This window comes from Streptomyces hypolithicus (assembly GCF_052934925.1).
This window is the reverse complement of sequence record NZ_CM128811.1, coordinates 847717-962080: the sequence shown is the minus strand read 5'-3', so window position 1 is coordinate 962080 and position 114364 is coordinate 847717. Positions and strand designations below refer to the sequence as shown.

General features: G+C 69.1%; 93 protein-coding genes and 13 pseudogenes. 56 read left to right on the top strand and 50 right to left on the bottom strand.

Going from position 1 to position 114364, the window contains the following annotated elements:
• The first annotated feature begins 21 nt into the window (after window positions 1-21).
• Entirely contained in the window at window positions 22-915 is an 894-nt protein-coding gene (locus tag ACU6WZ_RS04600) for a hypothetical protein (RefSeq protein ID WP_447033853.1), read from the top strand.
• A 243-nt stretch (window positions 916-1158) separates the two neighbouring features.
• Here ACU6WZ_RS04600 and ACU6WZ_RS04595 read toward each other — a convergent pair whose 3' ends face one another.
• Together ACU6WZ_RS04595 and ACU6WZ_RS04590 are read right to left on the bottom strand one after the other, a co-directional pair.
• Window positions 1159-2475, bottom strand: coding sequence for a D-arabinono-1,4-lactone oxidase (locus tag ACU6WZ_RS04595; RefSeq protein WP_447031825.1), 1317 nt, complete (start codon window positions 2473-2475; stop codon window positions 1159-1161).
• A complete protein-coding gene (locus ACU6WZ_RS04590) occupies window positions 2435-3682 on the bottom strand; it encodes an MFS transporter (protein WP_447031824.1) in 1248 nt (415 codons plus the stop codon). The genes ACU6WZ_RS04595 and ACU6WZ_RS04590 overlap by 41 nt, the downstream gene beginning before the upstream one ends.
• 114 nt (window positions 3683-3796) lie before the next feature.
• Here ACU6WZ_RS04590 and ACU6WZ_RS04585 point away from each other — a divergent pair, with 114 nt between their 5' ends.
• From ACU6WZ_RS04585 to ACU6WZ_RS04575, 3 genes are all read left to right on the top strand, one after another.
• Complete coding sequence (locus ACU6WZ_RS04585) at window positions 3797-4930, top strand: ferrochelatase (RefSeq protein ID WP_447031823.1); 1134 nt, start codon at window positions 3797-3799, stop codon at window positions 4928-4930.
• A 55-nt stretch (window positions 4931-4985) separates the two neighbouring features.
• Window positions 4986-5789 carry an inositol monophosphatase family protein gene (locus tag ACU6WZ_RS04580; RefSeq protein WP_447031822.1) on the top strand — a complete coding sequence of 268 codons (804 nt, stop codon included), beginning with the start codon at window positions 4986-4988 and terminating at the stop codon, window positions 5787-5789.
• A 359-nt stretch (window positions 5790-6148) separates the two neighbouring features.
• A complete protein-coding gene (locus tag ACU6WZ_RS04575; RefSeq protein ID WP_447033827.1) occupies window positions 6149-7576 on the top strand; it encodes an IS1182 family transposase in 1428 nt (475 codons plus the stop codon).
• Window positions 7577-7787: 211 nt separating this feature from the next.
• On the opposite strand, the gene ACU6WZ_RS04570 is transcribed toward ACU6WZ_RS04575, so the two are convergent.
• The gene (locus ACU6WZ_RS04570; protein ID WP_447031820.1) at window positions 7788-7961 is read right to left on the bottom strand and encodes a hypothetical protein; all 174 of its coding nucleotides are present in this window, start codon (window positions 7959-7961) and stop codon (window positions 7788-7790) included.
• 309 nt (window positions 7962-8270) lie between these two features.
• Between ACU6WZ_RS04570 and ACU6WZ_RS04565 the strand changes: the two genes are divergently transcribed.
• The 4 genes from ACU6WZ_RS04565 (at window position 8271) to ACU6WZ_RS04550 (ending at window position 11746) form a co-directional block, all read left to right on the top strand.
• Window positions 8271-8924: a response regulator transcription factor gene (locus tag ACU6WZ_RS04565; protein WP_447033852.1), complete on the top strand. Its 654-nt coding sequence runs from the start codon at window positions 8271-8273 to the stop codon at window positions 8922-8924.
• Between the two features lie 6 nt (window positions 8925-8930).
• Entirely contained in the window at window positions 8931-10184 is a 1254-nt protein-coding gene (locus tag ACU6WZ_RS04560) for a sensor histidine kinase (RefSeq protein ID WP_447031819.1), read from the top strand.
• Window positions 10185-10573: 389 nt separating this feature from the next.
• A complete protein-coding gene (locus ACU6WZ_RS04555; protein ID WP_447031818.1) occupies window positions 10574-10870 on the top strand; it encodes a DUF4193 domain-containing protein in 297 nt (98 codons plus the stop codon).
• A 12-nt stretch (window positions 10871-10882) separates the two neighbouring features.
• Window positions 10883-11746: a hypothetical protein gene (locus ACU6WZ_RS04550; protein ID WP_447031817.1), complete on the top strand. Its 864-nt coding sequence runs from the start codon at window positions 10883-10885 to the stop codon at window positions 11744-11746.
• A gap of 25 nt (window positions 11747-11771) precedes the next feature.
• Here the strand turns inward: ACU6WZ_RS04550 and ACU6WZ_RS04545 are convergent, their stop codons facing one another.
• A complete protein-coding gene (locus ACU6WZ_RS04545) occupies window positions 11772-12248 on the bottom strand; it encodes a DUF3093 domain-containing protein (RefSeq protein ID WP_447031816.1) in 477 nt (158 codons plus the stop codon).
• A gap of 58 nt (window positions 12249-12306) precedes the next feature.
• Here ACU6WZ_RS04545 and ACU6WZ_RS04540 point away from each other — a divergent pair, with 58 nt between their 5' ends.
• From ACU6WZ_RS04540 to ACU6WZ_RS04510, 7 genes are all read left to right on the top strand, one after another.
• On the top strand, window positions 12307-12927 hold the full coding sequence (locus ACU6WZ_RS04540; RefSeq protein WP_447031815.1) for a PaaI family thioesterase: 621 nt from the start codon (window positions 12307-12309) through the stop codon (window positions 12925-12927).
• Window positions 12924-13439: a dUTP diphosphatase gene (gene dut, locus ACU6WZ_RS04535; RefSeq protein WP_447031814.1), complete on the top strand. Its 516-nt coding sequence runs from the start codon at window positions 12924-12926 to the stop codon at window positions 13437-13439. Before ACU6WZ_RS04540 ends, dut begins: the two co-directional genes overlap by 4 nt.
• 1 nt (window position 13440) lies before the next feature.
• Entirely contained in the window at window positions 13441-14214 is a 774-nt protein-coding gene (locus ACU6WZ_RS04530; RefSeq protein ID WP_447031813.1) for a DUF3710 domain-containing protein, read from the top strand.
• A 277-nt stretch (window positions 14215-14491) separates the two neighbouring features.
• Window positions 14492-17032, top strand: coding sequence for an ATP-binding protein (locus ACU6WZ_RS04525; protein WP_447031812.1), 2541 nt, complete (start codon window positions 14492-14494; stop codon window positions 17030-17032).
• A gap of 59 nt (window positions 17033-17091) precedes the next feature.
• Window positions 17092-17775, top strand: a complete 684-nt coding sequence (locus ACU6WZ_RS04520; protein WP_447031811.1) for a response regulator — start codon at window positions 17092-17094, stop codon at window positions 17773-17775.
• 107 nt (window positions 17776-17882) lie between these two features.
• Complete coding sequence (locus ACU6WZ_RS04515) at window positions 17883-18281, top strand: OB-fold nucleic acid binding domain-containing protein (RefSeq protein WP_447031810.1); 399 nt, start codon at window positions 17883-17885, stop codon at window positions 18279-18281.
• A gap of 3 nt (window positions 18282-18284) precedes the next feature.
• Window positions 18285-19085, top strand: coding sequence for a DUF3159 domain-containing protein (locus ACU6WZ_RS04510; protein WP_447031809.1), 801 nt, complete (start codon window positions 18285-18287; stop codon window positions 19083-19085).
• An 85-nt stretch (window positions 19086-19170) separates the two neighbouring features.
• Here the strand turns inward: ACU6WZ_RS04510 and ACU6WZ_RS04505 are convergent, their stop codons facing one another.
• The gene (locus ACU6WZ_RS04505) at window positions 19171-19848 is read right to left on the bottom strand and encodes a potassium channel family protein (RefSeq protein WP_447031808.1); all 678 of its coding nucleotides are present in this window, start codon (window positions 19846-19848) and stop codon (window positions 19171-19173) included.
• Window positions 19845-20516: a potassium channel family protein gene (locus ACU6WZ_RS04500; protein WP_447031807.1), complete on the bottom strand. Its 672-nt coding sequence runs from the start codon at window positions 20514-20516 to the stop codon at window positions 19845-19847. Before ACU6WZ_RS04500 ends, ACU6WZ_RS04505 begins: the two co-directional genes overlap by 4 nt.
• A 240-nt stretch (window positions 20517-20756) precedes the next feature.
• Here ACU6WZ_RS04500 and ACU6WZ_RS04495 point away from each other — a divergent pair, with 240 nt between their 5' ends.
• From ACU6WZ_RS04495 to ACU6WZ_RS04485, 3 genes are all read left to right on the top strand, one after another.
• Entirely contained in the window at window positions 20757-22805 is a 2049-nt protein-coding gene (locus ACU6WZ_RS04495; RefSeq protein ID WP_447031806.1) for an APC family permease, read from the top strand.
• A 119-nt stretch (window positions 22806-22924) separates the two neighbouring features.
• Window positions 22925-24292 carry a class I SAM-dependent RNA methyltransferase gene (locus ACU6WZ_RS04490; RefSeq protein WP_447031805.1) on the top strand — a complete coding sequence of 456 codons (1368 nt, stop codon included), beginning with the start codon at window positions 22925-22927 and terminating at the stop codon, window positions 24290-24292.
• Window positions 24293-24814: 522 nt separating this feature from the next.
• A complete protein-coding gene (locus ACU6WZ_RS04485) occupies window positions 24815-25978 on the top strand; it encodes an IS701 family transposase (RefSeq protein ID WP_185302568.1) in 1164 nt (387 codons plus the stop codon).
• A 655-nt stretch (window positions 25979-26633) separates the two neighbouring features.
• Here ACU6WZ_RS04485 and ACU6WZ_RS04480 read toward each other — a convergent pair.
• From ACU6WZ_RS04480 to ACU6WZ_RS04460, 5 genes are all read right to left on the bottom strand, one after another.
• Window positions 26634-27461, bottom strand: coding sequence for a glycoside hydrolase domain-containing protein (locus ACU6WZ_RS04480; protein ID WP_447031804.1), 828 nt, complete (start codon window positions 27459-27461; stop codon window positions 26634-26636).
• A gap of 72 nt (window positions 27462-27533) precedes the next feature.
• On the bottom strand, window positions 27534-27866 hold the full coding sequence (locus ACU6WZ_RS04475; RefSeq protein WP_447029502.1) for an integrase core domain-containing protein: 333 nt from the start codon (window positions 27864-27866) through the stop codon (window positions 27534-27536).
• A complete protein-coding gene (locus ACU6WZ_RS04470; protein ID WP_447029501.1) occupies window positions 27847-29241 on the bottom strand; it encodes an IS30 family transposase in 1395 nt (464 codons plus the stop codon). Before ACU6WZ_RS04470 ends, ACU6WZ_RS04475 begins: the two co-directional genes overlap by 20 nt.
• A complete protein-coding gene (locus ACU6WZ_RS04465; RefSeq protein ID WP_447033851.1) occupies window positions 29208-29900 on the bottom strand; it encodes an IS3 family transposase in 693 nt (230 codons plus the stop codon). The genes ACU6WZ_RS04470 and ACU6WZ_RS04465 overlap by 34 nt, the downstream gene beginning before the upstream one ends.
• Before the next feature lie 5 nt (window positions 29901-29905).
• Window positions 29906-30223, bottom strand: a complete 318-nt coding sequence (locus tag ACU6WZ_RS04460; protein WP_447029756.1) for a transposase — start codon at window positions 30221-30223, stop codon at window positions 29906-29908.
• A 158-nt stretch (window positions 30224-30381) separates the two neighbouring features.
• Between ACU6WZ_RS04460 and istA the strand changes: the two genes are divergently transcribed.
• Complete coding sequence (gene istA / locus ACU6WZ_RS04455) at window positions 30382-32019, top strand: IS21 family transposase (protein ID WP_447033849.1); 1638 nt, start codon at window positions 30382-30384, stop codon at window positions 32017-32019.
• A 20-nt stretch (window positions 32020-32039) separates the two neighbouring features.
• Complete coding sequence (istB, locus tag ACU6WZ_RS04450) at window positions 32040-32813, top strand: IS21-like element helper ATPase IstB (protein ID WP_447031803.1); 774 nt, start codon at window positions 32040-32042, stop codon at window positions 32811-32813.
• 83 nt (window positions 32814-32896) lie between these two features.
• Here istB and ACU6WZ_RS04445 read toward each other — a convergent pair whose 3' ends face one another.
• On the bottom strand, window positions 32897-33541 hold the full coding sequence (locus ACU6WZ_RS04445) for a dihydrofolate reductase family protein (protein WP_447031802.1): 645 nt from the start codon (window positions 33539-33541) through the stop codon (window positions 32897-32899).
• A 318-nt stretch (window positions 33542-33859) separates the two neighbouring features.
• On the opposite strand from ACU6WZ_RS04445, the gene ACU6WZ_RS04440 reads away from it, so the two are divergent.
• Together ACU6WZ_RS04440 and ACU6WZ_RS04435 are read left to right on the top strand one after the other, a co-directional pair.
• Window positions 33860-34168 (top strand): hypothetical protein, encoded by a 309-nt coding sequence (locus tag ACU6WZ_RS04440; protein WP_447031801.1) that lies wholly within the window; start codon window positions 33860-33862, stop codon window positions 34166-34168.
• Window positions 34165-34563: a hypothetical protein gene (locus ACU6WZ_RS04435; RefSeq protein ID WP_447031800.1), complete on the top strand. Its 399-nt coding sequence runs from the start codon at window positions 34165-34167 to the stop codon at window positions 34561-34563. The genes ACU6WZ_RS04440 and ACU6WZ_RS04435 overlap by 4 nt, the downstream gene beginning before the upstream one ends.
• Before the next feature lie 267 nt (window positions 34564-34830).
• Here ACU6WZ_RS04435 and ACU6WZ_RS04430 read toward each other — a convergent pair whose 3' ends face one another.
• Window positions 34831-35148, bottom strand: a complete 318-nt coding sequence (locus tag ACU6WZ_RS04430) for a DUF427 domain-containing protein (protein ID WP_447031799.1) — start codon at window positions 35146-35148, stop codon at window positions 34831-34833.
• Window positions 35149-35310: 162 nt separating this feature from the next.
• Here ACU6WZ_RS04430 and ACU6WZ_RS04425 point away from each other — a divergent pair, with 162 nt between their 5' ends.
• The gene (locus tag ACU6WZ_RS04425) at window positions 35311-35859 is read left to right on the top strand and encodes a carboxymuconolactone decarboxylase family protein (protein WP_447031798.1); all 549 of its coding nucleotides are present in this window, start codon (window positions 35311-35313) and stop codon (window positions 35857-35859) included.
• Here the strand turns inward: ACU6WZ_RS04425 and merT are convergent.
• Both merT and ACU6WZ_RS04415 read right to left on the bottom strand, forming a co-directional pair.
• Window positions 35801-36100, bottom strand: a complete 300-nt coding sequence (merT, locus tag ACU6WZ_RS04420) for a mercuric ion transporter MerT (protein WP_447031797.1) — start codon at window positions 36098-36100, stop codon at window positions 35801-35803. The two genes, ACU6WZ_RS04425 and merT, sit on opposite strands and share 59 nt — an antisense overlap.
• Window positions 36097-36486 (bottom strand): ArsR/SmtB family transcription factor, encoded by a 390-nt coding sequence (locus ACU6WZ_RS04415; RefSeq protein ID WP_447031796.1) that lies wholly within the window; start codon window positions 36484-36486, stop codon window positions 36097-36099. Before ACU6WZ_RS04415 ends, merT begins: the two co-directional genes overlap by 4 nt.
• A 121-nt stretch (window positions 36487-36607) precedes the next feature.
• Here ACU6WZ_RS04415 and merA point away from each other — a divergent pair, with 121 nt between their 5' ends.
• Window positions 36608-38032: a mercury(II) reductase gene (gene merA, locus ACU6WZ_RS04410; protein WP_447031794.1), complete on the top strand. Its 1425-nt coding sequence runs from the start codon at window positions 36608-36610 to the stop codon at window positions 38030-38032.
• A gap of 396 nt (window positions 38033-38428) precedes the next feature.
• Here the strand turns inward: merA and ACU6WZ_RS04405 are convergent.
• The 4 genes and pseudogenes from ACU6WZ_RS04405 to ACU6WZ_RS04390 all read right to left on the bottom strand — a co-directional run.
• Window positions 38429-38620, bottom strand: a pseudogene (locus ACU6WZ_RS04405) (hypothetical protein); the annotation flags it as partial.
• A 111-nt stretch (window positions 38621-38731) separates the two neighbouring features.
• Window positions 38732-39148: a VOC family protein gene (locus ACU6WZ_RS04400; RefSeq protein ID WP_447033848.1), complete on the bottom strand. Its 417-nt coding sequence runs from the start codon at window positions 39146-39148 to the stop codon at window positions 38732-38734.
• 51 nt (window positions 39149-39199) lie between these two features.
• Window positions 39200-40123: pseudogene (locus ACU6WZ_RS04395) on the bottom strand (nitroreductase/quinone reductase family protein); the annotation flags it as partial.
• Between the two features lie 534 nt (window positions 40124-40657).
• Window positions 40658-41283: pseudogene (locus ACU6WZ_RS04390) on the bottom strand (IS5 family transposase); the annotation flags it as partial.
• A gap of 138 nt (window positions 41284-41421) precedes the next feature.
• Between ACU6WZ_RS04390 and ACU6WZ_RS04385 the strand changes: the two are divergent.
• Window positions 41422-42831: an IS4 family transposase gene (locus ACU6WZ_RS04385; RefSeq protein WP_447029603.1), complete on the top strand. Its 1410-nt coding sequence runs from the start codon at window positions 41422-41424 to the stop codon at window positions 42829-42831.
• A 420-nt stretch (window positions 42832-43251) separates the two neighbouring features.
• Here ACU6WZ_RS04385 and ACU6WZ_RS04380 read toward each other — a convergent pair whose 3' ends face one another.
• Window positions 43252-44754, bottom strand: a complete 1503-nt coding sequence (locus ACU6WZ_RS04380) for a SulP family inorganic anion transporter (protein WP_447031793.1) — start codon at window positions 44752-44754, stop codon at window positions 43252-43254.
• A 399-nt stretch (window positions 44755-45153) separates the two neighbouring features.
• On the opposite strand from ACU6WZ_RS04380, the gene ACU6WZ_RS04375 reads away from it, so the two are divergent.
• On the top strand, window positions 45154-45567 hold the full coding sequence (locus ACU6WZ_RS04375; RefSeq protein WP_447031792.1) for a MerR family transcriptional regulator: 414 nt from the start codon (window positions 45154-45156) through the stop codon (window positions 45565-45567).
• A 711-nt stretch (window positions 45568-46278) separates the two neighbouring features.
• A protein-coding gene (locus tag ACU6WZ_RS04370; protein WP_447031790.1) for an IS3 family transposase occupies window positions 46279-47495 on the top strand; the annotation gives its coding sequence in 2 pieces (ribosomal slippage) (window positions 46279-46531 and window positions 46531-47495; 1218 coding nt in all).
• A 319-nt stretch (window positions 47496-47814) separates the two neighbouring features.
• Here ACU6WZ_RS04370 and ACU6WZ_RS04365 read toward each other — a convergent pair.
• Together ACU6WZ_RS04365 and ACU6WZ_RS04360 are read right to left on the bottom strand one after the other, a co-directional pair.
• Window positions 47815-48414: a hypothetical protein gene (locus tag ACU6WZ_RS04365; RefSeq protein ID WP_447033846.1), complete on the bottom strand. Its 600-nt coding sequence runs from the start codon at window positions 48412-48414 to the stop codon at window positions 47815-47817.
• A 139-nt stretch (window positions 48415-48553) separates the two neighbouring features.
• Window positions 48554-49353: pseudogene (locus tag ACU6WZ_RS04360) on the bottom strand (serine/threonine-protein kinase).
• Window positions 49354-49599: 246 nt separating this feature from the next.
• On the opposite strand from ACU6WZ_RS04360, the gene ACU6WZ_RS04355 reads away from it, so the two are divergent.
• Window positions 49600-51693, top strand: a complete 2094-nt coding sequence (locus tag ACU6WZ_RS04355) for an N-6 DNA methylase (protein WP_447031789.1) — start codon at window positions 49600-49602, stop codon at window positions 51691-51693.
• 16 nt (window positions 51694-51709) lie between these two features.
• Here ACU6WZ_RS04355 and ACU6WZ_RS04350 read toward each other — a convergent pair whose 3' ends face one another.
• Window positions 51710-53185: a serine/threonine protein kinase gene (locus ACU6WZ_RS04350; RefSeq protein WP_447031787.1), complete on the bottom strand. Its 1476-nt coding sequence runs from the start codon at window positions 53183-53185 to the stop codon at window positions 51710-51712.
• Between the two features lie 241 nt (window positions 53186-53426).
• Between ACU6WZ_RS04350 and ACU6WZ_RS04345 the strand changes: the two genes are divergently transcribed.
• The 5 genes from ACU6WZ_RS04345 (at window position 53427) to ACU6WZ_RS04325 (ending at window position 63736) form a co-directional block, all read left to right on the top strand.
• Window positions 53427-55148 carry a PD-(D/E)XK nuclease family protein gene (locus tag ACU6WZ_RS04345; protein WP_447031786.1) on the top strand — a complete coding sequence of 574 codons (1722 nt, stop codon included), beginning with the start codon at window positions 53427-53429 and terminating at the stop codon, window positions 55146-55148.
• On the top strand, window positions 55145-56335 hold the full coding sequence (locus tag ACU6WZ_RS04340; protein ID WP_447031785.1) for a pPIWI_RE_Y domain-containing protein: 1191 nt from the start codon (window positions 55145-55147) through the stop codon (window positions 56333-56335). The genes ACU6WZ_RS04345 and ACU6WZ_RS04340 overlap by 4 nt, the downstream gene beginning before the upstream one ends.
• Window positions 56328-59996: a pPIWI_RE_Z domain-containing protein gene (locus tag ACU6WZ_RS04335; RefSeq protein WP_447031784.1), complete on the top strand. Its 3669-nt coding sequence runs from the start codon at window positions 56328-56330 to the stop codon at window positions 59994-59996. Before ACU6WZ_RS04340 ends, ACU6WZ_RS04335 begins: the two co-directional genes overlap by 8 nt.
• Before the next feature lie 34 nt (window positions 59997-60030).
• Window positions 60031-63135, top strand: coding sequence for a pPIWI_RE module domain-containing protein (locus ACU6WZ_RS04330; protein WP_447031783.1), 3105 nt, complete (start codon window positions 60031-60033; stop codon window positions 63133-63135).
• Between the two features lie 415 nt (window positions 63136-63550).
• The gene (locus ACU6WZ_RS04325) at window positions 63551-63736 is read left to right on the top strand and encodes a hypothetical protein (RefSeq protein ID WP_447031782.1); all 186 of its coding nucleotides are present in this window, start codon (window positions 63551-63553) and stop codon (window positions 63734-63736) included.
• Here ACU6WZ_RS04325 and ACU6WZ_RS04320 read toward each other — a convergent pair whose 3' ends face one another.
• Window positions 63737-65107 carry an IS4 family transposase gene (locus tag ACU6WZ_RS04320; protein WP_447030240.1) on the bottom strand — a complete coding sequence of 457 codons (1371 nt, stop codon included), beginning with the start codon at window positions 65105-65107 and terminating at the stop codon, window positions 63737-63739. It lies immediately after the preceding gene.
• Window positions 65108-65301: 194 nt separating this feature from the next.
• Here ACU6WZ_RS04320 and ACU6WZ_RS04315 point away from each other — a divergent pair, with 194 nt between their 5' ends.
• Together ACU6WZ_RS04315 and ACU6WZ_RS04310 are read left to right on the top strand one after the other, a co-directional pair.
• Entirely contained in the window at window positions 65302-65448 is a 147-nt protein-coding gene (locus ACU6WZ_RS04315) for a hypothetical protein (RefSeq protein ID WP_447031781.1), read from the top strand.
• Window positions 65449-65468: 20 nt separating this feature from the next.
• The gene (locus tag ACU6WZ_RS04310) at window positions 65469-66593 is read left to right on the top strand and encodes an alpha-hydroxy acid oxidase (protein ID WP_447031779.1); all 1125 of its coding nucleotides are present in this window, start codon (window positions 65469-65471) and stop codon (window positions 66591-66593) included.
• 104 nt (window positions 66594-66697) lie between these two features.
• Here ACU6WZ_RS04310 and ACU6WZ_RS04305 read toward each other — a convergent pair whose 3' ends face one another.
• Window positions 66698-67396, bottom strand: coding sequence for an SDR family oxidoreductase (locus tag ACU6WZ_RS04305; RefSeq protein ID WP_447031778.1), 699 nt, complete (start codon window positions 67394-67396; stop codon window positions 66698-66700).
• 672 nt (window positions 67397-68068) lie between these two features.
• On the opposite strand from ACU6WZ_RS04305, the pseudogene ACU6WZ_RS04300 reads away from it, so the two are divergent.
• A pseudogene (locus ACU6WZ_RS04300) lies at window positions 68069-68279 on the top strand (transposase); the annotation flags it as partial.
• A 6-nt stretch (window positions 68280-68285) separates the two neighbouring features.
• Here the strand turns inward: ACU6WZ_RS04300 and ACU6WZ_RS04295 are convergent.
• Window positions 68286-68585 (bottom strand): annotated as a pseudogene (locus ACU6WZ_RS04295) (ATP-binding protein); the annotation flags it as partial.
• A gap of 960 nt (window positions 68586-69545) precedes the next feature.
• Here ACU6WZ_RS04295 and ACU6WZ_RS04290 point away from each other — a divergent pair.
• A complete protein-coding gene (locus ACU6WZ_RS04290) occupies window positions 69546-69881 on the top strand; it encodes a helix-turn-helix domain-containing protein (RefSeq protein ID WP_447031777.1) in 336 nt (111 codons plus the stop codon).
• A 146-nt stretch (window positions 69882-70027) separates the two neighbouring features.
• Here the strand turns inward: ACU6WZ_RS04290 and ACU6WZ_RS04285 are convergent.
• The 3 genes and pseudogenes from ACU6WZ_RS04285 to ACU6WZ_RS04275 form a co-directional block, all read right to left on the bottom strand.
• Window positions 70028-70468, bottom strand: a pseudogene (locus ACU6WZ_RS04285) (helix-turn-helix domain-containing protein); the annotation flags it as partial.
• Window positions 70469-70679: 211 nt separating this feature from the next.
• Window positions 70680-71228, bottom strand: a complete 549-nt coding sequence (locus ACU6WZ_RS04280) for a GNAT family N-acetyltransferase (protein WP_447031776.1) — start codon at window positions 71226-71228, stop codon at window positions 70680-70682.
• Window positions 71229-71503: 275 nt separating this feature from the next.
• Window positions 71504-72064 (bottom strand): hypothetical protein, encoded by a 561-nt coding sequence (locus tag ACU6WZ_RS04275; protein WP_447031775.1) that lies wholly within the window; start codon window positions 72062-72064, stop codon window positions 71504-71506.
• Window positions 72065-72458: 394 nt separating this feature from the next.
• Between ACU6WZ_RS04275 and ACU6WZ_RS04270 the strand changes: the two genes are divergently transcribed.
• From ACU6WZ_RS04270 to ACU6WZ_RS04235, 8 genes and pseudogenes are all read left to right on the top strand, one after another.
• The gene (locus ACU6WZ_RS04270; protein WP_447033845.1) at window positions 72459-73316 is read left to right on the top strand and encodes an IS3 family transposase; all 858 of its coding nucleotides are present in this window, start codon (window positions 72459-72461) and stop codon (window positions 73314-73316) included.
• A 323-nt stretch (window positions 73317-73639) separates the two neighbouring features.
• Entirely contained in the window at window positions 73640-74626 is a 987-nt protein-coding gene (locus ACU6WZ_RS04265) for an ABC transporter substrate-binding protein (RefSeq protein WP_447031774.1), read from the top strand.
• A gap of 41 nt (window positions 74627-74667) precedes the next feature.
• Window positions 74668-75768 carry a FecCD family ABC transporter permease gene (locus ACU6WZ_RS04260; RefSeq protein WP_447031773.1) on the top strand — a complete coding sequence of 367 codons (1101 nt, stop codon included), beginning with the start codon at window positions 74668-74670 and terminating at the stop codon, window positions 75766-75768.
• Window positions 75765-76614, top strand: a pseudogene (locus ACU6WZ_RS04255) (ABC transporter ATP-binding protein). The gene ACU6WZ_RS04260 and the pseudogene ACU6WZ_RS04255 overlap by 4 nt, the downstream one beginning before the upstream one ends.
• Before the next feature lie 318 nt (window positions 76615-76932).
• Window positions 76933-77058, top strand: coding sequence for a hypothetical protein (locus ACU6WZ_RS04250; RefSeq protein ID WP_447031772.1), 126 nt, complete (start codon window positions 76933-76935; stop codon window positions 77056-77058).
• Between the two features lie 110 nt (window positions 77059-77168).
• Entirely contained in the window at window positions 77169-78692 is a 1524-nt protein-coding gene (locus tag ACU6WZ_RS04245; protein ID WP_447031771.1) for a SagD/YcaO family ATP-dependent cyclodehydratase, read from the top strand.
• Between the two features lie 48 nt (window positions 78693-78740).
• Entirely contained in the window at window positions 78741-79763 is a 1023-nt protein-coding gene (locus ACU6WZ_RS04240; protein ID WP_447031770.1) for an LLM class F420-dependent oxidoreductase, read from the top strand.
• A 20-nt stretch (window positions 79764-79783) separates the two neighbouring features.
• On the top strand, window positions 79784-81124 hold the full coding sequence (locus tag ACU6WZ_RS04235; protein ID WP_447031769.1) for an MATE family efflux transporter: 1341 nt from the start codon (window positions 79784-79786) through the stop codon (window positions 81122-81124).
• Between the two features lie 85 nt (window positions 81125-81209).
• Here the strand turns inward: ACU6WZ_RS04235 and ACU6WZ_RS04230 are convergent, their stop codons facing one another.
• Together ACU6WZ_RS04230 and ACU6WZ_RS04225 are read right to left on the bottom strand one after the other, a co-directional pair.
• Entirely contained in the window at window positions 81210-81455 is a 246-nt protein-coding gene (locus ACU6WZ_RS04230) for a DUF397 domain-containing protein (RefSeq protein ID WP_447031768.1), read from the bottom strand.
• Window positions 81452-82315 carry a helix-turn-helix domain-containing protein gene (locus ACU6WZ_RS04225; RefSeq protein ID WP_447031767.1) on the bottom strand — a complete coding sequence of 288 codons (864 nt, stop codon included), beginning with the start codon at window positions 82313-82315 and terminating at the stop codon, window positions 81452-81454. Before ACU6WZ_RS04225 ends, ACU6WZ_RS04230 begins: the two co-directional genes overlap by 4 nt.
• 140 nt (window positions 82316-82455) lie before the next feature.
• Between ACU6WZ_RS04225 and ACU6WZ_RS04220 the strand changes: the two genes are divergently transcribed.
• Window positions 82456-82929 carry an ATP-binding protein gene (locus ACU6WZ_RS04220; RefSeq protein WP_447031766.1) on the top strand — a complete coding sequence of 158 codons (474 nt, stop codon included), beginning with the start codon at window positions 82456-82458 and terminating at the stop codon, window positions 82927-82929.
• Between the two features lie 51 nt (window positions 82930-82980).
• Here the strand turns inward: ACU6WZ_RS04220 and ACU6WZ_RS04215 are convergent, their stop codons facing one another.
• From ACU6WZ_RS04215 to ACU6WZ_RS04205, 3 genes are all read right to left on the bottom strand, one after another.
• Window positions 82981-84954 carry an ABC transporter permease gene (locus ACU6WZ_RS04215; protein WP_447031765.1) on the bottom strand — a complete coding sequence of 658 codons (1974 nt, stop codon included), beginning with the start codon at window positions 84952-84954 and terminating at the stop codon, window positions 82981-82983.
• 96 nt (window positions 84955-85050) lie between these two features.
• Window positions 85051-85857, bottom strand: coding sequence for a molybdate ABC transporter substrate-binding protein (modA, locus tag ACU6WZ_RS04210; RefSeq protein ID WP_447031764.1), 807 nt, complete (start codon window positions 85855-85857; stop codon window positions 85051-85053).
• Window positions 85858-85964: 107 nt separating this feature from the next.
• Window positions 85965-86360 (bottom strand): TOBE domain-containing protein, encoded by a 396-nt coding sequence (locus ACU6WZ_RS04205; RefSeq protein ID WP_447031763.1) that lies wholly within the window; start codon window positions 86358-86360, stop codon window positions 85965-85967.
• A gap of 225 nt (window positions 86361-86585) precedes the next feature.
• Here ACU6WZ_RS04205 and ACU6WZ_RS04200 point away from each other — a divergent pair.
• The 3 genes and pseudogenes from ACU6WZ_RS04200 to ACU6WZ_RS04190 all read left to right on the top strand — a co-directional run.
• Window positions 86586-86918, top strand: a pseudogene (locus ACU6WZ_RS04200) (TOBE domain-containing protein); the annotation flags it as partial.
• Complete coding sequence (locus ACU6WZ_RS04195; protein WP_447033844.1) at window positions 86910-87113, top strand: cytochrome P450; 204 nt, start codon at window positions 86910-86912, stop codon at window positions 87111-87113. The pseudogene ACU6WZ_RS04200 and the gene ACU6WZ_RS04195, both read left to right, overlap by 9 nt.
• Window positions 87110-87928, top strand: a complete 819-nt coding sequence (locus tag ACU6WZ_RS04190; RefSeq protein ID WP_447031762.1) for an enoyl-CoA hydratase/isomerase family protein — start codon at window positions 87110-87112, stop codon at window positions 87926-87928. The genes ACU6WZ_RS04195 and ACU6WZ_RS04190 overlap by 4 nt, the downstream gene beginning before the upstream one ends.
• Window positions 87929-88014: 86 nt before the next feature.
• Here ACU6WZ_RS04190 and ACU6WZ_RS04185 read toward each other — a convergent pair whose 3' ends face one another.
• The 11 genes from ACU6WZ_RS04185 to ACU6WZ_RS04135 all read right to left on the bottom strand — a co-directional run bounded on the left by ACU6WZ_RS04185 (window position 88015) and on the right by ACU6WZ_RS04135 (window position 104487).
• Window positions 88015-90192 carry a DEAD/DEAH box helicase gene (locus tag ACU6WZ_RS04185; RefSeq protein WP_447031761.1) on the bottom strand — a complete coding sequence of 726 codons (2178 nt, stop codon included), beginning with the start codon at window positions 90190-90192 and terminating at the stop codon, window positions 88015-88017.
• Window positions 90192-91526, bottom strand: coding sequence for a BREX system ATP-binding protein BrxD (brxD, locus tag ACU6WZ_RS04180; protein ID WP_447031760.1), 1335 nt, complete (start codon window positions 91524-91526; stop codon window positions 90192-90194). Before brxD ends, ACU6WZ_RS04185 begins: the two co-directional genes overlap by 1 nt.
• A 63-nt stretch (window positions 91527-91589) precedes the next feature.
• Window positions 91590-94511: a BREX-2 system phosphatase PglZ gene (gene pglZ, locus ACU6WZ_RS04175; protein ID WP_447031759.1), complete on the bottom strand. Its 2922-nt coding sequence runs from the start codon at window positions 94509-94511 to the stop codon at window positions 91590-91592.
• Window positions 94508-98398 carry a BREX-2 system ATPase PglY gene (gene pglY, locus ACU6WZ_RS04170; protein ID WP_447031758.1) on the bottom strand — a complete coding sequence of 1297 codons (3891 nt, stop codon included), beginning with the start codon at window positions 98396-98398 and terminating at the stop codon, window positions 94508-94510. The genes pglZ and pglY overlap by 4 nt, the downstream gene beginning before the upstream one ends.
• 92 nt (window positions 98399-98490) lie before the next feature.
• Window positions 98491-100383: a DNA/RNA helicase domain-containing protein gene (locus ACU6WZ_RS04165; RefSeq protein ID WP_447031757.1), complete on the bottom strand. Its 1893-nt coding sequence runs from the start codon at window positions 100381-100383 to the stop codon at window positions 98491-98493.
• Between the two features lie 240 nt (window positions 100384-100623).
• Window positions 100624-100848 (bottom strand): hypothetical protein, encoded by a 225-nt coding sequence (locus ACU6WZ_RS04160; protein WP_447031756.1) that lies wholly within the window; start codon window positions 100846-100848, stop codon window positions 100624-100626.
• Window positions 100845-101210: a hypothetical protein gene (locus ACU6WZ_RS04155; protein WP_447031755.1), complete on the bottom strand. Its 366-nt coding sequence runs from the start codon at window positions 101208-101210 to the stop codon at window positions 100845-100847. The genes ACU6WZ_RS04160 and ACU6WZ_RS04155 overlap by 4 nt, the downstream gene beginning before the upstream one ends.
• Window positions 101211-101556: 346 nt before the next feature.
• A complete protein-coding gene (locus ACU6WZ_RS04150) occupies window positions 101557-102243 on the bottom strand; it encodes a hypothetical protein (protein WP_447031754.1) in 687 nt (228 codons plus the stop codon).
• Window positions 102243-102767, bottom strand: a complete 525-nt coding sequence (locus ACU6WZ_RS04145) for a hypothetical protein (RefSeq protein ID WP_447031753.1) — start codon at window positions 102765-102767, stop codon at window positions 102243-102245. The genes ACU6WZ_RS04150 and ACU6WZ_RS04145 overlap by 1 nt, the downstream gene beginning before the upstream one ends.
• Window positions 102768-102769: 2 nt before the next feature.
• A complete protein-coding gene (locus ACU6WZ_RS04140) occupies window positions 102770-104182 on the bottom strand; it encodes a putative T7SS-secreted protein (protein ID WP_447031752.1) in 1413 nt (470 codons plus the stop codon).
• Entirely contained in the window at window positions 104179-104487 is a 309-nt protein-coding gene (locus ACU6WZ_RS04135; protein ID WP_447031751.1) for a WXG100 family type VII secretion target, read from the bottom strand. The genes ACU6WZ_RS04140 and ACU6WZ_RS04135 overlap by 4 nt, the downstream gene beginning before the upstream one ends.
• 160 nt (window positions 104488-104647) lie before the next feature.
• Here ACU6WZ_RS04135 and ACU6WZ_RS04130 point away from each other — a divergent pair.
• Window positions 104648-105418, top strand: a pseudogene (locus ACU6WZ_RS04130) (IS701 family transposase); the annotation flags it as partial.
• On the opposite strand, the pseudogene ACU6WZ_RS04125 reads toward ACU6WZ_RS04130, so the two are convergent.
• Both ACU6WZ_RS04125 and ACU6WZ_RS04120 read right to left on the bottom strand, forming a co-directional pair.
• Window positions 105374-105604, bottom strand: a pseudogene (locus ACU6WZ_RS04125) (GNAT family N-acetyltransferase); the annotation flags it as partial. The pseudogenes ACU6WZ_RS04130 and ACU6WZ_RS04125 overlap by 45 nt on opposite strands.
• Window positions 105605-105947: 343 nt before the next feature.
• Window positions 105948-106514, bottom strand: coding sequence for a VanZ family protein (locus ACU6WZ_RS04120; RefSeq protein WP_447031750.1), 567 nt, complete (start codon window positions 106512-106514; stop codon window positions 105948-105950).
• 429 nt (window positions 106515-106943) lie between these two features.
• On the opposite strand from ACU6WZ_RS04120, the gene ACU6WZ_RS04115 reads away from it, so the two are divergent.
• Window positions 106944-107774, top strand: coding sequence for an IS5 family transposase (locus ACU6WZ_RS04115; protein WP_447031749.1), 831 nt, complete (start codon window positions 106944-106946; stop codon window positions 107772-107774).
• Window positions 107771-108217, top strand: a complete 447-nt coding sequence (locus ACU6WZ_RS04110) for a hypothetical protein (protein WP_447029761.1) — start codon at window positions 107771-107773, stop codon at window positions 108215-108217. Before ACU6WZ_RS04115 ends, ACU6WZ_RS04110 begins: the two co-directional genes overlap by 4 nt.
• 92 nt (window positions 108218-108309) lie before the next feature.
• Here the strand turns inward: ACU6WZ_RS04110 and ACU6WZ_RS04105 are convergent, their stop codons facing one another.
• On the bottom strand, window positions 108310-109173 hold the full coding sequence (locus ACU6WZ_RS04105) for a YihY/virulence factor BrkB family protein (RefSeq protein WP_447031748.1): 864 nt from the start codon (window positions 109171-109173) through the stop codon (window positions 108310-108312).
• Window positions 109174-110098: 925 nt separating this feature from the next.
• Between ACU6WZ_RS04105 and ACU6WZ_RS04100 the strand changes: the two genes are divergently transcribed.
• Entirely contained in the window at window positions 110099-110725 is a 627-nt protein-coding gene (locus ACU6WZ_RS04100; protein ID WP_447031747.1) for a hypothetical protein, read from the top strand.
• Window positions 110726-110953: 228 nt separating this feature from the next.
• Here the strand turns inward: ACU6WZ_RS04100 and ACU6WZ_RS04095 are convergent, their stop codons facing one another.
• Entirely contained in the window at window positions 110954-111565 is a 612-nt protein-coding gene (locus tag ACU6WZ_RS04095; RefSeq protein WP_447031746.1) for a hypothetical protein, read from the bottom strand.
• Window positions 111566-112128: 563 nt separating this feature from the next.
• A pseudogene (locus tag ACU6WZ_RS04090) lies at window positions 112129-112563 on the bottom strand (IS701 family transposase); the annotation flags it as partial.
• Window positions 112564-112821: 258 nt separating this feature from the next.
• Here ACU6WZ_RS04090 and ACU6WZ_RS04085 point away from each other — a divergent pair.
• From ACU6WZ_RS04085 to ACU6WZ_RS04075, 3 genes and pseudogenes are all read left to right on the top strand, one after another.
• Window positions 112822-113034, top strand: a pseudogene (locus tag ACU6WZ_RS04085) (IS5/IS1182 family transposase); the annotation flags it as partial.
• A gap of 263 nt (window positions 113035-113297) precedes the next feature.
• The gene (locus ACU6WZ_RS04080) at window positions 113298-114140 is read left to right on the top strand and encodes a helix-turn-helix domain-containing protein (protein ID WP_447031745.1); all 843 of its coding nucleotides are present in this window, start codon (window positions 113298-113300) and stop codon (window positions 114138-114140) included.
• Window positions 114122-114331, top strand: a complete 210-nt coding sequence (locus ACU6WZ_RS04075) for a DUF397 domain-containing protein (RefSeq protein ID WP_447031744.1) — start codon at window positions 114122-114124, stop codon at window positions 114329-114331. The genes ACU6WZ_RS04080 and ACU6WZ_RS04075 overlap by 19 nt, the downstream gene beginning before the upstream one ends.
• Window positions 114332-114364 lie beyond the last annotated feature (33 nt).

The window sequence follows — 114364 nt, the reverse complement described above, 5'->3', positions numbered from 1 at the left end:
ATGGGTGATCAGAGGCTGCATATGGACGAGAAGCCGGAGCAAGAGGCAGAGGAGCCGAAGAGGCCGCGCATCGACCTGAGTGTGGCTCAGGTCTCGGGCAGCGCGGTCGCCGCGATCGTCGCGGCGGTGCTGGCGTCGAAGCTGGGCGTGTACGGGACGGTCATCGGCGCGGGCGTGGTCAGCGTCGTGGCGACCAGCGGCGGCACGCTCTTCCAGCACGTCTTCCGGCGCACCGGGGAGCAGATCCGCGAGGTGACGGTCCACGCGAAGCCGCGGGGGCGGCAGGTGCCGGCGCGGCCGGTGCAGGAGACCGAGGGTGCGACCAGGACGCGGGTGCTGCGTACCGTCGCCGTGCCGACGGACCTCTCCAACGAGGAGTTCGGCGAGGCCACCACGCACCGCACGCGGGCGCGGGCATGGAAGCGCGGGTGGAAGCGGTCCGCGATCGCCGCGGGTGTCGTCTTCGCCGTGGCGATGGGTGGGATCACGACGTACGAGCTGGCCTCGGGGGCCGACCTCAGTGGGAGCAGCGGCAGCACGGTGGGCAATGTGCTCCGGGGCGGCGGCGGCGGTGGTGGCGGCGAGCAGAAGCCGTCATCGCCGTCTCAGGCGCCGGGGGAGTCGCCGGGCGGTGACTCGGTGACGCCACCGGGTTCCGGGACGAACGGCGAGCAAAGCCCGGGAGAGGGCTCCGAGGACAGCCCCCGCACGGGTGCGGGTTCCGGTGGCGCCGTGTCGCCCGAACCTGGCGACACGCCGCCCCCGACTGACGGCGGCGGCTCCACCCCCGAAGCGACGCCGACGCCGCCCCCGACCCCGACCCCGAAGCCGTCCGGGAGTGCGGGCGGCGACAGCCCGGCTTCGGGTGGCGACGCCGACGGGGAGGGGGCGGAGGGCGAGAGCCCGGCCCCCTGAGAAGTGCGGCGGCGGAGCCCTGCGGGGCTGTTCGCCGGCCAAGACCCTCAGCGCCCTCCTGCGCCCCTAGCTAAGCTGAGCTTGAGATTTAACCTCGCCGCTCGAACACGACCGCAAGTCGGCTTCACGGAACCAGCATGCGCACCGTTTGTCCCGACTTGCTTAGATTTCCGACTGTGCTGCGGAGCCTGCTCGTGCGGCAGGAAGGGCTGGTCGGAGCTGTTCGAATCCGGAGGTTAAAGATCAAGCTAGGACGCGCCGCAGGTAGTCGTTGGCGAAGACGCGCCCCGGGTCCAGCCGGTCCCGCAGCGCCGTGAACTCCGCGAAGCGCGGGTACACCCCCGCCAGGTACTCCGCGTCGCGGGTGTGCACCTTGCCCCAGTGCGGCCGGCCGCCGTGCGCGGTCATGACGCGCTCCACGGCGGTGAAGTACGCCTGGTAGGGCGTGCCCCGGTACAGGTGCACCGCGATGTACGCCGTGTCCCTGCCCGACGCCGTGGACAGCGTGATGTCGTCCGCCGGCGCCGTCCGTACCTCCACCGGGAAGCCGATCCGCAACGGCGAGCGCTCCACCAGCGCCTTCACCTCGCGAAGTGCCGCCACCGCCGCCTCGCGCGGCACCGCGTACTCCATCTCCATGAAGCGCACGCGGCGCGGGCTGGTGAAGACCTTGTACGGGATGTCGGTGTACGTACGGGCCGACAGCGCCCGGCTGGAGAGCCTCGCGAGGGCGGGGACGGCCAGGGGCAGGGCCCTGCCCACCGAGCACACGACCTGGAACAGGCCGTTGGACAGGAGTTCGTCCTCGATCCAGCCGCTGACCCTTCCGGGCGGAGCAGCGGGGCCCGCGCTGCGGTTGTTGCGCTTGGTGTTGCAGTTGCCCGTGTGGGGGAACCAGTAGAACTCGAAGTGCTCGTTCTCGGCATGCAGCGCCTCGAAGTCCGCCGTGACCCGGTCGAAGGTCATCGGCTCCTCACGGGCCGTCAGCAGGAAGACCGGCTCCACCGCGAAGGTGATGGCGGTGACCACTCCCAGCGCGCCGAGCCCGAGGCGGGCTGCCGCGAAGATCTCGGGATTCTCCTTCTCCGAGCAGGTCAGCAGCGAGCCGTCCGCCAGAACCAGTTCGAGGGCGCGGATCTGGGCGGCCGTCGAGGCCGAGTCGCGGCCCGTGCCGTGGGTGCCCGTGCTGGTCGCGCCGGCCACCGTCTGTTCCATGATGTCGCCCATGTTCGTGAGCGACAGGCCCTCCCTGGCCAGGGCCACGTTCAGACGCCTGAGCCCCGTGCCCGCTTCCACCGTGACGGTCCCGGCGGCACGGTCGATCGCCCGGATGCCGGTCAGCAGGTCGGGGCGTATCAGCAGGCCGTCGGTCGCCGCCGCGGCGGTGAACGAGTGGCCCGCGCCGACCGGCTTCACCCGCAGGCCGTCCTCGGCCGCCCGGCGTACCGCCTCGGCGAGTTCCTCCGCCGAGGCCGGTGTCACCTCCCGCACCGGTCGGGCGGTGACATTCCCCGCCCAGTTACGCCACGTGCTGCTCGCCGTCCTGGATGTGGTGGCCATCTGTCCCGCGCCCTCCCCGAGTCGGTGCCGGCCCGCTGAGCCGGCGGTAGCCCAGGAACGCCACCACGGCCGCGAGAACTCCCGCCGCTGTCGGCACCACGTACGCCGTCTGCGCCCCCGCCGCGTCGACCACCCAGCCTGCGGCCGATGAACCGAGCGCGATGCCGATGGCGAGCCCGGTGCTGGTCCAGGTCATGCCTTCGGTCAGTTTGGTGCGCGGTACGTGCTGCTCGACGAGGGCCATGGTGGTGACCATCGTCGGCGCGATGGACAGGCCCGCGACAAAGAGCGCCACGGCCAGGAAGGGAAGGTTCCCGGCCAGTTGGAGGGGGATCATACTCACGGACATCGCGCAGACGCCCACCAGCCACCTGGTGGACGCGCGGCCCTTGAGGTGGAGCAGGCCGAAGACCGCTCCGGCGATGCAGGAGCCCAGCGCGTACACGGCGAGGACGAGACTGGCCGCCGCCTTGTGGCCCTGCTCCTCTGCGAAGGCCACCGTCACCACGTCGACCGCGCCGAAGATCGCGCCGGTCGCGACGAACGTGGCGAAGAGCACCTGGAGCCCCGGCGAGCGCAGTGCGGAGCCGCCGGTGTGCTGGTCACGGGGGTGCGCGGCGGGCTCGGTGGCCCGCTGCGCGGTGAGCCAGTACACGCCGACGACCAGGAAGACCGCGGCGAGCAGCGGCCCCGCCTCGGGGAACCACGCGGTCGAGAGCCCGATGGAGATGATCGGGCCGAAGATGAAGCAGAGTTCGTCGGCGATGGACTCCCAGGAATACGCGGTGTGCAGTTCGCGCGGCGAGCCCCGGTAGATCTCGGCCCAGCGGGCCCGGACCATCGAGCCGACGCTCGGCACACAGCCCGCCCCCGCCGCGAAGACGAACAACGTCCAGTCGGGGGCGCCCTGTTGGGCGCAGACCAGCAGCCCCGCGACCGCCGAGACCGCGACCACGGTGGCCGGGCGCAGGACGCGGCGCTGACCGTACTGGTCGACGAGGCGCGAGATCCGCGGTCCGACGACGGCGGCGGCCATCGCGAGGGTGGCCGACAGCGCGCCCGCGAGCCCGTAACGGCCCGTGAGCTGCGAAATCATGGTGACGATGCCGATGCCCATCATGGACAGCGGCATCCGGCCGAACAGGCCCGCGGCCGAGAACCCCTTGGTGCCTGGGGCAGCGAAGATCGCGCGGTAAGGACTGGGCAAGGGGGACTCCGGTAAGACCTGTAGATGGTCGTTACAGATTACGGCCGCGCGGCGCCGCGCCGCACCGCGGACCTCGCTTTCCGGCCGCCGGGTGCGGGTGGCAGGATCGGACGTATGCCTGATCAGCGTGGTCCAGCCCCTTACGACGCCCTGCTGCTGCTCTCGTTCGGCGGCCCCGAAGGCCCGGACGACGTGGTGCCGTTCCTGGAGAACGTCACCCGCGGCCGGGGCATCCCCAAGGAGCGGCTCAAGGAGGTGGGGCAGCACTACTTCCTGTTCGGCGGGGTCAGCCCCATCAACGAGCAGAACCGTTCGTTTCTCGACGCGCTGCGCAAGGACTTCGCCGAGCACGCTCTGAGCAGCCTCCCGGTGTACTGGGGCAACCGCAACTGGGCGCCGTACCTGGTCGACACCCTCCGCGACATGGCTGCGGACGGCCACCGCCGCATCGCGGTCCTCGCCACCAGCGCGTATGCCTCGTACTCCGGCTGCCGTCAGTACCGGGAGAATCTCGCCGAGGCGCTCGCGACGCTGGCGGCCGAAGGGATCGAGCCGCCGCGTGTCGACAAGCTGCGGCACTACTTCAACCACCCGGGTTTCGTACGCCCGATGATCGACGGCGTACTGAAGTCCCTCGCGGAACTCGACCCCGGCGTACGGGCGGGGGCGCACCTCGCCTTCACCACGCACTCCATCCCGACCGCGTCGGCCGACACCTCCGGCCCGGCGCGGGGCCACGGCGACGGGGGCGCGTACGTCGCCCAGCACCTGGACGTCGCCCGGCTGATCGCCGAGGCCGTCCGCGAGGAGACCGGTGCCGAGCATCCCTGGCAGCTCGTCTACCAGTCGCGCAGCGGCGCCCCGCACATTCCGTGGCTGGAACCCGACATCTGCGACCACCTGGAGGAAGTGCACACCGCCGGCGTCCCCGCCGTCGTGATGGTGCCGATCGGTTTCGTCTCGGACCACATGGAGGTCCTGTACGACCTCGACACCGAGGCCACCGCCAAGGCCGCCGAACTCGGCCTGCCCGTACGCCGGTCCGCGACGGTCGGCGCTGACCCGCGCTTCGCCGCCGCCGTGCGGGAGCTGCTGCTGGAGCGGGCGGCGGCCGAGCGGGGGCAGGCGGGTGAGCGGTGCGCGCTGGGGGCGCTCGGCCCGAGCCACGACGTCTGCCCGGTCGGCTGCTGCCCCGCCAGGTCGGCGAAGCCCGCGGCGGCGGGCGCCGACAGCCCGTACGCGCCCTGACCGTCCGACCCCTGCGTCCAACCCTTGCGTCCAACCCTTGCGTCCAAGGAGAGCCGTGACCGATCCCCTCATGTCCGAGCTGCTCGACATCGCCCTGGAGGCCGCCCGGCGGGCAGGCGCGCTGCTGCGCGACGGCCGGCCGGCCGACCTGGGAGTGGCGGCCACCAAGTCGAGTCCGATCGATGTCGTCACCGAGATGGACATCGCCGCGGAGAAACTGATCACCGGCTATCTCGCCGACTTCCGCCCCGAGGACGGGGTCCTGGGCGAGGAAGGCGCGAGCACCGAAGGGACCAGCGGGATCCGCTGGGTGATCGACCCGCTCGACGGCACCGTGAACTACCTGTACGGCCTGCCCACCTGGGCGGTGTCCATCGCGGCCGAGCGCGACGGCGAGACGCTGGTGGGCGTCGTGGCGGCGCCGATGCGGGGCGAGACGTATCACGCGGTGCGCGGCGGCGGCGCGTACGCCGGCCAGACCCCGCTGCGGGCGCGGCCGGTGGCCCCGCCGCTGGACCAGGCACTGGTGTCCACCGGGTTCAACTACGTCGCCACGGTCCGCACCCACCAGGCGGACGTCGCCCAGCGGCTGATCCCGCGTCTGCGGGACATCCGGCGCAGCGGGTCGGCGGCGATCGACCTGAGCGATGTGGCCGCCGGCCGGCTGGACGGCTACTACGAGCGGGGGCTCAGCCCGTGGGACCTGGCGGCGGGGGACCTCATCGCCAGGGAGGCGGGAGCGCTGACAGGCGGGCGGCCGGGCGACCGGCCGTCGGGCGAGCTGACGGTGGCTGCGGCGCCGGGTGTCTTCGAGCCGCTCCAGAACCTCCTGGAGGAACTCGGCGCCTGGCACGACTAGGGAGTGTTTTAGAAGTAGCGTCGTCCGCCCGGAGGGCGGGTCTCGCGTGGTCTGGGGCGTGCGATCGCAAGGCGCCGGGATGGTCTCGTAGCGGAGCTACTAGGGCATTTCGGCAACGCGGCGAGGATGGGGTCTCCCCTGGTCGAGCGGGGCCGGGACCTTGGGGAAGTGCCAGACCACGCGAGACAGACGGGACTTCTAAAACACGACCTAGCCACCTAGGAGCGTGGGTCAGTAACCGGCAACCCGCCTTCGGTTCGTGATCATTCGTAAGGAATGATGTCCGTATGCGTGGTGGGGATGGACTGTTTGAGGTCGAGCCGGTCGAGAAGAAGCAGCCGCAGGGTCATCCAGCGGCGGTGGACAAGCGGTTCCGGGCGTTCGACCCGCACCAGGTCCTGCTGCTGCCACCGTCGCTGGACCACTGGCTGCCCGAGGGGCACCTGGCCCGGTTCGTCGCCGACCTGGTCGACGACGTGCTGGATCTGGGGCCGGTCCTGGCCGGCTACACCGAGAAGCGCGGCTTCCCGCCCTACGATCCGCGCCTGATGGTGCGCCTGCTCATCTACGGCTACACCACCGGCATCCGGTCCTCGCGGGCGATCGAGCGCAAGTGCGTGGATGACATCGCGTTCCGGTTCCTGGCCGCCGACCAGGCGCCGGACTTCCGGTCGATCTCACGGTTCCGCCGCCGCCACCTGGACGCGCTCGCGGACCTGTTCACGCAGTCACTGCACCTGGCGCAGAAGCTGGGCATGGTCAGGATGGGCCGGGTCGCGCTGGACGGCACGAAGCTGGAGGCCAGCGCCTCCAGACACAAGGCGATGAGCTACTCCCGACTGATCGACAAGGAGGAGCGGATCGAAGCCGAGATCGCCGAACTGGAGTCCAAGGCCGCCGCGTTGCTGGCCGACGCCGAGTCCACCGACACCGCCGAGGACCGGATCTTCGGCGCCGACGGCAAGGACGTGGACCTGCCCGCCGAGCTGGACCGCCGCGAGAAGCGACTCGCCCGGCTCCAGGCCGCCCGCGCCCAGATCGAAGCCGAGGCTGCTGAGAAGGCCCGCCGCCACGCCGAGGACAAGGAACGCCGCAGGCAGGATCGCGCCGGCACCGACGACGAACAGGCCGTCACCGACGCCGGGCAGCAGGCCGCCGCGAAAGCCCGTCCCAAGCCGAAGGCGCAGGCCAACTTCACCGACCCCGACTCACGGATCATGAAGAACAGCGACGGCGCCTACATCCAGGCCTACAACGCCCAGGCCGTCGTCGACGCCGAACACCAGGTCATCACCGCCGCCGACGTGACGACCAACGCCGCGGACACGCTGAACTACACCACGATGCTCAACCAGTCCGCCCAGAACACCGGCATCCACCCCAAGCAGGCACTGGTCGACGCGGGATACTGCTCCGAGACCAACCTCCAGGCCGCGAAAGACCGCCAACTCACCTGCGGCACCGACACGTTCATGGCCACCGGCCGCCTCGCCCACGACGAACAGGTCCCGCCCGCACCACGCGGACGCATCCCGGCGAACGCCACGCTGAAGGAACGCATGGCCCGCAAACTGCGGACCAAACCCGGCAAAGCCGCCTACCGCCGCCGAAAAGCCATCGTCGAACCCGTCTTCGGCCAGATCATGACCTGCCAGAACGGCCGCCAGCTCATGCTCCGCGGCGAAGACGGCGCCCGCGGAGAGTGGCGACTGCTCGCAGCCTGCCACAACCTCCGCAAGATCTTCCGGCACACCACGGCCACCGGACTCGCCGCGGCGACCGGGTGACCGGCCCGGCCCAGGCCCTCCTCTGGACCATCCCGAGGCCCAGGAGACCCCAGCCTCGGGCCAGCCGACACCGACCGGGCGACTGTGACCGATCCCGCCGACCCGACCACCCGGCCGCCTGCTCGTTACTGACCCACGCTCCTAGCCCGGCGAGCGAGGACCGGGGCCGGAGCCCCGGCAGGGTCACGCGTGTGCGGAGCCCCGGCAGGGTTCAGGCGTGTGCGGGGTCCACCCGCACGCCGTGCTCCGCGGCGAGACGGTGCAGGTCGTCCAGCTCCGCCTGCTCCACGTCCGCCAGGAAGTCGTCGCCCGTCTCACGAGCCATCGTGAGGCCGGATTCCGTGGCCTTTATGCGCTGCAGCAGGCCTGCGGTGAATGCGTCCATGGGTGCGCCCCCTCGTCATGGGTCGGTGGCACGGTGTGCCGAGGGTGATTGATCACGTGACATGCCGAAGACAGGGCGTGATCGCGAGTGTGCAGTCGTCATCCCCGCACGCCGCCTCGGGAAAACCTCAACCGGTCCGGAAATCATGGAATTCCCCGTCCGCCCCGTCCGCCCCGGCCCTGCGACCACCGCGCACTCGTCCGCGTACCCCTCGCCTTACCGCCGGTTTATGGCCGAAAGGGGCAGGATGGCAGCACACATTCACGGGACACACCTGCCCGCATGGGCAATCAGCGGAAGGACTACGACGTGCGCGTACTCGTCGTCGAGGACGAGCAGCTGCTCGCCGATGCGGTGGCCACCGGACTGCGCCGGGAGGCCATGGCCGTCGACGTCGTGTACGACGGCGCGGCCGCCCTGGAGCGCATCGGGGTCAACGACTACGACGTCGTCGTCCTCGACCGCGACCTCCCGCTGGTCCACGGCGACGACGTCTGCCGCAAGATCGTCGAACTTGGCATGCCCACCCGCGTCCTGATGCTCACCGCTTCCGGTGACGTCAGCGACCGGGTGGAAGGCCTGGAGATCGGCGCCGACGACTACCTCCCCAAGCCCTTCGCCTTCAGCGAGCTGACCGCGCGGGTACGCGCCCTCGGGCGCCGTACGACCGTCGCACTGCCGCCCGTCCTGGAGCGTTCCGGCATCAAACTGGACCCCAACCGCCGCGAGGTCTTCCGCGACGGCCTGGAGGTCCAGCTGGCGCCGAAGGAGTTCGCGGTGCTGGAGGTGCTGATGCGCAGCGAGGGCGCCGTCGTCTCGGCCGAGCAGCTGCTCGAAAAGGCGTGGGACGAGAACACCGACCCGTTCACGAACGTCGTGCGCGTCACGGTGATGACGCTGCGCCGCAAGCTGGGCGAGCCGGCGGTCATCGTGACCGTGCCCGGCTCCGGCTACCGGATCTGACGGCCCATGCCCCACACCCCGGCGCCACCGACGGCGCCCCCCAAACCGACCTGGGACCCGCGCGAACACGAACCGGCCTTCCCGTGGCTGCGCCCGACGATCCGGATACGTCTGACGCTGCTGTACGGCGGGATGTTCCTGATCGCCGGCATCCTGCTCCTCTCGATCATCTACCTGCTGGCCGCCCAGGCCCTGGCGGTCGGGAGCGACCTGCCGTTCAAGATCGTGAGCGGCGAGGTCGAGAGCACGGTGTGCGACCTGCGCGACCTGCCCAGGAACGCCTCGCCCGACCAGTTCAACGCGGCCATGAACGCCTGTTTCGACGACCAGCGCCGGCACGCGCTCGACCAGCTGCTCAGCCGTTCGCTGCTCGCCCTGCTCGGGCTCAGCATCATCGCCTTCGCCTTCGGGTACGCGATGGCCGGACGCGTCCTGTCGCCGCTCGGCAGGATCACCCGTACGGCCCGCCGGGTGGCCGGCACGGACCTGTCCCGGCGAATCGAGCTGGACGGCCCGGACGACGAGCTCAAGGAGCTCGCGGACACCTTCGACGACATGCTCGACCGGCTGGAGCGGGCGTTCACCGCGCAGCAGCGCTTCGTCGGCAACGCGTCTCACGAGCTGCGCACCCCGCTCGCCATCAACCGGACGCTGCTGGAGGTCCACCTCTCGGACCCGGGCGCGCCCCCCGAGCTCCAGCAGCTCGGCAAGACGCTGCTGGCCACCAACGAGCGCAGTGAGCAGCTCGTGGAGGGCCTGCTGCTGCTCGCCCGCAGCGACAACCAGATCGTCGAGCGCAAGCCGGTGGACCTGGCCGAGGTCGCATCCCGCGCCATCGACCAGGCGCACGGCGAGGCCGCGGCCAAGGGCGTGGAGATCCGCGGTGAGCGGGCGCCCGCCGTCGTGCAGGGCAACGGCGTACTGCTGGAGCGGATCGCGTTGAACCTGGTGCAGAACGCCGTGCGCCACAACGTTCCCGACGACGGGCCCCGGGACGGATGGGTCGAGGTCACCACCGAGAGCAGGCAAGGGCAGGCATTCCTTGTGGTCTCGAACACGGGTCCAGTGGTTCCCGCGTACGAGATCGACAACCTCTTCGAGCCGTTCAGGCGCCTGCGCACGGAGCGAACGGGCAGCGACAAGGGTGTGGGTCTCGGCCTGTCCATCGCGCGCAGCGTCGCGAGGGCCCACGGAGGCCGTATCATCGCGGAGCCCCGCGAGGGCGGCGGCCTCGTGATGCGTGTCACTCTTCCGATCTGAGACGTTTCGTGAAGTCGTCCGGCTGTTCGCTTTAAGCGCAATTTTCGGGACCTGCTCCCGAGAGTGTCGTGTGTGATCGATCACATGGGCGGACTTCCGGCCCTCCACTCTCCGTGATCATCCAGCCCCAGGAAAGCCGGGAAAGTCCGGGTTTCCTGGGGGTGGGATAACGGGAAGTACACGAGGTGGCGCTCGTGAAGTGCGACATTCGGACCGTGTACGGTCCGATCGCCATCCCAACCGATCACCCGACGGGAGATCGGTTGGGTGTCGATTGAGTAACAGACCTTGATGTGAGGCAAAATCTCCGCCTCAGGTCGGGCACAAGTCCGGCCTCTCACGCGTTACGGCGCTGAGACACCGCAACTACCCAGAGGGGGAGAGCGACAGTGGCAACGGATTACGACACCCCACGCAAGACCGATGACGACGTCGACCAGGACAGCCTTGAAGAGCTCAAGGCACGCCGGAGCGACAAGACGGCATCGGCCGTTGACGTGGACGAATTCGAGGCGGCGGAGGGGCTTGAACTGCCCGGCGCCGACCTTTCCAACGAAGAGCTCGCCGTCCGGGTCCTGCCGAAGCAGGCCGACGAGTTCACCTGCATGAGCTGCTTCCTCGTGCACCACCGCAGCCAGCTGGCCAAGGAGAAGAACGGTCAGCCGATCTGCCGCGACTGCGACTAGGCGGGGCCGGCCGTGGCAGGCGCGACACCGTCCAGGAAGAAGCGCTTCCGGAGGAAGGACTCCCCGGAGGCGCCGCACGGCGTGAGCGCGGCCGTGGGCGCACGTGACGACGAGCGGGGCCTGCCGGCCTCGCTCGAACCGGCGGACGGGCCCACGGCACGGGCCCGGCGCCTCGCGGCGGTCAGGCAGGGCGTACGCAGGGGCCGCGACGGAGCGAAGGCCGGGATCGGTTACGTAGCCGACCGCGTCATCGAGATCGCCCCGCGCGTTCCCGTACGCGACCTGGCGGCCCTGCGCAGGCACTTCCCGGGCCTCGGCCCGGAGCAGATCGCCGACAAGCTGGTCGCGGGTGCGGCCAACGGCACCTCCGCCGTGGGCGCGGGCGTCGGCGCGGCCGCCATGATGCCCGTCCCTCCGGCGATGCCGGCCGAACTGGCAGCCGAGATCACCGGCGTCGCCGCGATCGAGCTGAAGCTCATCGCGGAGCTGTACGAGGTCTACGGCCTGCGGCCGCCCGGCGGGCTGCCCCAGCGCAGCACCGCCTACCTCAACTCCTGGTCCCAGGAGCGCGGTATCGACGTGACGAAACCGGGCACCTACAACACCGCCCTCGGCACCCAGATGAAGCGCCAGCTCCGGCAGCAGATCATGAAACGCATGGTCCGCAACCTGCCGAACCTGATGCCGTTCATGGTCGGAGCCGCCGTCGGCGCCGTGATGAACCGGCGCGACACCAGACGTCTCGCCGACCGCATCCGCAAGGACCTGCGCGCCGCCCAGATCCCCTGGGACGCGCTCCCCGAGCTGCCGCCCCTGGAGCAGCCGCATCAGCCCCTGGAAGGGCCGGGCCCCGTGCACAAGGAGCTGGGAAGCTAGACCGGTCGCCCTGGACCGCTCGGTCTCAGGGGGTGCCCGACTGGTCCGCCCGTACGGCGGCCGTCAGGGCGGCCGCCAGGCCCTCGGGGTCGCGGGTGGAGAGGTAGAGGTACGGCGTCGGGTCGTCCGGGTCGGTGACCTTCACCCGCAGCGCCCGGGGGATGTAGCTGCGCAGCAGCATGTGGGCGCGCGGATCGGCCTTGTAGGACCGCCAGGCGCGCGCCTCCTCGGCGTCCAGCACCTCGGCGTCGCCGAGTGCGGAGACCGGGACGCGGGCGTCACCGGCGATCAGCGCTCCCCCGAGAACCCGGACCTGGGGGGAGCCGTACGCGCTCACCCCGGCGGCGGCCGCCGCAGCGGCGCCGATCAGTCCGCCGAGCATCGCCAGCAGGCCCAGCGGCAGCAGGATGAGCCCGCCCGCGATGCCGACGAGCCCGGCGATGATCCACCAGGAACGGGGAGCGGTCAGGCGTTCTGCGTACTGCGGGGCTGAAGGCTGCATGCGGCCAAGCTTGGCACGGTGCGACCTGCGCGTACCCGCGCGGGTAAGGTCTGCGCCTGTGAGTACAGCGAACCCCCAGCGGCCTGCCCCCGGACGCGCGGCCGGGTCTTCGGCCCTCAGGCCCCCGGCCGGCGCCACCGCCCCGGTCCGCCACCCCGACGCACCGCCGCCCGGAGAGCTCCTCGGCGCGCACTACGAGCACTGCTTCGGTTGCGGCGGAGGCCAGCCCCACGGGCTGCACCTCCAGGCACGGGCAGGCGACGGGGTCCGGGTCAGTGCCGAGTTCACCGTCCGACCCGCACACCAGGGTGCCCCCGGGCTCGCCCACGGCGGCGTACTGGCGACGGCGCTCGACGAGACGCTGGGCTCCCTGGGCTGGCTGCTGCGGGTGATCGCGGTGACGGGCCGGCTGGAGACCGACTTCGTACGCCCCGTCCCGGTGGACACCGTCCTGCACCTCGACGCCGAGGTCACCGCGGTGCACGGCCGCAAGATCTACTCCTCGGCGACGGGCCGGATCGGTGGCCCCGACGGGCCGGTCGCGGTACGTGCCGACGCCCTCTTCATCGAAGTCAAGGTCGACCACTTCATCGACAACGGACGCCCGGAGGAGATCCGGGCGGCGATGGCCGACACCGACCAGGTCAGGCGTGCCCGCGCCTTCGAGGTGAACCCGTGACCCGTAGCCCCGTCGATGTGCTGATCCGCCGGATCGATCCCGAGGTCCGGCTCCCTTCGTACGCACATCCGGGCGACGCGGGCGTCGACCTGGTCACCACCGAGGCCGCCGAACTGGCCCCGGGCGAGCGGGCGGTGCTCCCCACCGGGGTGTCCGTGGCGCTCCCGGACGGGTACGCGGCCTTCGTGCACCCGCGATCCGGCCTGGCCGCCCGGTGCGGAGTCGCCCTTGTGAATGCCCCAGGGACGGTGGATGCCGGGTACCGTGGGGAAATCAAGGTGATCGTGGTCAATCTCGACCCGCGCGAGAGCGTGCGGTTCGAGCGCTTCGACCGGATTGCCCAACTGGTTGTCCAGCAGGTCGAGAAGGTGCGCTTCCACGAGGTGGCGGAGCTTCCCGGCTCGGCGCGGGCCGAGGGGGGCTTCGGGTCCACCGGCGGTCATGCCGCCGTGGACGGCCGGGCGGGTGGGAATCGATACGCATCGGTCGTATCCGACCGGGAAGGACAGTGACGTGTTCGGACGTCGCAAGAAGAGCGGTGCCGCCGACGACGCGGACGTGGCGGGCGAGGCCGAGCAGGTCGTCGACAACGTCGAGCCCGACGGAGCGGACGGCGAGGGATCGGCTCGCAGGTCGAACCTGCCGCCCGCGCCCCGGCCGGACGGTCCGTGGGACGTGTCCGAGGTCAGGGAGCCCGGCGAAGGCCGGGTGGACCTCGGCGGCGTGTTCGTGCCGGGAGTCGAGGGCATGGAGCTGCGGGTCGAGGTGGCGGGTGACGCGATCGTCGCTGCGACGGTCGTGCTGCGCGACAGCGCGGTCCAGCTTCAGGCTTTCGCGGCCCCCAAGAAGGAAGGCATCTGGGGCGAGGTCCGAGAGGAGATCGCTTCGGGCATCACCCAGCAGGGCGGTGTCATCGACGAGGTCGAGGGTCCGCTGGGCTGGGAGCTGCGGGCCCAGGTACCCGTACAGCTGCCGGACGGCACCGGCGGCGTGCAGATGGTGCGTTTCGTCGGTGTCGACGGGCCGCGCTGGTTCCTGCGGGGAGTGATCTCCGGGCAGGGCGCGGTGCAGCCCGAGACCGCGGGGGTGCTGGAGCAGATCTTCCAGGACACCGTGGTCGTGCGCGGCGAGGGCCCGATGGCGCCGCGCGATCCGATCGTCCTCAAGCTGCCGGACGACGCGCAGATGGTGCCCGACGGCGTACAGCAGGAGCCGCAGGAGGGCTCGCGCTTCTCCGGCGGGATGGGGCAGCTCCAGCGCGGCCCCGAGATCACCGAGGTGCGCTGACCTCCCAGAGACGCGGACCGCTGCGGCCCGGGTCGATCCGTCGCGTACGGATCGTCCCGGGCCGCCGGTCATTGTGGGCCGGGCGGCCCGCGACCATACGTGCGCCCGGCCTGAGCACCACGCGCCTGACCACGCCTGACACCCCCGAGCGGGGCATCAGAGTTCCGTCAATACACGCTTGCCGCCGCCGCCCGTCCCCTTTGTCGGAATTTGGCACTGTAGCTTCACCAGAGTGGCCCCACCGGGCCGCGACGGCTGTCGGGAAGACAACGAGGCCATGGGACGCGGCAAACTTCGGATCTACCTCGGTGCGGCGCCGGGCGTCGGCAAGACGTACGCCATGCTCTCCGAGGCCCACCGCCGGGTCGAGCGCGGCACCGACTGCGTCGTCGCCTTCGTCGAGCACTACGACCGGCCACGCACCGAAGTGATGCTGCACGGCCTGGAGCAGATCCAGCGCCGCGAGATCGACTACCGCGGCACGGTCTTCACCGAGATGGACGTCGACGCGGTACTCGAACGCCGTCCCGCCGTCGCCTTCGTCGACGAACTGCCCCACACCAACGTCCCCGGCACCCGCAACGCCAAGCGCTGGCAGGACGTCGAAGAACTGCTCCAGGCCGGCATCGACGTCATATCCACGGTCAACATCCAGCACCTGGAGTCGCTCGGCGACGTTGTCGAGTCGATCACCGGCGTACGGCAGCGCGAGACGGTCCCCGACGAGGTCGTACGCCGCGCCGACCAGATCGAGCTCGTCGACATGTCGCCCCAGGCGCTGCACCGCCGCATGGCCCACGGCAACATCTACAAGCCCGACAAGGTCGACGCGGCGCTGTCCAACTACTTCCGCCCCGGCAACCTCACCGCGCTGCGCGAGTTGGCGCTGCTGTGGGTCGCCGACCGCGTCGATGAATACCTCCAGCAGTACCGCGGCGAGCACAACATCCGCTCCACCTGGCAAGCCCGCGAGCGCATCGTCGTCGGTCTCACCGGCGGACCGGAGGGCCGTACCCTCATCCGCCGCGCCTCACGCATGGCTGCCAAGGGCTCCGGCAGCGAGATCCTCGCCGTCTACATCGCCCGCAGCGACGGCCTGACCTCGGCCTCGCCCAAGGAACTCGCCGTACAGCGCACCCTCGTCGAAGACCTCGGCGGCACCTTCCACCACGTCATCGGCGACGACGTACCCACCGCCCTGCTGGAGTTCGCGCGCGGCGTCAACGCCACCCAGATCGTGCTCGGCTCCAGCCGCCGCAAGGCCTGGCAATACGTCTTCGGCCCCGGTGTCGGCGCCACCGTAGCCCGCGACTCCGGCCCCGACCTCGATGTCCACATCGTCACCCACGAACACGTCGCCAAGGGCCGGGGCCTGCCCGTCGCCCGCGCCACCCGCCTGGGCCGCGCCCGGCTCGTGGCCGGGTGGCTGGTCGGCGTGGCCGCGCCCGTCCTGCTGTCACTGCTGCTCACCGCGATGGAGAACGGCCCGGGGCTCGCCAACGACGTCCTGCTCTTCCTCTTCCTGACCGTCGCCTCCGCCCTGCTCGGCGGCCTGAAACCCGCCCTCGCCTCGGCCGCCGTCGGCTCGCTCCTGCTGAACTACTACTTCACCCCGCCCACCCACACCCTGACGATCTACGACCCCGAGAACCTCGTCGCCATCGTGATCTTCTTCGCGGTGGCCGTCTCGGTCGCCTCCGTGGTGGACCTCGCCGCACGCCGCACCCACCAGGCCGCCCGGCTGCGCGCCGAATCCGAGATCCTGTCCTTCCTGGCCGGCAGCGTCCTGCGCGGCGAGACCGCCCTGGACGCCCTCCTGGAGCGGGTCCGCGAGACCTTCGCCATGGAGTCCGTGGCCCTCCTGGAACGCGCGAGCGACGTAGACCCCTGGACCTGCGCCGGCAGCGTCGGACCCGGTGCGCCCGTGCGACCCGAGGACGCCGACGTGGACATGCCGGTCGGAGACCACATGGCGCTCGCCCTCTCCGGCCGGGTCCTGCCCGCCGAGGACCGCCGCGTGCTCGGCGCCTTCGCCGCTCAGGCCGCCGTCGTACTCGACCGGCAGCGCCTCGTCGGCGAGGCCGAGGGCGCCCGCAAACTCGCCGAGGGCAACCGCATCCGCACCGCCCTGCTCGCCGCCGTCAGCCACGACCTGCGCACCCCACTGGCCGCCATCAAGGCCGCCGTCACCTCGCTGCGCGCCGACGACGTGGCCTGGTCGGAGGCAGACCAGGCCGAGCTGCTCGAAGGCATCGAGGACGCCGCCGACCGACTCGACCACCTCGTCGGCAACCTTCTCGACATGTCCAGGCTGCAGACCGGCACCGTCACACCGCTCTTCCGCGAGACCGACCTCGACGAGGTCGTGCCGATGGCGCTCGTCGGCGTACCCGCCGAAAGCGTCGGCCTCGACATCCCCGAGACATTGCCGATGGTCGACGTCGACCGCGGTCTGCTGGAGCGCGCCGTCGCCAACATCGTGGAGAACGCCGTCAAGTACAGCCCCGGCGCCACCCCCGTCTCCGTCGCCGCGAGCGCGCTCGGCGACCGGGTCGAGCTGCGCGTGACGGACCGCGGCCCCGGTGTGCCCGACGACGCGAAGGAACGGATCTTCGAGCCGTTCCAGCGCTACGGAGACGCCCCCCGCGGAGCCGGAGTGGGCCTCGGACTCGCCGTCGCCCGCGGCTTCGTCGAGTCCATGGGGGGCACGCTGACCGCCGAAGACACCCCGGGCGGCGGCATGACCATGGTCCTCACGCTCAGGGCGGTCCCCGGCCACGCCCCGGTACGCCCCGACCTCGACAAGGTCACCTCGTGACGCCGGCCCCCGCAAACCCCGCTCTTGTTCCGCAGGTCCCGCAGAAAGGCAGGCATCCCATGACACGGGTGCTCGTGGTCGACGACGAGCCGCAGATCGTACGCGCCCTCGTGATCAATCTGAAGGCACGCAAGTACGAAGTGGACGCCGCCCACGACGGCGCCACCGCGCTCCAGCTCGCCGCCGCCCGCCACCCCGACGTGGTCGTCCTCGACCTCGGCCTGCCCGACATGGACGGCGTGGACGTCATCAGGGGGCTGCGCGGCTGGACCCGCGTACCCATCCTGGTGCTCTCCGCACGCCACAGCTCCGACGAGAAGGTCGAGGCACTCGACGCCGGGGCCGACGACTACGTCACCAAGCCCTTCGGCATGGACGAGCTGCTGGCCAGACTCCGCGCCTCGGTGCGCAGGGCCGAGCCGGCCGGCGCCGCCGAGGACGACGTGCTGGTGGAAGCGGGCGGCTTCACCGTCGACCTGGCCGCGAAGAAGGTGCACCGCGACGGCAGGGACGTACGGCTTACGCCCACCGAATGGCACCTCCTGGAGGTGCTCGTACGCAACACCGGCCGCCTCGTCAGCCAGAAGCAGCTCCTCCAGGAGGTCTGGGGGCCCTCGTACGGCACCGAGACGAACTACCTGCGGGTCTACATGGCCCAGCTGCGCCGCAAGCTGGAGGCCGACCCCTCGCATCCCCAGCACTTCGTCACCGAGGCCGGCATGGGATACCGCTTCGAGCGGTGACGCGGGAACGGTGCTGCGAGCGGTGATCGCCGAGCGCTGCTGCGAGCGCTGCTGCGAGCGGTGATCGGAGTGATCCGGCCGCGCCCACTGCCCGGTACGCTTCCTGTATGAGTGCCGTACCTCGTTCGGAGAAGCCCGCGGGCCGGTTCCGTCGCATACTCGACCGGCTGTCCACCTCGCAGGAGGAACTGCACTCCGCGGAGCTGCAGGAGGCCGCCCAGGCCGCCGGATGTTCCCGCATCTGCGACTGCGGCGACCGCCAGGTCGTCAAAGTGACTGGTACCTTGCGCACAGTCACCCTGCGTCCCAGGGCCGGTGTGCCCGCCCTGGAGGCGGAACTGTTCGACGGCACCGCGCCGCTGGACGTGGTGTGGCTCGGCCGCCGTTCCATCGTGGGCATAGAGCCGGGCCGCAGACTCATCGCCTCGGGCCGGATCTCCATGAGTCACGGCCGCCGGGTGCTGTTCAACCCCAAATACGAACTCCGACCGCTCGGACAGGAGTAGCCGGTGACGTCACTCGACAAGCCGACCGCGACGGATCACGACAGCGAAGCAGAACCTCAGCAGCCTCACGACACGAAAGCCGTCACGGAGGCCGCCCTGTTCGAGGCCTTCGGCGGCCTCAGGGGCATGGTGGAGACCGTGCTCCCCGGCCTGCTGTTCGTGACCATCTTCACGATCAACAAGGATCTGCACGTATCGGCCATCGCCGCCCTCGCGGTGTCCTTGCTGCTCGTCGCCGTACGGCTGATCCGCCGGGACACCGTCAAGCACGCCTTCAGCGGAGTCTTCGGAGTCGCCTTCGGCGTCGTCTTCGCGATGATGACCGGCAACGCCAAGGACTTCTACCTGCCCGGCATGATCTACACGCTGGGCCTCGCGCTCGCGTACATCGTGACGACGCTGGCGGGTGTCCCGCTGATCGGCCTGATCCTCGGCCCGATCTTCAAGGAGAACCTCTCCTGGCGTACGCGCAATCCCGGCCGCAAGAAGGCGTACGCGAAGGCCAGCTGGGCCTGGGGCCTGATCCTGCTGGCCAAGTGCGCGATCCTCTTCCCGCTCTACTGGTGGGCCGACACCGCCCAGCTCGGCTGGGTGCTGATCGCGCTGAAGATCCCGCCGTTCCTGCTCGCGGTCTACCTGACCTGGCTCTTCCTGGCGAAGGCGCCGCCGCCCATCGACGTGTTCGCGGAGATGGAATCCGAAGAGAAGGCGGCGAAGGCCGAGAAGGCCGAGAAGGCCGAGAAGGCCGAGAAGGAGCGCAAGGCGGCCGCCGCTGCCGCCGCCGCGTCGCAGCGCGAGGTCTGATCTCCCGTACGTACCCGTACACGTGAGTGGGGCCCGGAACCGGGACGCAGGCCGGTTCCGGGCCCCACTCACGCGCGTACCGCCGTCAGCCCGAAGCCCCTTCCTTACGCACCGACAGCAGGTCCTCCAGCTGCTCCTCGCGCGCCTGAGCGGCCACGAACAGCAGCTCGTCGCCCGCCTCCAGGGTCTCTTCCTGGCTCGGAGTGAGCACGCGCGTACCGCGGATGATGGTGACCAGCGAGGTGTCCTCCGGCCAGGCCACGTCCCCGACCTGCGTGCCGGCCAGCGCCGACTCGGGCGGCAGGGTCAGCTCGACGAGGTTCGCGTCGCCGTGGCTGAAGCGGAGCAGCCGTACGAGATCGCCGACGCTCACCGCCTCCTCGACCAGGGCCGACATCAGACGCGGCGTGGACACCGCCACGTCGACGCCCCAGGCCTCGGTGAACAGCCACTCGTTCTTCGGGTTGTTGACGCGGGCGACGACCCGCGGGACGGCGTACTCCGTCTTGGCGAGCAGCGACACGACCAGGTTGACCTTGTCGTCGCCGGTCGCCGCGATCACGACGTTGCAGCGCTGCAAAGCAGCCTCGTCGAGCGAGGTGATCTCGCAGGCGTCGGCCAGCAGCCACTCCGCGAGCGGCACCCGCTCCACCGAGATGGCGGTCGGCGCCTTGTCGATGAGGAGGATCTCGTGCCCGTTCTCCAGGAGCTCGCCCGCGATGGAACGCCCCACCGCACCGGCCCCGGCAATAGCGACCCTCATCCGTGACCGCCTTCCTCGGGGCCCTGCGAGCAGGCCGCCTCGACCTTCGCGATCTCGTCCGTACGCATCATCACGTGGACGAGGTCGCCCTCCTGGAGCACCGTCTGGGACGTCGGCAGCACGGCCTCGCCCAGCCGGGTGAGGAACGCGACGCGCACGCCGGTCTCCTCCTGCAGTTTGCTGATCTTGTGCCCGATCCAGGCGGCCGAGGTGTGCACCTCGGCGAGCTGCACACCGCCGCTCGGGTCGCGCCACAGCGGCTCGGCGCCCGACGGCAGCAGCCTGCGCAGCATCTGGTCGGCGGTCCAGCGGACCGTGGCGACCGTGGGGATGCCCAGGCGCTGGTAGACCTCGGCGCGGCGCGGGTCGTAGATCCGGGCCGCGACGTTCTCGATCGCGAACATCTCGCGGGCCACCCGGGCCGCGATGATGTTCGAGTTGTCGCCGCTGCTCACCGCGGCGAACGCACCGGCTTCCTCGATGCCCGCCTCACGGAGGGTGTCCTGGTCGAATCCGACGCCGGTGACCCTGCGGCCACCGAAACCCGATCCCAGACGGCGGAAGGCCGTGGGGTCCTGGTCGATCACGGCGACCGTGTGCCCCTGTTGCTCCAGGGTCTGCGCGAGAGCGGCTCCCACTCGCCCGCAGCCCATGATGACGACGTGCATCGTCCCGTTACCCCGCACTCCTGGTCGCCCGGCTGACCTGCGTAAACACCCTGCTCACATCTTCCTTCTCGGCTCACCGGGGGTGGCACGGGGCACCACTGCCCGGTACTGCCTCGCCCCTGTCTTCGTCCACCGTAGCGGCAACTCCGAACGCGTCATCGATCACATCGCGCATCTCGTGGTCGGCCGAGGGGGGTGGTGGGTGGGCGGCGCCCATATCGAGCGCTTACGATCCTCTGCGTGTCCAAACTGACCGACGTGCCCAAACGGATCCTGATCGGCCGGGCGCTGCGAAGCGACAGGCTGGGAGAAACACTCCTCCCCAAGCGCATCGCACTTCCCGTCTTCGCCTCCGACCCGCTCTCGTCCGTGGCGTACGCCCCCGGAGAAGTCCTCCTGGTGCTCTCGATCGCGGGTGTGTCGGCGTACCACTTCAGCCCGTGGATCGCGGTCGCCGTCGTGGTCCTGATGTTCACGGTGGTGGCCTCCTACCGCCAGAACGTGCACGCCTACCCGAGCGGCGGCGGTGACTACGAGGTCGCCAACACCAACCTCGGCCCCAAGGCCGGCCTGACCGTGGCCAGCGCCCTGCTCGTCGACTACGTCCTGACCGTCGCCGTGTCGATCTCCTCGGGGGTGGAGAACCTCGGTTCCGCGATCCCCTTCGTCATCGAGCACAAGGTGCTGTGCGCCATCGGCATCATCGTGGTGCTGACGCTCATGAACCTGCGCGGAGTCCGCGAGTCAGGCAAGCTCTTCGCAATCCCGACGTACGTCTTCGTGGCCGGCGTCTTCATCATGATCGCCTGGGGCGCGTACCGGGGAATCGTCGCCGGCGACGACATGAACGCCCCCACCGCCGGCTTCGAGATCAAGGCCGAGGAGCAGGGCCTGGCGGGCTTCGCGCTCGTCTTCCTGCTGCTGCGCGCCTTCTCCTCCGGCTGCGCCGCCCTGACCGGTGTCGAGGCGATCAGCAACGGCGTGCCGGCCTTCCGTAAGCCCAAGAGCAAGAACGCCGCCACGACGCTGGCGCTGATGGGCGGCCTGGCCGTCACCATGTTCTGCGGCATCATCGGCCTCGCCATGGCCACCGACGTCAAGATGGCCGAGCACCCGGCGAAGGACCTCCTCGTCGACGGCAAGGCGGTCGGCGAGGACTACGTCCAGAACCCGGTGATCTCACAGGTCGCGGCAGCGGTCTTCGGTGACGGAACGTTCTTCTTCGTGCTGCTCGCCGCGGCCACCGCGCTCGTCCTGTTCCTGGCCGCCAACACGGCGTACAACGGCTTCCCGCTGCTCGGCTCGATCCTCGCGCAGGACCGCTACCTGCCGCGCCAGCTGCACACCCGCGGCGACCGCCTCGCCTTCTCCAACGGCATCGTGCTGCTGGCGGGCGCCGCGATCCTGCTCGTGTGGCTGTACGGCGCCGACTCGACCAAGCTCATCCAGCTCTACATCGTCGGCGTCTTCGTCTCCTTCACGCTCAGCCAGACCGGCATGGTGCGGCACTGGAACCGCCACCTGCGCACCGAGAAGGACCCGGCGGTGCGCCGCCGCATGATCCGCTCCCGCGCGATCAACACCTTCGGCGCGTTCTTCACCGGCCTGGTGCTCGTCGTCGTACTGGCCACGAAGTTCACCCACGGGGCATGGGTCGCGCTGCTCGGCATGGTGATCTTCTACGGGACGATGAGCGCGATCCGTAAGCACTACGACCGGGTCTCCGAGGAGATCGCGGCCGACGAGGGCCCCTCCGACGACAGTGTCCGGCCGTCGCGGGTCCACTCCATCGTCCTGGTCTCCAAGGTCCACAAGCCCACGCTGCGGGCCCTGGCCTTCGCCAAGCTGACGCGCTCGGACCACCTGGAGGCGCTGAGCATCAGCGTGGACCCGGTCGAGACGAAGGCGCTGAAGGACGAGTGGGAGCGGCGCGGCATCAACGTACCGCTGAAGATCCTGGACTCGCCGTACCGCGAGATCACCCGGCCGATCATCGACTACGTGAAGGGGCTGCGCCGCGAGAGCCCGCGGGACGCGATCAGCGTCTACATCCCGGAGTACGTGGTCGGGCACTGGTACGAGCACCTGCTGCACAACCAGAGCGCGCTGCGGCTCAAGGGCCGGCTGCTGTTCACGCCGGGGGTGATGGTGACCTCGGTGCCGTACCAGCTGGAGTCCTCGGAGCTCGCGAAGAAGCGGGCGAAGAAGCGCCAGGACTGGAACGCGCCGGGTGCGGTGCGGCGAGGCCCGGTGGACCGCCGCCCGAAGGAACCGACGGGCAAGCGCTGACCGTACGTACTCCGCTTCTGTGGACTCCGCTTCGCTGTGGTGAACGGCCGGACGACTCCCACGTAGACTGGTGGGCTGTTGTCCGGCCGTACCCCTTTGATCTCTGGAGTCACCCCGTCATGCAGTCAGAATCCAAGGAAACGGCACGGTCCGCGGAGTCGGGGGAGTCGGTGGAGAAGTCCCTCGTCGGCACCGAGTACGAGGTCGAGGTCGGCCCGGTCGCCCACGGCGGCCACTGCATCGCCCGCACCGAAGAGGGCCGCGTGCTGTTCGTACGTCACACGCTGCCCGGCGAGAAGGTCCGCGCCCGCGTGACGGACGGCGGCGAGACCTCCCGATACCTGCGCGCCGACGCGGTCGAGATCATCGAGGCGTCCAAGGACCGCATCGAGGCCCCCTGCCCGTACGCCGGCCCTGGCAAGTGCGGCGGCTGCGACTGGCAGCACGCCAAGCCGGGTGCGCAGCGCCGTCTCAAGGGCGAGGTCGTCGCCGAACAGCTCATGCGTCTCGCGGGCCTCACGCCGGAGGAGGCGGGCTGGGACGGCACGGTCATGCCGGCCCCCGGCGACAAGCTGCCGCAGGGCGAGGTGCCGGCGTGGCGCACGCGCCTGCAGTACGCCGTGGACGCGGACGGCCGCGCGGGCCTGCGCAAGCACCGCTCGCACGACGTACAGCCCGTCGACCACTGCCTGATCGCGGCGCCGGGCGTGAGCGAGCTGGGCATCGAGAAGTGCGACTGGCCGCAGATGGCGTCGGTCGAGGCCGTCTCCGCGACCGGATCCAGCGACCGCCAGGTCATTCTGACCCCGGCGCCGGGCGGCCGCCTTCCCCTCGTCGAACTCGACAAGCCGGTCTCGGTGCTCCGCGTCGAGGAGAAGGACGGCGGCGTACACCGCGTCCACGGCCGTGCCTTCGTGCGCGAGCGGGCGGACGGGCGGACGTACCGCGTCGGCATGGGCGGCTTCTGGCAGGTCCACCCGCAGGGCCCCGACCTCCTCATCAAGGCGGTCATGCAGGGCCTGATGCCGAGGAAGGGCGAGTCGGCGCTCGACCTGTACTGCGGCGTCGGCCTGTTCGCGGGCGCGATCGCGGAGCGCATCGGCGACCAGGGCGCCGTGCTGGGCATCGAGTCCGGCAAGCGCGCGGTGGAGGACGCCCGGCACAACCTCCAGGACATGGAGCACGTACGCATCGAGCACGGCAAGGTCGAGCAGGTGCTGCCGCGCACGGGCATCACCGAGACCAACCTCATCGTCCTCGACCCGCCGCGCGCCGGCGCCGGCAAGCAGACGGTCAAGCACCTGGCCTCACTGGGCGCCCGCCGTATCGCCTACGTCGCCTGCGACCCGGCAGCCCTGGCCCGCGACCTGGCGTACTTCCGCGAGGCGGGCTACAAGCCGAGGACACTGCGGGCGTTCGACCTGTTCCCGATGACCCACCACGTGGAGTGCGTCGCGATCCTTGAACCCATCACAAAGGGCGCCTGACCTGCGGGTTCGGGTGGTGTGCGTTATGTGCGGTGTGGGCGTTACGGGCGATATCTTGACGCTGAAATGACGCTCTCCAAGGCATCTTGACGCTCCTTTGACGCTCGTTCTGATGGACCGTCAGGTGTCGTGCTCCGCTGGTCAGACCGGCTGCGGGCTGCACGGCTGCGAAGGATTGCCGGGAGATTTGAGGTGCGAAACGGCCTTTTCGATCACTGTGCGTAGCACTCAGCAGGTTCTTCGTCTGCTGGTGGTGCAGGCAAGGAACCACCCCTGACCAGCAGGAATGACGGTCCTTCGCGTCTATCGGGCGGTGTTGGCCCGCGTATGGTCCGGATCTTGGCGGAACTGGCGGTGCGGCAGAAGACGTCGAACCTCGACGGCGCAGATGGCGGCCGGAGGGCTATCGAGCGTGGTCCTGCTCCAGACGGTTCCACTTAGTACTGCAACCGCATGTGGCGTGACAGGGCGCCGTCTTGGTCGTTGGACTGACTGTGTGATGAATCGCTGACGGTCGCGCAGATCGAGAACTGGTCCGAGGGGATAGCCGATCTTCATGCTCGCTTTGCGGGCCGTTTCGGCAGGTCGGAGCCGCGTGAGCGGGCGCTGGACTACCTGAGTACGTTGCTCGCACCGCTGGAGAAGAAAAACGGGTGGACGCTGGCCGAGCAGGCTGGCCAGCGTCGCCCCGACGGTTTCCAGCGGCTGCTGAACTTCGCCGACTGGGACGAGAATGCCGTCCGTGACGACGTGCGTGACTTCGTCGTCGAGACGATCGGCGCCAAGGACGCGGTGCTGATCGGGGACGACACCGGCTTCCTGAAGAAGGGCGTCAAGTCGGCCGGTGTCCAGCGGCAGTACTCCGGAACGGCCGGCCGCACGGAAAATTGTCAGATCGGCACGTTCCTGGCCTACGCCTCCGTGAAAGGCCGGGCGCTGATCGACCGGGAACTGTATGTCCCCGCCTCCTGGACCGATGACCGCGAGCGGTGCAGGCAGGCCGGGATCGGTGACGAGGTGCCCTTCGCCACGAAGATCGAGCATTTCAAGTGGATGCTGCAACGCGTGATCGACGCCCGTGTCCCCTTCGCCTGGGTCACTGCGGATGAGGCATACGGCCAGGTCAAACACATGCGGGCCTGGCTGGAGGAACGGCACGTCGCCTATGTACTGGCCACCAAGGTCAACGACATCGTGACCACCACCGATGGTGCGGTCGCCGAGGTGCGCGACCTGATCACCGCAGTGCCCCGGCAGAGATGGAAGCGGATCTCCGCCGGAGCGGGCGCGCACGGTCAGCGGTTCTACGACTGGGCCCGGATCGCTGTCCGCCCGCAGTGGCAGGACGGCTTCGGGCACTGGGTCCTGGCCCGCCGCAGCATCAGCGACCCCGCCGAGATCGCCTACTACGTCTGCTACGGCCCCGCCACCTCCCGGCTGAAAGACCTGGTCAGAACCGCTGGCGCACGGTGGCAGGTGGAGGAATGCTTCCAGATCGCCAAGGGCGAATGCGGCCTGGACCACTACCAAGTTCGTCTCTACCGGGCCTGGTACCGGCACATCACCCTCGCGATGGCCGCCCTCGCCTACCTGACCGCCACCCGTGCCGCAGAAGCCACAAAAGGGGCAGCCGAGACGACGAGCAAGACCTCATACCCCTCAGCGTCCCGGAGATCCGCCGGATGATCGGGCACGTCGTCATCACGCCCCGCTGCCACGACAACGAGCACCGTCTCCGCTGGTCACACTTCCGACGCCGCAGCCAGGCCCGAGCCCGCCGCTGTCACTACCAACGCCGAGGCCAAAACCCACACATGCGGTTGCAGTATTAGTCCCACATGGCACAGGTCGTAGAGAGCGTGTCTTGCCGTCCAGACAGTCCAGGTCGGGGGTGTGCGCGTAGGTCAGGGCTTTGTGGTCGAGGTGCGTCAATCCTGTTGGTGAGACCTGTGTGAGAGCGCGTGAGAGTGGAGGGATCCCCGTCGGTTGGTTCCGGCGGGGATCCCGCGGGTGGCGGCAGATCGTGCCAGGGCGTGGTGTTGGGCGCTGGATCAGCACGCCGTTGAGCACGGGGGTGCCGATGTCTTCCTTCGGCGCGGAGAGGGGTAGGGGATGTGCTCATAGAAGCAGCACGTCCCCTACCCATTTGCCGCTCGGTCGGCCGCGGGCGTACGCGGTCCTCACGGGATCGGCGGAGCGAGCCCGACCGCTGCCTCTTACTGACCTTTCCGATGGGTGGTCGGCGGGGCGCTTCCGCCCGGTCCGGTCGCCTCTGGTGTGTCCGAAAGGGGACTTTCTTTGATGCTTGTCAGTGGTCGTTCAAGAGTCGTGTCTGAGGATTTCAGCTGATGATCGCGACGGGAGCGTCCCATGCGTTGCGGTCGACCGTGATGGTGTAGCCACCGCGAGTTTCCTTGCTGTTGACCATGTACTGGTGGCCGCGGCTGTGGTTGGTGAACTGTGCGGGGTTCCACGGCCAGTCCGTGGTGGTCGTGTTCTTCTTGTCCCACAACGCGTACCAGAGGTTTCCCGGCAGGTCTGTCTTGTTTGGGGCAGTGGCGATGGCCTTGGCGCTGGAGCTGCTGAAGCCGTAGAAGCCACCACGGTAAGTGGCACCGCGCAGCGTTTTGGTGAAGGAGCGCACGTAGGTCAGGGTGGCGTCATTGCATGCCTTGTCGGTGATGTCGTACGACTCCATGTTCAGGTAGATCGGGCTGCCGGCTTTCATCCCGAGCGCTGACGCCTTGGCCACCGCGTCCTTGGCGTTACTCGCGCCGAGGGAGGCGGCCGTTGAAGAGGTGAACCTTTCCGGGTTCGCACTCTTCTGGCAGGGCGGCTGGGCCCCCACGTAAAGCGGTATGAGCTTCCAGCCGGAGGCGTTGACCGACTTCACCCAGGACGCGGTCAGGTTGGGCTGTGCGCAGCCGCGGTTCTTTCCGCCGATGTAGACGGCGGCGGCGCCGTAGGGCCCCGGTTTCCACGCTCTCATCGCGTTGAGCGAGGGCGCGGTGCATGTGTCGAACGCTCCGCCGGTGTACGTCTTCTGCGCAGGCCAGACGGGGGCTGCGGTGGCTGCCTGTGCCGCGATTCCGGCACCTGCGACCACGACAACACCCGAAGTCGCCCATGCAATGTAACGGCTCCTTTTGGACAGCCGGTGTTTGGACATTCCCCACCCATTCATAGTGCGGCTCACGGCCGCATCCCGGGCGCCTGAACCGTTCCGGGTTCGGTAGAGGCTCTAGATTGTGGCTTTGACCTGCGGTTCTTGCGAGTTTTGGTAGTGGATGGCTTCGTATTCGGAGGGTGGGACGTGGCCTATCTCACCGTGGAGTCGACGATGGTTGTACCAGTCGACGTACTCGGCGGTGGCCAGCTCGATGTCGCTCAGGGCTTTCCAGGGCCGCTGCGGCTTGATGAGTTCGGTTTTGTAGAGCCCGATGGTCGATTCCATCAGGGCGTTGTCGAGGGCGTCTCCGACGGTGCCGATGGACGCGGCGATCTGTTCGGCGGCCAGGTGGGTGGCGAGACGGAAGCTGGTGTATTGCTTGGGTTCAAGGAGTCGTCGCAACACTTCCGCTTTGTGTCGATAGTAGGTGACTGTCGAGAGTCTCGGCTGGGGTCCTCCAGCCAAGGGTCTTGCGAGGTCTGCTGTTAAGGGCGGCGGCGACGGCGGCGAGGTCTTCGCGGGTGTGCCTGCTGAGGTCGGTGCCCTTCGGGAAGTACTGCCGTAGCAGGCCGTTGGTATTCTCATTGGTTCCGCGCTGCCAGGGGCTGTGCGGGTCGGCGAAGTAGATCTCCAGACCTGTGTCGATGCGGAGCAGGGCGTGCTGCGCCAGTTCCGAACCCTGGTCCCAGGTAAGGGACTTGCGGAGCTGGGAGGGAAGGTCGACGATCACTTCCGCGAGGGCTGCACGTACGGCCTCGGCTCCGTGACCGGCAAGCGCGGGGCCGTTCTTGGTCCGTGGGCCGCCGTGGCCGGGCATCGGCGGCAGGTGCAACAGCATCGTGAACCTGCTGCTGCGTTCCACCAGGGTGCCGATCGCGGAGCTGTTCAGGCCGATGATGAGGTCGCCCTCCCAGTGGCCGGGGACCGCCCGGTCCTCCACCTCAGCCGGCCGCTGACTGATCAGCACCTCCTCGGTGACGAATTTCTTCCCCCGGCCAGCGGTGCGGGCCCGGGGCACTCGTAGGGCTCGGCCGGTACGCAGGCAGGCGACGAGTTCACGCTTCAGCCCGCCGCGGCCCTGGACGTAGAGCGCCTGGTAGACCGCCTCGTGCGAGATACGCATGGACTCATCATCGGGGAAGTCGACCCTCAGCCGGTTGGATATCTGCTGTGGGCTCCACGATGTGGCCCAACGGCGGTCCTGACGCCTCGGCTTGTTCCGTCCCTTCCACCGCGATACCGCGGGCCCCGGCGCAGGTGCACCGTCCTGGTAGCGGATCTCTCCGGCCAGGCGGTCCTGGACGTACTCGTGCAGCCGCTCGTTGCCGGCCAGCTTGGACAGTTTCGGCCGCTGCGCGGCCAGTTCGGCCTTCCACTGCGCGATCGACGCCCGGTAGGCGAGCTGTCCATTGCGGGTGGCGGCGTTGCGCCGCAGTTCCCGCGAAATCGTCGAAGGGGTCCTGCCCAGCCTGCGGGCGATCTCCCGGACCCCGGCGTCCTGAGCCTTCAGCAGAGCGATCTCTTCACGCTCTTCGAAGGAGAGATACCTGCCCGACACCGGGCCAATCTGGATCGACGGCATCCCGCCACGTTCCCGGAACCACCGAGTTCCCACGGGCCCCGACACGCCGCACGCGATCGCCGCATCCTCACTGGTCAGCCCCTCAGCAATCTTCTTCCAGAAGACACGCTCCACATCCCGACGAATCGGCGGTCTGCCCGGCGATCGCATCGCCGGGCGCCCTGTTACCGCCGTCGTCCACCCAGTCGGCCGTCCCATCGGACACCTCCACGATCAAGGTGTTGCGACGACCGGTTGAATCCGCCTTGAGATCCGGCATCGGAATGATGTATCAACTCCCTTGCGGTAACGGGGTTTCCGGACCGGTCGCGTTGCCACAGACCCATTTCCAGTGCGGACAGCACCAGCGGGGTCTGCTTGTTCGTCGCTGCGGACCAGCCGACGATCCGGCGGGAGTAGGTGTCGACGAGGAACGCGACGTAGACGGTGCCGGACCAGGTGGCCACGTAGGTGAAGTCCGCGACCCACACCCGGTTGGGAGCACTGGCCACGAACTGCCGGCTGAGCCGGTCCGGGGCACGCTCGGCTTCTTTGTCCGCCACCGTGGTGACGACTTTCTTCCCTCGCACCGCCCCCACCAGACCTTCGGCCTTCATCAGCCGCTCGACGGTGCACCGGGCCACCTGATGGCCCCGGCGTTTGAGCTCGGCCCAGATTTTGCGGGCTCCGTAGACGCTGTAGTTGTCCCGGTAGATACTGACGATCAGCGGCGCGAGTTCCGCGTCCCGCAGGGCGCGGGCCGACACGGGACGTTTCTTGTACGCGTAGTAGGTGGACGGGTGGATGCTGCAGTCGTGCTCGGTGAGCGTCCTGCAGATCGGCTCGACTCCGCCGAAGCGGTCCCGGTACTCGTCGATGAACGCTACGAGCGTGTGTGTGGCCGGTCGAGCTCGGCCGCGAAGAAACTCGCTGCGGCCTTCAGGATGTCGTTCGCCCGCTTCAGCTCGGCGACCTCCTTCTTGAGGGCCTTGAGCTGGGCGGATTCCTCCGTCGTGGTCCCGTTCCGGGCGCCGGCGTCGACCTCGGCCTGCCGCACCCAGTTCCGCAGGGACTCAGGCCCGATGTCGAGCTTCGCGCCGATCGAGCGGATCGCCGCGGACTCCGTCTTGTACTGATCACGAGTCTCCAGGACCAGACGCACGGCCCGCTCCTTGAGCTCCTTCGGGTATTGCTTCGCCATAACGGACTCGATCCTTCCAAAAGATCGAGCCTCGATCAAACCCGGAACGGTTCACCCAGATCCACGGTCGGGTGATGTTCACGAGTTTTGACAGCGCTGGGGTACTTGCCAGGGCAGCATCGGGGTGCTCCTGGTGAAAGGTCCTGGTCATGCCGCAGATGTCGAAGGTCGAGCTGTACGCGGCGATCCGGCGTGATCACCGTGCTGGCATGAAGATGCGCGAGCTTGAGCGCAAGTACAACGTGTCGTGGAGGACGGTCAAGAAGGCCGTGGACTCCGTCTGGCCGGAGCCGCGGAAGAAGCTGCCACCGCGGCCAACCGCGCTGGAGCCGTACAAGCCGGTGATCGACGAGATGCTGCGGACGGACCTCGACGCGCCGCGCAAGCAGCGCCATACGATCACGCGGATCTTCCACCGGCTCATCGAGGAACACAGCGCCGATGTGTCCTACCAGATGGTCCGGCGCTACGTCTCCGACCGGAAGCCGGAGATCCTCGCGGCCTCGGGCAAGGCCCCGGTGGAAGCGTTCGTGCCGCAGACCCACCTGCCCGGCCACGAGGCGGAGGTCGACTTCGGCGACGTGACCGTGCGCCTGGGCGGCGAGCTGGTGACCTGCTACCTGTTCTCGCTCCGCCTGTCCTACTCGGGCAAAGCAGTCCACCGGGTCTTCGCCTCCTGCGGCCAGGAAGCCTTCTTCGAAGGACATGTGCACGCGCTTCGCACGCTGGGCGGTGTCCCTCGGAGCAAGATCCGCTACGACAACCTGAAGTCGGCCGTCGCCCAGGTGCTGGGGCTGAACCGGGCCCGGGTGGAGACCGACCGGTGGATTGCCTTCCGCTCGCACTTCAACATCGAGAGCTTCTACTGCCGTCCCGGCATCGAAGGCGCCCATGAGAAGGGCGGAGTCGAAGGAATGATCGGCTACTTCCGCCGCAACCACTTCACCCCGGTCCCGGAAGTCGACTCCCTCGCCGAGCTGAACGAGATGGTCGACCAGTGGGACCTGCACGACGGGCACCGGAGGATTGGGTCAAGGCCGCGGACGGTCGATGAGTACTTCGCCGTCGAGCAGCCGATGTTGATGCCGCTGCCCCAGGAGCCGTTCGAGACGGGCCGGCTGTTCACGCCACGGGTCGACCGCTACAGCCAGATCGCCGTCCGCACCAACCGCTACTCGGTCCCGACTCGTCTGATCGGCAAGCGGGTGTGCGTCGTCCTGCACGCCTCTCACCTGGTGGTTTACGACAGGAACGTTGAGGTGGCCCGCCACGAGAGGCTGATCGCGAAGGGCAACTGTCGCCTGGACCTGGACCACTATCTCGAAGCCCTCATTCGCAAGCCGGGCGCCTTCCCTGGTGCCACGGCCCTGGAACAGGCCCGGTCGGCAGGGAAGTTCACCCCGATCCACGACGCCTGGTGGGCCCAGGCCCGCAAGGTTCACGGCGAGCGGGACGGCACCCGGGCGTTGATCGAGGTCCTGCTGCTGAACCGGCACCTCGCCCACGAGCACGTGGTCGCTGGCCTGGCCACCGCGCTGCGGGCCGGCGCTCTTACCGCCGACGCCGTCGCGCTGGAGGCCCGCAAAGCCGCACAGTCGGAGGACGAGCCAACCGTCGGTGCACTCGTCCCGGCGCTTCCCGGTGAGACGCCAGCGACCGTCACGTCCCTGCACGAGTGGCGCCTCGCGCACCTCCCGCCGGACACCAGACCGCTGCCGTCGGTGACCCCTTATGACCAGTTGCTCCGACGCCGCCACACCAGCGGCAGCGACCACCGTGAGGGAGAAGCACAGTGACCCTGCCCCGCCAGTGAGGCTTGACCGAGCAGGCCGCCGACGCCGCGATCGACACCGCCTGCCGCCTGCTGCGGCTGCCATCGATCCGCAACGAGTTCAACGAGATCGCCGACCGGGCGATCAAGGACCAGATGACCTACCGCGGCTTCCTCGCCGAACTGTTGATGACCGAGTGCGACGACCGGGCCCGCCGCCGCTCGGAACGACGGATCAAGGCAGCCGGTTTTCCGCGGGAGAAGTCCCTGCGGGCGTTCGACTTCGACGCCAACCCGAACATCGACGCGGCCACCGCCCACACCCTCGCCAGCTGCGAATGGATCAAGAAGAGCCAGCCGCTCTGCCTGATCGGGGACTCCGGCACCGGCAAGTCCCACATGCTCATCGCGCTGGGCACCGAGGCGGCGATGAAGGGCTACCGCGTCCGCTACACGCTGGCCACGAAGCTGGTGAACGAGCTAGTCGAGGCCGCCGACGAGAAGCAGCTGAACAAGACCATCGCCCGCTACGGCCGCGTCGATCTTTTGTGCATCGACGAGCTCGGCTACATGGAACTGGATCGTCGCGGCGCTGAGCTGCTGTTCCAGGTTCTGACCGAGCGAGAGGAGAAGAACAGCGTCGCCATCGCTTCCAACGAGTCGTTCGGTGGGTGGACAAAGACGTTCACCGATCCCCGACTCTGCGCAGCCATCGTCGACCGCCTGACGTTCAACGGCACGATCATCGAGACCGGCACCGACTCGTACCGGCTCGCCTCCACCCGGGCCCGAGCTGAGGAAACCGCCAAGGCCGGCTAACTGCCCAAGGCGCGACTCGACGGCCCGCCTCAGGGCAGCCCCGGAAGGCAAAACAGCCCGTCGGGGCCAGCCCTGAGGACCGGTCACTTTCGCCAGAACAGGTGGTGCGTCACCCCGCTCGGGCTGGGCACGACCTCCAGGTGGAACCGGTCGAGCAGCTCATCGGGTGACTCCCAGAGTCGTACTCCGGACCCGAGCTTCACCGGCGAGACCGCCACATGCATGGTGTCGACGAGGTCGGCGTCGAGGAACTGCCGGATGGTGGTGACTCCGCCGCCGAGTCGGACGTCCATGCCCTGCGCCGCCTCCCGCACCCGCTCGAGGACCGTGGCCGGGTCGCCGTCAACGAAGTGGAAGGTGGTGTCGGAGAGCGTGAACGAAGGACGCTTGTGGTGGGTCATGACGAATACCGGAGTGCGGAACGGCGGCTCGTCACCCCACCAGCCCTGCCACTCGTGATCCTGCCAGGGCCCGCGCTGGGGCCCGAACTTGTTGCGGCCCATGATCTCGGCGCCGATGTTGCGGGCGTAGTCCCGCGTGAGGTAATCGTCCAGGCCCCGGCTCCCCCCGGGGTCGGTGCGCATGGGCCAGCTCGCCGTGGCGCCGGCCCAGGCGAACAGCCTCTCGGGCTCGACATGACCGAACGGCCTCTCGAGGGTCTGGTCCTCACCGGCGCCGATTCCGTCACTTGAGACGTTGAAGTTCTGCACTCTCAGTAGCTGAGCCACGTGTTCCTCCCATGTTGTCGACAACGGTGGTGAGACTCCCCGGGCCGGACAAACTCATCGCTGCGTCCGTGACGGTCAAAGATTGGACTACCTAGTGTCCTGACCTATGAGGTTTGCGCGGTTTGGGGAGGCTCCTGTGGTGAGGGTGCGTCCACCCCTGCGGAGCCTTTCACTATCTGCTCGATCATCGAGGAGGCTTGAAAGAAGCTGTCACAGACGGCGGGCGGCCCATGCAGTGACGCCAATTCTCGTGAACATTCAGGCCACCGTCGACCGCCAACTGACGCCCGAACCGATGGACAAACGCTGCCGCTTGAAGTGAACGAAGCCAACCCCGGCGAGTTCATCACCTGCGTGCACGACCACCCCAAGGCCCTGTGCGAGAAGGCACGGCGAGGGCGTTCCGAGCAGCTTCCCGACCACGGTGGCTGCAAGCCGCTCGCCTGCCGCAACGTCACGCTCTCCCGCGCCAACATCGACGCCTGGCTCCGCGCGGTCGACCGCATCGACCGTCGGCTTGCCGCGCAGCCGGCGCTGCCGCCGCTGAGGGAACGGATGCTGCGCTCCCGCCGCCAGGAGATCGTCGACTTCCTCCGCGCCAACACCCCCGAAGGGACGATCCCGTGACCACGCCGAGCGACTTCGTCAGCGAACGCCGGGTCCGTCAGGCTCTGGCAGAGCTGCTGCGCAGGGCGGAGGAGACAGGGCAGCGTCCCAGCGTGCTCGCCCTGGCCCGGCAGTTCTCCATGAGCAACACCACCTTCCGCCGTCACTTCCCCGACATCACCCGCGAGATCGGTCAGGTCCGCTCCGCCGCGCCAGCCGACCAGGGCGAGCGGACCACGGCGTACGACAAGCTCGTGGCGCGCAACGCCCGCCTCAAGCGCGTCAACAGCGAGCAGCAGGCCCACCTGCGTCTGGCCGCTGCGGAGATCCAGCGACTTGCTCTGCTCAACGCTGCACTGCTGGAGGATCTGGAGGAGGCCCGCAACGTCACGCCGATCCGCCCCAGGGCCAGGTGATCCCCTCGACCGGAGTAGCGGCAGGCGCCCTGAACGTCGACGAAGAACGCGGCATCGCGGCAGGTCTGCGCCGCGCCACGGGCCCTGGGCCGTGAGCTCGAACGGCGCCAGGGTCCGCTCCTCGTCTCGTGTGACGAACCGCACGCCATACTTGCTTCCGGGTTCCCGCGCTTGACGTCATGCAAAGCGCTGTCCGGCATCTGCTGCAGGGGGCTGTGGCCCGACAGCCTTGTCGTGTTACGGCACAGTTGACGAACGCGAAGGGGTTCAGCTGCTCCGCGTCGCCGGCTTCTTCTCTCGGGTTCCTTCGATGGTGACGCCGTTCCAGAAAGCGACGTGGTTCTTGATGCGGCGGGCGAGTGGGCTGGGGTGTGGGTAGTACCAGGCGGCGTCCGGGTTGGTGACGCCGTCGACGGTTACGGAGTAGTAGCGGGCGACGCCCTTCCACGGGCACAGCGACTTGGTCGGGCTCTCGGTGAAGAACTCGCGTTTGAGGGCCTCGGGCGGGAAGTAGTCGTTGCCTTCCACGCGCTTGGTGCGGGGGGTTTCGGCGATGACGACACCGTTGAAGATCGCTCGCATCATGGCTGCTTACACTCCTTGCTTTCGAGGGGCGTTACGGGAACCCGGCGGGCTCGGTCCGGGCTTCCGTTCGCAGCACGGGTTATGGAAGGCAGCCGTGCCCTCGCCGGGTTTCCCTTCTGTGCGGGCCGTTCGGGCAGTTGTGAGTCGATGGAGGCAACGTAGATGTCCAGGATTCCGGCCCGTACGGTCGACAGCGCTCCGGAGCAGAGCCGTGAAGCGCTGCGGGTGCTGGAGAAGCGGTTCGGGAAGCTGCTCAACATCCACGCGGAGATGGCGCATTCGCCGGTGGTGCTGGCGGCGTACGCCGCGATGAGTGACGCGATCGCGGAGCACGGCACCTTCGACGCCCGTACACGAGAGGCAATCGCGCTGGCGGTCGGCGCGGTCGACCACTGCGACTACTGCCAGTCCGCCCACACGATGGCGGGCAAGACGGCCGGGTTGAGCGAGGAGCAGACCGTGGCCATCCGCCGCGGAGAGGTCGACTTCGATCTCAAGCTGGCCGCGCTGGTCGCCGTCGTACGCGAGATCGCTTCCGAGGTCGGGGAGGTGGACGATACGACGTGGCAGCGCGGCCTGGATGCGGGCTGGAGTGATGTCGAGCTGACCGAGGCGTTCGCGCATGTGGTGGCGAACCTGTTCACGAACTACTTCAACCACTACGCCCGTACCGACCTGGACGTTCCACCTGCTCCTGGTCTTGAGGGCTGAGCGCGGGCGGGCAGCAGGCGCTGCGGCCCGCGCGACGGCGGCGGACGAGCACGGCGATCGCGGCGGCCACCACGGCGGTGGCCGCCGCGATGATCCAGGGGTTGCGCAGTACGCCGCCCAGGGCACCGAGCGCGCCGCCGGCCAGCAGCACCGGTCCGGCGCAGCAGGCGACCATCACCAGCCCGACTCCGAGGGCGGCCAGTGCACCGGTCGGCCGGGACGGCCGGTCGTTGCCGGTCAACGAGGGTCCCCTTCTTCGGTGCGTGCGGGGTCGATGCGGGGGCAGCAGGTCAGGGCCGTGGCGTTGTCGGCGGCCAGGGCGCGGGCGAGTACGACCAGGTCCGCGACGCGCGGGTCTCCGACGGAGTAGAGCAGTCTGCGGCCGTCGCGGCGGGCGCTCACGTAGCCGCAGTCGGTCAGGCAGGACAGGTGGACCGACACCCTGGGCTGGGAGATCTGGGCGTGGGCGACGCATTCGGCGGTGGTGCGCTCGCCGCCGAGTATGAATTCCAGCAGCTTCAGCCGGGTGGGGTCGGCCAGGGCACGGAAGAACGTCGCCACCGTTTCGGTGTGGGGGCATGTGCCCGCCGGGACGGCCGGTGCGGACGGGGTGGGGCGCTGGAGCATGCGAGGGCCTCCATACCTTGAACTATTCGCCTAGCCGAATAGTATGCCAGTATTGGCCTATTCGGAAGAGCGAATAGCTGGCAGGCCCTGCGCGGCCCGGCACTGGGAAAGAGGCAGCGTCATGACAGGTACGGACGCCGGTTTCGACTTGGCGGTCATCGGTTCCGGGTCGGCCGCCTTCGCCGCCGCCATCGCCGCGACCGGTAAGGGCAAGCGCGTGGTGATGATCGAGCGTGGCACCACCGGGGGCACCTGCGTCAACGTCGGCTGTGTGCCGTCCAAGGCGCTGCTGGCCGCCGCCGAGGCACGTCACACCGCCCAGGTCGCGGGGCGCTTCCCCGGCCTGGCCGCGAAGGATGTCCCGGTCGGCCTTTCCGCTTTGATCGGAGGGAAGGACGCACTGGTCGTGGACTTGCGGGCCCACAAGTACACCGGCCTCGCGGCCGGGTACGGCTGGGAGATCATCCGTGGCAGCGCCGCCTTCGGCGGGGATGCCGACGGCCCGGTCCTGCGGGTCACGTCCGAGGAGGGCGGTGAGAGGCGGATCGAGGCCGGGCACTATCTGATCGCCACGGGGGCTGCCCCGTGGGTGCCGGCCGTGGAAGGGCTGGAGCAGGCCGGGTACCTGACCTCCACCAGTGCGATGGAGCTGGGCCGGCTGCCCGGGTCGATGGTCGTGGTGGGCGGTAACGCGGTCGGGCTGGAGCAGGCCCAGCTCTTCTCCCGGCTCGGTACGCGGGTCACCGTCGTCGAGGTGCTGGAGCGGCTCGCCCCGTTCGAGGAGCCGGAGGTCTCCGCCGCGATCGAGGAGGTCTTCGCGGACGAGGGCATCGCGGTCCGCACCGGCACCGCGGTTACCGCCGTCCGGCGGGACGCGGACGGCTATGTCCTGGCCACCACGGCCGGGGACCTGCGGGCCGAGCAGCTGCTGATGGCGACGGGCCGTCGTCCCGTCACCGCCGGACTGAACCTGGAGCGGGTCGGAGTGAAAACCGGTGCGCTGGGCGAGGTGGTCGTGGACGAGCAGTCCCGCACCACGCATCCGAGGATCTGGGCTGCCGGGGATGTCACCGGCCAGGCGCAGCTCGTCTATGTCGCCGCGGCTCAGGGTGCGTTGGTGGCTGACGCCGCCTTCGACGGTTCGAGGCGGTCGCTGGACTATACGAGCCTGCCCCGGGTCACTTTCACCAGCCCCGCCCTGGCCTCGGTCGGTATGACCGACGCCCAGGCGGTGGAGGCCGGCATCGACTGCGACTGCCGTACGCTGCCGCTGGCGCACGTGCCCCGGGCGCTGGTCAACCGGGACACCCGCGGTCTGGTGAAGATCGTCGCCGAGGCGGCCACCGGCCGCGTGCTCGGCGTGCATGCCGTCGCCGAAGGCGCCGGAGACGTCATCACTGCCGCTACGTACGCGATCAGCGCGGGGATGGCCGTCGACCAGCTGGCGCACACCTGGGTGCCGTATCTGACCATGGCCGAGGCCCTCAAGCTCGCCGCCCAGACCTTCACCCGGGATGTGGACAGGCTGTCCTGCTGCGCCGAGTGAACCAGCGGAGCCATGCCGACTCTCAGTGCCCCGCATGGGCGGTGGGGCCCCGTCCCGCAGCACCGTCCCTGCATTACCTCGGTGATGCAGGGACGGTGCTGGAAAGCGGTGATGTGCTCACGGCCGGGTTGCTGCGCCGGGCCAGCGGGCCGGCTCACCGGCCGGGCACTCGCTGCTCACCGCTCGCCTCAGCTCTCGGACTTGACCATGACCTTCCCGCAGCAGCAGGTCGGGGCCGTCCCGGGGCAGTCGGCCGGGGCGGACACCAGGACCTGGATGGTGCAGTCGCAGGTGTCGCAGGGGCAGGTGTAGGTCTCGCCTTGTTTCATCGGCATGGCGCGTACCTTCTTCCTCGTGAGTGGAATGTGCCGGGTCGTCCCGGTGCTTTCCAGGGTGGAGCCGTGCCCCTGGGGCATGAATGGCGGCGGGGCTGTCACCGCTGCCGAACTTGCCGCGCTGCTTGTCGATCTCGCCGCGCAGCGCGGAGACGAGCCGCATCCGTTCGCCCGAGGACAACTGCCGTTGCTGGGCGACGTCTCCGACCCGGCTCAGATAGTCGTAGACGAGCTGGTCGCTCTCGATCCCCACACTGCCCTCCGCGCATCCATGCCGTACCTGCGCCTTTGGTGTCGCGCTCGTCCACGTACGTCCAGTACGGCACCGGTCAAGGGCGGCGGGGCGCGGCGGGGCGCGGCGCGGTCAGCCCGTCACGACGTCCTGCGCCACCACGTCCGTCACCACGTCCTGCGGATACCAGCGCAGTTCGACCGTGTTGCCGTCCGGGTCCTGCACGTAGACCGACCGCGCGTCCCCGCGCGCGCCGAAGCGGTCGACGGGCCCCTCCAGCACGGTGAAGGTGCCCGCGTCGATGACCTGCTGCCAGTCCAACGGCTCGACGACCAGGCAGATGTGGTCCACGTTCGACTCACCGCGCGGGCGGGCGGACAGGTCGATGACCGTGGTCGGGCTGACCCGTACGGACGGGAACGGGACCTTGCCGGCCCGCCACTCGTCCACCCGGACCGCCTCCAGACCCAGTGGCCCGCAGTAGAAGTCCAAGGCGCGTTCGACGTCGCGCACGTTGAGCACCAGATGGTCGAACTCCGTTACGCGCAGTACCCGTTCGGGCGCAGGACCCTGCTCCTGCTCCTGCTCCTGCTCCTGCTCGGCGGGAGGCGCCGGTGGCCACGGCACGTCGGCGACGAGGGGAAGGATTGCCTCCTCCTCGTAGTCGAGATGCGCGTTCAGCTCCGTCGTCATGGCCGACAACTCTGCACGGAAGCGCGGCGGTTCGGCGACCGCGATGTCGGCGAGCAGCGCCACCAGCCCGTCCTGGATACGCGCCACCGTGCGGTGCTCGGCGCGGAGCCGGTCGAAGACGTCGGTCAAGTGCGGGTGGTAGTGGGCGATCCCGGGGAACAGGTGCCCGTCCTCGCTGGTGTGGTGGAACTCCAGCGCCTGGCAGAACGCCAGGCAGCGCTGCCTGATCTGGAGCCCGAGACTCGGCGCCGGCGGCTCACCGGGCCCCTCGTGGGCCGCGAGTGCGGCGAAGTGGGCGTCGACGTCCGCCGTCACCAGCCGCAGCTGGACGCGCAGATGGTCGTGGACCTCCAGAATCTTGTCGGCGAGGGTCCTGACGTCGCGGGGGCCCTCCCCGTCGTCGGGCGCGGACGGCTCGACGGCTGTCAGCACCACGACCGGCAGGATCCGGGCGGTCGCGGCCTGGTAGTCGCCGTACCCGGGAGCCTCGCGTACGACGTCCGCGAACAGCTCGTCGCGCCGGGCCCCTTCGGCGGGGACCGCGAGCGCCTGGAAGGTGTCGGTGCCGGTCTCCACCTCCACCACGGGGTGGGCGAGCAGGTTGTGGTACCAGTCGGGGTGGCTCGGGGCGCCGAGGTTGGACGCGACGATCAGGAGCGCGTCGCCGTGGCGGACGTACCCGAGCGGGTTGGTCCGGGCGGTCCCCGACTTCGCGCCGGTGGTGGTAAGCAGGAGCAGGTCACTGCCTTCGAAGGGGCCGCCGACCTTTCCCTCGTTGGCGCGGAACTCGTCGATGACAGATTCATTGAAGGACGGGAACGACGTGGGCATACGTTTCTGGGTCTCCGGAAGATGGGGGCAGTACCCGGCCACGGCACCGCGCGGCACGGCGCGAGGCGCAGGTCGTAGTCAGGCATGGCGGTGCCGGGGACTGCGAAGGGAAAAAAGGGGTGAAAGGTACGAACGATGAGTCGCTGCGACGCGCGTGACGCACGCTGACGTGCGCTCGCGCCGACTACGTCACGTACGGGACGCGGAGTATGAACTCATGGCGGGTCCTCGGAAGAAGGGCGCTCGCCCGGTCGCCGGCCTGCCCACTGCTCTTTGGCCGGCACCACGCGGCGCCGCCTCAATTACACGCAGCAGGCCGTGGCCTGTCAACACACACCGTCCGGACCCGCCGCCGGCCTCCGGGGCCGCCCCGCCGCGCCGGTCCGCGCCGTGCCACACGGCGCCCTGCGGGCCGCCACGGCGGCCATGCGGCCCGCAGGGGCTAACGTGGGACGGATGGGAATCAGCTAGGACGTGTTTGAGATGTGGTCACAGCGACTTTCGTATCAAGGCGAGTTGGATGGTGGCTTCGTAGCGGACGGCGAGTGAGGAGTAGGCCCGGTCGGCAAGCACGTGGACGGGCCGGGTCCGTGGGCGCCCGCCACCAGTCCGGGGGACTCGGATCCAGGCCATCACCTGCTCGAAGGCCGGTGCGTCACCCTTCTGTCCGGCGGTGATGACAGCGGCCAGGACGTGGAAGGAGGCGTCGACGGCGAGGTGGATTTTGGTTGTCAGACCACCGCGCGAACGTCCGAGGCCGTGGTCGTCCGGCTCGGCCGCCAGGCCGGCCGGACGCGTGCTGCCCTGATCGTCAGCCCCTTTTTGCGGGCCCCGGCGGCATGCTGATGTGCACGGCACACGGTGGAGTCGACCGCGACCTCCCACTCGATGATCCCGTCGGCATCCGCCTTGACCTGCAACTTCGTCAAGATCCGGGTCCAGGTCGCGTCGACCTGCCAGCGCCGGAACACCGCATACGCCGTCTCCCAGGGCCCGTACCGATCGGGCAGGTCCCGCCAGGGCGAACCGGTCCGGGCCCGCCACCAGATCCCGTCGAACACCTGCCGCCGATCCCTCGGAGGCCGGCCCATCTTCGGTATCGGAGGCAACAGCGGCTCCAGCCGCTCCCACTGCGCGTCCGTCAGGTCACCAGGAGACATCCCAAGATCATTTCATGACCTTGATCACAACACCGTTGCGTTTGCGTCTAGAGTCGCAGGTCAAGCCCTGGGGAATGGCGCAACGGGACGTCCTGATAGATCAGCTTGTGTCGAGCAAGAAGATCATCGGGAGTCCCGTTGCAGGAGAAGTCTGTCATCACGCGTACGGTCGAGGCGGCCGGGGGTGTGTACGCGCCGGGTCACTTGGGCGAGTTGACCCAGATCGTGGACTTCGTGCTGGTGGACGCGGTGATTGAGGAGACCGGGTCACGGGAGAGGCGACTGCGGCTGCTGCCGTCCCGGGTCGTGGTCTACTTCGTCCTCGCGCTGGCTCTGTTCGAGGACTGTTCCTATCGGGGTGTGTGGGGCAAGCTGACGGCGGGGCTGGAGGGACTGCCGTTGGTGCGTCCGGCGGTCTCCTCGCTGTCCAGGGCCCGGCGGCGGATAGGGGCGGCGCCGCTGCGGCGGCTGTTCGAGGTTCTCGCCGGACCCGTCGCCCATCTCGGGCAGGCCGGTTCGTTCTATCGAGGGCTTCGGACCGTGGCCGTGGACGGCACCTTGCTGCACGTACCGGATGAGGAGGCGCTCACCTGGCGCTATCCCAAACGAGCGGGCGAGAGTGTGGAGTTCGGCTACCCGCTGCTGCGACTCGTGGTCCTGGTCGAGTGCGGCACCCGTGCCGTGCTGGCCGCTGCGTTCGGCCCCGAGAGTGACGGCGAACTCACCTATGCAGGACGCCTGCTGAGCATGCTGGACCGCACGATGCTCCTGCTGGCCGATGCCGGCTTCGATGCGAACGAGTTCGTCCGGGACGTCCAGGCCACCGACGCCCAGTTCCTGGTGCGCTCCTCCGCCCGCCGGATACCCACCCCCTTCCGGCACCTGGGTGACGGCTCCTACCTGGCCCGGATCGGCTACGGTGTCCTGCCCGTCCTGCTGACCGTCCGCGTCATCGAGGCGTCCGTCACCGTGACCCTGGCCGATGGCACCGTCCGCACCGAGCAATGGCGCCTGCTCACCAGCCTCCTCGACCCGGCCGCCCACCCAGCCGCCGGGCTCGTGGATCTCTACCACGAGCGGTGGCAGTCGGAGACGACGTATTTCTCGATCAAGGCCACCATGCTGGACGGCCGTGTCCTGCGCTCCCGCAGCCTGACCGGCCTCGACCAGGAGGTATACGCCCTGCTCACCACCTACCAGGCACTGATCCGCGCCGCCGCCGACACCGCCTGCACCCGGCCCGGCCTGGACATGGACCGCATCAGCTTCACCGTCCTGCAGACCACCGCCGCCGACACCGTCACCACCGCGACCGCAATCCTGCCCCCGGCGGGTCCCGCCGAGCTCATCGGCCCCATCGGCCGGGCCGTCCTCGACGCTCTTCACCCCGCCCGCCACCGACACCGCGTCAAGGCCCGCACCCGCAAGAACCCCACCAGCAAGTACGGACCGAACGCCGGACAACACCCCACGACCAGCCAGCACTACACCGTCCACACCACCGTCACGTTCTTCGAACACGGGCTTGCGAACCGCTCACGGAGGTAAACGCAACGGTGTTGACCTTGATCAACATCTCAAACACGTCCTAGAGCCAGAGGAAGCCCGCGGACCACTGCCGCAGCGCCCTGCGCCACAAGGCGGCAGGCGGGCAGACAGGCCCGCATGCCCGACCGGTCTCGGCCGTCGAAGCGCCGACCTTGGCACGTCCTGGTAGAAGGGCTCGGCAAGGACATGCCCCGACCGCTCGGAGGCACTGCCCTGGACTCAACAGCCCCGACGCCAGGAGCAAAGGCCACAGCCTGCATGCCCGGGCGGCGGCAGCCGACGGCCCTGGGGCCCCGTCTTCGCCGGCGGGAGGCCCGCGAGCTACGAGACGGCCCCATTTTCGGGGGAAGCGACCGGGTGCCCGCTCTACCGCCGTCCGGACTTACGAACACCGGGGCCTCGTGTTGCGTGGGGCTGGGGTCAGTGGCTGGTGAGTTCGCCGGTGAGCTTTCCGTGAAGGTCGGCGCTGGGGTCGTTCAGGCCGATGATCTCCACCGTTTTGCCGCGCTGTTTGTACTTGGTCTCGATGGCGTCGAGGGCGGCCACCGAGGAGGCGTCCCAGATGTGGGCCGCGGAGAGGTCGATGACGACCTTCTTCGGATCGCCGGCGTAGTCGAACTGGCCGACGAGGTCGTTGGAGGAGGCGAAGAACAGCTCGCCAGTCACGGAGTAGACGACCGTGGTGCCGTCGGGGTCGGTGACCGCGGTGACCTCGGCGAGGTGGGCGACGCGCTTGGCGAAGATGACCATGGCGGCGATCGATCCGGCGACGACGCCGATGGCGAGGTTGTCGGTGGCGACCACGCAGATCACGGTGATGCCCATGACGGCGATCTCACCGGCGGGCATCCGCTTCAGCGTCTTGGGGGCGATGGAGTGCCAGTCGAAGGTCGCGAAGGCGACCATGACCATGACGGCGACCAGGGCGGCCATGGGGATGTCGGAGACGATGGGGCCGAAGACGATGCACAGCACCATCAGGAACACGCCCGCCAGGAACGTGGAGAGGCGGGTGCGGGCGCCGGAGACCTTAACGTTGATCATCGTCTGGCCGATCATGGCGCAGCCGCCCATGCCGCCGAAGAAGCCGGTCACGATGTTGGCGATGCCCTGGCCGATCGACTCGCGGGTCTTGGAGGAGTGGGTGTCGGTGATGTCGTCGACCAGTTTCGCGGTCATCAGGGACTCCATCAGGCCGACCAGCGCCATCGCGAACGCGTACGGAGCGATGGTCGTCAGGGTGTCCATGGTAAACGGCACGTCGGGCAGGCCGGGTACCGGCAGGGAGGAGGGCAGGTCGCCCTTGTCTCCGACGGTCGGGACCGCGATTCCTGCGGCGAGGGTGATCACGGTCAGGATGACGATGGAGACGAGCGGCGCCGGGATCACGGTGGTGATCTTCGGGAAGAACACCATCAGGGCCAGGCCGCCCGCGATCAGCGGATAGACCGCCCAAGGGACGTCGTGCATCTCGGGGACCTGGGCCATGAAGATCAGGATGGCGAGGGCGTTGACGAAACCGACCATCACCGAGCGCGGCACGAATCGCATCAGCTTCGCCACCCCCAGCGCACCCAGGACGACCTGGATGACCCCGGCCAGGATGACGGCGGCGATCAGGTAGCCCAGGCCGTGCTCGCGGTTCAGCGGCGCGATCACGAGGGCGATGGCGCCGGTCGCGGCGGAGATCATCGCGCGGCGGCCGCCGACGATGGAGATGACCACGGCCATGGTGAACGAGGCGAACAGGCCGACCGCGGGGTCGACACCGGCGATGATCGAGAACGAGATCGCCTCGGGAATCAGCGCGAGCGCGACCACCAGGCCCGCCAGCACCTCGGTACGCCAGACCTTCGGGTTGTTGATCCAGTCGGGGCGCAGGCCGCGCAGCCGCGCGGCGGGAGAGACCAGGGAAGAAGACAAGAGAAAAGGGAACCTGTCGTGCTCGGGCACACTCCGCTTGGCAGGCCGGGGCGTGCGGGAGGACGCAGAGGGGCCGGGCCGGCACCCTGCGGACGGCCCGCCAAAGGGCGGGCCGGAAGTCGAGAAGGGACGGAGCAGGGCATGCGCGAGGGCGCGGCCGGATCACGTCCGGGGGAAAGACGTCACGGCGGGCAGGCGGCGGCGATGGGCGTCATGGGCTCGCACACGCTCTCTCCTGCAAGAATCGGATCTTCGCCGGGGGCGCCATCGACCCCGCGGCAGCAGCGGGGCAGTGCGGGCCGCTCTCGCCACCAGCAACTCTACCCTAACGTTAGAGTAGGGATCGGTGGGGTTGCACGGGACGCGGCCCGCCACAACGAGAAGGGCCAGGACACGGGCGTGGACGACAAGCACATGCAGATCGGCGAAGTCGCCGCGCGGACGGAACTGTCCCTGCGCACCATCCGGCACTACGAGGAGACCGGCCTGGGCGCCCCCTCGGCCCGCTCCCAGGGCGGCTTCCGCCTCTACACCGAGACCGACGTGCAGCGACTCATGGTCATCCGCCGCATGAAGCCGCTCGGTTTCACCCTCGACCAGATGCGTGACCTGCTGGATGCCACCGACCGCCTGGACGCCGACGCCAGCCTCGGCGCAGGTGAGCGCGAGGCCCTGCTGGGCCGCGTGCGCGAGTTTGAGCAGGCCGCCAACGAGCAGGTCGACAAACTCCGGATCCAGCTGGCCCGCGCCGAGGATTTCGCCGCCACCCTGGGCGCCCGCCTGGAGCAGAAACTCCCCGCCGCCCGCCCCTGACCCCCCGGCGTCACACTCGAGCCGGCGCCGCTTCCCCCTGCGGACTGCGCGGCCGGACACCGTCACCGCGGTCGCGGCCAGGTCCAGTTCCAGGCGGCTGTTCACGTCCGCAGGTGACTGACCGTGCCGCGTCGGCCGGGTTCATGGGATCCTCATGGGCCGTCCCGAACTGAAGAGATGGGCCCACGGCCAACACCTGTACGAGGTCCTTGGGATCCCGAGCACGACGCAGTGATCCCAGGGCCGGACCACCCGATGCGGACATCAATTCGATCCCTCGCTCGTGTCGGAGCAGAACGCGCGGGCTCCCAGCCTCATTTCCCCGCGCATCTCCTGTTCGTACTTGCGCCCTCCGGAGGTGCTATGCAGCAATCCGGCATTCACAAGGCAGAGGTCGATGTAGTCGAACCTCGTCGTCCACTTCGTGCGCTTCAAGCGGTGGCGCCGCATCGTCGCGGTGGCGGCCTGCGAGTCCCCCACCGGCAGTCCGAACGCGACCGGAGTCGCTGTGGAACTGAGGCGCATCAGCCCCTCTGCCTGAGCGGTCCTACAGACCATCTGAGGTCGTCCCTCGAACACCTCGGTGCGGCAAGTGGTCAACGGTCAGCAGCAAACCCTGTCCACAAGGAGGCGTACCGCAGCTGGTGAGGCGACCCCGGCGGTGTGGACACTCTGACAATGGATCTTGCAGATTCAAGGAAGGGTGTCCTGGTGGGACGGAAGTCTCCGTATCCGGCGGAGTTCAGGAACGATGCCGTCGCGCTGTACCGCGCGGCGGGTGGGAAGCGCGCGTATGCGGCGGTGGCGGCGGATGTTGGGGTGACCGGCGAGACGCTGCGCAGTTGGGTGCGCCAGGCCGATGAGCAGGCGGGCCGCGGCAACCGTGACGAGCCGGTCGCCGAGGGCAGGGATGAGGAACTGGCCCGGCTGCGGGCGGAGAACGGCCGGCTGCGCAGGGCGGAGAAGGAATGGGAACTCGAGCGGGAGCTCCTGCGCCGGGCGGCCCAGTATTTCGCGATGGAGATGAGGGCATGACCCTCCGCTGGGGCTTCATCTCCGACAACCGGGCCGACTTCGGCGTGCAGCGGATATGCCGGGTGCTTCAGGTCTCGCGCTCGGGCTTCTACCGGTGGATCGCCGACGCGAAGGCCCGCGAGGTGCGGCAGGCCGCCGACGATGCCCTGGCCGCGGAAATCCGCGAGATCCACACCGACCACAAGGGAACTTACGGAGTGCGGCGTGTCCATGCTGAGCTGCTGGGCTTCGGACACACGGTGAACCGCAAGCGCGTCGAGCGGCTCATGCGCAAGCACGGCCTGGAGGGCCTCCATCTGCGGCGCCGTAAACGCACCACGGTCCCGGACCGCCTCGCACCGCCTGCCGCGGACCTCGTCCAACGTGACTTCTCCGCCGGGCAGCTGGACGAGAAGTGGTGCGGTGACATCACATATGTGCAGGTCGGCGGGTCGTGGCTGTATCTCGCCTGCGTCCTGGACATCTGCTCACGCCGGGTGCTCGGCTACTCGATGGCCACCCATATGCGGGCCGAGCTGGTCATCGACGCCCTCAAGATGGCGGTGGCGGCCCGCGGCGGTCACGTGGACGGCGTGATCTTTCATGCGGACAGGGGCTCGCAGTACACCGCTGCCGCGTTCGCGCAGGTCTGCGACGGTTTCGGGATCCGCAGGAGCATGGGCCGGGTCGGCTCGAGTTACGACAACGCCCTCGCCGAGTCGTTCTGGCAGGGCCTCAAGAGGGAGACGATGCACCAGAGGCTGTTCTCGACGATGCGTCAGGCGAGGCTGGAGATCTTCCAGTGGCTGACCTACTACAACGCCCGCAGACGTCACAGTGCCCTCAACTACCTCTCACCGGTGGAGTTCGAACAGCAGCATCTGCGAGCAGCTAAACTCTCAATCGCGGCATGAGCCCCTGTGTCCACACTCCGGGGGACGCCTCAGCCCGCTGGGCCGGGTCCTGCGCGGACAGTTCGGCTTCTTCCCGGCCGGCGCGCAGGTCGAGGTGGCCCTGCAGGAGCAGGCGGGCCACCTCCGGTGCCCCTGCTTCGGCTTCCTCCTCCACCCGATCGTGCGACAGACCCAGAGCCTCGGGGCTGGAGAAAGTACTGATGAGGGAAGTGAGGCAAGAAACTGCACGGTCAAAGGGGTCAGCCATCACGGCGGCCGGATACGTTTCGAGCATCGGGCTCTCGCTTTCCGGGCATTCGACTGGTTGGCACCTTCGACGCTAGGGACGAGAGCCCGAGTCCACACCGGCGCGGCCGGGCACCGCGGTGGGCCGATCCCGCTCCGGCGCACCCGAAGCAGTGGGCACCGCATCCGGCGCGGCGAACAGCCCCGGCTCCGCCTCGGTCAGCCAGCCCCGCTCGACCAGCCGTTTCAGCTTCGACCTGAACCCCTCGACCTTGCTTTTATCCCTCGACAGGCCCAGCGCGGCACACAGATGATGCGCGCGCATCGGATGCACCGCATCCGCGAGCACCTCGACGATGTCCCGGTACACCTGCGGCAGTTCAGCCGCGGCAAGACCGGGCCGAAAGTCCGGCACCAGACGCACCCCCACCGGCGAGGCGGCCCCCGCCCGGACCTCCTCGACCGGCCCCGAATCCACCGGCTCAGCCTCCAGCCGATCCTGACCGGGCCCGGTGACCGTGCCGTCACCGGACAGGATATCCGTCATCGTCTCCCTCGTGATCTCCAGCCGCGAGAGCATCGCCTGGTGCTCTGCCAACCGATCGGACAACTCCTCGATCCGGGCCCGCAGTTCACTGACCCGCTCCCGCTCGGCAGCCTCCCGCCGTTCGATCTCCTCTTGCCACGAGACCATCGCCACCACCCCGGAATCCCGACCAGCCGACACCACGACGATCGGGCAACTCCCCCCAGTCAGCAACCACGCAGGTCAACGGCAGTCCACAACTCACTCAAGAAGAGCCGCACCCTAAGGTCTTCAGTGCCGTGCTCGGCTAGCGGTTGAGCGCTGCTGCACCAGGACTTGGGGAGATACGGACCGAGCGCGGCGTAGACCTCGCGGGCCCCTGCAGGCGGTCCGTGCGATCAGGGGCGAGCAGCACGGCGAGCAGGTCCTGGAGGCCGGAAGGAATCTGGGTGCCGAGGGCGGCGACGGCGGGCGGAGGGCTGGCCAGACGGCTCCGCAGCTGGACGACGGGCGGCTCCGTACCCAAGGGTGTTGATGCCACCAGCATTTGGTGGAGCAGGCAGCCGACGCTGTACAGGTCGCTGCGGGCGTCGATTTCGCCGGAGACGGTGAGCAGTTCCGGGGAGGCGTAGCGGGAATTGCGCGGCTCACCGCTCGCGGTGAGCCGGGTGCCCCGTTGCGTCATGTGTTCGACGAGACCGAAGTCGAGGATCTTGAGTACGCCGTCGCGTCGGACCATGACGTTCGCCGGTTGCAGATCGCGGTGCACCAGGCCGGCCGCGTGGGCGGCCGAGAGACCGGACAGATCTGGGCGGCGACGGCGGCGGCCGACTCGGTGTCGAGGCGCTCCCGCTCGTCGAGGACGATGCTCAAGGTCGCGCCGTCGACCAATTGCATGGCCAGCCAGCACAGTTCGCTGGTGATGTCGGCGTCGTACACCGTGGCGACATTGACATGGTCGAGCGCTGCTGCGGCCTTTGCCTCCCGCTCGAAACGGAGCCTGAGGCGTGCACGGTCGGCGGGATCGTCGAGGATGCTGGAAGCCAAGGTCTTCACTGCCACCTGGCGCAGCAGGCGCTCGTCGAGGCCGCGCCGGACCTGGGCCATGGAGCCATGGCCCAGAGACTCCTCAAGGCGGCAGCGCTCGCCGAGCACGGTGCCGCGCCCGATGCTTTCCATGCTCGCCCGTGCTGGACCGCCAGTGTAGGCGGGGCGGGAGAGGCGAAACACACGATCGACGAAATGGCTGTGAACTCTGTCAATGATTGACTGGTTGTAAGGTGGCTAGGCTACCGTGATGGCGTCCCGCGTCCGGTCCGTCCGAAACTCGCCCCCCCCGCTCGGAGAAACTAGATGTCAGACCCCATCGACGCGCCCGTCACTCTGGCCGGAATCGCGCGTATCGCGGGAGTCGGTCGAGCCGCGGTGAGCAACTGGCGGCGCCGCCACGACTCGTTCCCGACCCCGGTCGGCGGGACGGACGCCAGCCCGCAGTTCTCCCTGGCCGATGTCGAACGCTGGCTCCATGCCCAAGGGAAGGTCGAGCGGATCGGGCTGCGCGAGCGACTGTGGCCGCACTACGAGGCGCTGGGCGACCGCGCGGTCATGGGTGCGGCGCTCGCGGAAGCCGGCGCCCGTCTCCTTGCCGCGGAAGGCGGGGATCGGGTCGTCCCCGAGCAGACGGCCCTTCCGGAAGAGGCCGCCCGTGTGGTGGACGAGACAGTCGAGGCCGCGCGGCACGAAGGAGGCAGAGAGACCTTCGACTTTCTGCTGTCGCGCTGGCTCGACGCCCATGTGCGCCAGGTCAGCATCACCCCGGCTCCGCTGGCCCGGCTGATGGCGGACATCGCTCTGGCTGTCGGGGGTGGAGAACCCGGAGGCAGGGAGAGGAGGGCGACCGTCCTCGACCCCGCATGCGGTATCGGCGGGCTCCTTATGGCCGCCAGTGAGTGCTTGGGGGGGCGGAGGGCGGAGAACGACTCCATGGCTCCGGTGCTCCTCGGGACCGACCAGGACCCGGAACTCGCCGCGCTGGCGGCGGCCCGGTTGGGTTTTGCGCACGTCGACGGGGGAGGGGCGAGTGCGGAGATCAGCGCAGGGGACTCGCTCCGTGCCGACCCGTACGCTGCTGTGCGGGCCGATGTCATTCTGTGCAACCCCCCGTTCAACGCACGCGATTGGGGGCACGAGGAGCTGGCCACCGACCCCCGTTGGGTCTATGGCCTGCCGCCAAGGACGGAGCCCGAGCTCGCCTGGGTCGAGCACGCACTGGCGCGCCTGGTGCCGGGTGGCGTGGCCGTACTTCTGCTACCGCCGGCGGTAGCCTCCCGGCGTGCGGGCAGGCGCATCCGCGGGGCGCTCCTGCGCACGGGCGCGCTGCGGGGGATCATCGCGCTGCCGGCTGGGTCCGCTCAACCGCACAGTGTGTCACTTCAGTTGTGGATCCTCCGGGCGCCCATGACCGATCGCGGGGCGGCTCCCGGTGAGCACCTGTTCCTGTTTGACGCGGCAACCCCGCAGGGGACGGTGCGGAGAGCCCAGGGCATCGACTGGTCACGGTTGAGCGGCCGCGTTCTCGGTGCCGTGCACGCTCATTCCTGGTCCGGGGACCGGACGGAGGGAGCGGGGGAATCGCTGCCCGAGAGGTGCGTCACCGTCCCTGTGATGGACCTGCTCGACGAACAGACGGATCTCACGCCCGCCCGTTACGTACCGGAGGCGGCCGTGGATGCCCAGGCCGAGCTCTATGATTCCTGGGGGCGCTTGGACGGCCTGCTCGACGCGGTACGCGGCCGTTCCCGGACCCTCGCAGCGATCGACCTGTCAGTTGGGGGCGATGCGGCGTCCACGATCACGGTCTCGGACCTGGACCGTGCCCACGCGCTCAAGCTGCGGCAGGGGCAGACGCCCCCCGGTGAACTGCTGCACGGCGACGCTCTCCCGCACGGTGCGGTACCGGTTATGACCGTTCCCGACCTGATCATGGGCGGGCGGCCGGGTGGTTGGCTCTCCGAGGACGAGGTCGAGGAGGGCGCCGGAACCGGCTCGCTCACCGTGGCCGAACCCGGGGACATCGTCGTGGCAGGCGTCGAACGGGCCTTTCGCGTATGGGTCCAAGTGGACACACTCCTGGTGCTCGGTCCTCAGCTCTACGCACTGCGCCCGGACCCCGAACTCCTCGACCCCTGGTTCCTCGCGGGCTGCCTGCGCGCTCCGGCGAACGCGCGGCAAGCCGGCTCGCACACCTCCAGCTCGGCCCGTATCGACGTACGCAAACTTCAGGTGCTCCAGCTCTCCCTCGCCGAACAGCAGCCTTACGCGCTGGCCTTCAGGGAACTTCTGGCACTGGAGGAGTCGCTCCGCTCCGTCGCGGCGGTGGGCGAGGATCTGGTGAGGAGCCTCGGAGACGGGCTCGCGGCGGGAAAGCTGGACCGATCGGGCCGATGAGCCTGCCGGCCCCGCATCACCGAGGCGCCCGCGTCGGGTCGTCCGTCTGCGCTTCGAAGCCCAGCTCCTCAAGCTCGATGCCGACCTCGTGGCACCGCTCTGCCAGTGCCTGAGCTCGAAGGCCAGTGACTTGGGGGAGCGCTTCGAGCACCGTGGCCCGCGCCACCGCCGCAGGGAGCAGGTCACCGAAGGGGATACGGCACTCTGCCGCGCCGAGAGTGCCTTCCAGGTGGTCGGCCAGATCGTCCGGACCTACATTGCCCTCCGCCCGCAGGACAAGCGTCTCGTAGAGCGCGATCGCCTCCTTACAACGCCCGGCGATGCGCATGCCGTTCGCGGCCACGCGCAGGGCCGTACGGACCCGTGGGTCGAAGGCTCCCCAGTCCCGGCGGGCGGCCGGGAGCAGCTCCGCCAGCTTGTCGACCGCGCTGGCGAGCTCACCGGAATCGGTCTCGGTCTCCGCCTCGGCGGTGACCTCCTGGAACGTCCTACGACTGAGAAACCCGGAAGCGTGGCGCCTCCTGATCGGCCTGGCTGTGGCCGCCGGTGTCGTGGGAGCGACGGGCAGGTCGTACTCGTCCGGCAGGCGCAACGGACGCGTAGGGTCCGGCTCCAGGCGAGGGGAGGGGGCGCCATCGCCCGGGCGGGGCGCGTACCGTCGCAACACCTCCGCGACCGCGCGGGCGTTCTCCGGCCGGTCCTCCGGCTCCTTGGCGAGCAACTTCAGGACCAGCGACTCCAGTTCCGCCGGGATGTGTCCAACGTGACAGGTCGGCGGGATCGGAGCGTCATGCACATGCTGGTCCTTCAGGCGGTCGCCGGAGAACGGTGGGTGTCCGGTCAGCAGGTGGTATAGGACGCAGCCCAGCGCGTACAGGTCGGTCCTCGGGGTGATCTGGCGTTCCAGGATCTGCTCCGGGGCCTCGTACCCCCTGCTGCCCACGGTGGAACCGTGCTGGGTGTAGTCCGTAACGCCGGGCCAGAGCGGCTTGGCGATACCGAAGTCGATGAGGACGACCACACCGCTCTCATCGATGATCAAGTTGTACGGCTTGAGGTCGCGGTGCACTACCGGCAGGTCGTGGGCGCAGGCCAGCGCCTCGGCGATCTGGACCCCGATGGCCGCGCCGACCTCAATGGTGGGGGTGTACCGGTCCAGGAAGCGGTGCAGGGGTTTGCCATCGACGAAGCGCATCACCAGGTAGGGCTCGGAGCCGTGAATCCCCTGGCCGTACAGCTCGGGAATGCTCCTGTTCCGCAGTCGTCCGAGAAGGGCGCCCTCGCGCCGGAATCGGCCACGCATGCGCGTGAGCTCGGCGTGCGCCTCGTCGCCGTTCAGCGAGTCCAGGAGATCGCTCTCCATACGCAGGCACTTGACGGCCACCAGTCTCTCGTCCTGCAGGTCTCTCGCCTGCCAGACCACGGCCATGCCGCCGCTGCCCAGGTGCTTGAGCAGTTTGTACCGGCCGCCCAGCACATCGCTCTTCTCCATGCCCGCCCCTTGCCTGTGAAGCGTCCCGCTGCCGTCGTCAGAGAAGCGGCGATAGTGGCGGGGTTTCCGGATCCGCCCGCTCGTTGCGTGGCCGATGCGCCAGTGTAAAGCGATCTGTCTCGTATTCGTGAATGGACTAAGTTCACAGACCTCGTGTGTCATGCTGGTGTCGCCCGGACCTCGACGCGCCGTCCTCTGCGGTGTCGGTCGGGTCGTGCTGCCGTATCGCTTGGAGGAGACTATGAGCAGTTGGCCGCGCCCAGCCGGAACCAGTGGTGACATCCGACTGGTGCGTACGAACCTCGGTGCGGCGCGGCTCGACCCCCGCGATTGTCCGACGAAGCGCAGCAGTGACGCCCGCCCGATGCTGACCGCGCATCCCGAACCACCCGAACTCGTCGAAAAATTGCAGGACTTCACCCTCAAAATCTTTATGGATGCGCTCGACCTGATTGAACACGAGCACAACGACCCGGAGGAGGTGATCGGGGAACTCCGGCGCACGAAGGGAACCTTCGGGCTATATCGCCGCCGTGAAGCACATCCCTTGCTGCTGTCCTGGTCGGCTGAGGCGGTCCAGCGTTATTTGGCGGCCCGGGCGGCGGACCAGTGCTCCCGCCAAGCCGCAGGGCTCCCACTCACGGTCCCGGTCCGTGATGTCTGGGTGCTCGGCAAGGACCCCGGGCCGGTCGACAAGCGGGGCGCGGACACCTATGAGATGACCGCCTGGGGGCGCCGATACGTGGCTCCCGGCGGTTCCACCAGGGAGTTGTGGCTGCTGACCTTCGGGGCGGCGAAGGACGATCGCCCCGAAGCGGAAAAGGCTGCAGCCGCGTACGTCGCGGCCCGGGGGCGGCCGGCGGGCGGCGGCTGGAGGAAGCGGAACACCCCGGTTCCGGTGGACCAGCTCCCTGAGCACCGCACCGACCTGCCCGAACAGGTCCGAGTCATCGAGTTCGGCTGCGGAGACGGCAAGCACAAGCAACTGCTCGACTGGAACCGACAGGAGGCGCGGCAACACTTCACGGCGGACGGATGGCCCGTGCTGCTCCAGGCCATCGACGGTACGGGGACCCGCCCCGGAACCGGCTGCGTTGACTGCAAGGCGCTGGCCGGTTGTGACGCCCTCCCGCGCAGCCCGGAACTGCTGAGGATCGAGCCGCCGGAGCCCCGGCGCTCCCGGCGCAGCGTCTCGGTCACCGATCTGCGCGCCTACCGGGACTGCCCGGCGAAGTATCACGTGACCCGGCAGCTCAAGCTGCGCTCCTCGAAGCCCGAGAGCCCGGAAGTGCGACGCGGTCGCGTGGTTGACGACGTCCTGAACCAGCGTCACGGCATCCCGCCCTACCGGAGCTGTGAGGAACTTCCCGGGCCGGCGGACCCGGCGTCCTGGGGCGCGGGCAACCTGCACCTCAGTGGCAAGGAAGCGCTCGACGGCGCTGCCATGCTCGAACAGCACGGCTTCTACTGCCCGTTGGACGGCCTCGCCGCAGAGGAAGAGGTGCGTGTCCAGTACCAGGTGACCTGCTACGACCCCGATCTCGATCTCGTCCTGATAGCCACCCCTGATCTGCTCCACACCCGCCAAGGGGGCTGGATCTGGCGGGAGACCAAGACCGCGAGCAGGTATTTGTACGAAGGGGAGCCACTGTTGAGGCGTTACCCCCAGCTGGCTCTCGGCGTGCTGATGCTGGCCGCCGACGTCCTGGGCGGAGACGTGGCGCGCTCCCGGGTGGAGCTCGAACTGCTGCACACCGACGACGTGACCTTCGAGGAGCTGGACCCTTCGCGCCCGGGGATCGTCGACGAAGCGCGAGAAGTGATCGCAGGACTTGCCCGCCCCTGGGTTCGAGACCAGGACTACCCGATCGATCCAGGTCGGCACTGCGGCAGTTGCGAAGCCCTCGAATGGTGCCGTCCGGGCATCGAACATCTCGCCATGGCGGAGAAGGAGCCCCGATGACCACCGCTTCCGACTCCCACGCCGCTCAGCTCGGCGACTGGCTCGGCTTCCCTGATGTACGCCTCGTCCGTACCCTGGCCGGCGCGGTGATCCAGCTCGCCGACCTAGGTTCCCTCTCGTCCTTCAGGCTGCCCTATCCGGCCGAAGCACAGCGCGCACTGGACCGGACCGTCCTCGCCTGCCTTCTCCGAGGCGTCGAGGAGATCCCCCGCAGCCTCCCGGAACTGCTCTTCTGGTGCCACAGTCGCCCCTTGGAGGACTGGCCCCTCGACCTGCCGCCGGACGCCTTCGGACCGGACGACTTCCTGGTGGACCCCGAGGCGCTGGTCCCCACCCAGCTGTGCCACGAGTGGTGGATCAGAGGCAAGGACGCCGGTGCCGCGCAGTTCGACCGGGAGGTCATCCACACGGCGATGCGCCTGTGCCGCAATGCATCGTCGCCAGAGTCCTATGTGGCCTTCCGCAGGCTCCTGGTCGAACGCCCAGTGCTCACCGGAGTGGAACGGTTCGAGATCGAGACCGATTTGTTCCTCGCCCCCGTGCAAGAACTCCTGGACCAGTGCTACGCGGCGGTCCCGGCTTCCTACGAACACGAGGGCGGCTACGCCACCTGCGGTCGCTGCCTGACGCTGCTCACGCCGGTCGCGGGCGGGGCATGGTGGTGCGAGCGTGACCGGTGCCGCCGTCGGGGTGCGCCTCCGCACGGGCGGACCCTGGAGGGAGCGGACGCGGCCGGACTGCTGCAACTGATGCGACCCCTAAGGCAGTTCGTCACCGGCCCCGGACGCGCTGAGGTCGAACTGGCGGGTCGCCTGACGGCGCTCGGACTCGAGATTCAGCTCTGGCCCGGATTCGACGCCTACGACCTGCGTGTGACCTTCCCCGACGGGTACGTCTGGGCCATCGACGTCAAGGACTGGAAGCACCCAGGATTGCTCGGCCGTGCCGCCAAGCCCGTCCGCCCGGAACCGCCCTACGACGAGTCGTGCTGGGTGGTCCCCCGTGAACAGGCCGAAGCCCATCGCGACTACCTCGGCACGTACCGACGCAACCGTCCCGCCACGGCCGAGGGGCTCCCCCTGTTCATCGACGACCGGCTCGTTGCACTCGCCACCGCCCGACTCCGCGGGACGGCCGGCCCCCAGCTGACGGACCTCGCACCGACGAACGGATCTCCCCGTGCGTAACAGCAGCGAGTGGTACCAGCCACTAGCCAAAGCCCTGGAACCGGTCTGGCCCCAGGAACACCAGGACGTGAAACCCTCCCTGCTCTGCCAGGTGGAACTCGGTCTCTACCTGATGGAGAGCCTCGACCCGTCCCGCGACGCCCATGGCGTCTACACCCTCCTGGGCGGCTACCCCTTCTCCGTGGCCGCGGGCCTCGCTACCACCCCGGCACAGCGTGCCCGGCTGGACGTGGCACGCCACCTGCTGTGGAAGCTCCGCCGCCGCCGGATGTGGCACCAGTGCATGGAGACGTACGTCCAACTGCCCGAACGGCTCCGCGGATACCGGCTGCCCGAGGGAGGAGGGCCGGTGCGGCGGGTCGAGCCGACAGTCGCAGGCGACCGCTTCGACAGGTTCGATCATGCGCTGTCCCGGCTTCCGGACTTCGATCAGCGCCTGCTGAAGCTTGCCCCGGCAGGCCAGTCCCGATTCACTGAGCGACAGCGCCAGGCGTCTGTAACTGTCCCCGAGCAGTTGTGTTTTCCACCGGCCACCGGACACGATCTGAGCCGGGTGCCGGATACCGCTGGCCGCCCTCTGGAGATCCCGCTAACCGAACTCGCCGAAACTGCGCGCTGGATGGAGGAGGGCGAGGCGGCCCTTGGACTTCCCACCGGGAAATGGGTTCAGCGTCTGGAGGACCTGCAACTCGATGTCCTGTCCGTCGACGGGCTGCGCTTCGAGAAGACGGTGGTGCTGCGCCTGGATCAGCTGCTCCACCTGGTCGGCATGGTGGGCGCAGGGAAGAGCACCCTGATGATCCTCATCGCTGTATGGGGTGCCCGTAGGGAGCTGCGCACCACACTGGTCGTCGGTGATGTCGCCGAACAGCTCACCCTGGTCGGCCAGTTCCGGGATCTGGGACTCCGGGCTGCGCCCGTCATCGGCGGTACCACTCGTGAGCAGCACGCATCCCGGCTGCACCGCCGACTCGCCGCACGTGGCCAAGCTTCCCTGCTTCAGCACGACGATCCGGCCTTCGACATCCTGAGCACGGTATGTGTCCTCGACGCTCAGCGCGGACTGGAAGCGGCCGAACCTCTGCGCTATATCGACGCCCCCTGCACGGAATTGCGCCCGGTCAAGAAGCCTGGTCCGACGGCCGTCGGGGACATCCCGATGCCCGTGTATCGGCACGACATGGCCGAGAGGCACGCTGACGGGGGAGCGGAGGGAGCGGCGCCGGAGGCCGCCCGGTCCGACCACGGCTGCCCGGTGTGGAGCGTCTGCCCCCGGCACGCCACCGACCGTGAGCTGGTCGACGCCCTGATCTGGGTGGCCAACCCGGCCAGCCTGCTGCAGAGCGCCGTCCCGAACCACCTCAACGCCGAACGGCTGAGGCACCTCGAACTGGCCTGCTTGCGAAGCGACATCGTCATCGTTGACGAGGCCGACCGCGTGCAGATGCAGTTCGACACCGCTTTCGCCCCGTCCGCCACGCTGATCGTGCGCGGTCCGGAATCCTGGCTGGACCGGCTCGGCATCCACAAGATCGACGAGTTGGCCCGGCAGGGCCGTCTTCCCCTCTCGGTGCGTGACGTCGAACGCTGGTCGGCCTCACTGGAGCTCGTTCACACCGCCACCAACCGCCTCTACCGCAGGCTGATCACCGAGGACGACCTCGTCAAGTGGGCGGACATCGAGTACTTCAGTGCCTGGACCCTCCAGGAGAAACTCATCAATGAGTGGTACCCCCGTCTGCGCGCCGATGGATCTCTCCCGGACGGGATCGCCTTCGACACCGAGGTGTACGACTCCGACGGCGAGCCCGACGGTCTCGTATCCATGCCGCGCACTCCCGGTACGGAACCGTGGGAGGCACGCCGCAGCGAAGTGACCGATGCCCTCGATGCCTTCCGCGACGACCCGCTCGGAGATCAAGGCCCGCACAGCGACCTCACCGACACTCTGATTCGCAGGGCCGGAGATCTCCTGCACAATCTCGACCAGACAGTCGCCAGTCGGCGTGTCCGATCCGTACTCGACACTCTGCTCGTCGGATCACCCCTGTTGGACGGTTCCCTGCGCCAAGAGGCACCCGGGCCGGGAAAGCCCGCCCGGGATCCCTCGGACATGTGGGGGGCGGATCTATGGCTGGAACGGGAGGCCCGACGCCTCGAGTTCACCTTGGTACTGGCCGCACTGCACCAGCGCCTCGAACGTGTCACCTTCCTGTGGCCGCAAGCCGAGGCGGCCCTCCATCTGGACACCGCCGACAACGAACTGTCCCGCAGGCCGCCCTTGGACTACGCGCCGGTAGTGCCGGAAGCACCCATGGGTAACGTCCTCGGATTCCAGTACCTGCCCGAAGACCCGGAGCGAGGCCCGGACGGCGATGAACACCGCAGTGGCACCCTCCGCTTCTTCCGGTGCGCCGGTGTCGGCCGGGAACTCCTGCTCAACCTTCCCGCGCTGGGAGCCGACCCCGATGCGGGCCGACCCGGACCACACGTGCTGCTCATGTCCGGCACCAGCTGGGCCGGGACATCGACCCGCGCACACGTGATGGCCCCGGTCAAAGCCATCCTCAAACCCCACCAGACCGCGGTCGACTCCATCCGGCGTACTCACTTCAGCACGCTGTTCCTCTACGACGGAGAAGGGGCCCCGCTCACCCTCTCCGGAGCGAAACTCGACACCCGTGAACGCGTCCTTGCACAGATGGTCACCCAGCTCGGGAAGTCGTCCCCGGGCAGCACATCGCTCCTGGACCGGGAGCTGCGGCGGATCGAGGACGGGGAACGCCGCCGGGCACTGATCCTGGTCGGCAGCTACCACGACGCCAGGATCGCCGCCGACCTTCTCGAACGCGTGCCGCGCTGGCGCGGAAAGGTCCGGGTCCTGGCTTCTGACAAGGCGGAGCTGGACCACGCAGGCCCCGGCGACACGACCACGGACGACTTCACCGGCGCCTCCGCCGTACGCCGCGGGGACCTGGCAGCCTTCGCGAAGGACGAGGACGCTGAAGTCCTGGTCGCCCCCCTGATGGCGATCGAGCGCGGCCACAACATCCTCAACCAGAGCCACAAGGCCGCCTTCGGGACTGTGCTCTTCCTCGCCCGGCCCCACCCGCGCCCCGACGACCTCTCGCTGGCCGTCTTCGCCGTCAACGACTGGGTCACCAGGTTCGTCCGCGATCAGCCGAACGCCGAAGCGGGAACCTTCGCCAAGCTGGTGGCCGACGCGACGGACCTGGACGCCGCAGGGCTGGCCTTCCGCCTCGCGGCCCGGAAGGAATGGCGCCGACTGCTGTCCAGGCGCTACATCTACTCGCAGCTCAGCGACGCGGAGAAGACCTCCTTCGCATGGGACCAACTCGTCACCATCTGGCAGGTCATCGGCCGACTGGTACGAGGTGGGGTACCTGCGCGAGTCGTGTTCGTCGATGCGGCCTTCGCCCCCGCACTCGCCGAGACCGGTGCTCCGCCCGAGGCCGCGACCCGGAGCGGACGTCGGCGCAACGAAGACGGTCTGCTCATCAAGCTCCGAGACGTCCTAGCGCCCTACTTCGACGACGCGTCCGAACCCGAATCGTTTCCCAGCCCTGCTGACCCCGCCCTGGTGCGCACGCTCTACCACCCGCTCTACGAGGCCCTGTGCGGCCTGAGCGCCGGAAACTGACCCCCAAGGAAGCAGAAGGAGAGAGTGAACTCCCATGGCCGTCAAATACCGTGACGCCAGCCGCGCCGCCTACCTCCTCAAGTCCGACGCCACCCCCTGGACCGCCGAATATCGAGCGCTGCCCTTTCCCGAGCAGTGGCACGCGAGCATCCTGGAACTCTGCAACCTCGGCCGCGCTCCGGAGGCCGAGGCGTACCGCACCGCGCCCGTCGCGCGCTTCAATGGAGTCCTGCAGAGCCTCGCCCCCGGCCTGATCGTCCGAGGACGGCCCCGCGACCCGAGCCAGCAGGCCGAGGACTTCTGGCTCTATGCCCCGTACGACGTCTCCCACCCTCTGCCCGGTGACACCCTGGACCGGCTCACTGGCTCCTGGCTCAAGGATCTTCGTCCTGAACCCGAGCATCACCGCACCGTCCTTGACACTCACCTAGCGCTTCGCGCCTGCCCGCCGCAGTGGCAGGACGTCACCGTCGATCTCCTCGGCTGTCCCACGACCGGCGGTGGAACCGCTGCACCGCGCGACCGGCAGTACCAACTCGCGACCGATGCCCTGGCCCGGCGCATCATCGCTCTCGACCCCTACGAACACAGCGCCGGCAGCCTGTACTTCCGCGCTGTGCCGCGTGGCCCGCGCCAGCAAGGGGCGGAGCTCCTCTCGCAGCCACTCTCGCAGGTGGTCAAGGGACGCGCGTGGTGGTTCTCCATCGTGATCAACATCTCGCTGCACACCGTCCCCCTCGACCCCCGGCCGCGTCTCCACTTGCACACCGGAGTGCGCCGCTGGGCGACCCGCCTCGACGCGAAGAAGCAGCGGCTGCGGCTGCCGTATGGCCGCGACACCTCCGTTTATCTGCTGCCGGGCATCCCCTGGCTGCCCGGAGCGCCCACTAGCGACCGGTACGCGGTGGCGCGTCTGACTTGGGAACGGGGCACTCAGGGGTACGCCTGGAAGAACAACGGACCCGCTCAGATCCTCGGCAGGATGGCGCTTAGTAGTCCCTTTCCCGACCCGGACAGTCTGCTCACTGAACCTGAGGAGTGGATCGGCGACGGGATCGGTACCCGTGCCGCGGTCGTCCACAGCACACACATGGGTGCTCACGGCATTGGCACCGGCCTTATGTCGCACCAACGGTCACAGATCGTCAAGTGGGCCGAGGAGGCACTGCCCGAGGCGATGCGCCGGGTTCCGTCCCTCAGCCGGGCGAGCGCCGGCAGCAGCGCCCCGGCCAACGCCCGGCCCAAGCCCAAGGCATCGGAAAAGGCCACCGAGGCGGAACGAGAAGCCCTTGCACGACGGACCGCACTCGCGGTGGCAGCCAGGATCAACGAAGGACAGGCCCCCGCGGAGTCGGTCGGGGGCGCCGGGGACGTAGCGCTCGTCGAAGCACGGCTGCTGTGGCAGACCCCGTTGTTCCGGGATGCAGCCGTCGAAGCGCTTGCCGATGTGCTCGGGCTGGAGGGAGACGGAGGTCGGCCGGAGCCCGCCACCGCCGAGGAGGTGTACGAGCGGTCCGCGCCCGGTAGCCCGGTCATCCTCGAATGGAAGTCGCCGGAACTCACGCTTCGCCTTCGCTGCCTGCGCACTACTGGCGGAATCACTGACACCTTGGGCATCGACCCCAAGGCTCGTCCGAAGGGCAAGGCCCTTGAGGCGGGGATCACCAGCCGGAGGAAGGCGGCCGAGGCGTTCCTCGCCGCCGACGGAGCCGACCCGCTTCGCCCGGACTTCGCACTTGTGGAGATCGACCGCAGGCAGGACTTCGCCCACCGTCTGGACGACCCCAAGTACGCGCTCCGGCTGGGCTGTGCGGACGCAGGCGTGCTCACGCAGTTCGCGCTCGTCCCCAAGAAGGCCAAGGGGCACAACTCCGAAAAGAACCTATCCCACCGGGTCCATTCGGGATGGGAGGACGCCCTACGCCAGTACGGCGTCCGTGTTATGCCCGAGCACACACTCGGTAAGGCGCTTCCCGAGAACCTGCGCTACGTCGCCACGTACATGGTCAAGCGACGGAAGGACGGTCCCACCGGGCTGCCCCGCCACACGCCGGTGGCCGTCATGGTCACGCCGCTCGCTGCGGGCAGCGGCCTGGCGGCAGTCACAGGCTGGGATGAGCGGACGAGGCAGTGGATCCCCTATCCCCACTTCCTGCTCGGCCTGGTCAAAACAGCCGAAATTCCGGAAGTGAGTGAATCCACCGAGACCAGGGATGCCATGGACGCTGATGCCGCCGTCACCGTGCCCCGGCAGCGCTCGAAGTACCGTGTCTGGCACCAGAACATGGACGAGCAGCGCAGGGCCACCGCCCGCTATCTCCAGAAGATGGTCCACTCCCTCCGCGGCCGGCCGACTGTCCTGCTGACTCACTCTCAGAACAGCCGACTCCACTGGCCCTGGCTCCAGGACGGCCGAACCGAGCGGGACCTGATCAAGACCGGGCACGCGCAACCTGCGGGACTCGACCCCGACCTCCGGCTGATCCGCGTACGCACCGCGGCAGGGCGGGAGACTCCCCAGTGGTGGGGTAACGCCGCCCCCGGTGAGGTCAACGGCCTGCCCCAGGGGCTGTGGGTGGAAGTCGAAGACGCGGGCTGGTCCTCAGGGCGGGTCTTCTACAGCACCACTCCCAAGGCAGGCACCTTCCGGGACTCAGCCGTCGAGGCTGACAAGATCGCTCCCCGCCCCCTGCGACAGGGCCCCAACAAGGGCAAACCCACAATCGACACACACATCCCCGCCTGGAACCCAGGTCTGGTGGAGATCGCCGTCCTCGGCTGCCACCCGGACGACGGTGACTCGCCCGAAGCCCTCGCCCTCGCGGTGCACCAGCTTCGCCAGGCCCCCGATTACCTGGACGCACTTTCGCTGCCGCTGCCCCTGCACCTGGCGAGCCTCGCCCAACACTACGTTCTGCCGACGGTTGCCGAGGGGGACAACGAGGCCGAGGAATTCTCTCCGGAGGAGTCGGCCGCCGCCGAGGCGAAGAGTAGTGTCAATGGGCAGCGTGTAGTGGCGGCGCTGGGTGTGATCGCGGAGGCAGCGGACACCGAACCGGCGGACGTAGACCCGGAATGTGCGGAGGAGCCCGGTCTCGCGCAAGCGCCGGAGGACGAGCAGCTCTCCCTCTTCTCCTGAAGAGGCGGGCGGAGCCGGCAAGGGAGGATCGCGCTCCGCCCCGTGACACCCATTCAGAATTCGTCCCGCATGAATTGGGTGCTGCCTCTTGGCTCAGACCGTGGCATCGTAGAGTTCCCGGGACCTGTCGCGCATGAACAAACAGTGCTGACGAGTGCAGGAGACGGCGACGCCTAACCAGCACCTGGTTGAGGGCTGGCGTTCCTCATCTGCAGCGCGGTATTCGGACTCACGAAAGTCGCCCCGGTGGATCTTCGGCTGTCCGCTCCGCTCCGCGCCTCGCTGCAGTAGTAATCACGCTGCCATCAGCTTCACCTCGGCCGTCAGCCAGGCCGTCATCGGCGGACTGCTCATCGAGAGCGACTGCCGGCTGCGCGAGGCGAACGCCGGGGCCATCGCGTATTACCGCACGAACATGGACACACTCCTCGACGAGCTGGAGCGGCATTTCCCCGCGGAGCGCCGGGCCGAGCTCGGCATCTCCTGGAACCGTCCGGACGGCGGCTTCTTCGCCGTCGTCACCGTGCCCTTCGCCGCCGACCACAAGGCCCTGGAGCTGTCCGCGCGCACCTACGGCGCAATGCCGGGAAGCTTGGCTTGATCATCTCGTGTGGCTGTCGGGCTCCGCGGTGGTCGGCGGGGTTGTGTCGAGTGGGATGATTTCGATCCCGTATCCGGTGATTTTTGTGCTGCGGCTGGCCGGCCCGGCGGGTTTCGAGGGGAAGATGGAGCTGGGGCGTTTCACGGTCCGGGGGCAGACCCGCAGGCGTCGCTCGGCCGATCGCAGGTTCGCCAGCAGCGACGTGGTCATCTCGGCGAGGTGGGTGCCGATCCGCGCCGTGGTGCGGATCACGGTGTCCCGGGCGACGGTCAGGGCGACAGTGAAGGAGAGCCGGTCGGCATCGAGCCCGTGGCCGGCGGCGGTGGAACTGATCGTGCGGCGGATCGCCTGGTGGGTGACGAGATACGCCCAGATCTCCTGGTTGACCAGCGCGGGTGTCTTCGATCTCAGGACGGCGCGTGCCCCGCGCTGAGTGATCTTCAAGTCCCGGAATTCGAGCTCGGATTCCCACCGCTGGGAATACAGTGCGGCCAGTTCACCGGCGGGGAAGGCCGCAGGGTCGAGCAAGGTGGTGATGAGCCGGTAGGGCTCATGGCGTCGTGACCCGTCGGCGGCCTCGATGACGACCACCATCTCGATCACCCGGATCCGTACCGACCGGGGCCGCCCCGCCAGGGCTTTCGTGATGTTCTTGTGCGCGTGCCGGGTCGCGAGCCAGGAGCCGTCGGGCAGGACCTCGTCGGGGACCAGCCGCACCGCCGCCGAGATCCGCCACAACAGATCCGCCCCGCCGGCGGCGGCATCGACCCACAGCAGCCAGCCCGGGAATCCCCGGTCGGCCAGGACCAGCATCCCGGGGCGCATCCGGTCCAGCAGGCGCCGTGTCAGGTCCTGCTCACAGACCCGGCGGATGTCGAACGCCACCCCGAGCAGCGCCCGGGTCCCGCACTCGATCAGCGCGACCAGGCGGACCTGGGGGAACGCGGCGATCCGCCGCTGATTGCGGGTCCGGCCGAACACCGCGTTCACCGCGGTGTCGGCGACCTCGAGAAACGTGCCGTCCACCGAGGCCAGCCGAAGCCCCCGCCAGAACACCCCCGGCATCGCGACCGTGCCGACCGGCCCGGCGATCCGCTCGAACAGTAACCGGAACGGCTCCGGGCCCAGCGTGACGCGGCGCTGCCGCAGCGCCGAGGAGGAGACCAGCTGGCCCCGCGCGGCCAGCCGCGCCGTCCCACCGGCCAGCTTCGACAGCACCGACCGGTAGCCGTCTCTCGGGAACAGCGTCAACGCGAGCACGAAGAACACACACGTCACCGCGCAGAGTTTGCCGTCACTACGCCGGTCCCCGCGGCCGGAAGCCGCCAGCACATCCGTGACCATCCGCCGTGTCACAACCTGGCGCAACACACCCAGCTGCCCCGTCTGTCCCGCGCTCGCACGCGACGACCCCTCTATGCCAGACTCCCCAGACAACGAAGCTCCTGTTCCGAACAAGTCGATCGTGGTAGATCGCTCGTTCTACAGGAGCTTCGCTGCATCCAGCGCCCGCACACGAGATGATCAAGCCAAGCTTCCCGGCATTGACCTACGGGGTGCCGCGGATGACGATGAGCGACTTCCACCTGGACGGCGGCGGCACCCACCAACTGCGCCTGTCGTGCAGCGCGCAGAGCCCGGAGGCCGTCACTGAGAGCGTGGCCAGGCTGGCCGCCTTCGTCACCGCGCAGACCACCGGCACCGCCGCCTAATGGCCGGTGCCCCGAACCCCTTGAACAGTACGGCGAACGGAGAAGATGTGGTGCTGGCGCTGCGCGCGTACGAGGCAGCGGCCAAGGAGCGGCTGCCGGGACCGGTGTGGGACTTCTTCGCGGGCGGCAGCGGCACCGAGTCGATGCTGACGGCGGGGCGGGAGGCCCTGGACCGGATCCGGCTGCGGCCGCGCTGTCTCGTCGACGTATCCCACTGCGACCCCCGCACCGAGCTGCTCGGGGCGGACCTCGCCGACCCCCTGGTCATCGCCCCCATGGCGTACCACCAACTCGCCCACCCGGAGGGCGAGATGGCGACGGCGCGGGCCGCGGGCGAGGGCGGCGCCCTGTTCACGGTCAGCATGTTCGCGAGCCGGACGCTGGAGGACATCGCAGCCGCGGCCAGCGGCCCGCTGTGGCTGCAGCTGTACTGGCTCAAGCGCCGCGACCTCCTGGTGGACTTGATCCGCCGGGCCGAGGCCGCCGGTTTCCGCGCGCTGGTCCTCACCGTCGACGCGCCCAGGGTGGCGTTCCGTCCCCGGGACGCCGCCAACGGGTTCGCGGTGCCCCCGGGCATCCGGGCGGTCAACGTGGCGCACGACGTGATGGCCGCCTCGCACGGCAGCAGGGACGGGGAGTCGGCCATCGCCCGGCACTCCAAGGAGCAGTTCGACGCCTCGATCACCTGGGATGACCTCGCCTGGCTGCGCGAAGTGACCTCCCTGCCCCTGGTGCTGAAGGGCGTGCTCACCGCTGAGGACGCCGAACTGGCCATCGAGCACGGCGTCTCGGGGCTGGTCGTCTCCAACCACGGCGGCCGCCAGCTGGACTTCTCCCGCAGTGCCCCCGACGCCCTCGCCGAGATCGTGGACGCCGTCGCCGGGCGGTGCGCGGTCGTCCTCGACGGCGGGGTCCGGCACGGCGCCGACATCGCCAAGGCCCTGTGCCTGGGCGCGGACGCGGTGATGGTCGGGCGCCCGGCCCTGTGGGGGCTCGCCCACTCCGGCGCGGAGGGCGTCGCGGACGTCCTGCGGCTGCTCATGGGCGAGTTCGAGGAGGTCATGGCCCTGATGGGGGCGCCCACCGTGGCCGACTTCGAGCGGTCCGGGGTGGTCCTTCCCGGGTGCGCCCACCTCTCCGCCTGACGCCGCGCGTCCGCCCGGACGCCCGAAGGCGCCCTCGGCCCGCACCGCGTGGTACGCGGCGGGGGCCAAGGGCGCATTTCCGTAAGGTCGTTGGGAGCGCGGCGTCAGCCGAGCTGCCCGGTCGGCCGCATGGTGATGTGGTTGATGTCCACGCCCGCGGGCTGGTTGACGGCGAAGGCGATCGTGTCCGCGATCTGCTCGGCGGTCATCGCCGGCGCCGCCTCGGGGGTGCCGCCGCGCTTGGCCCAGAACGGGGTGTCCACCACCCCGGGGGCGACGACGGTCACGCCGACCCCGTCTTTGCCGACCAGCAGCCGGGTGTTCTCGGCCAGCGCGTGCGCGGCCCACTTGGTGACCGAGTACAGGTTGCCGGGCGTGTTGCGCACCCCGGCGATCGAACCGATGATCACGATCCGGCCCTTGGACTCCCTGAGGTGCGGCAGGGTCTCCCGCACCAGCAGGGCCGGGCCCAGGACGTTGGTGAGGACCATGGCGCGCATGTCCTCGGGGGCGTGGCTCTCCAGGTTGCCGGGCAGCGAGAAACCGGCGTTGGCGATGACGTTGTCCAGCCGGCCCCACGCGTCCACCACGTGGCGCACGGCGGAGGCGACGTCGTGCTCGTCGCTGGTGTCGCCGGTGATCGTCAGCAGCCGCTCGCCCGCTCCGGCCGAAGCGGCGAAGGCGGCCAGCTTGTCCGCGTCGCGCCCGGTGACGGCCACGCGGTGCCCCTGCTTGAGCAGGGCGCGGGCGGTGGCGGCGCCGATTCCGGTCGAGCCACCGGTGATCAGCGTGACGGGTTCCATCGGACGGCCTCCTCAGTGACGTGGTCATCGGGGGTCCGCCAGGGTCCCGGACGTCGATGAACGCGAGGTGGCGCGTGAGGTCGACCGACTCCGGGCCGCCGCCGGTTCCCCGGAACGCCTGCACTATACCCAGAGATCTTCCCGCCGAGCCGGTACGCCATCGCTGACCGGCCACGATGCTGTACGAAGTGGCCGAATCGGCGCTGCCGGACGCCGTGTTGGGCCTGCGCGGCGCGCAGGGCCCGGGCCGCGCTCACGCTCCCTTGACGAAGTCCAGGATGACCTGGTTGAGCCGCGCGGCGTGCGTGACGAAGATGCCGTGCCCGGCCGCCGGGTACTCCTTGTACGTGTTGTTCGGGACCTCGCACGTAGAGTGCGTGGCGATTCTTGAGCCTGCTGGAAAGGGTGCCTGACCTACGGGTTTGTAGCTTGCGTGGGTCGATCGACCTGTTTCCCTCCGCGCAACGGGTCGAGTGGACAGCGTGCCCGCCGCAGGCGTCCTGACCTGCTGTTTTGTAGCAGGACGCGGTCTGGGCGGCGCCAGTGTCGTGGCGTCGCTGAGTATTCTTGACGCTCAAATGACGCCCGCTCGAGACGCGCCGTAGCATCGTCCGCCCGTGGCGGCCAGCCAACACCGGGGCCGACCAGGTGGTCCCCGGGCCCGGTCGTCGGCCCTTCCTCCGCTTCGGCACCGATGGCCGCCGCATCGTCGCCACGACGAACGCGGTTGAGTTGGTCGAGGTCCGGATCCGCCAAGCCGTCAAGACGCGGCCGCTTCCCCATCGAGCAGGCCGCCCTGAAGTGTGTCTACGTGGCGATCATGTCGCTCGAGCCCACCGGCAGGGGTCAAGATCGCTGGATCATGCGCTGGAAGACTGCCGTGAAAAAGGCCTCCAGTGCCGCCGTTCAGGTCGGGGGTGCGCATACGCGGCGCCTGCGGACTGCCGTCGTGCACGGCCGCCTCGATGCCGCCCGGGTGCGCGGTGAGGTCCAGGGTGCAGGTGCCGCCGCCGTGGCGCAGGGCGTTGGTGACGAGCTCCGAGACGACCAGGACCACGGTGTTGGCAGCCTCGGCTGCGACCCTCGGCTCTGTGAGACCTTCGAGGAAATCCCGGGCGCCCTCGCGTGCGCCGGCTACGGATGCCGCGCAGCGGAGGGTTGCGACGTTGATGACGCTCATCGTGTCCATCAGGTCACCCTGGTCTCTGCGTCCCCAATGCCCGGCCCTGTCTGCCCGGTGCTTGAGCCCCGGCCTGCGGAGCGCAAACCGCACGAAGCCCCGGCTGTGGCGGGTGTCCGGCCGGTCATCCACGCAGTCAGATGGGGAAGGTCCGGGCTTCGCGACGCCGAGGCTGTATAACGGCGCTGCTCGGAGCGGGTGCCCCTGGCTGGAGTGGAGCCGCCGCGTGGCCCTCCTGCGGTCGGGTTCGACTGTCTCTCTGCCTGGCGCGCGGAAATCTATGTCGGCTGGAGTAGACATCGGGTGCTGGTGTGGTTATGGTTTCTCTCGTAGCCGAGATCGAGCAGGGCCCGGCAGAGATGAACTGCCGGGCAGTGGTAGACGCAGTTGCAGGACGGTGCGGTGGTGGAGTTCCGAAGCCAGAGCGGTTGCAGGACGGCGACGGGACTGACGGCCGGACCGGGTGGCCCGCAGTCATCAGGGGCCGCCGCGAGTAGTACCGCAGTACCAGCAGTGCGGTTTTCAGTGGTTCCTCGGTAAAGGCGTCGGCTGCGGGCGCGCGTGCCGGGAAGTTCGGCAGTGGGGTTCTAAGCCAGAGCAGATGCAGGACGGGCGACGGGGCTGGCTGCCGAAGAGTGGCGCTATGGCAGGCCACCAGCAGTACGCAACACCAGCAGTACGCAGTTCCGCTTGGCAAGTAGTTTATCCAGAGGGAAAGAACGGAGGAGTTGAGCGCCATCAGGATCGCCCGGACGGAAGTCACTGAGTCCGGGTACCGCAGGACATCGATAGTGAGGTGGTCTCCGGTCAAGCAACCGCGATCCCCGCAACCCCGACAGCATTCAGGTTGGGTCTGCGGAAACAGAAGGCCGGCGCAGTACCAGGGTCGGCAGATGGTGTAGCAGTTCCTTCGGGGCCCTGGTGCCACATGGCACCAGGGCCCCTCCACGCGTTCCACAGAGAGGTGCAATGACAGCAGACGACTCGTTCGGACGTCTTGATGACGACGACTACCCCGCCTACACCATGGGCCGGGCCGCCGAGATGCTCGGCACCACCCAGGGCTTCCTCCGTGCCCTCGGCGAAGCCCGCCTCATCACCCCGCTCCGCTCCGCGGGCGGCCACCGCCGCTACTCCCGCTACCAGCTGCGCATCGCCGCCCGCGCCCGGGAGTTCGTCGACCAGGGCACCCCCATCGAGGCTGCCTGCCGCATCGTCATCCTCGAAGACCAGCTCGAAGAAGCCCAGCGCATCAACGCCGAACACCGCCGCGCCGCCGAAGCGTCCGGCCCGCCCGCGGCCTGAGGCAGTGCGCCCGCCGGGTACCGGCGGGCCTCGCACACCCCAGTCGGGGTGTGACGCGTGGGTCGTTTCCCCTGGTGACAGCGTGTGCGGGCGCGTAGCGTCTGCGTCAGGTGTCATGGTTCGGAAGTTCCCCTTCGCCCACGTCTTCGGCGTGGGCGATCTGCTGTGCTGTGCAGCAGGCGGCCCTGGCCGTCGCTGAACGTGGTGGTCTTGATGGTGTTCTGCTTGCGTTTGCCGGAGACGAACGCCTTGCGCCCGGGACGGTCGGCCTGCGGGCGGCGGACCTGGGTCTCGGCCCCGTCGAGCCGCAGCTCAACATCCTCCGCCTCGGCATAGGCAAAGACGTCCTCCAGCGTCTTCAGTCGCAGGCCGGGCCGGTCGGGCACGGCGAAACCACGGGCCGCCAGCAGCGGACGGACCTGGCGGATTGCCGCAGAGACGGTCGAGCGATCCACCTCGAAGAGCTCGGCGAGCACCACATGCGGCAGCTGATGGCGCAGATGAACCAGGGTGACCAGCAGCCGATCGACAAAGACCAGCTTGGGCTTCCGGCCGGCCCCCTCTGCCCGCCGACGCTCCCCGCCCCGGGCCTCGCGGAGCGCAGACTGCCGCGTGGCCTCTCATGGCCTGGTGAGCTCGGCGAACAACTCGCCGAAAAGTGCGCGTGAGATCCGGACAGGGCAGGATGGGAACAGGCCGCACGGGCCCAGGTCAGCTTCACAACTCACCCAACCTGTACGGCCCTTCTCATGTCACGGCCCGACCGGGACGATCACCGTGTCCGCCGAGGCCGTAGAGTTACCCGGCCTTAATCGCGTCTGCCGGGACCTCAAAGATGATCGTGAGTCCGTCGCGCTCGTTCCCCTGCTCTCCGACGCGCGTGAAGCCGAAGCCCTCGATGGAGGCCAGGGAGGCGGTGTTGTCGGATCCGATCCTGGCGCGCACCGTCCTGACACCGGGTTCGGCGGCGGCCCTGACGAGCAGCGCCCTCAGCATGGCGCGGGCATAGCCCTGGCGGCGGTACCTGGGCACGACGGTATAGCCAACCTCGACCATGCCGGCCTCGTCCGGCGGCCCGTGGAACCCGGCGTCGCCGACAACGACCCCGTCCGGCTCGGACACCGCGGCCCGCGTGACCCAGGGCGCGGCAGAGGGGTCCTCGGCGAGCTGGTCGGCGCGGTAGCCGAAGATCCAGCGGGCTCGCTCACCGACGAAGTGTTCGTCAAGGGCGACCCCGGCCTCGGCGCTGCTGGCGGCGAGGTCACCGTCGGCAAGCGCCCGCAGCGCCTTTGCGCTGAGCCCGACTAAGCGGACGCTTTTGGGAATGGAGAGAGGTTCGTTCTTCATCACGGAGATGCTCGCCCAGCACCGGAAGGCTGTCCACCGCTTTACGGCCTGGCGGACATGAGGGTCGTTCCGGTCGGGCCGTGACATGAGAAGGGCCCCACGGATGCTGAGACCTATCTCGCGATCGCCTCACTCGTCTCCGACCGATCCGCGCAGCGGGCCACCCACCGCCGGACGAGCACCGAACTCGTCCTCGTCCGCGACGCCGCCCGCTGATCACCCACCGGCCGAGCCGCCAAGCCAGCACGCCCGAAGCTCAATTTCCCCCAAGACCGCTAGACGCTCGTCCAAGCTTCGAGGAAGGCTTTCCGTCCGGCGGGATCGTCCGACCTGCGGTCGGCGTGCAGGACGTGCCAGGCGGTTAGTTCGAGATCTCGGAGCCACAGTTCTCCGATGACCTGTGTCTTGAGGTCGGGAAGATGGTCGGACTCGGCGAGGGTTTGGCCGATCACCTCGCCGGCTGCGACGCGTTGGGGCGGGGTCATCTCATCGACAGCCGAGAGGATCTGTCGGGCCAGGGCGGTTCCTTCGCCTGCCAGGGATTGCGCCACCTCAGCCTTGATGTTGGCGGGTAGCAGGTAGGCGGTGCCCGAGGACCTCCACAGGTCCGACCAAAAGCGTTCTCCTGCCTCGGTGGGGGCTGGGAGCGCGGCCAGCAATCCGAGGAGATGGCCGATGGCCGCGTAGCCACCGGAGTGGGCAGCTGCGACGACTGCGAGGCCGGCGACGCGCTCCACATCGAGATGGCTGGCTGCGAGGTCCGGAGCCAGGCCCAATTGGTGTTCCAACTGGTCTGTGAGGGGGGCGGATACGTGGGGGTGGACCTCAGGAAGCATCGGCGATCCTTGCGGGTAGGCGAGCGGTGGTGCCCGTTCGGAAGCCCTGATCGTTCCCATGACCAGCCGATCTACTCAGCTTCGGGAGGCCCAATTGGTGGCGGGAGCAAGGGCCGGAGTCCACACGGCGCCGAGAGAGCCCCCACCCGGCGACGTGTGCCTGGCTTTCGGGCCGACCTCTCGAAAGACTGTCCTGTGGGGTCTCTTAGCATGAGCGCATGATTGCCAGTGACGCCCAGGAGTCCGGGGGAGGACGGAGGAGACCAAGGAGCTGGCGATGGAGCGTGATGTCCTCAAGCGCTGCATGGACCTGTGGGTGAAGTAGCTGAGGGGGAACCGGCGTTGCTCGTCGGGGTGATCAGCGACCAGAGGACCGTGCACGACATCCCGCACACTGTCTCGTGCCGCGCGCTGGGCGTGTCCGAGGCGTGGTTCTACAAGTGGCGCCGCCGTCCGGCCGAGCCGACGAAGCGAGGTCAGGAGGGCGCGTCTGGAAGAGCGGATCACGCACTTCTTCCGTGAGTCGGGTGACACCTACGGCTCGCCGAGGATCACCTTGGACTTGTGGGCCGAGGGCTGGCAGGTGTCGGTGAACACCGTTGCCGAGATCATGGCCGACCTGGGCCTGCAGGGCCGCAAGCCGCCGCGTCGGCGTCGCTCACTGACCCGGCAGGGCAAGCGTCGTGCGTCCTTTGACCTGGTGCATCGCAAGTTCGACGCGATCGCTCCGGATGTGTTGTGGGTCGGCGATATGACCGAGATCGAGACCGGTGAGGGCAAGCTGTACCTGACCACCGTGCTGGACTTGTTCTCGCGCCGCCTGCTGGGCTACGCGATGGGCGCCCACCACGACGCCGCCCTGGTCGGGGCCTCGTTGAAGATGGCGGCCGCCACGCTCGGTGGCGAGGTCGACGGTGTGATCTTCCACTCCGACAGGGGAAGCGAGTATACGAGTGAGGCGTACAACAACCTGTGCGACAGGCTCGGCGTGGTGCAGTCCATGGGGCGGGTGGGATCAGCCCTGGACAACGCCGCCGCGGAGTCGTTCAACTCACTGATCAAGGTCGAGTGCATACACCGCCACCAGTTCGCCACCCGCACCGAGGCCCGGCTGAAGATCGCCACCTGGATCACCGACTTCTACAACCCGCGACGCCGCCACAGCGCCGCCGCCGGCCTGCCGCCCATCGAGTTCGAACGAACCATCAGCGAAGCACGCGCCAAGCACCATCAGAAGGACCAAGCCGCATAAGGAAGGTCTCTACGCTTCGAGGGGATTGACATGCATCCATGCGCCCTCCCCGCCGTCCCTTCTTGTTGCCACGTAATGGTAGTTGCCCATAACTTGCAATAGTCGGCAGCCAGAAGGCCGGTGGATATTCCTCGGGGGCATGTCGGCATGCCCTGGGGGCGGTCCCCACCGGTCACGGCACGGCGGGGCACCGTCATGCGCGCGCCCTGACTTCGTCGGCTTGTACGTCGTCACATCGCCGCGGGGCGTCCGGTCCGGATCTATCCGCGGTATTCCGTGGTATTCCGCGACCATCCGACAGACCCCGTGAGAGGACCCACCACATGCAGGGCAAACGCACGCTGTCTTCGCTACTGGCCCTGGCCGCCGCCCTGCTCGTCACGGGCTGTGGCGGCACAGCCCAGGACCGCACCGCCTCGGCGGGGGCCGGAGCGAAGGGCTTTCCCGTCACGCTGTCCAACTGCGGTGTGGATACCACCTACCAGCGCCCGCCGCAGCGCGCGGTGTCCCTGAACCAGCATGCGACAGAGGTCATGCTGGCCCTCGGGCTGGAGAAGTCGATGGTGGGCACGGGCTACCTCGACGACAAGATCCTGCCGGACTACCAGGCCGCGTACAGCGGGATCAAGACGCTGTCCAAGGAGTACCCGTCCTTCGAGACGCTGCTCGCCGCCGAACCGGACTTCGTCTACGGCGGGTTCGCCGCCACCTTCGACGAGAAGGAGGGGCGTAGCCGCGCGGCCCTCACCAAGGCCGGGATCAACACCCACCTCAACATCGAGGAGTGCCCATCCGGGCCGGTGACCATGGCGATGATGGACAAGGAGATCCGTACCGTCGCCAAGATATTCGGCGTACCGGACCGGGCCGAGCGGCAGGTGAAGAAGCTGCACGGCACCCTTGAGCAGGTCGAGGGTCGACTGTCCGGCGTCGCACCGACCAAGCTCTTCGTCTACGACAGCGGCGACAAGACCGCCTTTACCGCGGGCGGCAAGGGCATCGGCAACGAGATGATCAAACGGGCCGGCGGGATCAACGTGTTCGCCGACGTGGACAAGGCCTTCGGCGATGTGTCGTTCGAGCAGGTTGCCGAGCGCGCCCCCGATGTCATCGTCATCTACGCCTACGGCGACCAACCCGTCGAGGACAAGAGGAAGTCCCTGCTCGCCAACCCGGCGCTCAAGGACGTACCCGCAATCAAGAACAAGCGGTTCGCGGTACTGCCGCTGTCGTCCACCGTGCTCGGTGTCCGCGTGCCGTCGGCCGTGGAGTCGCTGGCCCGCCAGATCCACCCGGACCGATTCCAGTGACCGATACGACCGATACAACCGATGCGACCGATGTGGCGACAGTGGCCACGACGAAAGCGGCCAGGACGGCCGAGGGCGCCGCAGCGCGGGCGGAAACCGGCGCGGCCGCGATCCGCCGCTCCGTGATTCCCTACACCCTCCTGCTCGCGCTCCTGTCAGTCCTGTTGGCAGGGACAGCGACGGCCGCGATCGCGATCGGTTCGATCAGCGTTCCGGCCGACCAGGTCTGGGGCGTTCTGCTGCACCGCGTGCACCCGGTGCTGGCCGAGCCGACCTGGACGCCGGTCCGCGAGACGATCGTCATCGACGTCCGGCTGCCCCGGGTGCTGCTGGCCGGTGTGGTGGGCGCGGGCCTTTCGGTGTCGGGTATGGCGCTTCAGGCCCTGGTCCGCAACCCGCTGGCCGACCCGATGCTGCTGGGCGTCTCGTCGGGCGCATCGGTCGGCGCGGTGCTGGTCCTCGTGTTCCACGTGACCCTGTTCGGCATGTTCTCCCTGCCCATGGCGGCATTCTGCGGCGCCCTGACGGCGTTGGTCGCGGTCTACTTCCTGGCCCGTATTGGCGGGCGGATGACCACCGTGCGGCTGGTGCTGGCGGGCGTGGCCATGGCTGAGGTGCTCTCCGCGGTGGCAAGCTTCCTGATTGTCACGTCCAGCGATCCACAGAAGACGCAGTCGGCACTGCGCTGGATCCTCGGAGGACTGGCCGGCACCACCTGGACGACGGTATGGATCCCGGTCGGCGCCGTGCTGCTCGGGACGGCGACTCTGCTGGGCGTGTGCCGGTCACTCAACCTGCTGCTGGCCGGGGAGGAGGCCGCCGCAGCACTGGGCCTGGACGTCCACCGCTTCCGCGGTGCCCTGTTCACCCTGGTCGCTCTGATGATCGGCACCATCGTCGCGGTCAGCGGCCAGATCGGATTCGTCGGCCTGATCATGCCGCACGTGGTGCGCCTGCTGGTGGGCGCCGACCACCGCCGCGCACTACCTGCCGCCGCACTCCTCGGCGCGGCCTTCCTGATCGCCGCCGATCTGGCCGCGCGGACCCTCATGAGCCCGGAGGAGATTCCCGTCGGCATCCTCACCGCCCTGGTCGGCGGCCCGTTCTTCCTCTGGCTGATGCGACGGAAGGCGGCGCGATGACGGACTGGCCGATCCCTGAGCCCGGCGCCCTCGACGCCGAAGACGTATCGGTCGTCGTGAACGGCCGGCCCCTGGTGCATCACGTCTCCTTGCGCGTGGCACCCGGAGAAGTGGTGGGGCTCGCAGGCCCCAACGGCGCCGGCAAGTCCACCCTCCTCCGCACCTTCTACCGGGCGCTGCGTCCCACATCCGGGCGCATCCTGCTGGACGGCGAGGACGTGTGGCGGGTGCCCGGCAAGCGCCTCGCACAGCGCCTCGCGGCCGTACTGCAGGAGACCGCCGGCGACTTCGAGCTCACGGTGTACGACGTGGTGACCATGGGGCGTACCCCGCACAAGCGCGCCTTCGCGGGCGATGACACCGACGACCGCGCCATCGTCATGAGAGCGCTGGAAGAGCTCGATGTCGCCGCTCTCGCACCCGCGCCGTTCGACCGCCTCTCCGGAGGAGAGAAACAGCGGGTACTGATCGCCCGGGCACTGGCACAGAGCACCGGGACCATGGTGCTGGACGAGCCGACGAACCACCTGGACCTGCGCCATCAACTCGACGCGCTCCGCCTCGTTCGCAGGCTCGGCGTCACCGCCGTCATCGCCCTGCACGACCTCAACCTGGCCGCGTCCTTCTGCGACCGGATCTGCGTGATGGACGGCGGCCGCATGGTCGCCACCGGAACACCGGGGGGAGGTCCTCACCCCAGCCTTGCTGGCCGACATCTACCGCGTCGAGGCGGAGGTGACCAGGCACCCGGGCACCGGGATCCCACAAGTCACCGTGCTGCCCGAAACCCGACATGCGAGTACGGAGCGGCCGAATGGAGGAGAACAAGCCAAACAGACGTGCTGAGGAGGCGGGGCGACAGGCCGGGCGGGCTCCCGCAGATCGCCCGGCCTGTGCCTTCTGAGGCGCTGCTCGTCGTCACCGCCGTCACCACCGTCACATTGATCACAGGCCGTCACAGGTGGGAGGCGGGCGATCGTACTGGGACCGCAGGCGCCCCCGTGACGGAGATCGGCCGGATAGCACCACCCCCGCCCATGGGGGGTGTTGAGCCCTCGCGCGGCTCACCTCTAGCATCCTTCTTGCTCAGTACTTGCTCAGTACTTGTAATTGCACAGGATGTGCAACAAAGCGCGTCCCGTGCCGATCTCAAGGAGGAAGCACATGGCGCACGCAGGCTGGCAGGAACCGGAAGAGCCGCAGTCGGGCTGCCTGAAGTCCCACACCCCCGCGGTCGACGCGCCGTTCGAGTGGCGTGAGGACTCCGAGGAAGAGCAGACCGGGAGCTGAACCGGGCGGCGGGAAGCGACGGTTGCGTCGCTTCCCGCCGCACGTCATGTGCGGGCGGCAGCAGCCCGCCAGTGCAGCACCGATTCCGACAACCACCGAGGAACGTGGAGATGCCTGTGGCTCCATCCGGCTCCACCACACCCGCGGGACGCAGGGCCGCCGCGGGTGTCGACACCGCCGACCGGCTCGCGGACTCCGGACTCCGCCTGATCCGACAGGTCGTCCAGGACCGTCCACGGGTGCAGACAGTGCCGAGCTGCGTCTCCTACAGCGCCCATCTGTCGACGCACCCCGAGACGCGCCCCGACACGCACCCCGAAACGGCTCTGGCCGTGATCGACACGGTAACCGGTGGTGCCGCCCTCGGAGACCACGACCAGGCACGCCGAGCGGCCGTGGGCGAGGCCGTCGAACGCTACTGCGGCAATCTCGTACCCGACACTCTGGTGACCACTTCCTACGCCCAACTGGCTCGCAGGGGCCGTCCGGCCGTCGATCCACGCGCGTTCGCCGTGTACTCACCCGCCCAATACGCCCAACGCGGCTTCCCGTTCGTCGCCATGACCCCCGAGCTGCACATCGCCTGGGCCAACGGCCGCGATCTTCGCGACGGGGGGGAGATCCTGGTGCCCGCCTCCCTGACGTACGTGAACTACTTCCGGGGTGCGCGCCGCTCCGAGCCGCCCACCAACTACCCCGTCCTGGCCGGCACAGCCGCGGGCCCGAGCCAGGAACAGGCACAACTCGCCGCCCTGCGGGAAGTGCTGGAACGCGACGCGGTCACCCTGTGGTGGCTCAGCGGTGCACCGGCCGCCCCACTGCTCCTGTCCGCGGATGATCCGCTCGCCACCGCACTGAGCGAGGCCGACGCCTCCGGACTCCGCGTCACTCTTCTGCAAATCCCCTCCACGTTCGACGTCACGGTCGCAGGCGCGTTCATCGAGGACCCGGCGCGAGGGCTGGTCGCGTTCGGCAGCGCCTGCCGCCACACCCCTGAGGCAGCCGCGGCCAAAGCACTCACCGAGGCCATCGGCACGCACGAAACCTCCCTGGAACTGCTGGACCGCGAAAGCGGCTTCTGGAGCGCAGTCCGAGCCGGCCTCCTCGACCACCGCCCCTACCGGCGCCACCGGGACGACCGCGCCTATCTTGAGGACTTCCGCGACGACTGGCGCGATGTCAATGACGTCCGCCTGCACCTTCAGGTCCACCTCGACCCGCGCATGCAGGACGCCCGCCTGGACCGGCTCCGCGCTCCCCGAACCGCCCACCGCCCCGGAACCGCCCACCGCCCCGGAACCGCCCACCGCCCCGGAACCGGTCACCACCCCGGACCCGGCCACCGCGCATACGCGTCGCCCGACGCAGGCCGCACCACCGAGCTGGACGACCACCTTCACCGGCTCGCCGCACAGGGCCTGCGCGCCCTCACCGTCGACCTGACCCACCCGCGGGTGCGAGCCGCAGGACTGCATGTCGCCCGCGTCATGGTGCCCGGTCTGTCCTGCAACGCCCCCGCCGCCTTCCCCTTCCTCGGCGGCGAGCGCCTCCACAGGGAACCCGTCGCCCGCGGCTGGGTGCCCCGCCCGACCGACGAAGCCCGCCTGGTCCGCGCACCCCTGCCGTTCTCCTGAAGTCGACCGACCCCGCACACCTGCCGGCATACGAAAAGGAGTTACCGCATGCGTCTCGGGCTGGCCCTGGGCTACGGCGGAGAACCCATCGAGGAGATCCTCCCCGTCGTCCAACGATCCGAACAGATCGGTGTCGACTCCGTGTGGAGCGTGGAGGAGTACGGGCCCGACGCCGTGAGCATCCTCGGCTACCTGGCCGCCGCCACCCACCGCGTCAAGCTCGGCACCGCCATCATGCAGATCCCGGCGCGTACCCCCGCCGCCACCGCGATGACCGCCATGACCCTCGACACGCTTTCCCACGGACGATTCCAGCTCGGCCTTGGTCTGTCCGTCCCGTGGATCGTCGAAGGCTGGCACGGCCAGCCCTACGCCGACCCCCTGCGCCGCACCCGTGAGTACGTCGAGATCGTCCGCAAAGCCGTCGCCCACGACGCACGCGTCGAACACGACGGCCGGATCTACCAGCTCCCCTACCGCGGACCGGGCTCCAGCGGCACCGCCCGTCCCGTGAAGTCGGACATGAAACCCCTGCGCACGCACATCCCCCTCTACCTGGGCGCCATCGGCCCCCGCAACGTCGCACTGACGGGAGAGATGGCCGACGGCTGGCTGGCAGGCATGTACGCCCCCGAACACGAATCCGCGCTGACCGCACCCCTGGACGAGGGCCTCGCCCGCACCGGCCGCACCTGCGCAGACATCAAGATCAGCCCGATCGTGTACGTGGCCCGCGCCGAAACCGCCGAGGAAGGCCGAGACCAGCTGCGGCCCCTGTTCGCGCACCTGATCGGGGCGGCCGGCCCCGGAGGACGTAACACCTACTTCGACGTGGCATGCCGGATGGGATACGAAGGCCCCGCGCACACCATCCGCAAGCACCTCGCCGACGACCACAAGCCCGACGCCGTCGCCGCGGTCCCCGACACCCTGCTCGACCAGGTCGCGCTGTCCGGCCCCCTCCCCGCCATCGTGGACCGGATCCTGGCCTGGAAGGACTCCCGAGTCGACACCCTGATCCTCCTCACCCGCGACACCGAACTGCTGGAAGCCGCCCAGGCATCGCTGTGAACGCCCCTGAGCAACCGAACATGCGCCGGGTCTGGAAGCTGGCTTCCCCGCTGCTGATCGCCGGCCTGACCCAGATCATCCTCAACATCGTGGACACCGTCATGCTCGCGCGGCTGTCCACCAGCGCGCTCGGCGCCTTCGCGCTCGCCGCCCCCGTGTACCTGATCGCTCTGATCGTGGTCCGCGGCTGGGCGACGGCGGTCCAGGTCCAGGTCGCCCAACGCCACGGCGCGAAACGCCCTGACGAGGTCGCCCATGTCGTACGGATAGGTACGCTCACCGCGCTCGGCGCCGGAGCCGTCGTCGGAGCCATCCTGTACGCCGCCGCCACTCCCGTACTCGTGGTCCTCGGGGCATCGGACGACGTGCTCGGCGCGGGGACCGCCTATCTGCGAGTGCTCGCCTGGGCCGTGCCCTTCGCCGCGGTTTCCTTCACCCTGCAGGGGGCCTGCGCGGGCATCGGAGTCACCCGGGTCGCGATGTACCACGCTCTGCTGGTCAACGTGATCAATCTCCCCCTCGGCCTGCTCCTCATCTTCGGCGCCGGCCTCGGCTTCACCGGCGCCGCCCTCGCGACGCTCGCCGCCACCGCGGCCGGAACCGCCTACCTGCTCCTGTACGGCCGTACCCGGCTGCCGCGAGCAGCTCAGGACCCGGGGAGCAGCTCACACGACATCACCCGCGCACTGTGGCGCATCGGCTGGCCCGAGATGAGCACCATGGGCATCGGCTACGTCAACGAGGCCCTGCTGGCCGGTTTCGCCGCCCGCATGGGCACCCACGACCTCGCCGCCTACCGCATCGTCGACAACCTGCTCCTCGTGGTCTTCACCGTCCTGGCGTCGGGCGCCTCCGCCGTGACGATTCTGGCCGGACAGGAGCTGGGCAGCGGAAACCGCGAACGGGCCGACGCCTGGCACCGCTCCGGGACCAGGCTCCTACTCCTTCTTCTCGTCGTGCCCTCCGCCCTCGCGCTCGGCCTCGGCCGACCGTTGATGTCTCTGGTCACCAGCGACCCGGCCGTCGCCGAACTGGCCTGGGAGACGACGCCCCTCGCCCTGCTGAGCATGGCGCCGATGGCGCTGGCGATGTCGCGCGGCGCACTGCTGCGCGCTGCGGGGGACACCCGGGCGCTGATGATCGCGTCGGTCACCAGCGACTACACACTGCTCATCCCGCTGGCATGGTTCCTCGGCATCCACGCGGGGCTCGGCCTCCGCGGCCTGTACATCGCCTGGACGGCGTTCGCTCTCCTGTACGCCGTACTGCTCCAGGGGAGATACAGGCGACGGTTCAAGCAGCCGGCCCCGCCATCGCAGAGCGCCCCCGCGACCTCGGCGGACGGGCGCCCCCTCAGCTGAACACCGCCCCGCCGTCCCCCCGGCCCCGAGTGCCCCGCGCCGGATCGGGTCCGGGCGGGGCGCTCGAATTCGCCGCAGGGTCAGGTCAGGCCTGGGTCGCGTACGTCAGGAAGCGGGTCCAAGTCGTTGCGGTGACCGCGAGCTGGGGGCCCTGCCGCACCTTGGAGTCCCGGACGTGGACGGAGTCGGGGCATGCGGCCACCTCTACGCAGTCGCCCGACCCGCTGCTGCTGTAACTGGACTTGTGCCAGGACAGTGCTACCTCGACGCAGTCGTCCCCAGAACCGCTGCTGTAGCTGCTCTTGAACCAGGCCAGTTCGGTGGTGCTCATCTCGCTCCTCGCATCCGCTGCAACAAGCCCCGGGAGTCTTCCAACGAGAGGGCCTGTGAGCGCATCCTGGCATACCGCATCTGGAGCGTGCTGACTACTTTCGGCTCGGACATGAACTGACCGCTCTCCTGACCCTCGCAGTAGCCGAACCACCTGTTCTCCGGGGTTTCCAGCAGTTGCATCGGGCCGTGCAAGCCTGAGTGGTTCTCCCGAACCACTGGCATCACCTGCACCTCAATGTTCCGCAACTCCGCGATCTCCAGCAGATGCCCGATCAGCTCCCGCGTGACCTCCGCCCCGCCCGTGCGCCGCAGCAGCAGGTGTTCCTCCAGGATGAAGCTGAACGCCGTGTTCGGCCGCACCCGCAGGAGCTGTTGCCGGTCGGCGCGGGCCACCCACTGCGCCTCGATCTGGTCGTCGCCCAGCGGCGGCAGCTGGTTGACGAACAGCGTGCGCGCGTACGCCTCGGTCTGCAACAGGCCCGGGATCAGCCGGCACTCGTACGTGGACAGGCTCACCGCCTCCGCCTCAAGCCGCGCCCACTGCCGGAACCAGCTCGCCAGCCCCGGCTGCCGCGAAAGGTGTCGCGCCGCGCCGCGCAGCGCCCCGAACGCGTCCAGTACTTCCTCCGCCCGCTCGATGAACTCAGGCGGCGGGAAGCGGCGGCCCTGTTCGATCGAGGCGACGGTCGGAACCGAGTACCGCACCCTCGGGGCGAATTCCTCCTGGGTCAGGCCGGCCCGGCGGCGGAACGCCTTGACGACCTCGCCGAACGCCTTGAGGCTGTCGGACACCTCCGGTTCCGCGCCGCCGCCCGCGAGCGCGCCCGCTCCGCTCGTACCGCTCGTACCGTCCGTCATGCCTGGGCCCCCTCCGTCACCGAACCCGTCCATGGTCACTGGCCGTGACCCCCACTGTCCACCCCGCGTACCCGTACGCTCACTCAGCGTACGAGTCGCTGAGCTGGTGACTCGCCGGTCGGAGCCGCCACATTGGGGGCATGACGCCGCTTCCAGGCCCGCAGGCCGCCCAAGCCCCCGTTACCGTACGTGTGTTCACGCAGCGGTTCAGCTCCACACCGCTCGGCGCCCGCCTGGCCCGCCACCTCGCCGTCCACAGCCTGCACGGCTGGGGCATCCCGTACGGCTCGACCGCCTCCGACACCGCTTCGCTGCTCGTCGCCGAGCTGGCCGCCAACGCGGTGACGCACGGGCGGGTACCGGGGCGGGACTTCGAGTTGGGGCTGCGACTCACTGTGGGGCTGAGACTCACTGCGCAGACGCTGTACATCGACGTGTCGGACACCCGAGGGGAGCGACGCCCGCCGGACCCCGGCGAGTTGACCGAGCCCGGACCGATCGCCGACGCCGGCCGTGGGCTGCTGCTGGTGGAGGCACTGGCGGACCGGTGGAGCGTGCGCGCCCGCCTCCCCGTCGGCAAGACCGTACGAGCCGAACTCGATCTGCCGCGCTGACGAGCCGGCCCCGGGGAGCGCCCGGGGCACGCCGCCGCACGCCGCCGCACGTCAAAGGGTCACGGTGGTCACTTCGGTGGCCTTGACGCTGGTCCATACGGTCGTGCCGTCGGTGAGGCCGAGTTCGGCCGCCGCCTGCGGGGTGATCTCCGCGACGAGGTCGGGGGCCTGGCCGGAGGTGATCAGGACCCGGAGTCGGCTGCCCGACGTGGTGATCTCGCGCACGGTTCCGGGCCAGACGTTGCGCGGGCTGCCGCCGGGTTTGTCGCGGTGCACGGACACGGCTTCGGGGGCGATGATCGCCAGCACATCGGTGCCCGGGGGGAGTGGATCCGCGATCACCAGCCGCCCCCCGCCCGCCAGTTCGAGCCCCTCGGCAGTGGCCGTGCCGGGCCAGGCGTTACGCCCGAGCATGCGGGCCACCCACGGCGAGCGGGGGTGGCGGGCGACCTCGGCGGGTGGGGCGTCCTGGAGGGCGCGGCCGTCGTCGAGGACGAGGACCCGGTCAGCGAGTGACACGGCTTCGACGGGGTCGTGGGTGACGATCAGGCATACGCCGCCGAAGCCTTCGAGGTGGTTGCGCAAGGTGTGCCGTACGTGGGCGCGGGTGGTCTGATCGAGGGCGGCCAGCGGTTCGTCGAGCAGCAGGAGCCGGGGCCGGGCGGCCAGTGCCCTTGCCAGGGCGACGCGTTGGGCCTGGCCCCCGGACAGCTGTCCGGGTTTGCGATGGGCCAGGTGCCCGACCCCGAGCCGGTCGAGCCACTGCCGGGCCTCGCGCCGGGCCTCGGCGCGGCGTACGCCGTGGGCGCGGAGCCCGTACGCGGTGTTGGCCAGGGCGTTCAGGTGGGGGAAGAGGGCACCGTCCTGCGGGACCCAGGCGACACCGCGGCGGTGCGGTGGCAAGGCGGTGACGTCAGTGGTGCCGAGCCGGAGTACGGCGTGGGCGCGCGGGGTGAGGCCGAGGAGGGCGCGCAGGAGGGTGGTCTTGCCCGCGCCGTTGGGGCCCACCACGGCGATGGTGGTGCCCGGTTCCGCGTCCAGAACCAGTTCGTTGAAGCCGGTGACCTCGGCGTGCAGGGGCCAGCGCTCCTGCGTCACCAGGGGTTCGGGGCGGGCTTCCGGGCGGGCAGGAAGGCTCACGGCGGCGGGTTCCGGCTCGTCCGCCGCATGCGTGGGCCGGGGAGCGCGGTCGCTCGGCGTGCCGGTCCAGCGGCCGCGCAGCGTGATGAGTACGAGCATCGCGATGACGAGCAGCAGCAGCGAGACGGAGGTGGCGGCCTCCGGTTCGTCCTGGAGCAGCAGATAGACCTGGAGGGGCAGGGTCTGGGTGGTGCCGGGGAGGTTGCCGGCGAAAGTGATGGTGGCGCCGAACTCTCCGAGGGCTCGGGCCCAGGTGAGGGCGGCCCCGGCGATCAGGCCCGGGGTCACCATGGGCATCGTGACGGTGAAGAACACGCGTACCGGCGAGGCTCCCAGGGAGGCCGCGGTCTCCTCGTAGCGCGGCCGCAGCCCGCCGAGCGCGCCTTCGAGGCTGATGACGAGGAACGGCATCGCGACGAACGTCGCGGCGAGCACCGCGCCCGAGGTGTGGAACGGCAGCGTGACGCCGAAGGTGTCCTCCAGCCAGGGGCCGAGCAGTCCGCGGCGGCCGAAGGCGAGGAGGAGGGCGACACCACCGACCGTCGGGGGCAGCACCATCGGGAGCAGGACGAGGGAGCGTACGAACGCCTTGCCGGGGAAGTTCACCCGGGCCAGCAGCCAGGCCAGGGGCACCCCGAGTATGAGTGACAGGCCGAGCGCCCAGAACGAGACGAGGAGCGACAGCTTCAGCGCCTCGGTGGTCCCCGGGCTACTCAGATGCGTGCCGAGTTCGCCCCAGGACGTGCGGACGAGGACCCCGATCAGCGGAAGCAGCAGGAACACGACGGCCAGCAGCGCGGGGACCACCAGGGCGAGGGGCGCGCGAGGGCCCGGCGCATGGGGCCTCCCCGCCGAAGTCAGGGGAAGGATGCGGAGGCGTCTCATCGGACTTCCTGGGTTCTCGGAAGGGGTGGGTAGGGGAGCCGTACAGGGGCTGCCCGGCCTCCGCCCCGGGCAGCCCCTCCAGGGAGCAGTCTGTGGTTACGGCTTCTGGAAGCCCGCGTCCTGGAGAATCCTCTGCGCCTCGGGCGTGCTCAACCAGGCGACGAACGCGGCCGCGGCCTCGGCGTTCTTCGACGTCTTGAGGGTCGCGGCCGGATAGTCGGCGATGGCGTTCTGCGCGTCGGGGATCGTGACGGCGTCGACCTTGTCGGTGGCCGAGGCGGCGTCGGTCTTGTAGACCAGGCCGGCGTCGGCCTCGCCCAGCTCGACCTTGCTGAGCACCGCGCGCACGTTGGGCTCCTGGGAGACCGCCTTCACGGTGATCTTCTGGGCGTCCAGGATCTGCTTGCTGTAGCGGCCGACCGGCACCTCGGGGGCGGCCAGGACCACCTTGAGCTTGCTGTCGGAGAGATCCTTCAGATCGTCGATCTTCTCCGGGTTGCCCTCGCCCGTGGCAATGACCAGCCGGTTCTTGGCGATGACGGAAGGAGTGCCGGTGTCGGACTTGAGCCCGTCCATGGTCTTGGTGTCGGCGGTGACCAGGGCGTCGGCGGGGGCGCCCTGCTTGACCTGGGCGGCGAGCTCCTGGGAACCGGCGAAGGAGAACGTGACCTTGGTGCCGGGGTGCGCCTTCTCGAACGCTGCGCCGGCCGTCTTGAAGACATCTGTCAGCGAGGCGGCGGCCAGCACCGTCAGGTCCGCCTTGGCGGCGGCGCTGGAGGACTCCGTGGCCTTCGAGCCGGAGCTCTTCTTGCCGTCGCCGCTGCCGCAGGCGGCCAGCGGGACGAGGAGAGCGGCCGTCAGGACAGCGGCAGCGGCGCGGCGTCTGGTGAAGGTGAGGGACATGAGGGTGGCATTCCTTTGGACTGCGGTCGGCGTGTGCCGCCCGAGCGGATGGTCCAGACGCCCCGAGCTGATCCAGCGGGAGTTGGACAACAGCTTCTGAGGCAGGGTCAGGTGCGGTCGATGTGCACGCTGGTCGACTTCACGCGGGCGGTGGCCTGCATGCCGACTTCGAGTCCCAACTCCTCGACGCCCTCCCTGGTCAGCAGGGACACCAGCCGGTGCGGACCGGCCTGGATCTCCACTTGGGCCGCCACGTCACCGAGCTTGACCGCGGTCACGATGCCGGGGAACGCGTTACGGGCGGAGGTGTAGGAGGCGTCGTCGTCGTCGTTGCCGCCCTGGCCGACCTCGATGGAGAAGGCGGCCAGATCCCGGCCGTCGATGAGGCGGCGCCCGCCTTCGTCGCGATGGGTCGCGACCCGGCCGGCGTCCGCCCAGCGGCGCGCTGTGTCAGGGCTTACGCCGAGTAGACGCGCCGCCTGTCCGATTGTGTAGGACTGCATGTGCGTCAGGATACGACCCATTGCCTCTCATATGCAATTGTTTCGTGGATTCCTCACGGCAGATGCGAGATGGCTTGGAGGAACGGCCAAGCGGGCGGGGGTCGGTCACGTGCTGTCGGCTTGGTGCTTGCGGTGCGTGGCGGAAAATGAGCACGGGGTGTGGCTGGAGTGCCGAGCAGGGCATGTACAAACCATCTTTCCGTCGAGTATTTGGGGCGTTTCTTTATGAGCCTGAGCATCCGGAATCAGCTTCCCGGCACCGTCACGTCGGTCACCACCGGCGAAGCCATGGCGACCGTCAAGGTCCGTCTTGACGGCGGTCAGAACATCACTGCCGCCATCACCGCCGAAGCCGTCAAGGAACTTGGTCTCAGCGAGGGCGCCGCGGTGCGCATGCTGGTGAAGTCGACCGAAGTGGCACTGGCCACTGGGCCCGTGAGCGGACTGAGTATCCGCAACCAACTGGTCGGTACGGTCAATGAGGTGTCGACCGGTGGCGCCATGGCCCATGTCAAGGTGGACGTCGAGGGCGGCAGCCTCACGGCGGCCATCACCAAGCTCCGTGCCGGCGGCCACCTCACGTTCGGAGGCGGCGCGCACTACTGCCTGGGCGCAGCCCTCGCCCGTCTGGAGACCCGTTCCATGCTCACGCAACTCCTGCGCCGCTTCCCCACGCTGCGCGCGGTATCACCCCCCGAATACGCCTCCCGCATGGTCTTCAGGCGAGTCACCTCGCTGAGCGTGGCGATATGAGTCTCTCGTCCCCCGACTACCTGTACCCCCACGGGCGGCGAGCCGGCACGGTGCGCTTCCTGCGCGAGGGGCCCGTCCTGAGGGTGGAGCTGAACGACCCCGCGAACGGCAACCCGGTCACCGAGACGATGCTGGACGGCCTGCTGGAGATCCTGGCCGTACCGGATCCTGATGTGCGGGTGATCGTACTGAGTGCTGCCGGGGACGACTTCTGTCTGGGTGGCGACCGGACCGAGTTCGCCGGCTGGCTCGACGAGGACCCCACCGGGCGCGGCATCCGCATCGCGGGCGACAAGGCCCGCCGAGTCTGCGAGGCCATCTCCACGAGCCAGGCCGTCACCATCGCCGCCGTACACGGCAAAGTCATAGGTGCCGGCCTCGCTCTGGCTCTGGCCTGCGACCTGCGGGTCGGCGCCGACACCGCGACTTTCAGGCTGCCGGAGCTGGCGCTCGGGCTGCCCACCGCCTGGGGCGGCGTCCTGCCACGCCTGATCCATGAAGTCGGTGCGGCCCGTGCACGCGAACTCATCCTGACGGGACGGGCCTTCGACGCCACGGAGGCGTACGCCCTGTCCGTCCTGCAGCGCCTGGTGCCCCGGGACGCCCTCGACGAGGCGGTCACCGCCTGGTCCCGGCCCATTGTCCGCCGTCCCGAGGCCGCCCTGCGTGTCACCAAGGCCGTGCTCAACTCCTACGCGGCCCCGACCCGGCTGGGCGATCCGTCCCTGCTGGACGCCGAGCTGCTGGCCTGCGTCGCCGCCGCGACCAGACGGACACGGGACGCGGGCGGGGCGAGGCCCATCCCGATCCGGTAGTGGCGGGATGCCCGTAGGGGCCAGAGCTGTGTTGCGGGGAACAGGTGCCGACGCAGCGGGGCCCAGATCCAGATGGGGGAAGCGGTTCACGACGCGGCGGAGCCGTGTTGGAAACGTACGGGCTCCTGGAGGGCCGCACGCGCTGCTTCGAAATCGGCGAGTCGGGCCGCGACGGTGGCTACCGCGAGCCGTTCGGGCAGGGCGGCGGAGAACTTGAGCCCGTGCACGGCACGGCGGTCGACGTCCGGCAGCACGAGGACCGCGCCACCGTCCGCCGCCTCACGGCTTGCCCGCCACATCTCGGGGGTCAGGTCTTCGCGCAGACGTACGTAGCAGTCCGTGGGCCGCTGCACCGGATCGGCGATCGAGGCCAGCGTTGCCGCGAGTGTCGCGTTCGCGCGGTAGCCGGCCCAGGTCCACCAGCGCACATCGTTGCCCTGCCGCACTACCAGCGTCCCGCCGGGGTGCACGAGATCGGGGGCCTCCTCTTCTCGCCATTCGGCGAGGCACACCTCGGCCCTGCGGGTGAGGGAGATCGGTGGATCGGAGCCCAGAAGGACCTCGCGCATCGCGCGCGTGAGGGTGTACGAGAGCCCGACGAGCGAGCCACTGCTCCACTTGGCGACTCCGCCGCCGTCGGCCGGTTCCACGAAGGCCCGCTTGCGGGTCCAGTCGATGAACGTCACCTGCCAGCTGCGCCCGCCGAGCAGGAGCCGACGGGGGCCCGGGCGTTCCTCGGTCAGTACCGAAGGGTCCATCTGCCCGATCTCAGTGCGTCCGGACAGGACCGTGAACTGCGGGGGCGCGGTGAAGGAGGCCGTCAGCTCGATGAAGTGCCGTCGGCCGAAGCGTTTTTCAGCCTCGGGCCCGATGAACAGCAGGCCATCGTCCGTATCGAGGAAGCCCTGCGTCACCAGATGGCGCACGATCGGCTCTGCCGAGAGATCGAAGGGGGCCAGCCCGTTCCACTGTTCGGGCCACAACCGGTCGCCGATCCGCTGCTGTTGGAGGGTTACGGCGAGCAGTTGTTGCGCCACCAGGTGGCGCGGCTGGGGCGGTGGGCTCACCGGCTCGACCCAGCCCCTTCCCCAGAGCAGGAGCAGCGCCGCGGCCTGGAGGAGGCTGTCCTTGCGGGTTGCGAGGAACAGGCAGTTGCGTGTGCTGCCCTGGCGTCGCCCCGTACGCCCGATGCGTTGCAGGAAGGAGGCGACGCTGCTGGGTGAGTCGATCTGGATGACACGGTCCAAGTCGCCCACGTCGATGCCCAGTTCAAGAGTGGACGTGGACACGATGACGCAGTCGCGGGCCTCGGCGAAGGCCTGCTCGGACCTGGCTCGCTCCCCAGCCGAAAGCGACGCGTGCGACAGGAACACCGTGACGTCGCGCTCGCGCAGAGCGGCACCCAACTGCTCGACCTGCCGCCGGGAGTCACAGAACACCAGCCTCTTCTCACCGCGGTGCAGTACGGCGATGAGCTTGGCGGCGTTGTCCAGGGAGCCCACGTAGTCCAGCTCCACCTCGCCCGCCGGGGACGCGCCGCTCGCGGAGGCGCCGCGGGCGATGTCGGAGGCGATGTCGGGGGCGATGTCGGGGGCGATGACGCGGGCCGGTCGTTTTCCGGCGCCCGAACCCTGCAGCCAGGTGAGCAGGTCTTCCGGATTGCCGACGGTCGCCGACAGCCCAATCCGCTGGATGGGACGTCCGACGACCCTTTCCAGGCGTTCCAGCACCGCGAGCAGGTGCCAGCCGCGATCGTCACCCGCGAAGGCGTGGACCTCGTCCACGACCACCGCCCGCACACCGCCCAGAAGGTGCGCGTGATCGGTCTTCACACCGATGAGCATGGCTTCCAACGACTCCGGAGTGGTGAGCAGGATGTCCGGCCGGTCACTGCGGATGCGCCGGCGCTGGGACTCCCTGGTGTCGCCGTGCCACAGGGCGGCTCGGCGTCCGAGCCACCCGGCGTACCCGTCGATACGCGTCACGAGGTTGTTGAGCAGCGCTTTGAGCGGGCACAGATAGAGGACGGAGGTGCCGCTCCAGCGCTGCTCCGACATGGCCGACAGGATCGGCAGGCACACGGCTTCGGTCTTTCCACCGGCGGTGGGAGCGAGAAGAACCGCGTCCTCGCCGTCCATCAACGGGTGGATCGCCGCCCGTTGCAACGGGCGCAGGTCCGGCCAGCCCAGTGTGTTCACCACGTGATGCAGGACGACCGGATCCAGCCGGTCCACGGGGTCCTCGGAGACGGACGGCTCTGCCATCACAGGTTCAGTTCGATGTCGTCGGCCGAGCTCCCGGTAGCCGCGTTCCGCTCCACGTCGTTGAGTTCGCTGCCGCGCACCGTCAGCTTGTAGTGCCGCCGCGGATCGAAGTCGTCGAACTGGTCGACCCGGTCGAGGACATCGCCCACCAGTTTCTTCAGGTAGAGCCGTGGTGCCACCCCCACCTTGCCGCCGAGCGCGCCGCCGACCGCCCGGGCGAGGTCCGCGACGTACTCGTCGTCCGCGAGCGTTCTGACGCGGTCGGGGGCCGCGGCGCCCGCCGCGTAGAGGTCACGGATGGTCACGCCGAGGTTCACCAGTGATTCCTGGGTGAAGCCGGGCAGTCTCAGCTGTACCGCGCGTGGGTTGTCGAAACGCGGGTCGGTGGTGAAGTCGGTGGCGAGGCGCTGTGCCAGCGGGGCGAGCCGCTGCACGCCCTGTTGTCCGTCGTAGAAGGCGGGCGTTCCGGTGATGACCAGGTAGAGGCCGGGGAAGCGGCCCGAGTGCACCTCGTCGATGAGCTGACGCAACGCGTTGAGCGCCTTGTCCCGGGCGTCGGACCGCACCCGTTGGAGGGTCTCCACCTCATCGAGTACGACGAACAGCCCTCGGTGCCCCGAGTCGCGCAGCACGGTCAACAGCCCCTGCAGAAAGCCGAGAGCGCCGAAGTGGTCGAGGTCGCCGCGGACTCCGGCCGACCGCCGGGCAGCTGCCGCCACATGCGGCTGGCCGCCCAGCCAGGCGAGCACGGCCGCGGCCGTCGCTTCGTCGCCCTCGGCGAGCGCGGCCCGGTAACCGCGCAGGGCGGTAGCGAAGGACGGGGCGTGCCGGGACACCTCGGCCAGCCTGGCTGTGAGCAGGGTCTCCACCTCAGCGGCCAGTTCGTCCTCGCTCGCCCCGGCGGCAAGGGCGTCCTCCTCCAGGGCGTAGAACCAGGCGTCCACGATCGGCCTGAGCGCGCTCGGCGGGAAGCTCGCCGTGGTCAGCCGCTCGGTGAGCCTTCGGTAGACGGTCTCCAGCTTGTGCAGGGGAGTCTCGGTCTCCGAGACCTGGATCTCGGCCACGGCGAAGCCCAGACGCTTGGCCCGCTCGCCCAGCCACCGGGTGAAGAACGTCTTGCCTGAGCCGTACTCACCCCGTACGGCCTTGAACACCGCCCCGCCCGAGGCGACCGCGTCCAGCTCGGCGTCGAGCGCCACCTCGAACCGGTCCAGGCCCGTGGCCAGCAGATCAAGACCGCTGTCGGGTACGGCGCCGCGTCGCAGCGCGTCGATGACCGTCCGCCGCCGGGCGGCCGAGGCGGGGGAGGAGGTATTCGGCTTCGCTGCACTCACTGGCCCAGTCTCTCACCGGCCCGGTCCGCGTGATCCGGAGCCCGGGGGTAACGCGCTCTGCCCTCAGCCCAGCCCGAACTGCTCCCGCAGGAGCCCCTGGTGCAGGCGCAGGGTCCGCCCGTCGGGCAGGGTCTCCAGGACCTGCACCCCGTCGTAGTTGAGTAGCTGGCGCAGGACCGCGGCGAAGCCGTCCGCACGGCCGACGAGGAAATCGACGCGCTGTGCCAGCGCCGTCACCGGCAGGGTGCCCCCCGCGTCGGCGAGCTCCTGAACGGCCTGTTGGAACTTGTCCAGCTCGCGCTCGCGCGGCTTGCGGGCCAGGAGCTCGATCTGGTCCTGGAAGGCGGTCGAGGCGAACAACGCGGCGACCAGGGTCTCGGTCTGTGTGCGCAGCTCCGCGGTGACCAGAGCATCCCCGGTCTCGTCCGAGGGGACCAGGACGACGTCGAACAGGGAGTCGTGCGTCCGGGCCAGTTCGGCCTGCGACTTCGACGGCGTCTGGCGGGCCGGCTTCTTCGCGGCCGTGACCCCGGGCTGGACGGGCGCGGGTACGGGCGCACCCTCGTCCAGCAACCACCAAGTCGGCCGCTGGTCGCCCAGCTCCCGCCACTCCCTGGGCGGTGTCGCTCCGAAGGGGAGGAAGGCGAGGACCGGGATGGTGAACTCCGCGAGGGAGGCGCCACCGTGGTAGCCGGCCTTGAGCGCGGTGTAGCGGGAGTCGGCGTCCCACAGGGCGACGATCGCCGCACCCGGGTCGGGCCAGACCACCCGCGGACCGCTCAGCGCTACCTCCGTCGCGGCCGGCGCCCCGCCGGGCAGCCGGTGGCGGGCCGATTCCGGGGTGCCGGCGGCGACCTTCGCGCCGCGGCGGTCCACGACGTGCCCGTGGTCACTGGTGATCAGGACCGCCATGCCCTGTGCCGCGGCCACTCGCAGCAGGTCGACCAGACCGGGGATGTCGGATGCCCGCCATGTTCCGTCGCCGAGCTTCTGTTCCTTGGCGAGGCGGTCGTCGATGGCGTTGAGGACGACGGCCACATGAGTGCGTCCGTCGGCCAGGGCCTCGCTGAGAGCGGGGCCGAAGGTGTCCCCGGCGCTCGGGGCGCGCAGGTCGTCCTTGTGGAACACGGCTGCCGGGGCGCCGCCCCACAGCTTCTGCTGCGGGAAGAGCCGCTTCTCGTCGGCCTGCGCCCCCTTCATCAGCCGGCCGGCGAACAGTGACGTACGGGAGACGGCGGTGAGGGTCGGCAGGACGGCCGCCATCGCCCGCCGGTGCGGCTCGCCGTCCCTCACCGGGTCGAACTCCGCCCACGAGGAACGGAGTTCCTCGCCGAGTTCGGTGGCGATCGCCGCGCTCATGCCGTCCAGGACGAGCAGCAGCACGCGTCGGCCGTCCGTACCCCCGACGATCGGCTTCACGACCCGGTCGAGGAAGGACTCCACCGTGAGCATGGATCCGGGCGGGGTGCCCGCCGCGGTCCAGATCGCCAGTGCCTGAGCGAAGTGCCGGTCGATCTCGTGCCTGCGTTCCCGGACGAGGGCACCCAGCCGGTCGTACGCGGAACGCAGGACGGGATCCGGATCGCCACCGGACTCGATGTGTTCCAAGGCATGGTCCACCCACCCGGTCTCCGAGAGATGGCGCCTTATCCCGTCGCCTGTCGAGTCGCACGCGATGGGCGGTTCACCGGCGAGCCACTGTGCCAGACGCCCTCCCATCCGGGCCCGCCGGATCCGGGGGCGGGCCTCGGGATCCTGGGCACGCCGGTGCTCGTCCAGGGCTCGGAAGGCCTCAGCCAGGGGGCCGGGCCGGCCGGTTTCCAGGGCTTGCCCCACCGCGGTGAAGCGCGCTTCCAGTCCCCTGGGGAGCAACGGGCTCGCCTGGGCGGCGGTCTCGGCACCGAACTGCCGTACCAGGGAGGAGGCACGGTCCAGGACGGTGTCGCTGATCCGGCGTGCCTCACGGGCCTCGTCGCTCTCCCCTCCCCGGTCCCGGGCGGCGGCGGTCAGCAGGACGCCTACGTACTCCTCGCAGGCCCGCCCGAACGCGGCTGCCAGGGCGTCGAGCTGCTCTCCGGCGGCCGGGGGCTGTTCGCCGAACCAGCGCTCGGCGCGGCCCCGCGCACGGTAGGCGTCCGCGTCCGGCGCGGCGTGCAGCCACAGCGCCGCGCACACCAGCCCGAACGCCACCGCCTCCGCGCCGTGCTCGGCCTCGACCAGGGCCAGCAGTGCCCCTCCGGCCAGGCCGGCCTGGTCCCCTTCCCCGAGGAACTCCCGCAGTCCCGCGCGTTCGGGACCGCGCAGCTCCAGCAGCCGTTCGGGACCGCCGGGACTCAGGGACCAGCCCAGCAGGGCGTGGGTGTCCAGGGTGTCGTCCGTCAGGGTGTGGTGGGGCCGTACGCCCGCCTCGCTGTCGTACCTGCCGAGCCGAAGCCGGCGCAGGGCCAGCGCGGACAGGGCCTTCTGCCGGGACAGCACACCGCCCGCGAGCGGGGGCCAGCCACCGGGCGGGGTGGCGTCCAGCAGGGCCTCCGCGGCCCAGTTGGCGTTCTTGAGCCGGGTGTCGACCTGCTGCCCGCCGAAGGCCTCGCGCACCACGTCCCAGCTGTCGAGCGTGTCGATGCGCTTCTTGTGGGCGCGGGCCAGGATCGCGGGGTCGAGTTCGCTCTGCTCGCGATCGGTCAGTACGACGAGCACGGCCGGGCCTACGGGAGAGCCGTCCCGGTCCGCGGTGGGGTCACCGAGGTGGTCCAGGAGAAGTTCGTGTACGGCGAGGGGAGAGGGGGCCGCGGCGATCCGGGCCGTGCGACCTTCGCCCCAGGCCGGTTCGGCCGGGCCGTCCCATTGCGGCGCGCAGCGCAGCAGGACGGCGCGGCGCCGGCCGGTGCCCGTGAGGGAGGCGGCCAGCGACGTCTGGGACGACAGGTACTGGGTGATGGTCGCGACGTTCAGCCGACCGGCCACCGCGGTGCTCTCGGCGCTCATGACTCGACGACCTGCCAGGTGAGCTCGACGGCTGCACCGGGTTCCCGTGCCGCCAAGTCGGCGATCTCCGCATGGAGTTCCGCCACAGCGCGCGCCGCCGTGGTGCGGCCACCGCCCGACCGCCGTGTCCTGGCGCCGTCGGAGGCGGGTGCCGGGGTCCGGTCGGTGGGGACGGGCGGGTGACTGGTGCCCGTGTTCAGCGGCACCTGATTCGCGCTCGGTGCGACCGGCGGGGGAGTGGCGGCGGCGCGGTTGCGCTTCACCAGCGCGAGGACCTCGCGTTGCGTGCGGGACAGAGCATCCCGCAGGTCGCTGGTCCGCTGGTCGCTGCCTGCGGTGTTTCGCAGGGAGTCCAGCAGCGCCTGCCCCTCGGGGCCCTCGTTGGACGCCAGCTCCAGCGTGGTCCAGGACGTGCCGGTCAGTGCTCTGGCCACGTCCCGGGCCTGCGTGATCGACGAACCGAAACGGTCGGCGCTGACCTGGCCGAGATCGAAGGCGGCAAGCGCGTCCACCGTCCTCTTCGCTCCGGCCGCACCCTGCCCTGCGGTATCGGTGAGGGTCTTGAGCAGCTCGACGGACCGCCGGGCGAGCGGGAGCCGCCCGCACTCGTCGGTGCCGTCGAGCCGGAGGAATCCCGCGTGCTCCTCCAGCTTCGCCACGAGAGCGATCGCGAACTCCTCGTAGGAGCGGGCCTCCTCCATGATCTGACGGGCGAACTGGTTGACGATGCGTCCGCGTCGCAGAGTGGGAGCGGGCTTCCCGAAGACCGTCGCGAAGCGCAGGCGTGCGGTGTCCCAGTCCTCCTGGGAGGGCAGCGGCTGGCTGCGCAGCGTGTCGAGGTCCTTGATCTGCGACAGCTCGGGCGCGGGGTCGAGCGGCATGCCGCCGCGCACCCACACCCGGTCGTCCATCTCGGCGAACGCGGCGACGACCAGCCGCGTGAGGAAGTCGGGCAGCCCGCGAGGCTGCGGCAGGTCGGTCCAGTCGGTGAGTGTGATCAGGGAGAGGTCGCCGGTGACCCCGCGCTCGCGCGCCAGCTTCCGGAAGTGGTCGGCCCAGTAGAGCGACAGCTCGAAGTACGCCTCCTTCTGCTGTCCGAGGCGCAGCGGACCGGCGATGCGCTGAACCAGCCTGCGGTCGACGGCCGGGACTTCGGTGCGGCCGTCACGGGCCTCGGCGGCGGCCCGGATATGGGTGAAGACCCTGCGGGCGTCGGCCGGCTTCAGGGGCGTGCCGGTGTGGTCGGGGTCCAGGTCCGGGTGGTCGGGGAACTGGTCACCCAGCAGCTTGCCCGCGACGTGCCGCAGACCGTCGCGCATGGACTGGCCCACGGAGAAGACCAGCCCGTCCACGTCGCGCAGCGACTGGAGGTGATCGCCGAAGCCCAGCTCCACATCGGTGGCCTTCTTCTCGGCCAGGCCGTACGCCTGCTTGAAGGCGGCCTTGACGTTCTTGAGCAGGGACTCGCGCTGCGTCTCCAGCAGGCCCTTGGCGCGCGCGCGGTTGTCCGCGTTGAGGTGGCCGGCGTACTGGCTGTCGAAGCGCTGCTCGTCGGAGAGCGCCTTGTCGATCACGACGAGGCGGCAGAAGTCGGTGTACCGCTGTGCGGAGAGATGAGCCGGCAACCAGGCGACCGTGCGGGACCGCTCGCCCTCGCGCTGCTTCTCGCGCAGCCTCTGCATGCGGTTCACGTCCTCGACGGGCCCGTACTCGCTCTCGTCGTACGGCAGGTCGACGACGATGCGCCACAGGCCGTCCTCCTGCGGCATCAGGTCGTGGTCGGGCAGTTCCTCCTCGTCGGCGACGTTCCCGAAGACGACTTCCGCACCGCGGCTCGTGCCGCGCCAGTCGAAGTTCACTCGGCTCGTCAACTGGCCGTGCTCCAGTACGAGTTCCTCGGACAGGAGCCGCTTCGCGAGCGCCTGGCGGTTGCCCGGGTTGTCGTTGACCTTGGCGTTGGCGATGACGGAGTCGACGTCCACGCCGGTCAGTTCGAGGCGCACACCCGGGTTGGCGTCGGTGCCGGTCTCCTTGATCTCCGGGAAGCGGCCCGCCCATTCGGCGACCTTGTTCTTCAGGATGCCGTACTCGCGGCCCGGGATCGGGGCGACCACGGAGCCGTAGTTGAGGGCGGAGAGCCGGCGGATCGTGAGGTCGGCGAGCGCGGGCACACTGGGCGCGAGCGCGGACAGCAGCAGGGTGCCGACGATCCGGTTGTCGCCGACGAAGGTCTTCACCCGGCCCCGCAGGTCCGGGTCGGCGATGCTGTCGGGGCCGCGGCGGGTGTACTGCTCGACATCCTCCTCGGACACGTTGTACGTGCCGAGCAGGTACGGGCGCAGCTTCGTGCGGTAGAGCTTGTCGGCCGCCTCGAAGACGACCTTGAGGCTGTCGGTGAAGGGCTTGTCGCCGCCTGCCGTGATCAGCGGGTACAGATCGCCCACGGGAATCAGGTCGCCGAGCCGCAGCTCGTCACGGTGGTCGGCGAGCAGCTGGCCCATCAGCTTCATACCGGTCCGATTCCGCTGGAGCGCGGAGGAGACGTGGACGAGGGTGTCCATGAAGGCCGGCGAGAAGGGGTACGTCAGCCGGAAGCTCTCCTCGTCGGCGCCCACCCCGTCCGTCCCCCGGTCGGAGCCCAGCAGGGTGTCCCACACCTCCTGACGGACCTTGCGGGTCTTCTCGAACTCGGCGTTGACGAGCGCGGCCGACTCAGGGTTCTTGGGAGTCAGCAGGCGGGCGTGCGCGACCTGGGGGAGGTTGCGGTCCTCCAGCGTGATCTTGTCGAAGCGGCCCGACGCCAGGTTGAGGGTGTCCTGGATGGACGATTCGGCCGCCCCCGACACCTCCTCGCCCACGAGTTCCCGCAGATCGCGCTGGCGCGCGATGAACGACACCACGGGGACGGCACGGCGCGCGTCGCCGCCCTCCACGAAGTTGGTGATCTTGCTGGCCTCACGGGCCACGAACTTCTGGTCGTGGATCAGGGTGGCGAGCCACAGGATCAGCTCGTCCATGAAGAGGATCAGACCGTCGTAGCCGAGGGACTTCGCGTGCTCGGCGATGACGGACAGGCCCGCGTCCAGCGAGACGAACCCGTGCTCGTCCTCGGCGGCGTTCTTCGTGAATCCCGGCAGCAGGTTCGTGCTCGCGTCCTCCACAAGGCGGGCGCGCAGCTCGGCCGGGGTGGACGGGCTCACCAGATTGAGCGCCCGGCCCGACTCGTGCACCTCCTCGGCGGCGAGCGCGGTGTCCAGGAGGCCCGGCTGCCAGGCGAACGCCTCGCCCCACTCATCGCCGTCGTCCGCGCCACCGCCGGCGTCCGAGGACGCGAGGCCGTCGATGATGAAGCGGTCCCCGTGCCGCTCCCGCAGCGAACGGATGTTGTCGAAGAGCGCGTCCGTCCGGTACACCTGCGGCGTCGGCGCCTCGGGGTGCAGCTTCTTCACATGGGTGACATAGCCGCCGAGGACCCGCTGCTCCAGGGCCTTGGCCCCGAGCATGTGGTACGGCACGAGCAGAAAGTTCTTCCCGTCCGTGCCGAGCCACTCGTGCTTGGTCAGTACGGGGTCGAGATCGTGGCGGGAGCGGGCGGCGGGGCTGCCGCTGAGCAGGGCGTGCAGCACCGCCATGAAGTGCGACTTACCCGAACCGAACGAGCCGTGCAGATACGCGGCCTTGGACGTGTGCCCGTCCAGCGCCGCCTTGATCAGCCCCAGCGCCTCGTCGAAGTTGTCCCGCAGCCGCTCCGTGACCACGTAGTCCCGCAGGGCGCGCTCGGCGCCCTCCGGGGTCGTCGCCTCCGAGAGCTGGAGGACGAAGTCCGAGGTCGAGAGGGACTCCTTGATGTCGATGACATCGCGGAGCAGGGGCGGCTGCTGGGCCATGGACGGTCTCACTCTCCGACGGGCGGTGGCGTGGTGTCTCCGATCGTATGGCGTAGGTCTGACAACGGACCAATGCTTCCGCAATCACCGGATCAGGCGAGAACGGCCGCCTCGATCCCCGTCTCCGGGTGGACGAGCGAGCGCAGCTTCTCGCGCGTCTCCGGATCGGTGGAGTAGATCATCGTCCCGACCATCCCCCGGGTCAGCAGCACCTTGTACGTGTTGCGGATGAGCCGCTCCACCTGGTCGTCCGGGGTCGCCTTGGTGAAGATCGGATCCTTCGACGCGGTGCGGTCCACCACCCAGCGGTCCGTCCGCCACACCAGGTCCGGCCCCATGATCACGCCCGACCAGTCGTACTCGAAGCCCTGCGCGGTGTACACACAGCCCACCTGGCCGAAACCGGCCGGATCAGTGGCCCACAGAGAGGACGACGGCGCACCGAGCACGGACCGGTCGCCGTACAGATTCCACGGCCGCGCCCAGTCGCCGATGACGACATCGCCGGGGAGCGCGGACATCTCCGGGGTGATCCTGGTGGTCCACCTCCAGCAGTACCCGGCCGCCATGCGCGCCCCGTAGTCCTCCTCCCGGCGGGCGGTGAGGAAGTCCTCCAGCTCCTGCGGGCTGTCGGCCGTCAGCAGCTCAACCTTGCCGTCCGGCTCCCAGACAATCGGCCCGTCGCCCTCCAGGCCCAGCAGGCTCGCCACCCACTTCACATACGCGTCGCTGCCGCCGCAGCGGAACTGGCTGTCCAGCTCCACCACGGTGCAGTCGAGGCCCTGCTCGGCGGCCGCCTCAGCGATCTGTTCCTTGGTCCCCATCTCGCCGGGCCGCACCACCTGATGCTGGTCCAGCAGGAACACCGGCACCCTGGCCGCGGTGATCAGTTCCGCCACCTGCGGCCGGTCGGTGCGCAGCGCGGCCTTGGTGTAGCGGTTGGCGGAGGTCTTGCGGAGCCGGTGGGCCTCGTCGCAGATGAGTACGTCGAGGTCGTTCGGCTCGGCCTCCATGAAGCTGTTGAAGTACTTGAACAACTGCTGCACCTCGGGCTTGCGCGCACCCGCGACCTTGCGCATGGTCTTGGTGAACGACGCCGATCCGGTCGCGTGCAGAGCGGTCACCCCGCGCCGGTACAGGTCGCCGAGCAGTGACAGTGCGATCACGCTCTTGCCGGAACCAGGACCGCCGGTCACCACGACCACCTGCTTGCGGTTCGACCGCTTCGCCTTGCGCACCGCGGACAGCACCAGCTCGTAGGCGACCCGCTGCTCGTCGAGGAGCACGAACTGCTCCCGGTCGCGTACCTCGGCCGCCGCGACCGCCATCAGCTGCTTCGACGGGCGTACCTTGCCCTGGCGCAGCAGGTCGGCGGCGTCCGCCCCGGACTTGGGAGCGAGCCGGGAGCGCAGGAAGTCGAGGAACGCGCCGCGCTGTTCGGCGGTGTACATGCGGCCCCGCACGTCCTCCGGGACCTCACGCAGCGAACTGATGCCGAATTCGGTCGCGTTGTGCAGGAACGCCACCCCGGCGACCGACTCCGGCATCCGTTCCAGTGCGCCGTTGAAGGACAGCAGGTAGGAACAGTAGCCCCGCACCTGTTCGATCGGGTTGAGTACGGGACGCGGATACGCCTCGATCCGGCAGAGCAGCGGCTCGTCCTCCTCGGCGAACGCCTGGCTCCACTGCTTGAGCTCGACCACCACGTACGACGGTTCGCCGGTGACCGGGTGCACCCCGGCGAGTATCACGTCGGCGCGCTTGCTGGTCAGGGGCAGGGTGTACTCGATCAGCATCTCGACCTCGCCGAGCCCGGCGTCGAGCAGTGCGCCGGTGAGGGCGGGGATGCTGCGCTCCCAGGACCGCACCTCGGACGCTCCGGGCCGGCGGCCGTGCGCATGCGTGAAGTTCTCGACCAGATGCAGCGACAGCGACCCTTCGAGGTTGCGGGCGGCAACGGACGTGGCGGACTCGCGGAACAGCAAGGAATGCCCCCAGGCAGCACGAAGTAACTCGTGCGGGTGGGGGCATGTCCTCTTCAGTCCGCTGACGCGGAACGGAAGCCCGTCGGGCCGCTGAGATGATCCTTCTCATCCTAGGACAGCGGGCGGATCGGGCGACGGGGGTTTCGGCCGGACTCTGTTCGGCCACGGCCCGTCAGAAGGTGGTGGTGGCCCGTGCGTGTGGGGCATCGGACCGCAGTACGCGACGCAACTTCCGGCGCATCAGAGGGGGCGCCGGCTGCGTGCGTTCACCTCGGCGAGCTGAGCACTCAGTAACTCGTCCCGGCTGACGGGCCGTACGAGCGCCGGGTCCGCGTCCCACTCACACCCGCCGCCGAGCGGGCGGAGCTGGAGGTACGGGCCCTGGTGGCCCATCACCAGCCCCACCCGGTCGCTCCCGCTGTCGTGGACGGCCGCCCCGACGCCGGGGACGCCGTCGTCCGTCACCGGGCCGCCCCGTTCATGATGGCGGTCGCGAGTGCGTGGGCCACGGGCGCGGAGCAGACCCCGAGGTGGACGAGGGCATACCGGATCTCGCCCGCGCGGTCGTCCTCGCGGCTCTCGCTGTGGGTGGTGGCCGGCTCGTGCTCGTGGACGGCGTCGGCCCAGGGGGTACGGACATCCATGGCGGGAAGTTGGATGCCGGCCCGGGAGAGGGCGGTGGCGAGGGCGTCGCGGGCGTCCATGGCCTCCTGGATCCTGGCGGTCCCCGCCGGTCCGGCCGGGGCGGTGGGAGGGGTGGTCGTACGGGCGGAGGTGCGCTGCGGTGTCCTGCGGGGGAGGGGCGGCTTGGGTGGCGGCGTCGTCATGGGCGTCTTCCTTCGGCTGGTTGTAGCGCGGAATCTCCACCCGGGCGGCACAGCCTGAATTACTGTGCGTGAGGGGCTCATTACGAGAATGGCCCGCCGGAGGGGGGCGGCATACCGAGGGCGGGTGGTGCTTCCCAGGCGGGTGACGCATGTTCCACACGTTCCACGGAGGGCGCGATGCCGACGAGGCGGGCGGTCACGGGCCGCAGCAGGGAACCACCCCCGCGATGGATGCCGACGCTTTTCAACGCTGTCGCGTTCGGCCGGGAGGCGGCACCTCGAAGGGGATTGAACGAAGCATGCGGTGGTCGAACGAGAGGATGACCGGGCGCCGCCGCGACTGCCCCTACCCGAAGTCGCCCCTGACCTTGTCGGCGATGGTGGCCACCTCCCTGGCTTCCCCGTTGCTGCCGGTTTCCGGACCGGGAAGGGGCTCCGTGCCAGTGGAGAGCGTGATGTCGTGAGCGGACTTCGACAACAGCGAGACGTAGAAGGGGAGATCGGGCAGAGACGGAGTGGTGAGGCTCAGGACGAGGAGCCGTCCCATGCGGGTCAGGGGGAGGTAGACGTCGGCACGGGCAAGGGGCAGGGAGGCCGAGGTGTCATCCTCCGGGGACGATTGCCATTCAAGGCCGCACAACACGAGTACGCCCGGCCCTGCTGGAACACGGACTTGTTCGACCGTGTTGTTCTCGTTCGCGGAGAGCGCCTCGAAAAGGCTGCGCGCCGAAAGTTCGGCGTCCGGCTCGTCCAGCGGGTCGAGCCGGGCCAGCAGCGAGGCCGTGGTCAGGCGACCGTCCGGTGCCTCGTCCAGGCAGAAGCCCGCGTAGAAGGCATTCCCCGCGAGGGCGTGGTCGGCCATTTCACGGTAGCTGTGGAAGGCGACTTCGCGTTGGAAGTCGGTGCCATGTGGCCAGATCTTCTCGGCGATGGACCAGAGTTGTTCCAGTCGTTCTTCGTCGTCCAGATCGAGCCCCAGGGAGTGAAATCCACCGGGTATCTCCAGGAGCAGCTCGTTGCTCGGGAAGTGCATTACAGGGACTTCCCCTGGTCGGGCCTCAGGCCTACGCCGCGGCGGAGATTCTTTGGCGCTTCCAGTACGAGGTGGTGCTTGTGCGCGATGCGGGTCAGCGCAGTGAGCGGAGTGCCCCGAAACTCGCGAGAATGCAGGCCGACGCCCTTCAGGTATCCGCCGTCAGGCATGCCGACGTGTCCGACGTAGTGGTAGATCTTCGTGCGCCAGCCGAATTGCTGTTGCTCCATCTCCAGGGACAGCCGAGCGAACTCGCGGTCCAAATGGGCCTCGTGCCGGGCTGGGTTGTGCGACATGCGGAGCATGAGCTTGCTGGGTGAGAGGAATCGTGCGGGAGCGTCGAGAGGCCGCAGAGCCATGTCCTCGTCGCCGTTTCCGAGGAGAAGAGCCAGCAGCCAGGCGGTTCGGGCAATGAGTTCCACAGGAATGAGGACCCACTGTGCGACGAACCACACAACAAGCCCCAGCCTCGACACATGGCGAAGTTCGGGATCGGCGGATGCCTCGGGGTGCGCAGCAGCCATGTCTACTCTCCGGTCACAGTATCGTAGATGCCGGAAACGACACCCGGCACGGATTGGGCAAGCAGCGGGCCCTTCGACCACCAGGACGTCGGGTCAAGACTGCCGTCGGGACGAATGGCTGCCTTCAGTGAGTCAAGGTCCTTGAGCACCGGAGTGTTGGTGACGATTTCACTGAGCCGGGCTTCACCGAATCCGGCACCCAAATTCTTGGCGACCGAATTCTCCCAGGCGAGCTGCAGCCGGTTTCCGACGCCACCTGTGGCCTTGAAGACGCGGCCCTCGGCGGCACGGAGGAAACGGCCACCCTCTCGGCTGAAGTTGCTCGCTTCCGCCATTCCCTCGGAAGCGAGGCGGTTCAGCCGAGTGACCCTGGCCACGTCGTCGACCCTGGTAACCAACGCTTCTCCCACCTGCTCCGCACGTACCACGACCTTCACCGAGCCCTTGACTGCAGCGCTCGCGAACGCCGCACCCGGGATGATGCCGATCGCGTCGCCCGCGAGGGTCATCAGTCCGACGTCGGCCCCGCCGATCTTCGCCGCGCCGTGTGCGAGCAGTGCTCCCGCAGAGAGTCCCGCACTGGCCAGTGCGAGCCCGCCCGCCAGCGGCGGGCACCACAGCGTCAGCAACGCCAGGACGCCGAGGACGGCGGAGATGTTCCCCAGCCAGTCCCCGATCTTGTTCAGCAGGTCCTTGTTCCGGGCGCACCACTCCTGAATCGAGTGGCCGATCTCCTTGAACTTGTCGCCGAGGCGGTCCCAGAACCCGGGGTCGGGCGCGCCGTCGGTGGCCTTCCGCAACTGCCCCGCGACCTTACGGGCGCCGGCCTGGTGCTCCTCCAGCAGCCGCTCGGCCCGCTTGATGATCTCTTCGAGATCGTCCTGCGCGCGCTCCAACTGGGCTGAGACGGACGAGAGTTCACCATCAGCCTGCTGCAGCCGCGCGTTCGCCGCATCGACCCTCGCCTGAGCGTCCTGCAACGCAGGGCCCGTGAAGACCTGGCCGCTCAGCTTGAAGGCGGGGTCGGCCGCCGCCCGGTTGTAGCGGCCCGTGGCGGCCTCGCTGGCCTTCTCCGCCGACGCGACCTCCCCCTTGGCCTTCTTGGCCTGAGCCTCGTACGTACGAGCCGCGCTCTGGTGGTGGGTCAGCGCCTCGCGCCACTTCGACAGCTCCGACGACGCGGTGTCCAGCGCCTCATGGCTGTCCTTCAGGTACCGGGGCAGCTCGCCGACCTTCGTGGAGAAGGCGGAGGCGGCGTCCCCGGCCCAGCTGACGTTCCCGGTCAGCCGTTTGATGCTGCTCTGCGCGGTGTCGAGCGCGGTCGCGGCCTTCTTGGTACGGGCAGCGAGCGTCCCCACGTTGCCGGTGTCACCCGGCGCGGGGTCGAAGCCGAGCGAGGGATACGTGGCGCTCACTTCCCGCCCCCCTTGCCGCCCCCGCCGAGGCCGTCCCGTATGGCCGCCTCGACATCCCGGTAGGTGTCACGGGTCTGCTTGAGCTTGTCCTCGATGACCTGCGTACCGTCGGCGATCTTCTTGATCGCGTCGTCCCAGCTGTCGTGGAACTCATCGCACGCGTTGTCGAGTTCCTTGCTGCCCGTTGTCTTCGGCCCGGTGTCGCGCAGCGCGTTCAACGCCGAGCGCATCTCCTCCTGACTCCGATGAAGCTCCCTGACGAGCCCATCCAGCTCGCCGATCTCGACTTTGAATCCCGCCCCCATGGCGCTGGGTCCCCCTGTCTTTGTAAGACACATTCGCGAACTGTCGTAGCACGCTAACCTCGTACTCCAGCTGTAGATCGTGATCTTGCTGGTAGGGGCCGGTGCAGACATGGGTGCGGCCACCGTTGATCATCGGTGTGTGAAGACAGACGATCATGTGGTGGCCGCAGGTCACAGCGTAGACGCTGCACAACGGCGGTTGATACTCGGGATGCTCGCGGGCCTGCCTCGTAAGAACTGCTGGACGATCGCCGAGTGGGCCGGTGAGGCGACTCCGGACGGCATGCAGCACCTGCTCAACCGCGCCGAGTGGGACGCCGACGCGGTTCGCGACGACCTGCGCGAATACGTGGTCGAGAACTTGCACGACGATCATGCGGTGCTCGTAGTGGACGAGACCGGAGACGTGAAGAAGGGCAGCCACACCGTCGGCGTCCAACGGCAGTACACCGGAACCGCAGGCCGGATTGAGAACTCCCAGGTCGCCGTCTACCTGGTTTACGCAGGCCAGCGCGGACACGCAGCAGTGGACCGCGAGCTCTACATTCCGCGCTCGTGGACCGATCAGCCCGACCGGTGCCAGGCGGCCGGGCTCGCCCCGAACACCGCGTTCGCCACCAAGCCCGAACTGGCCGCCCGCATGATCGCCCGGTTCCTGGCCACCGGCCACCGCGCACCGTGGGTGGCCGGCGATGAGGTCTACGGCGGCAACCCGAAACTGCGCACCGCCCTGGAGGAACACGGCACCGGCTACGTCCTCGCGGTGGCCCGCGCCCACGAAGTCACCACCCATGCAGGAAAGTTCCGCGCAGACGTCCTGGCCAAGAAGCTCCCCAAGCGTGCCTGGCAGAGGCTGTCCGCCGGAAACGGAGCCAAAGGGCAACTAGCCGATGAAGTCGCCTTCGTCACGGCGCTGGATGGGCAGCAGGGCGATCCCCGTTGTCGCCGTTGCGGTGAGCAGCTTCGCGATGGCCGTCCGGGTGTGCTCAACCGTGGGCGTCCCGTTGCCGCGTTCGGAGAGGAGGGCGCGGAACTCAGCGGCGTCCGCCTCGGCCCACGGCCGCAGTATCAGCCGCTCGGTCTCAAGGTGGAACGACATCGTCTCGTGCGTAGACATGGCCCTACTCTGCCCCACGGATCATCACGAACTGCAGCTGGAGTACCAGATGACGTCGTGGACCGGGCGGGAGATCTGGGCCAGCCGCAGCCATCCGTCGGCTGCGACTTCGAAATTCTGACGTACAGGACGCTGCGGGCGACCCGGCGCAGAGCTCCCCGCAGGTTCGCATCTCCGCCCGGTGGCACTGTCGTGGATGCGGGCCGCCCAGGGCGGCGCGGCGCCTGGCGAACCGGAGGCTGTCTGGTTTGCCCGGCTCGGCCGGGATCGCATCGCTGCTCGATGACTGCCCCGGCGGCGATACCCAGCTCATCCCGCTGTTGGAGCGTTCTCACGCGATCGGTTATGCCGGATCCGTGGCGGTCACCGGGTGCTTGGTGAATCGGTGCCACCAGTGGCGGCGCCGGGGATGCACAGCACGGCCCAGCCGGAGGCCGATCAGCAGGTAACCCAGGAGGGCACCTGTGGTGTTGAGCAGAACGTCATCGATGTCGAAGGTACGCCCTGTGATGAGGGCGCCTTGGACGAGTTCCACGAGGAGCATCAGGAGAGCGGTGACCACCGCTACCCGGACCAGCCCTCGCGTTCGGGGCACCAGCACCGGCAGCAGCACGCCGAACGGTACCCCCAGCACGATATTGCCGCCGAGCTGCTTGACTGTGTCGAGGGATGCGGGCTGGGCGAGATAGGCGCGGATGGAGTCGCCGGGGCGCAGGTTGCTGTGCGTCAACGGCACGGATGCCGCGGACGGTTCCAGCGTCAGCCGGGCCAGTATCACCGCGAATCCCACCATTGCCACGAAGGCCAGCAGCATGGCCAGTACCCGGCCGAGCACAGGCAGGGATGGTCTTCGGAGAACCCGGTCCCCGGGTTCCGTCGTGGTCTTGTCACGCAGGACTGTCCGCGCCATTAGAGCTCCTAGCACATTGGTTTGCTTGGACGCGATACCCGCGTGGTGAAGCGGCAGGCGCTGCGCGGGGTTCGTTCCGGTCCGAAGGTGTCGTCATGCCCACAGGCAGTTGGATGAGCCTGCGGTGCAGCAGCGCGTCGTCAGGCTTTTCAGGGACCGGGGCGGGCACTGGGGCGCCGACGGATTGAGTGTGTCATGCTCTCGACCTTTTCCGACCTCACGAGTGCCGATGCGGGGCGCCCGTGACGCGCGGCGTGACGCGACGCCACGTGCCGCCGTACGACACCAGTCACCAGCAGGCCCTCAAGCTGAGGCAGCGAAGGGCTCAGAGTGCGGTTCGCACTGTAATGCCGGGTTTGGTGTCGCTCGATGGGGTGGCGTTGGGGCATCTCTGCCGGTCAGGCGTTCGAGGTTCGCTTGGGTGGCGGGATGAGTGGTCGCAATCCGTACCCGAGTGATCTCACCGACGAGCAGTGGAAGTTGATCGAGCCCGTGATCCGCGCCTGGAAGGCCGAGCACCCCTCGGCCACCGGCCATCAGGGCAAATACGCGATGCGGGAGATCGTCAACACGATCCTCTACCAGAACCGCACCGGCTGTCAGTGGGAGTACCTGCCGCACGATCTGCCGCCGAAGAGTGCGACGTACTACTACTTCGCCGCCTGGCGTGACGACGGCACCGACCAGAGCGTTCACGACCTCCTGCGCTGGCAGCTGCGCGAGAGCCGGAAGCGATTAGCCGACCCGAGTCTGGTGGTCCTGGACACCCAGAGCATCCACGCGGCCGTCGGCGTCCCGGCCGACACGACGGGCAAGGACGCTTCGAAAAAGGTGCCGGGCAGGAAGAGATGCCTGGCCGTGGACGTGTTGGGCCTCGTCGTCGAGGCCGCCGCCCTGCCGGCGTCCGCGCACGACAACGCTGCCGGCATCGCCCTGCTGAACGGTGTGGCCGCGCAGACCGACACGGTGCGCAAGGCCCTGGTCGACCAGGGCTTCAAGAAGAGCGTCGTCGACCACGGCAAGACTCTCGGCATCGATGTCGAGATCGTCGAGCGCAACCCGGCCGAGAAGGGCTTCGTCCCGCAGGCCAAGCGGTGGATCGTGGAACAGACGAACGGGATCTTGATGTTCTACCGCCGTCTCGTGCGTGACTACGAACACCGGCTCGCCTCCTCCCGCTCGCGGGTGTTCTGGGCGATGACGTCGGTCATGGCCCGCCGCCTCACCGGCATCACCCTCCCCTCCTGGAGGGGCGCGTGAGTGAGATCCTCCAGGTCGAGGCCGTACTGGCCTACGTCGAGGTCCGGATGAGCGAAGTCTCCGAGCAGGCCGGACGGCTCCGGGACCAGATCGCCGAACTCACCGCCCGCCTCTGCGAGTTCGACACCGAGAGCGAGAATCTGCAGATCACCCGCAAGACCCTCCTCAGCCTCCCCGCACCGGCACCGGCACCGGCACCGGCACCGGCACCGGTCGACGATCCACCCCGCGCCGAGGTGCCGGAACACCCCGCCTACCAGCAGATCCTCACGGTCCTCGCCGACACCGGCCATCCGATGCGGGCCCGCGACATCTGCGAGGCCCTCGACCTTCCGATCCTGCCGAAGAACACCGAGGGCATCCGCTCCAAGCTGAAACGCCTGGTAACCCGCGGTATCCTCACCGAGCCCGAGCCCGGCTTGTTCACCCAGCCCCGCCCCTGAGCACCAGCCCACCCCACCGAGCAGGGCACCTCACCCAGACCTCATCGCGAATCGGGCATCACGGCGCGAACCGCACTCTCACACCATGTCGGTCACCGACGGCGGAGTTTGGCCAGTTCGGCGTTGAACTGGGCGCCGGCGAGGAGGGCCAGATTGGACAGCCACAGCCACACCAGGAAGACGATGATCCCGGCGAGCGATCCGTACAGCCGGTTGTAAGTACCGACGTGCGAGACGTAGAGGGCGAAGCCTGCGGAGGCGACGAGCCACAGGGCCACGGCCAGAGCGTCTCCCAGAAGCCTCTGCCGCACCCCATGTGTCCCGGCCGGGCCCGACCGGAACAGCACCAGCACCAAGATGGCGACCAGGCACAGCAGAAGCGGCCATTTCAGCGCGTTCCATGCGCTACCGGCCATGCTGCCCATGCCCACGAGTCGGCCGACGGTATGGGCCGCTTCGCCGGTCAGGATGAGCACCAGGGCACTGGAAACCAGAAGCATCAGCAGCACCAGGGCGGTCATCACCAGCCGTGGCGCTGTCCTCCACGCCGGGCGCAGGTCCTCGATGCCGTGCATGACGTGCAGGGCTCGGCGAAAGACCCCCAGATAGCTGGAGGCGGACCACAGGGCGCCGATCGTGCCGAAGACGGCCAGCATCCAAGCAGCTGTGTGCTGCTCCGCCATACCCTGCAACGTGCTCTGCATGATGGGGCGGGACTCGGCCGGCACGACAGCGATCACGTTACTGATCAGGTTGTCGGTGGTCGAGGCGCTGACGATTCCCAACAGTGAGACCGTGACAAGGAGCGTCGGGAAAAGCGCGAGCATCGCGTAATAGGTGAGTGCGGCAGCGAAGTCGGTCACGTTGTCGTTCCACACCGAGGCAGGGGTCCGCCGCAGAGCGGTGACGATGTGGTGCCAGCCCGGCAGGTCACGCGCGTACGTCGGAGACGGCAAGAGCGGTGCGGTTGCCTGGCCTGTCTGCACGTGGTGTGCAGGAAGTTCAGTTTCGGAGCGGGGCAGCGGTGCGCGGACGGGACCGCCCGGCTCGAGCGCAGGCGTTCGCGAGTTGCTCATCAGGCGGCCATCTCCCCCTCGTGCAGATGTGCCGTCCTCCGGCTCTCGCCGGCAGGCTTCCCCGGGCAAGCCGTTCGTACGTCACTCCGGGCGGCACGCCCTTCTCACCGACACGCGATCTGCGCGGAGATACCGGCGTACCCGCATCTGTTCGTGCCGCAGAACATATCCGCTGCTTCGCCAGACAGCCAACTCCCTCACCTTGGCCAGGCGCGTCCTCCGTCGGCACTCGGTGATCACGACGCACCCGAGTCTGTCAGCGCCGCTCCCGGACCCGCAGAGCTTCCACCCAGCCCGGCATCGGGGACTGCAGTACCAGCCCGTGGCGCTGAAACGCGGCCAGTGAAACACCGCCCCGCGTTTCACCCCTGACCTGCGGTGACGCCCAGGACAAGGACTCCTGGCACCCGTATTGCACCCCGCGTTGCAGGCCCGCCCCCACGTCCGGACAGATCCGCCCACCCTCCTGACAGCACGAAGCCCCGGGCATCTGCCATGACGTCCCGGGGCCTCCTGGTGCACTGGGCGTGTCCGAGTGGTTCAACGACCTGTCACGGCCGGTGTCACGCCTACTCCACCCCCAGCTCCGCCCCCAGCTCCGCGAGAGCGGCCCTGTCCAGAATGAAGGCGAGGTCTACAGGTCCTGGTGCGTGCGTGATGTGGTGGTTTTAGAGCCGATGTTTACTTATAGGGTGTGTTTGGGGCCATTGAATTACCGTGGGAAGTATGGGGTGGTGTGTTCGTGCGTAGGTTGCGGGTGTCGGCCGTGGAGCATCTGCGGCCGCGCACTTCGAGAGGTTTCCTCATGCGCTTCATGCGCACGACTGCTCTTCCCCGGACCCTTCTGGTAGCTGCGATCGCCGTGGCCGGTCTCACCGCTACCCCCGCCCTGGCTTCCGCGACGGCTCTCGCCGAGACGGGCAGCGCCCGCACCCTCAGCGGCTCCAGCCTCCTGGGTCTTCCCGGGGCCAACGGAGCCAACGGCACAGGCACCAGTGGCGGGATCGGTGGGCTCGGCGGGACCGGCGGTGCTGTCGGCGCGAACGGAAACGGAGGCAACGGAGGTGCCGGCGGCAACGCGAGCGGCAGCGCCAGTGTCGGCGGCGCGGACGGTGCCGGCGGCGCGGGGGGTGCCAACGGCAACGGCGGCACCGGAGGCTCCGGCGGTGGTGCCACCCTCGGCGGCACCGGTGGCAAGGGCGGCGTGGGCGGCGTCGGCAACGCGGGCACCGGCATTGCCGGCGGCAAGGGCGGCAACGGCGGAGCGTCCACGGTCGGCGGCGGCCACAAGGGCGGCACGGGCGGTGCGGGTGGCGCGGCCAGTCCGGTGTGCCCGGGCAAGCCCGGCGGCAACGGCACCGCCGCCACGTTCAACGCAGACGGCACCACCGGCACCACCGGCGCTGCCGGGAGCCCCACGCTTCCCTGCTGAACCGGCCCCGCGAGGGTTGCTGAACCCAGCCCTCGCGGGACGACGACCTAACCTTCCCCAGGTCGTGCGGGCAGACCGCGTACGACGGACAAGCGCCCGGCTGAGGAATCTCAGCCGGGCGCTTGTCCGGGTCCCGGACTTCGCTGACTGCCCCTCAGCGATCAGTAGCGGGGAATATCCGGGACGATGCTTCCTGTCCTGCCGCGGCGACCCGCTCACCGGAGGCGGTCAACAGGGCAGAGTGGTCTTGCCGGCAGCGCCGGTGGCGCCGGTGGTGCCGTCCGCGAACATCGTGGCGGCGGTGCCGTTGCCGCCAGGCTTGCCCGGGCATACCGGACTGGCCGCGCCGCCGGCGCCGCCCGTGCCACCCGTGCGGCCGGCCCCGGCCTTGGAGGCACCGCCGTTACCACCCTTGCCGCCGGCGATACCAGCACCGGCATTGCCCGCGCCACCCACGCCGCCCTTGCCACCGGTACCGCCGAGGGCGGCACCACCGCCGGAGCCTCCGGTGCCGCCGTTGCCGTTGGCACCCCCGGCACCGCCCGTGCCCCCGGTCCCGCCGACGCTCGCGCCGCCGGTGGCGTTGCCACCGGAGCCTCCGTTGCCTCCGTTTCCGTTGGCACCCGCAGCGCCACCAGTGCCGCCCAGGCCGCCGATACCGCCGAAGATCCCGACGCCATTGGCGCCGTTACCTCCCGGGGCCCCGGCGACGCTCTGAGTCCGGGCACTGCCCGTACCGGGCTGGGCGGAGGCGAGGGCGGGAGCGACGGTGAGGCCGGTTACGGCGACCGCGGTGATCAGGAAGGTCCGGGCAGTGGCCGTTGTGCGCATGGAGCGCATAAGGTATTTCCTTCGGTTTGTGCAGGCGGAGAGATTCTCCGCCTGGCAGTCCTCAACGTAGGGAAGCGCGACGCGCTGCGCACTCCGAAGGATGATCGAATGTCTTTAAATAGGCTGAATAATTAAACTTCGGCCGTAAATCTCTGATTTAGGATCCGTCATCGACGCCGCCACCCCACCACCAGCCGGTTCCCCGACGGACTCATGCTCGATCATCGTCTCGCTCACTTGGCGTCTCTCCCTTGATCAGCAGATCCGCCGTTGATTAGACACTCCCGGCGTCAGCCTTTACTCAGCGTGCGCGATCACGGAAAGAGAGCCAGAACCGCTGGAAGTGAACAAAGCCACCGGCTCCAGCTACCAGTTCGGTCGGCTGTCAGGAGGAGATGCGCGCGGGGCCGACCTGGCCAGTCATCGACCTACGCGCCAACCTGCCCGATCGGGTGCCGAGCGCACTTCCGACCGCATCACAACCAGCATGCCTGCCCGAGCCTCCTTCATCGCTTCCACTGCGCCCTCCCAACGAACCACCCGGCCGCGGTACGGCTACGGGCGCCAAGTGGTAAAGCGTGACCGCGGGTGGTGGCGTAGGCGGCGAAGACACCGATCTGGCAGTTCTCGGTGCGGCCGGCGGTGCCGGAGTACTGCCGTTGCACCCCGGCTGAGGTGATGCCCTTCTTGACGAAGCCGGTGTCATCGATGATCAGGATGCCGTCGTCGGCGCCGAGGTGTTCGGCGACGTAACCCTGCAGGTCGTCGCGTATCTTGTCGGCCTCCCAGCGGCTCTTCGCCAGTAGGTGCTGCAGCCCGTCAGGAGTGGAGTGCCCAGCGAACTCAGCCAGTTGCCAGGAGTTTTTGCGCCCCACGGGTCCGAGCAGACCTCGCACGTAGCCCCGCATCCGTCGTCTGGGCTCGACGCGGGGGAAGCGGTGCCCGATCCGCAAGAAGAGTTCTTCCAGCTCTTGTTCCCAAACGGAGGCAGGTACGTCATCGATCACATGCAATGGCTGTCCCCGCCGCTGTCACTACACACGGCGCGGTCACTCGTTCGCGGGCAGGCCGGGCGAACCCGCCCCGCACCCGGCACCATCCCGCTACAATCCCCACGCTCAAGCCGTTGACCAGGACATACACCGAAGTCCGGCTGGAGTACTTGGGACATCAGACGGGCTTGACCCGGCATCAGATACGCGAGAAGCCCCTGGTAGGAACAGGTCTGCGAAGAACAGGTTTTGGGTACCGAGAGGCTTCACGCGTTGACCAGTATCACCTACACCGGCGTGCTCGATGTCAGCCGGGCCACTGCTGAGGCCCTCGCGAAGCTACTGCTCGAACACCGCGAGCGTCTCGGGACCCGCAAGGGCACCCGCGCCCTGGGGCCGTTCAAACAGGGCGTGTTGATCCTGCGCTGGTTCCTGGACGGTACCCGGCTGACTCAACCGTCCGCGCGGCCGGCCTTGGGCCTCTCGCCGGTAGGGGCGGAAGGTGCTCTGCGGTGATCCGCGGTGCTCTGCGGGGGAGGGGCGGCTTGGGAGTCTTGCGCGTCACGGGGGTATGGGTGTCTTCCTTCGGTTGGTTGTTGTGCGGAATCCCTGCCGGGCCTGCTTGGCGTGAATTACCCTGCGTGAGGGGCTTGTTACGATAATGGCCCGGCCGGGGGCGTGGCACGCCGAGGGTGGGTGGTGCTTCCCGGGCGTGCGAGGCGAGTTCGACACGTTCCACGGAGGGCGCGATGCCGACGAGGCGAGCGGTCACGGGCCGCAGTAGGGAACCACGCGCGCGGTTCGCGGAGGAGCTCCGGCTTCTGCGCACCGGGCGCGGCGACAGTCTGCGGCAGGTCGGTGAACGGCTGGGCTGGGACTGGTCGTTGTTCGGCAAGATGGAGAAGGGCGAGACGCTGGGCGGCCCTGAGGTCGTCCAGGCGCTGGACACGCACTACGGGACGCCGGGGTTGTTGCTGGCGTTGTGGGAGCTGGCGGTGAGCGACCAGACGCAGTTCCGGGAGCGGTACCGGCGGTATATGGCGCTGGAGGCGGAGGCGACGAGTCTGTGGCACTTCGCGGTGAGCGTGCTGCCGGGGCTGTTGCAGACACCGGGGTACGCGCGGGAGCTGCTGGCGGCGGGCGGTCTCAAGGGTGAAGCCCTGGACCAACAGGTTGAGGCACGGATGGGGCGGCGGGAACTGCTGGCCGGTGAAGACCCACCGCAGTTCCGGACCATCTTGTCGGAGGCAGTGTTGCGGACGCCGCTGCTAGATCCAAGGCAGTGGCGGCAGCAGTTGGAGTATCTGCGGGAGGTTGGAGAGCGGGACGCTGCGACAGTGCAGGTGGCGCCGTTCAGGGCGGGGTTGCACGGACTCACCAACGCTGACGTGATGTTTCTCCGCCTGCCCGAGGGGCGTACCGTGGCCTATGCCGAAAACGGGTACAGGGGTGAACTCATCGAGGAAACTGCACCGGTTGAGCGGCTGCAACGTGCGTACGATTCGGTGCGCGACCTGGCCCTGTCACCAGCCGAGTCGCGGAAGTTCATTCTGCGCATTCTGGAGGAAGTACCGTGCGATCCCTCGACCTGACCGCAGTGACTTGGCACAAGAGCAGCTACAGCAACCAGGACGGCGGCCAGTGCCTTGAGGTTGCTGACGACTTCGCCGCTGTTGTTCCCGTTCGAGACAGCAAGAACCCGCACGGCCCTGTGCTCGCGATCGCGACGGACGGTTGGGCATCGTTCGTCTCCGCCGTGAAGGACGGTGCGCTGGGCGCCTGAGACGCCAGTCGTACGACACTGCCCCCGCTGACT

Bases quoted from the DNA above. Each gene is read 5' to 3' on its own strand.
- ACU6WZ_RS04515 (WP_447031810.1), top strand. From the start codon at position 17,883: ATGAGTGCCGTACCTCGTTCGGAGAAGCCCGCGGGCCGGTTCCGTCGC.
- ACU6WZ_RS04250 (WP_447031772.1), top strand. From the start codon at position 76,933: ATGGCGCACGCAGGCTGGCAGGAACCGGAAGAGCCGCAGTCGGGCTGC.
- ACU6WZ_RS04155 (WP_447031755.1), bottom strand. From the start codon at position 101,210: ATGACGACGCCGCCACCCAAGCCGCCCCTCCCCCGCAGGACACCGCAG.
- ACU6WZ_RS04350 (WP_447031787.1), bottom strand. From the start codon at position 53,185: ATGGAGAAGAGCGATGTGCTGGGCGGCCGGTACAAACTGCTCAAGCAC.
- ACU6WZ_RS04235 (WP_447031769.1), top strand. From the start codon at position 79,784: ATGCGCCGGGTCTGGAAGCTGGCTTCCCCGCTGCTGATCGCCGGCCTG.
- ACU6WZ_RS04315 (WP_447031781.1), top strand. From the start codon at position 65,302: ATGACGATGAGCGACTTCCACCTGGACGGCGGCGGCACCCACCAACTG.
- ACU6WZ_RS04570 (WP_447031820.1), bottom strand. From the start codon at position 7,961: ATGGACGCATTCACCGCAGGCCTGCTGCAGCGCATAAAGGCCACGGAA.
- ACU6WZ_RS04230 (WP_447031768.1), bottom strand. From the start codon at position 81,455: ATGAGCACCACCGAACTGGCCTGGTTCAAGAGCAGCTACAGCAGCGGT.
- ACU6WZ_RS04325 (WP_447031782.1), top strand. From the start codon at position 63,551: ATGGACACACTCCTCGACGAGCTGGAGCGGCATTTCCCCGCGGAGCGC.
- ACU6WZ_RS04460 (WP_447029756.1), bottom strand. From the start codon at position 30,223: ATGGCGAAGCAATACCCGAAGGAGCTCAAGGAGCGGGCCGTGCGTCTG.
- ACU6WZ_RS04115 (WP_447031749.1), top strand. From the start codon at position 106,944: ATGAGTGGTCGCAATCCGTACCCGAGTGATCTCACCGACGAGCAGTGG.
- modA (WP_447031764.1), bottom strand. From the start codon at position 85,857: ATGTCCCTCACCTTCACCAGACGCCGCGCCGCTGCCGCTGTCCTGACG.
- ACU6WZ_RS04265 (WP_447031774.1), top strand. From the start codon at position 73,640: ATGCAGGGCAAACGCACGCTGTCTTCGCTACTGGCCCTGGCCGCCGCC.
- ACU6WZ_RS04215 (WP_447031765.1), bottom strand. From the start codon at position 84,954: ATGAGACGCCTCCGCATCCTTCCCCTGACTTCGGCGGGGAGGCCCCAT.
- ACU6WZ_RS04500 (WP_447031807.1), bottom strand. From the start codon at position 20,516: ATGCACGTCGTCATCATGGGCTGCGGGCGAGTGGGAGCCGCTCTCGCG.
- ACU6WZ_RS04095 (WP_447031746.1), bottom strand. From the start codon at position 111,565: ATGCGCTCCATGCGCACAACGGCCACTGCCCGGACCTTCCTGATCACC.
- ACU6WZ_RS04430 (WP_447031799.1), bottom strand. From the start codon at position 35,148: ATGATGCGAGCGATCTTCAACGGTGTCGTCATCGCCGAAACCCCCCGC.
- ACU6WZ_RS04330 (WP_447031783.1), top strand. From the start codon at position 60,031: ATGGCCGTCAAATACCGTGACGCCAGCCGCGCCGCCTACCTCCTCAAG.
- ACU6WZ_RS04545 (WP_447031816.1), bottom strand. From the start codon at position 12,248: ATGCAGCCTTCAGCCCCGCAGTACGCAGAACGCCTGACCGCTCCCCGT.
- ACU6WZ_RS04135 (WP_447031751.1), bottom strand. From the start codon at position 104,487: ATGGGGGCGGGATTCAAAGTCGAGATCGGCGAGCTGGATGGGCTCGTC.
- ACU6WZ_RS04100 (WP_447031747.1), top strand. From the start codon at position 110,099: ATGCGCTTCATGCGCACGACTGCTCTTCCCCGGACCCTTCTGGTAGCT.
- ACU6WZ_RS04080 (WP_447031745.1), top strand. From the start codon at position 113,298: ATGCCGACGAGGCGAGCGGTCACGGGCCGCAGTAGGGAACCACGCGCG.
- ACU6WZ_RS04505 (WP_447031808.1), bottom strand. From the start codon at position 19,848: ATGAGGGTCGCTATTGCCGGGGCCGGTGCGGTGGGGCGTTCCATCGCG.
- ACU6WZ_RS04415 (WP_447031796.1), bottom strand. From the start codon at position 36,486: ATGCTCCAGCGCCCCACCCCGTCCGCACCGGCCGTCCCGGCGGGCACA.
- ACU6WZ_RS04490 (WP_447031805.1), top strand. From the start codon at position 22,925: ATGCAGTCAGAATCCAAGGAAACGGCACGGTCCGCGGAGTCGGGGGAG.
- ACU6WZ_RS04145 (WP_447031753.1), bottom strand. From the start codon at position 102,767: ATGGCTGCTGCGCACCCCGAGGCATCCGCCGATCCCGAACTTCGCCAT.
- ACU6WZ_RS04585 (WP_447031823.1), top strand. From the start codon at position 3,797: ATGCCTGATCAGCGTGGTCCAGCCCCTTACGACGCCCTGCTGCTGCTC.
- pglY (WP_447031758.1), bottom strand. From the start codon at position 98,398: ATGGCCCAGCAGCCGCCCCTGCTCCGCGATGTCATCGACATCAAGGAG.
- ACU6WZ_RS04560 (WP_447031819.1), top strand. From the start codon at position 8,931: ATGCCCCACACCCCGGCGCCACCGACGGCGCCCCCCAAACCGACCTGG.
- ACU6WZ_RS04220 (WP_447031766.1), top strand. From the start codon at position 82,456: ATGACGCCGCTTCCAGGCCCGCAGGCCGCCCAAGCCCCCGTTACCGTA.
- ACU6WZ_RS04120 (WP_447031750.1), bottom strand. From the start codon at position 106,514: ATGGCGCGGACAGTCCTGCGTGACAAGACCACGACGGAACCCGGGGAC.
- ACU6WZ_RS04355 (WP_447031789.1), top strand. From the start codon at position 49,600: ATGTCAGACCCCATCGACGCGCCCGTCACTCTGGCCGGAATCGCGCGT.
- istA (WP_447033849.1), top strand. From the start codon at position 30,382: ATGTCGAAGGTCGAGCTGTACGCGGCGATCCGGCGTGATCACCGTGCT.
- pglZ (WP_447031759.1), bottom strand. From the start codon at position 94,511: ATGAGCGCCGAGAGCACCGCGGTGGCCGGTCGGCTGAACGTCGCGACC.
- ACU6WZ_RS04470 (WP_447029501.1), bottom strand. From the start codon at position 29,241: ATGGGACGGCCGACTGGGTGGACGACGGCGGTAACAGGGCGCCCGGCG.
- ACU6WZ_RS04240 (WP_447031770.1), top strand. From the start codon at position 78,741: ATGCGTCTCGGGCTGGCCCTGGGCTACGGCGGAGAACCCATCGAGGAG.
- ACU6WZ_RS04345 (WP_447031786.1), top strand. From the start codon at position 53,427: ATGAGCAGTTGGCCGCGCCCAGCCGGAACCAGTGGTGACATCCGACTG.
- ACU6WZ_RS04280 (WP_447031776.1), bottom strand. From the start codon at position 71,228: ATGAAGAACGAACCTCTCTCCATTCCCAAAAGCGTCCGCTTAGTCGGG.
- ACU6WZ_RS04480 (WP_447031804.1), bottom strand. From the start codon at position 27,461: ATGTCCAAACACCGGCTGTCCAAAAGGAGCCGTTACATTGCATGGGCG.
- ACU6WZ_RS04185 (WP_447031761.1), bottom strand. From the start codon at position 90,192: ATGGCAGAGCCGTCCGTCTCCGAGGACCCCGTGGACCGGCTGGATCCG.
- ACU6WZ_RS04600 (WP_447033853.1), top strand. From the start codon at position 22: ATGGACGAGAAGCCGGAGCAAGAGGCAGAGGAGCCGAAGAGGCCGCGC.
- ACU6WZ_RS04425 (WP_447031798.1), top strand. From the start codon at position 35,311: ATGTCCAGGATTCCGGCCCGTACGGTCGACAGCGCTCCGGAGCAGAGC.
- ACU6WZ_RS04190 (WP_447031762.1), top strand. From the start codon at position 87,110: ATGAGTCTCTCGTCCCCCGACTACCTGTACCCCCACGGGCGGCGAGCC.
- merA (WP_447031794.1), top strand. From the start codon at position 36,608: ATGACAGGTACGGACGCCGGTTTCGACTTGGCGGTCATCGGTTCCGGG.
- ACU6WZ_RS04305 (WP_447031778.1), bottom strand. From the start codon at position 67,396: ATGGAACCCGTCACGCTGATCACCGGTGGCTCGACCGGAATCGGCGCC.
- ACU6WZ_RS04595 (WP_447031825.1), bottom strand. From the start codon at position 2,475: ATGGCCACCACATCCAGGACGGCGAGCAGCACGTGGCGTAACTGGGCG.
- ACU6WZ_RS04365 (WP_447033846.1), bottom strand. From the start codon at position 48,414: ATGGTCTCGTGGCAAGAGGAGATCGAACGGCGGGAGGCTGCCGAGCGG.
- ACU6WZ_RS04150 (WP_447031754.1), bottom strand. From the start codon at position 102,243: ATGCACTTCCCGAGCAACGAGCTGCTCCTGGAGATACCCGGTGGATTT.
- ACU6WZ_RS04205 (WP_447031763.1), bottom strand. From the start codon at position 86,360: ATGCAGTCCTACACAATCGGACAGGCGGCGCGTCTACTCGGCGTAAGC.
- ACU6WZ_RS04275 (WP_447031775.1), bottom strand. From the start codon at position 72,064: ATGCTTCCTGAGGTCCACCCCCACGTATCCGCCCCCCTCACAGACCAG.
- ACU6WZ_RS04520 (WP_447031811.1), top strand. From the start codon at position 17,092: ATGACACGGGTGCTCGTGGTCGACGACGAGCCGCAGATCGTACGCGCC.
- ACU6WZ_RS04245 (WP_447031771.1), top strand. From the start codon at position 77,169: ATGCCTGTGGCTCCATCCGGCTCCACCACACCCGCGGGACGCAGGGCC.
- ACU6WZ_RS04525 (WP_447031812.1), top strand. From the start codon at position 14,492: ATGGGACGCGGCAAACTTCGGATCTACCTCGGTGCGGCGCCGGGCGTC.
- ACU6WZ_RS04340 (WP_447031785.1), top strand. From the start codon at position 55,145: ATGACCACCGCTTCCGACTCCCACGCCGCTCAGCTCGGCGACTGGCTC.
- ACU6WZ_RS04225 (WP_447031767.1), bottom strand. From the start codon at position 82,315: ATGACGGACGGTACGAGCGGTACGAGCGGAGCGGGCGCGCTCGCGGGC.
- ACU6WZ_RS04290 (WP_447031777.1), top strand. From the start codon at position 69,546: ATGACAGCAGACGACTCGTTCGGACGTCTTGATGACGACGACTACCCC.